Origin of the sequence: Streptomyces sp. BK239 (assembly GCF_004217285.1) — a bacterium.
Classification (GTDB): domain Bacteria; phylum Actinomycetota; class Actinomycetes; order Streptomycetales; family Streptomycetaceae; genus Streptomyces.
This window is the reverse complement of record NZ_SHKS01000003.1, coordinates 656,265-757,770: the sequence shown is the minus strand read 5'-3', so window position 1 is coordinate 757,770 and position 101,506 is coordinate 656,265. Positions and strand designations below refer to the sequence as shown.

Genomic DNA, 101,506 nt, shown 5'->3' with positions numbered 1-101,506 from the left:
CCTCGGTGCTTTCCGGTTCCCCGCTCTCGCGGTTTCCCTTCCGGCGTTTCCGACTCTATCAGATCCTTTCGGCCCTGATTCCCAGTCAGAGGGGGCTTGCCTTCCCGGCTGTTGGGCCGTTCCGACGTCTCAAACCTTAGCGGATCCGCCCCGGCGAGTGCTAATCGAGTCGATCGAAAGGATCGAGAGCGATCGAGCTGCCGAATGCCCCATCGAATGTAATTCGGGCGCGCCGAATTCAATCCCGTTGGGAGATCTTGCTGTGGTGTGAGGTGCCGCTTCTGCGGCGGAGGTGCTACCGGGGAACCGTTACGGCTCCGTGGCAACCCGAAGAACCTTACGGATCGGCCCGGGGGATGTCAAGCACCCCTGTCAAGGTCTTTTCGGCGAGGTCAGTCGAGGTCGCTGAGACGCCCGCCGGCGTCGGGCTGGGCGTGCTCCACCCGGCGCAGGAGCCTGGTCAACACCTCGCCCAGGGCGGTGCGGTCCGCCGCGGTGAGGTCCTGGAGCAGGTCCTCCTCGAAGACGGTCGCCGATCTCATCGCCTCCAGCCACTTCTCCCGGCCCTCCTGCGTCAGCTCCACGATCACGCGGACACGGTTGGTCTCGTCCCGCTCCCGGGTCACCAGTCCTTCGGAGACCATGCGGTCGATCCGGTGGGTCATCGCGGCCGGCGTCAGGCCGAGTCGCTTGGCGAGGTCGCTGGGGCCGAGGCGATACGGGGCGCCGGAGAGGACGAGGGCCTTGAGGACCTCCCAGTCCGTGTTGCTCATGCCGAGCGCGGCGGTCTGGCGGCCGTAGGCGACGTTCATGCGGCGGTTCAGGCGGGACAGCGCCGACACGATCTTCTCGACCTGGGGGTCGAGGTCCTGGAACTCGCGCTGGTAGGCGGCGATCTGCTCCTCGAGCGTCGGTTCGCCGTCGAGGCCTGCGGTGTCGTCGGGGGTGTCGCCCATGGCCGCCAGTATCGCACGGGGCTCGTTCGCGTCGAAGTTCTTGAGGCTGTACTGTTTAGCTTCGAAATTTATCTTCGAAGTCTTCGGTTGTAAGTCCTTGGGTCAGACATCTACCGGCTGACCCCTGTCTTGAGAGAGGTGAACGTGACCAGGGCGATGGGCGCAGCGATGCGCCGGATCCACGTGGGCAACGCACTCAGCGCGTTCGGGCTCGGCTTCACGGTCCCGTACCTGTACGTCTACGTGGCGCAGGTGCGGGGCCTGGGGGCCATGACGGCGGGGCTGGTGCTCGCCGTGTTCGCCGTGGCCGCGTTGATCGTGCTGCCGTTCGCGGGTCGGGCGATCGTGCGGCGCGGCCCGCTGCCGGTGCTGGTCGCCGCCCTGGTCACCGCCGCCGTGGGTGCGCTGAGCCTGGGGCTCGCGGGCGACGCCGCCGCCGTCCTGGCCGCCGCGGGCGCGCTCGGGGCGGGGCAGGCCGTGATGCAGCCGGCGCTGGCCACGATGATCGTGGACTGTTCCAGCGCGGAGACCCGGTCGCGGGCGTTCGCCATGCAGTTCTTCCTGCAGAACCTCGGGCTGGGCGTCGGCGGGCTCATCGGCGGTCATCTCGTGGACGCCACCCGGGTGTCGTCGTTCACGCTGCTGTTCTCGATCGAGGCGGCGATGTTCCTGCTGCTGGTCGTGGTGATGGTGACGGTGCGGATGCCGCGCGCGCCGCGGGTCGAGGACGCTCCGCGGGGATCGGCGAAAGGGAGCTGGAAGCAGATGCTCGGGAACCGGGCCATGGTGCAGCTGTGCGTGCTGGGATTCGTGCTGTTCTTCGCCTGCTACGGGCAGTTCGAGTCGGGGCTGAGCGCGTACGGCGTGGAGGCCGCCGGGATCTCGACGTCCGCGCTGGGGACCGCGCTGGCCGCCAACACGGCGATGATCGTGGTCGCGCAGTTCGCCGTGCTGAAGTTCGTCGAGCGGCGCAGGCGGTCGCGGGTGATCGCGGCGGTGGGGCTGATCTGGGCCGTGGCGTGGGTCGCCGCCGGGTTCGCCGGGCTCGGGCACGGCAGCCAGGAGATGGCGACCGCCGCGTTCGTGTCGACGTACGCGCTGTTCGGGCTGGGTGAGGCGATGCTGTCGCCGACCGTCGCGCCGCTGGTCGCCGATCTGGCGCCGTCCGGGATGGCGGGTCAGTACAACTCGGCGTTCGCCCTGGTGAAGCAGTTGGCGCTGGCGGTGGGGCCGGCCGTGGGCGGGCCGATGGGCGCCTCGCTGCACGCGCCGTACGTCGTGACGTTCCTGCTGTTCTCGCTGGGGATCAGCGTGCTGGCGCTGCGGCTGGGGCAGCGGCTCACCGTGGCGCAGGACCAGCCGTGGCAGGCGCGCAACCGGGTGGTCGCCCGGGGCGGGGCCGCGGCGGAGCCGGTGGCCGCCGAGGCGTGAGGCAGGGCAGGGGCGGCCGTCGTCATGGGCGACGGCCGCCCCTTTTTCGTCAGTCGCCTGCTTTGGGCAGCAGGAACTCGCACCACACCGCCTTGCCGCCGCCGGGGGTGCGTCTGCTGCCCCAGTGGGAGGCGATGGTCGCGACGATCGCGATGCCCCGGCCCGACTCGTCGCCGGGTTCGGCGAGGCGGCGGAGCGGGAGGTGGTCGTCTCCGTCGGTGACCTCGATGATCAGGCGGCGGTCGGTGCGGCGCAGGCGCAGGCGCATCGGCGGGGTGCCGTGCTGGAGGGAGTTGGCGACCAGTTCGCTGGCGGCGAGGACGCCGAGGTCGTGCAGTTCGGTGGGGAAGCGCCAGCTGGTGAGGACGCCGGAGGCGAAGGCACGCGCGCGGGGGGCCGCTTCGACGCCGCCGAGGAGTTCCAGGGCCGCGTTGCGGAAGAGTTCGCCGTCGGCGCCGGTGCGGTGAGGGTGCTGGAGGACCAGGACGGCGACGTCGTCGTCGTGGTCGGCGGTGACGCCCGCGGAGCGGACCAGGCGGTCGCAGACCACCTGGGGGGTGCCCGTGGCGCCGGCCAGGGCGCGCTCCAGGGCGGCGATGCCGTCGTCCAGGTCCTCGTCGCGCCGTTCGACCAGGCCGTCGGTGTAGAGGACGGCGGTGGAGCCGGGGCCGAGAGGGACGGTGCCGGAGGCGTGCATCCAGCCGCCGGTGCCGAGCGGGGGGCCGGTGGGCTCGTCGGCGCGCCGGACGGCGCCGTTCTCGTCGCGGACCAGGATGGGCAGGTGGCCGGCGGAGGCGTAGAGCAGCCGTCCCTCGTTCGGGTCGTGGACGGCGTAGACGCAGGTGGCGATCTGGTTGGCGTCGATCTCCATGGCGAGGCCGTCGAGGAGCTGGAGGACCTCGTGCGGAGGGAGGTCGAGGCGGGCGTAGGCGCGGACGGCGGTGCGGAGCTGGCCCATGACGGCCGCGGCGCGCACTCCCCGGCCCATGACGTCGCCGATGACGAGGGCGGTGCGGCCGCCGCCGAGGGTGATGACGTCGTACCAGTCGCCGCCGACGGCTGCCTCGGTGCCGCCGGGGTGGTAGGTGGCGGCGATGCGCAGGTCGTCCGGTTGTTCGAGTTCCTGGGGGAGGAGGGAGCGCTGGAGGGTGACGGCGGTCTCGCGCTGGCGGCGTTCGCTGGCTCTGAGGCGGTCGGCGGCTTCGGCGTGGTCGGTGACGTCGGTGGCGAAGACGAGGACGGCGGACTTGCCGCCGTCCTCCGTGACGGGGGTGCAGGTGAAGGTGTAGTTGCGCCCGTCGGGGGCTTTGCGGGACTTCAGGGTGCGGGGTCTGCCGCTGCGCTGCGCCTGGTCGAGGAGGGGCATGAGGCCGAGGTCGCGCAGTTCGGGGAGGGCTTCGGCGGCCGGTGCGCCGGGGTGGCGGGTGCCGAAGGCCGCCGCGTAGGCGTCGTTGACGTAGGCGAGGCGGTGGTCGGGGCCGTGGACGAGGGCGACGAGGGCCGGGACGCGGTCGAGGACCTCACGGACCGGGAGTTCGTCGACGGCGGGGGCCGGGGGCGGTTCGTCGGTGAGTCGTTCGGCGCGGGCCGCGGGCACGGAGCCCTCGCCCCGGCGGTCCGGGGTGGTGACCGTGTGCCCGGCTCGTGCGGCGGCGCGGCGCTGCGTTCCGGGGAGGCGGGCGCTCCAGCGCGTGAAGTTCACGAATCCTTGCCTCGCGTAGTCGTCGGCGGCCGGCTCCGGGCCCGGCCTGGGCTCCGGGGGCCGCGCGGCGGTGCACATCGTCGCAGCACCCGGGTGTTGCAGCAGAGAGGACGGCCTGGTGGTCGGGGGATGGGCGGTGGTCCGCCGGGGCTCGGGAAGCGGGATGCAGTCTGGCAGTGCGGCCGCCGTCCGGACCGGCATTCGTCAGACGTGGGGGCGGTCGGTGGAGTTCCTGATTCGGCTCAGGACGACCCCTTCGGGTCGCCGGACGACTCGTCGGAAGGCTTTCCTCCGGCAGCCAGTTCGAACTCTGCGCGCGGGTGTTCGAGTGAGCCGAGGGAGACGATCTCCCTCTTGAAGAGTCCCGCCAGCGTCCACTCGGCGAGCACGCGTGCCTTGCGGTTGAACGTGGGGACGCGGCTGAGGTGGTAGGCGCGGTGCATGAACCAGGCCGGGTAGCCCTTGAGTTTGCGTCCGTAGACGTGGGCGACGCCCTTGTGCAGGCCCAGTGAGGCGACCGAGCCGACGTACTTGTGGGAGTACGTGCGCAGGGGCTCGCCGCGCAGGGAGCGCGCGATGTTGTCGCCGAGGAGCTTGGCCTGCCGCAGGGCGTGCTGGGCGTTGGGGGCGGTGACCTTGCCCGGTTCCGCGGTGACGTCGGGGACGGCGGCGGCGTCTCCCGCGGCCCACGCGTGCGTGACGCCGTCGATCGTCAGCTCGGGGGTGCACCTGAGGCGGCCCTGCGCGGTCAGGGGGAGGTCGGTGGCGGCGAGGAGCGGGGCGGGTTTGACGCCGGCCGTCCACACGACGGTGCGGGTGGGGAAGCGGGCGCCGTCGCTGAGGACGGCGACACGGTCGGCGCAGGATTCCAACCGGGTGCCGAGACGGACGTCGATGTTGCGGCGGCGCAGTTCGCTGACCGTGTAGCGGCCCATGTCCTCGCCGACTTCCGGCAGGATCCGGTCGGAGGCCTCGACGAGGATCCACCTCATGTCTTCGGGCGTGACGTTGTGGTAGTAGCGCGTGGTGTAGCGGGCCATGTCCTCCAGTTCGGCGAGCGCCTCGACGCCGGCGTAGCCGCCGCCGACGAAGACGAAGGTGAGGGCGGCGTCGCGGATCGCGTGGTCGCGGGTGGAGGAGGCGATGTCCATCTGTTCGATGACGTGGTTGCGCAGGCCGATGGCCTCTTCGACGGTCTTGAAGCCGATGGCGTGGTCGGCGAGCCCGGGGACGGGGAGCGTGCGGGAGACGGATCCTGGCGCGAGGACGAGCTCGTCGTACGTCAGCCGCAGCGCGCCGGTGCTGTCCTCCTCGCTCGCGAGGGTGCGCACGGTGGCGGTGCGCGCGGCGTGGTCGACGGCGGTGGCCTCACCGACGATGATCCGGCAGTGCGGCAGAACGCGGCGCAGCGGGACGACGACATGGCGGGGCGAGACGGCGCCGGCGGCGGCCTCGGGCAGGAACGGCTGGTAGGTCATGTACGGGTCGGGAGTGACGACGGTGATCTCGGCCTCGCCGCGGCCGAGTTCCCGTTTCAGCTTCTGCTGGAGCCGCAGGGCCGTGTACATCCCGACGTAGCCGCCGCCGACAACGAGAATGCGCGCACGTTCCTTCACCATCCCATGACGCACCCGTCGCCGGAGTTTGTCCACAGGCCCGACAATTTGTGTGACCGGTTCCGTGGCGCGCGGCGGGTTGGCCGAAACACCGACGTTCCTGACATATGTGCAGGTCAGCGTGGGTGCGCTGGGGGGCGGGAAGGGGCGCAATCGGGACGTATACGGCCCGTGCTCCGATCGGGGGGCGCTCCGTGCGGAACCTGCCCCTTCTGAATTGACTGCCTCTCAACTATGTTCGTGTGTCGACGGGGTGTCAGGGGGAAGCGCTCGTCGGGTCCGCGGCGAGCGGGTCCGCCGGTCGCGGTCCCCTCTTCGCGCACTCCGGCTTTCGATGGCGGGGAGTGTCTCCGGGGGGAGACGTCATTACCGGGGGATCATTCATGCACATTCAGGACACGCATTGGTCGTCCGCGTCCGCCCTTGCACCCGGCGGCGCGGTGAGCGCGGCGGTGGGCAACGGACGCGGGGACGGCCCGCGGACCACGCCGCTGCGCGTGGACGCACAGCGCAATCTCGAGCACGTGCTGCGCGCGGCTCGTGAGGTGTTCGGCGAGCTGGGCTACGGCGCGCCGATGGAGGACGTGGCGCGCCGCGCGCGCGTCGGCGTCGGCACGGTGTACCGGCGGTTCCCCAGCAAGGACGTGCTGGTCCGGCGGATAGCCGAGGAGGAGACCTCCCGGCTGACGGACCAGGCGCGGGCCGCGCTGGGGCAGGAGGACGAGCCGTGGTCGGCGCTGTCGCGCTTCCTGCGGACGTCGGTGGCGTCGGGCGCCGGGCGGCTGCTGCCGCCGCAGGTGCTGCGGGTCGGGGTCGCCGAGGACGGCGACGACGCGCCCGCCGCGGATCTGGCACGGGTGCCGCAGCAGCGGTCCCAGTCGGCCGCGGGTGAGCTGCGGCTGGTGTCCGAGGCGAGCTCGTCTTCCGTCCTGGACGACGCCGGGGCGGCGGCGCTGCTCGACGTGGTGGGCCAGCTCGTGGAGCGGGCCCGGGCAGCGGGCGAGCTGCGGCCGGACGTGTCGGTGTCGGACGTACTGCTGGTGATCGCGACGGCGGCGCCCTCGCTGCCGGACGCGGCGCAGCAGGCGGCGGCTTCGGCACGCCTGCTGGACATCCTGCTGGAGGGGCTGCGGTCGCGGCCCTCTTCCTGACGGGTTGCTCCGATCGGGTGATTGTGGGGCGGGGACGTTTCGGCGTTCCCGCCCCGACCCGCACTTTCGTGTTTTCGCGCGGTCGGCGGGCCGACTCCGGTGTGGCACTCTGACGCCGTGATCGGGACCGGTTGTGCGGGCGGCGGGGGCTTTGCGCGATGAGCGTTGGCGGGCGGGACGCCTCACAGGACGACGGTGACGCACGGGCCAGGGGGCGGATCTCACCGCTGGCTCCCGGCCGGGACGGACGCGCGGGGGCCTTCTCCGCGGGCGGTGTCCCGCCCCAGCGCGAGCGGCGCGACGGCGACATCCCGGCGCCGCGGGAGACCCCGCCGGCCGACGGCGACCTCGTCGCCCGGATGAGCGCGGGCGACGGCACGGCGTACGAGGAGCTGTACCGCCGTCACGCCGACGCCGTACGCCGCTACGCGCGCACGTGCTGCCACGACGCCCACACCGCCGACGACCTCACCGCCGAGGTCTTCGCGCGGATGCTCCAGGCGGTGCGCGGCGGTTCGGGACCCCGGCACGCCGTACGCGCTTATCTGCTCACCTGTGTCCGGCGCGTCGCCGCGGGGTGGGCGCAATCGGCCAGGCGGGAGCAACTCGTCGACGACTTCGCGGTGTTCGCGGATCGGGCGGCCCGCTCGGCCGAGACCTCCGGGCACGACACCCTCGACGAGGGCGCCGACGTGAGCGCGATGCACGAGGCGGAGCGGTCCATGGCGATGCGGGCCTTCCGCTCGCTGCCGGAGCGCTGGCAGGCCGTGTTGTGGCACACCGAGGTCGAGGACGAGTCGCCGAGCGAGGTCGCCACGCTCTTCGGCCTCGACGCCAACGGCACGCGCGTCCTGGCCAGTCGGGCCCGCGAGGGCCTCAAGCAGGCGTATCTCCAGGCTCACGTGAACGCCACCCTCATGAGCGACGAGGAGTGCGCCCGCTACGCCGACCGGCTCGGCGCCTACGCCCGCCGTCGCCTGCGCACCCGCGCCGAACGGGGCCTGAGCAGGCACCTGGACGAGTGCGCGAGGTGCCGGCTGGCGGCCCTCCAACTCGAGGAGGTCGCCGGTACGATCCCCGCGGTCGTCCCTCTGGCCGTACTCGGCTGGCTCGGTGCATCGGGCTACGCCAAGGCGGCGGCGATCCTGGCGGGGGGCGCGGGCGCGGGCGCGGCAGCGGGCGGCGCGGGCATGACTGCGGGCGGGGCTGCAACCGGCGGCGCGGGTGCGGCCGCGGGCGGTACGGCGACGGGGGCCACGGGGACGGTAGGCGGCGGGGGAACCGGAGCCGCCGCGGCAGGGGGCGCGGCAGCGGGCGGCGCGGGTGCGGCTGCAACGAGCGGCGCGGGTGGGGTTGCAACTGGCGGCGTAGGCACGGCCGCGGGCGGCATGGCGACGGGGGCCACAGCAGGCGGCGGGGCTGCCGGCGCCACGGGGGCCGGCATCGCGGCAGGCCCCGGGGCGACGGGAGCCGCTGGGGCTGCGGCCGGCGTGACAGGCGCGGGCCTCGCAACCGCGGGCGGGGCGACGGGAACCGCCGGTGCGGCAGGCGCCGGGACGGCAGGAGCGGCAAGTGCGGGCCTCACGGCAGGCGGCGGTGTCGTCGGCGCGGCGGGTGCCGGGGCTGGCGGTGCCACAGGTGCGGGCGTCACGACAGGCAGCGCAGTCGGCAGCCTCGGCGGCGCCGGCGGTGCCACCGGCGCAGGCATCACAGCAGGCAGCGGCGTCGGCGGGGCTGCCGTAGGGGGTGGGGGCTCTTCGGCGGCGGGTGTCGGGGGAAGCGGCGCGTCGGCCGGGGCCGCGGGGGCCCTCACGAACGGTGGCGCCGGGGCCGCTGGGCCATTCGCGAACGGCGGCGTGGTGGCCGGTGGGGCCGTCAAGGCCGGTGTCGCCGCCGGGGTGGTGGCCGTCGCCGCCGTCGCGGTGGTCGTTCTCGCCCTTGTCGGTGACGACGGTCCCGGTGAGCGGCCTGAGGCAACGCCCTCCGTCTCGGCGCCGGTCGTTCTTCCGGAGGAGGTGACGCCCAGCCCGGCACAGCCGCCGCTCACGCCGTCGCCGACGTCCGGCCGCCCGTCGGTGGCGCGGGAAGAACCCCTTTCCGGACCGGCGGAGATCCTTCCCGTCCACGCGGTCGAGCCCACGTCCACGTCGACCGTCCCAGAGCCTTCGGCGGTCCCGGCGGCCCAGCCGCCGTCCTCCGCACCCACCCCGACCCCGACGCCCACCCCCACACCGCCCCCGCCCGCCCCGGCTCCCTCCGTCTTCCGGTTCAACGAGCTCGACTTCGACCTCGTGGGCGACGGTTCCCGCCCCGAGATCCGGCTCGCCCGGAGCAGTTGGGTGTGGCAGCGCGACTCGGGCGTGACCGTGCACGGCGACTCCTCGGTGACCGTCGAGCTGAACCGCGCCTGCACGGCGTTCGACGCCCTGGTGGGCGTGGACGACCTGACGCGGCGCATCGGCGGCGTCTCCTTCGCCGTCCACGCCGACGGAGTCCCGCTGTGGACGTCCGGTGCGCTGGAGGGCGGCGAGCCCGCCGTACCCGTCCATGTGGATCTCGCCGGCCGCAGGACCGTCCGGCTGGAGGTCGAGCCGCGCCGCGGCCTCGGCACCGTGGTCCTGGCCGACTGGGCGGAGTCGCGGTTCACCTGTTCCTGAGGTTCACCCGCCGGAGGACACCGCCCGCCGCTGCGGGGCGATACCCGCCGGGACCGCGCGGGAGCGGGCCGGAGTACCCGTCCAGCAGGTGCCCCTACGGGCGAGGAGGCGACGCAGCCACAGTTCGAGGGAGACGAGGTCGGCGAGGCCGTCCAGCGGCAGGGGTTCGCCTGCGGCCGCCCCGCGCAGCGCCTTGCGGACGACGCGGGCCTCCACCAGGCCGGCCTCGGCGAGCAGAGGAGCGTCGAAGAGGGCGAGCAGCGGGTCCGTGGCCATGCGCAGGCCCGCTCGGGCCGCCGCGGCGGTGGAGGCCTGGGAGGGCGCGCCCCAGCCGGTCGGCAGTTCGGCGACGCCGGCCCCCTTCAGCACGGTGCGCAGGATCGCGGCCCGCGCCCCCGGCTGCACGCGCAGGGTCTCCGGCAGGGCGCGGCAGGCGCGGACGACCTGGTTGTCGAGGAACGGCGTGTGCAGCCGCTGGGAGCGCAGTTCTGCGGCCTGCTCCAGGATGCGCAGGTCCGCCGCGTACCGCGCCAGCGCCGCACGCGCGCGGTAGTCGCCGGGGCGCTGGCCGGGCCCCACCCCGGCCCGGTGGGCCGTGCTCTGGAGACGAACCGATACTTCAGCGAGTGCCTCGCCGGTCAGCCAGCGTGCGGCGGGCCCCGGTCCGCCCCAGGCGAGGGCCGCCAGGGAGGCCCCGACGGCTCCCGCCGCGTCCCCGGGGTCGTCGAAACGGCGGTGCAGGAGCCGGTCGGCGAGGTTCTCCACGCCCGCCCGGTAGGGCGTGCGGGCGAGTCTTCGGGCGGCGCCGTACACGCGCGCGGGGACGAACACGGAGCCGTCCGCCTTGGTGAGGGCGGCGACGGGGCGCACGAGGTGGCGTCTCTTGCGGTCCATCAGCAGGTCGGCCAGCCGCGCCGGGTGGGCGTCGAGGACCTGCCGGGCGCCGTACCCGGTGAAGTGGTCGGCGCTGCCCGCGGCGAGGCGCGCGCGGTGCCGGGCGGCGGTCACCAGGCTCGCCCCTGGCTCGTCGGTCAGCGGCCCGTCTAGATCGGCGTACGGCAGGGTCTCCTCGCCGCCGGGGACGACGACGTGGTGCAGGCGCGGGCCGGCCGCGAGGGCGCCGGCGCGCTCCAGTTCCGCTTCGTGGCCGCCGACGGCCAGGTCGTTGAAGGTGACGGCCAGCAGACGTTCACCGGCGCCCGTGCCGTGGCCCAGGACGGTGCCCGGCATGCCGGGCAGGCCGGCGGCGAGCAGCGCGAGGGTGGTGGAGGCGGGGCCGCCGGAGAGGTCGGCGCCGATGCCCGGCACGGGCATCCCGCGCGCGGCGCGTCGCTCGGCGGGCCCCATTCCGGGCACCGGCCCGGGATCGATGTCGGGGACGTGGCGCGGCGCGGACAGACGCGCGCGTACCGCTTCTACGAGCGCGTCGCGTACGGCGTCCACCGCGCTGTCGGGGTCGACGGGGGCGGCGGCCACGGCGAGCGAGGCGACCTGCTCGTACCCGGCGACCTCGCGCGCCCCGGCGCGCAGGATGAGCGCGTGCCCCGGCGGAATCCGTCGTACGCCGTCGTAGGGGGTGGAGTCGTGGACCGCGGCCGGGACGTCGGGGGCGGCGAGCAGGGCGGCCAGGTGGCCGAAGTCGAGGTTGGCCTCGATGAGGTCGGCCAGCGGCAGGGCGGCCGTCGCGTAGGCGGTGCCGCCGGCCCAGGGGGTGTGGAACACCGGGCGCGCGCCCGCCAGATCGCCGCAGACGGTGATGCGGCGTCCGACCTGGACGACCGCGGTGTAGCTGCCCGGCCAGGCCGTCAGATGCCGAAGTGCCCCTCCGCGCGCGGCGAACAGGCCCACGCGCAGCTGTTCGTCGGTGGCGCCGCAGGTGCCGAGGACGGCTACGCGGGTCTGGGCGTCGGCACGGACGACGCGGACCTCGTCGGGGCGCCAGTCACCGACCGCCCACAGCGGGTCGGGGTCACCCCACAGAAGCCGGGAGCCCACGGGGTGGAGGGTCTCGCCGTCGTGGCCGATCCGTCCGCCGTCCTCGCCGGCGTAGACCTCAGGACCGCCGTAGCCGCCGTGGCCGCCGATGCTCCCCGTCCCGGGGGCGCCGGGGCCGGTGGCTCCCGTGGCGGCGCTGCTCCATCCCACCAACCACCGCATCGACGCCTCCACATGCTGTGGACAACCAGTGCACCGTACGAACGGTTCACATGCTGCCACGAAGAGCGCGCCGCAGAAGGAGGTGACGCCGCTTGCGATCCCCGGAAGTGCGCCCCTGGCGCGCCCCCGCGCCGACCGGGAGCGTTGCGCGAACTCCCGCGCGGGGAGCGCCGGCAGTCGCACACGCCCCGGCGTGCGCGACACGAATGCGCCCCCTGCACGCTCCCTCAAACCGCCGCGTGCGCCGTCGATTTCCATGGTGAGGGGCGCGAACGCCAGCGGAACACAGGGTCGATTTTCGGCCAAATCCGGCACGCGCGGAGGCTCTTGACGCAGCCTCGCACACGCTCCGTACACAACCGCGCCCTCGGCCGGGCGCGCCGATCCGGAGGGCGGAAAACGCCCCCCGGACCGCTCCGCCGCCCGCGGGGATTGTGGCGGCGGCATCCCCCAGCCCACTGGATCCAGTACAGCGGGCCGACCCACGCACGACCATGGAACCGCTCTCCTGTGGGCCGCAGAAGAGCGCACGGGCGGGCGCACGGCCACATGGCGGGAGCACGCCGCAACCGTCCGTGCCGACGCCCGCACTCGCGTACGGACCACAATCCCGCCAACCGGAAGAATGCCCCTTAACGCTTGGGATGCGGCGAACTACGCTGGGTTTACGAATGCCGCGTGGTTATGCCAGCGCGGCAGCCGTCTGTGTCGAGGGGTGGCGCAATGTCCAGGGAGCAACGCGGGCCGAACGAAAAGCTCGGCGCCGTTCTCGCCCTCGCGGGAATCAGCAACGCCGGACTCGCCCGACGTGTCAACGATCTCGGAGCCCAACGCGGGTTGACGCTCCGCTACGACAAGACGTCCGTCGCGCGCTGGGTGTCGAAGGGCATGGTGCCGCAGGGCGCCGCGCCGCACCTCATCGCGGCCGCGATCGGGCAGAAGCTCGGCCGCCCGGTGCCGCTGCACGAGATCGGCCTCGCGGACGCGGACCCCGCGCCCGAAGTCGGCCTCGCCTTCCCCAGAGACGTCGGCCAGGCGGTGCGCTCGGCGACCGACCTGTACCGCCTCGACCTCGCCGGCCGGCGCGCCGGCACCGGGGGCATCTGGCAGTCACTGGCCGGTTCGTTCGCAGTAAGCGCGTACGCGACGCCCGCCTCACGGTGGCTGATAACCCCGGCCGACAGTTCGGTGGCGCGCGAAGCGAACTCCGGCGACGGCTCCGGCGCACCGCTCAAGGTCGGCCACAGCGACGTGCAGAAACTGCGCGAGGCCGCCGAGGACGCCCGCCGCTGGGACTCCAAGTACGGCGGCGGCGACTGGCGTTCGTCGATGGTGCCGGAGTGCCTGCGCGTGGAGGCGGCCCCGCTGCTGCTCGGCTCCTATTCCGACGAGGTCGGCCGGGCCCTGTTCGGCGCCTCCGCCGAACTCACGCGCCTCGCCGGCTGGATGGCCTTCGACACCGGCCAGCAGGAAGCCGCCCAGCGCTACTACATCCAGGCGCTGCGCCTCGCGCGTGCCGCCGCCGACGTCCCCCTCGGGGGCTACGTCCTGGCGTCCATGTCCCTTCAGGCGACCTACCGCGGCTTCGGCGACGAGGGCGTCGACCTCGCCCAGGCCGCCCTGGAGCGCAACCGGGGACTGGCCACCGCCCGCACGATGAGCTTCTTCCGCCTGGTCGAGGCACGCGCCCACGCGCGCGCGGGGGACGCCCCGGCCGCCGGTGCGGCCCTCAAGGCCGCCGAGAGCTGGCTGGAGCGCGCCCGCGACGGTGACCAGGACCCGTCGTGGCTCGGCTTCTACTCCTACGACCGCTTCGCCGCCGACGCCGCCGAGTGCTACCGCGACCTGAAGGCGCCGCGCCAGGTGCGCCGCTTCACCGAGCAGGCGCTGTCGAAGCCGACGGAGGAGTTCGTGCGCTCGCACGGGCTCAGGCTCGTCGTCTCGGCCGTCGCCGAGCTGGAGTCCGGCAACCTCGACGCCGCCTGCGAGCAGGGGGTGCGCGCGGTGGAGGTGGCCGGGCGGATCTCCTCGGCGCGCACCACCGAGTACGTCAAGGACCTCCTGCACCGCCTGGAGCCGTACGGCGACGAGCCGCGCGTGGTGGAGCTGCGGGAGAGGGCCCGGCCCCTGCTGATGACTCCGGCGTAGCACTCCGTCGAGCGTGGCTCGAGGCGCTGTACCTCCCGGCGTTTGAAGTGACTGTCAGTGGCGCAGGGCACTATCGGAGGCGGAGGTGGTGCAGGTGGTGGCGTACGACTGCGATGTGCTCGTCGTCGGGGGCGGCATCGTCGGGCTGTCGACGGCGCACGCGATCACGCGGGCCGCGCCGGGGACACGGGTGACGGTGCTGGAGAAGGAGCCCGGGCCGGCCCGGCACCAGACGGGGCGCAACAGCGGGGTCATCCACAGCGGGATCTACTACCGGCCCGGCTCGCTCAAGGCGCGGTACGCGGTGCGAGGCGCCGCCGAGATGATCAAGTTCTGCGCGGAGTACGGCATCCCGCACGCCGTCACCGGCAAGCTGATCGTCGCCACCGACCGGGCCGAGCTGCCCCGGCTCCACGCGCTCGTGCAGCGCGGCCGGGAGAACGGCATCCCGGTGCGCGAGCTGGGCCCCGCCCAGATCACGGAGTACGAGCCGGAGGTGCGCGGCCTCGCCGCCATCCATGTGCGCACGACCGGCGTCTGCGACTACACCGCGGTCGCCCGGCAACTGGGCGAGGCGTCGGAGGCGGAGATCCGCTACGGCGCGCGGGTCGTGCGGGTCGACCGTCGTCCGGATCGGGGCGTCGCCGTGCGCACCTCCCGCGGGGACGTCGTCCGCGGGCGGGTGCTGGTGAACTGCGCCGGCCTGTACTGCGACGAGGTCGCCCGGCTCGCCGGGGACGAGCCCGGGGTGCGGATCGTGCCGTTCCGGGGGGAGTACTACGAGCTGGCGCGCCCCTCCCTGGTGCGGGGTCTGGTGTATCCGGTGCCGGATCCGGCGTTCCCGTTCCTCGGGGTGCACCTCACGCGCGGGATCGACGGCGAGGTACACGTCGGCCCCAACGCGGTCCCCGCGCTGGCCCGGGAGGGGTACGACTGGGGTGTCGTCCGCCCCCGGGAGGCGGCGGCCACGGCGGCCTGGCCGGGGGTGTGGCGGATGGGCCGGCGGCACTGGCGGTACGGGGTGGGCGAGCTGCGGCGGTCGGTGTCGAAGGGCGCGTTCGTCGACGCGGTACGGCGGCTGCTGCCGGCGGTGGAGGAAGCGGACCTGGTGCCCGCGCCGGCCGGCGTCCGCGCCCAGGCGGTGCTGCGGGACGGCACCCTGGTCGACGACTTCCTGATCCGCGAGACCCCCCGCACGATCCACGTACTGAACGCCCCCTCCCCCGCAGCGACAGCCTCCCTCCCGATCGGCCGAGAGGTGGCCCGCAGAGCCCTCGGCGCACTGGGGACGGCGTGAGGGGTTCCGCTAGGGCTCGTGGGCCGGGTCTGCCGGGGCACCGGGCAACGGGCCGGCGCGGGGCCCTGGGAGCCGACCGACAGCGGACCGGGGGGGGGGCCGACCGACTGCCGCCCCGCAGGCCGGTGCGCTGCGGCCCGGGGGCCGAAAGAATGCGGCTCCACTAGTCCGGTCTGCTGGGCGGCATCCGAGCCGGCAGCTGCGGCCCCGGTGAGCTCGCGTGCTGCGCCTGCGGGAGCGGACCTGTTCCGGGCTCCATGAGTCCGGGCTGCCGGGCCCATCCGAGCCGGCAAGCTGCGGCCCCGGTGAGCCGGCGTGCTGCGCCTGCGGGAGCGGACCTGCTCCGGGCTCCATGAGTCCGGTCTGCTGCCCCGATCTGCGCTGACCTCCCCGCGGCCCCGAGGGGCCAGCCGCTGCGGCCCCGGAAAGTCGGCTGACTGCGGCCCCGTCAGCCGGCCGGCTCGAGAATTCCGTGTGCCGGCCCGGATGGCGTCTGGGATCGGGCCACGCCCGCCGCCTGGCGCGGGGCGGACGGCGCCGCGTCCTCGTGAGGGGAGCACAAGCCCGGTCGCTCCGGGGCCCGTCTGCCTCGTGGTGGCACGTAAAATCGACCCACTGTGTCTGATTTCCTGAGCTCCGAGTCCTCCGCCCACGGTCATGCCCCGGGTGAGTCCGTCCGGTACACGCGGGCCAAGGGCGAGCCCCGTTTCCCCGACGGGCCCAAGGCCGATCCCGCCGGTTCGCACTTCGAGCGGCGGATCCGCAGTTTCCAGCCCCGGCGGAGCAGGGTGACCGCCGGTCAGGCCGACGCGCTGCAGCGGCTGTGGTCCAGGTGGGGCCTCGACATCGACGGCCGGCCCCTCGACCTGGCCGAGCTGTTCGGCGACGACGGTCCCGTCGTCCTGGAGATCGGCTTCGGGATGGGCGAGGCCACCGCGCAGATGGCCGCCGCCGACCCGGACACCAACATCCTCGCGGTGGACGTGCACACCCCGGGCCAGGGGAACCTGCTCGCCCTCGCCGACCGCAACGGCCTGGCCAACGTGCGCGTCGGCAACGGCGACGCGATCATCCTGCTGCGCGAGATGCTCGCCCCGGACTCCCTCGCCGGGCTGCGCGTGTACTTCCCCGACCCGTGGCCCAAGAAGCGGCACCACAAGCGGCGCCTCATCCAGCCGGAGTTCCTCGACCTCGCCGCGACGCGGCTGAGGCCGGGCGCGCTCGTGCACTGCGCGACCGACTGGGAGCCGTACGCGGAGCAGATGCTCGAGGTCCTCACCGCGCACCCCGAGTTCGAGAACACCAGCCCGGACGGCGGTTTCGCGCCACGTCCCGACTTCCGTCCGCTCACCCGTTTCGAGGGGCAGGGGCTGGACAAGGGTCATGTGGTGAACGATCTGCTCTTCCGCCGCGTACAGCACGGGGAGCGCGGGGATCACTGACCGGCCGAAATCCCCTACACCGCCGTCCTCTCGCTCGTTAGGGTCGATGCCGTGGCCATCAGTCCGCCGTTTCCGCCGTACCCGCCGGACCCCGGCACAGCAGCCGAGGGCAATGGGCTCCGGCACGCGCACTGGTGGCAGCACAAGTGGGTCCGCTACGGCGCCCTGATCACCCTGCTCGCGCTGTCCGGACTGGTCATCCTGGCCCTTGTCCGCGAACAGACCGGCACGCAGGGCTTCCTGGTGGGCCTGGGGCTCGCGATCCTGCCCGTGCCGCTGCTCATAGCCGCCTTCCGCTGGCTGGACCGGGTCGAGCCCGGCCCCTGGCGGAATCTGATCTTCGCGTTCGCGTGGGGGGCGTGCGCGGCCGCACTGATAGCGATCGTCGCCAACAGCTTCGCGACGCAATGGATAGCGACCTCGACCGCCGACCCCTCCAGCGCGGACACCCTCGGCGCGACGGTGATAGCGCCGGTCGTGGAGGAGTCCGCGAAGGCAGCGGCCGTGCTCCTCGTCTTCCTGTTCCGCAGACGGGACTTCACCGGGCTCGTGGACGGCGTGGTGATCGCCGGCCTCACCGCGACCGGCTTCGCGTTCACCGAGAACATCCTCTACCTGGGCACCGCGTTCGGCACCGACCAGCTCAGCGGCGACAGCGGCATCGCCTCCGTGACCGCGGCGACCTTCTTCGTACGCGTCATCATGTCGCCGTTCGCGCACCCCCTGTTCACCGTCCTGACCGGCATCGGCTTCGGCATCGCGGCGCTGTCCGCAGAGGGCCGGCGGGTGCGCAAGGTCCTCCTCCCGCTGGGCGGGCTGCTGCTCGCGATGGGCATGCACGCCCTCTGGAACGGCTCGTCCGTCCTCGGCGCGTGGGGCTTCTTCGCGGTGTACGGGGCGTTCATGGTGCCCGCGTTCGGCGTGCTGACATGGCTGGTGGTGTGGACCCGGCAGCGCGAGCTGGGCACGGTCCGCGAGGAGCTGCCCGCGTACGCGGCGGCCGGCTGGATCACCCCGGCGGAGCCGTACGCGCTCGGTTCGATGCGGGCGCGCCTGCTGGCCCGCAAGTACGCACGGCAGCACCTCGGCAAGCCCGCCGCGCGGACGGTCGCGCAGTACGAGGCCTACGCGACGTCGCTGGCGTTCCTGCGGCACCGGGGGCGGCTCGGCCGGGCCGGCGCCGACTTCGTCTCCCGGGAGCGGGAGCTGCTCAACGAGCTGTGGCGGCGCAAGGACGTGGCCCGGCCCGCGCTGGAGCACGCGGCCCGTATGACGGCCCCTCCGGTACCGGTCACCGTGCCGCCCTGGCCGGTCCACGGGATGTACGGGCACCCGGCGCCGGGACCGTACCCGCACCCCGGACCCGTGCGCCCCGGGTCGTACGGGGGCTACGGGTCGCCCGCGGGTTACGGGGCAGCCGACGGATCGGGGTCGTACGGGTCTCACGGGGCGCCCGGCGGACCCGGGGCACACGGAGCACCGGGCGCCTACGGGTCGTACGGGGGCCAACCCCCGCACGCCGCCGGCCTCGCCGGACAGCCTGGGTACGCCGGACAACCCGCACCCTTGGGCGGGCCCGGATACGTCGGTCACCCCGCGCCCTCAGGACACGCGAGCTCCCCGGGACACACGGGGCTTCCGACCCACCCGGGCCACACCCCCTACGCGTGAGCCCCGCAGAACGGCACCCGCCTCAGGCGGGTCTGACGCTCCACGAAGGCTCACGCCACTCCGGCACCGCTCACGCAGAAGGCTCACGCCACGCCGGCGCCGCTCACGCAGAGGCCTCCGTCAGCCGCGCGACCTCCGCCTCGGTCAGTTCCAGTCCGCCCACCGCAAGCAGCGCCGGCAGCTGGTCCACCGTCCGCGCGGAGGCGATCGGCGCGGCCACCGTCGGCTGGGCGGCGAGCCAGGCCAGGGCCACCGTGGCGGCCTCGGCGTCGTGCGCCCGGGCGATCTCGTCCAGGGCGACCAGGACCCGCCGGCCGCGCTCGGTCTCGAGGTGCTTGGCGGCGCCCTCGGCCCGCGCGCTGTCGACCGTCGCGCCGGGCCGGTACTTGCCGGTGAGGAATCCGGAGGCGAGCGAGAAGTAGGGGACGGCGGCGAGTCCGGCCTCGGCGGCGGCGTCCTGCAGCGCGCCCTCGTAGGTGTCGCGGGAGACCAGGTTGTAGTGGGGCTGGAGGGCCACGTACCGGGCGAGTCCCTCGTGGTCGGAGAACTCCAGGGAGGCGCGCAGGCGCTCGGGCGAGATGTTGGAGGCGGCGATGTGCCGCACCTTGCCCGCCTTCACCAGCTCGTCGAGCGCGCCGACGATCTCCTCGACGGGCACCTCGGGCTTGTCGAAGTGGGTGTAGTAGAGGTCGATGTGGTCGGTGCCGAGACGGCGGAGGGAGGCGTCGGCGGCGGCCTTGATGTTGGCGGCGGTCAGCCCCTGGTAGTCGGGGTGCTGGCTGACCTTCGTCGCGACGACGACGTCGTCGCGGTTGCCGCGCGCCTTCAGCCACTTGCCGATGAGCGTCTCGGACTCACCGCCGCTGTTGCCCTCGACCCAGGCGGAGTAGGAGTCGGCGGTGTCGATGAAGTTGCCGCCGGCGGCCGTGTAGGCGTCCAGGACGGCGAAGGTGGCCGCCTCGTCGGCGGTCCAGCCGAAGACGTTGCCCCCGAGGGCCAGCGGGAAGACCTCGAGGTCGGAGGAACCTAGCTTGCGCAGAGAAGTCATGCCTCACTTCAACGCGAAGGCCGGAGGCGCGCATTCCGCGCCTCCGGCCAAGAGTTCGCAAACGTCAGGGGAACCTCAGGGGTTGAGTCCCTTGTCCCGCAGCCAGGCCGCCGGGTCGATGCCGGAGCTGCCGCCGCCGGGGTGCACCTCGAGGTGGAGGTGGGCGCCGGTGACGTTGCCGGTGGCGCCGACGCGGCCGATGACCTCGCCGGTGGTGACCTTCTGGCCGACGCTGACGCTGATGGAGGACTGGTGGGCGAACCAGATCTCGGTGCCGTCGTCCAGGGTCAGCTCGGTCTTGTACCCGTACGACCCGTCCCAGCCGGCCGAGGTGATCGTGCCGCTGTGCACGGCCTTGATCAGGGTTCCGGTGGGGGCGGCGAAGTCGAGCCCGGTGTGGTGCCCGGAGGACCAGTAGGCGCCGGCCTCACCGAACGTGGAGGTGAGGGTGTACGAGGAGGTCGGCAGCGTGTACTGCCCGGCGAGCTTGGCCAGGCGTGCGGCCTCGGCCTTCTCCGCGGCTTCCTCGGCGGCCTTCTGCTTCGCGGCGGCGGCCTTGGCCTCCGCCTCCTGCTTGGCCTTCGCGGCGGCGTCGGCCTCGGCCTTGACGGCGGCCGCCTGGGCGGCCGCGGCCGCCTTCGCCTCGATCTGGGTCTGCTGCGACTCGGCCTGCGCCATGATCCGGCTGCGGAGCACCTCACCGGCGTCGGCGGTGCTCTCGGCGACGGTCTGGTCGGCGGTCGCGGTGGCCACCGGCTCGGCGGCGACGCTGCCGAACGCGGCGAGGGCCGGTGCGCTCTCCTGAGGGGTGTCATCGTCGGAGATGAGGGAACCCACGGAGGGGAGGTCCGGCATGGAGATGGAGACCGGCGGCTTGCCGGTGTTGGCGCTGGCCATGCCGGCGCCGCCGACGGCGGCTATGACGCCGACGCCGAGAACGGTGGAGCTACGGGCGAGTCCGCCGCGCTGCTTGGCCACACGATGCCGGCCGCGAACCGGGCGAACGGACTCCGCGGTGGGGTTCCATTCCTCCCAGGGGCCCTCGTCGGTGCGGTAGCTGCCATAGCCGAACGTCTGGCTGGGCACGGAGGGGGCTTCTGCGGCAGGCCGGTTGGACGCCACGCGGGCGTGCTCCTTTCCTTCCGTCGCCTACCGGGTTAGCTGACGGGTTCGGAGCGGGAAGGTCTCCTACGCGCGTAAACCGGCCGTTGTCATACGGCGGCTTCGCGTGATTCACCCCATGGTGGTGGTTCCCCGGTTCCCTTGCGGGATTCGGCGCGTGCGCACGGAGCCGACTCTTGTGTCGGCTGGGACGACCGCGCTGCGTTATCGAACGTTAATAGACTCAGGGGCATGTTTCCAAGCCGTTCTTCTTGATCAACAACATTTCTGGCCTGGACGTTCTCCCCATGAGCGGTGAAAAACGGGCGAGTTGACCGTCCCTCCACCCCCTACGGGTCACTCCTGAACCGGACACCGCAGGTGACGGGCGCTCGGACGCCATGCACAGGGCACTCACACGGTCACCCGCCGTGATGATGACCAAGGGGACCATCGCTCCCGGGCGGTACCCGGGGCAGGCCCATGGAGGGAGACGCACCGAGGGCCGGAATCCAATGGATTCCGGCCCTCGGCCTTCAGTAGCGGGGACAGGATTTGAACCTGCGACCTCTGGGTTATGAGCCCAGCGAGCTACCGAGCTGCTCCACCCCGCGTCGGTATGACACCAGTGTAGACCATGCGCGGGACCCCGAATGACCACCGCCCGGATCAGGGGCGATCAGGGCCCGGCGGGCCGGACACCGGGGCGCGCTCAGGGTGCCGTCAGGTGGCTGTTGGGAACCTTGGCGCGCTCCTCGTACTCGGGCAGCACCAGCACCTCCACTCCCACGGACGCCAGCAGCCCACTGCCGTCGGCCTCGCGGACGAAGGTGTCCGGCTCCCGCCAGGCCGTCACCACACGGCGGACGCCCGCGTCCAGGATCAGGCGGGCACAGGGGGCCGGCCGGGAGGAGCGCTGCGCGCAGGGCTCCAGGCTGCTGTACACGGTCGCCGTCGCCAGCCGGGGATCCGCGGGGTCGATCTTCGCGAGGGCCGCTTCCTCCGCGTGGACGACCGGGTCGCCGCCCTCCCGCGAGTGACCGCGCGCCAGCTCCGTCCCGTCGGCGGCCACCACCACCGCGCCCACGCTGAACGCGGTCCTCGACGGCGGGCAGGCGGCCGCCAGCTCACAGGCGAGGGCCAGCCAGTGCCGGTCGGCGGCGACGGGCAGCGGTCCGGCGCCGGGCGCGGTGGGCTCGTAGCGGGTGAGGACGACGTCCTCGATGCGCCGCGTCTCGACCAGCCGCAGCCGTCCGCCCTGGTAGCCGCCCGGCCCGAAGAGCCGGGGCGCGTCGGCGTCGCCCACGAAGAGGGGGGCCAGGACGAGCTGGATCTCGTCGGCGAGGCCTTGCTGGAGGAGCTGGGTGTGGATCGTCCCGCCGCCCTCGACCATGAGGCGCCGCACGCCCCGGACGTCATGCAGGTGTTCGAGGAGCCGGCGCCAGTCCAGGGCGGGGCCGAGCGGGACGACGTCGGCGGCGATGCCGAGCGAGCGGGCGCGCCCGGCGCCCTCGTCGGTGGTGCAGACGACCTTCTCGCCGCCCGTGTGCCAGAAGTTCGCCGCCGGGTCCAGCTCGCCGGAGCCGCTGACCGTGACCTTGAGCGGGTACTCAGGGCGGCCCGAAGCGACCCGGGCGGCCCTGCGGTCCGGGGAGTTGACCAGGAGCCGGGGGTTGTCCGCGCGGATGGTGCCGGCGCCGACCAGGATGGCGTCCACCGAGGCGCGCACCTCGTCGACCCGGTCGAAGTCGGCGGGGCTGGAGAGCAGCAGGCGCTCGGGGCCGGTGTCGTCCAGGTAGCCGTCGAGGGAGACGGCGGCGGACAGCAGGACGTACGGGTACGGCATCGCGCGACCTCTCCCTTGGTTCAAGTTTGAAGCAAACTTACACTGGTGGCATGACGACCCGCTGGCTCACCCCCGAGGAGCAGCGCGCCTGGCGCGCTTACGTCGCCGGTTACCTCCTCCTGGAGGACGCCATCGACCGGCAGCTCCAGCAGGAGGCCGGCATGCCCCATCTCTACTACTCCATCCTCGCGAACCTCTCCGAGTCACCGGAACGGCGGCTGCGGATGACGGAGCTCGCCGAACGGCTGAAGATCACCCGCAGCCGGCTGACGTACGCGGTCACCCGGCTGGAGAAGGACGGGCTGCTGCGGCGGGAGGACTGCCGGTGGGACAGGCGGGGGAGCGTCGCGGTCCTGACCGAAGAGGGCATGACGGTCCTGGAGAACACGGCGCCCGGCCATGTCGACACGGTCCGGGCCTTCCTGTTCGACCGGCTCACGCCGGAGCAGGTGGGACAGCTGGAGGAGATCTTCACGCAGGTCACGCGTGGACTCCAGGGTGACGGTGAGGAGAGCGCGCCGGAGGACCTCCCGTGGCGCCGCCGGTCGTCGCCGTGCTCCGGGAGCGAGTGAGGCTGGCCGGGCACTAGTGAGGCCGATCGGGCACGAGCAGGCCGGCCGCTCGCACCCGGGCGCCGCATGGCCCACGTCACAACCGGTCCTGGTTGCTTCAAAGTTAAAGCATGGGATAGCGTCAGGCTCGGTCGATCTGCTTCAAATCTGAAGCATCCGTTTCCCGGACCGGGAGGACCCGCATGCCCGACACCCCTGCCGCCACCCCGCGAGCCCGAGTCCGGGTGCCGCTGCGCTTCGGCGACGGATATTCCGTCGACGCCGAACTGGTCACCTTCCACGGCCTGGTCGACGGCCAGGAGCACGTCGCCGTGGTCCTCGGCGACCCCGGCCCCGTCCCCCTGGTCCGGCTGCACTCCGAGTGCCTGACCGGCGACGTCTTCGGCTCCGCCCGCTGCGACTGCGGCCCCCAGCTGCGCGAGGCGGTCGAACGCATCGCCGACCGCGGCGGCGTGCTGCTCTACCTGCGCCAGGAAGGCCGCGGCATCGGCCTCTACAACAAGCTCGACGCGTACGCCCTCCAGGACCAGGGTCTGGACACCTACGAGGCGAACGCCGCGCTCGGCCTGCCGGAGGACGACCGCGACTACACGGCCGCCGCCCAGATGCTGCGCGCGCTGGGCATCTCCGGGCTCGACCTGCTCTCCAACAACCCTGACAAGGCAGGCCAGTTGCGGGCGCTCGGCATCGACGTCCTCGACCGGGTGCCGACGGGCGTCTTCACCACCGAGCACAACGTCCGCTACCTGCGGGCGAAGGTCCTCCAGACCCAGCACACCCTGCCACTGGCGAGCCTCACCGAACTCAGCGTCGGCTGAACCCCGTAGTACTGCGGGACTACACCGTCTCCACGACCCGGAACGCCAGGCACACCACGGGCGTGTCGTCCTCCACCGGCGCGCCCTCGGAGTCCCAGAAGCGGCGGTGTCCCGCCCGCCACTCCCCCAGGTCCGCGTCGCCTTCCCCCTCGGCCGCCGCGTGCGCCCAGGTCACCTCGGCGAAGACGGTCCGCTCGACGCCGGTGACCTCGACGGTAGCGACACGCACACCGTCGACGTCGACCAGCGCGAGGCGCTCACCGACGTACTCCAGCCCCTCGGTCTCCTCCACGTACTCCGCGAGCAGCCCGGTCGTCGCCCTCTTCGACCCCTCGAGCACAAGGGAGTTGAGCCGCACCCGCATCTCGTCCGGGCTGCCGAGCTCCAACGCCCGCATACCGTCGACCCGTGGCCACATCGTCGTCTCCTCCGCCCGTAGGGGTCCGGCTCATGGACCCGGCTCCGTCAGCGGAGCCCACCTGCACCGGCCGGCGACCCGCCGAACGCGACCACCGGAGCAGCATGATGACCCCCACACCGACGATCACACGACCGCATAACGTCTACACACCGTGCGCCCGCGCCACCAGATAGGGATCACGCCCCAGCGCCTCCCGACTGCCGAGCAGGGTGCCGAGCGCGAGCCCGAGGGCGGGCAGCACCAGAGCGGACGCGGCCCAGCCGAGCCCCGGCAGCGCGTCGAGGGGGGCGATGGGGAGGCCCAGCAGGCCGCTGAGCGGACGCGCCAGCGCCGACGACGTCCCGGCCCCGACGAGCACACCGGCGAGGCCTGCCGCGCCGCCGGTCAGTACGGCCTCGCCGAGCAGGATCCGCCGCAGCTCGCCCCGTCCGGATCCGAGGATCCGCAGAACCGCGAACTGCCCGATCCGCCCCCGGACGCTGTCTCCGGCCCGCACCGCGCCCAGCACCACGGCGCCCACCGCGAGAACCAGCACGCCCGCGCGCATGGCGAGGTCCGCTGCCCCGAACAGCCCCGGCAGGTGCCGCACCCTGTCGGACACGGGAGACGCCGAGAACCCGTCCCGCCGCAGGGCGGTGACGACGGACGCCACGTCCCGCTGGTGACGCACCACGACCACGGCGGACCGCGCCCCTTCCTTGTCCCGGAAGACCTCCGCCGTCTGCCCGGCCCGCGCGGCCGCCAGGTACGCCGCCGTCCCCTCGGCGAGATAGGCCGTCCCCGGTCCGTCGACCTGCCAGCCTGGGTCGTACAGCCCGACGACCTTCAACCGGAGCACCTCCGTCCCTCCCGAGGCGCTCCCGGTCGCCCTGGTGTACCCGAAGGCGAGGGACCGTCCCAGGAACGGCCGGAAGTCGGTCCCCTGCGCGGAGGCGGGCAGGACCACCTCTCCCTCCGAGAGCGGTCCGGAGGGCGCCGCCCCCTCGACATAGGGCAGATCGTCGCCCGGCGTCAGCGTGTGACTGGGCAGGTCGTAGGTGCCATCCTCCTCGGCGTACAGCGCGGAGACGTAGTCGGCGACGACCTCACGGACTCCGGACACGCCCTCTGCGTCGCGCAGGGCGAAAGCGGTCAGGGGCCGTACCGAGGCATCCCCCTCGAACGCCGACAGCTCGATCTGCGTCAGACCGCCAGACCCCAGCACGTCCCGCTCCACGGCCCCGGCGGCGCCGCCGGCCACACCGGCGGCCGTGGCCAGGAGGGCGGCGAGAACGGCGAGCGCGGGAAGCCCCCGACGCAGGGAACGCGGCTCACGCACCCATGTGTACAGACACCACCGACTCATCCCAGGGCCCCTTCGTCCGCTGTCTCGTGCGCACCGGCACCGGTTCCGGCCTTGTACAGCACACCGGCGTCGAGCACGTATCGCTCGTCGCACGCCTGCGCGACGGCACTCGCGTGCGTGACGAGCAGCACGGCGGCGCCCCGCTGGGCGCAGGCGCGCAGGGCACGCATCACGGAGTCCGCGTTGTCGGGATCCAGGCCGGAGGTCGGCTCGTCGGCCAGTACGAGCGCCGGCTTCTTCACGGCGGCGCGCGCGACGGCGACCCGCTGCCGCTGCCCCCCGGACAGCTCGGCCACTGGCGCGCCGGCCAACTCCCCCATCCCGAGGTCCCCGAGCAGTTCTTGAGCCACGGCCCGGTGCCGGCCCAGCCGGGGTCCGAAGGCTGCGGCGACGTTCTCCCACGCGTTGAGGAAACCGAGCAGCCCAAGATCCTGGAGAACGATGCCGATCGAACGCCGCCGCAGCAGGTCCCGCTCGGCCCCGGTGAGACGCGCGGTGTCCGTCCCGGCGATGCGCAGGACACCGGCGTCCGGCGAGAGGATCAGCCCGAGCAGGGCCAGCAGCGTGCTCTTCCCCGAACCCGAGGGCCCCTCGACGGCTGCCATGACGCCCGCGTCGAGCCGTAGATCAGCGGATACGAGACCGCCGCCCGACCCGCCGTACCGCAAGGCGAGGCCTTCGGCCAGGACGGGTGGCGCTGAGTCGGTGCACATGAGGGAAGCGTCCTTCCGAGAGGGATCCCGGGCGAGGGACCGTGGTTCGGCGTCAGGCGAGGAGGTAGTACGCGGCCCGGGTCGCCTCGGCGGACGCGACGCCGCCCGGCGCGTCGGCGTACAGGTCGGGGAACTTCGCGTCGCGGTAGCGGTCGAGCAGACGGGGAAGCCCGTCCCACCACGCCTGCGGGATGCTCCGGTCGGAGGCGAGCGCCGCCTGCACCGCGTCGGAGGCGGTCGCCAACTTCCCTTCGCGCAGCGCCCGCTGGGCCTGCCCGATGAGATCGGCGTCCGAGGCGAGTTGTCGTGCACGGTTCGCGCAGCCCGCGTCGGCGAGGACGACCACGATGCGCAGTGAGGCGTCGGACAGCACGGTGTCCTCACCCGCGGGCAGGTCGACGGCGGTGCGCGGGCATCCCAGCCCGAACTCCGCTCGCGCCGCCATGGTTCCGTACCAACTCCGCTGGTTCGCCTCGGTCAGGCGGGCAGGCACCACCAGCGCGGCGGCCTCCTTGACGCCCTTGTCCGCCTGCGGTCCGCAGGTCAGGGACAGCCGGTGACACGTCATCGCCAGCAGAAGTCGGTCCGAGGCCTCGAGTGCGGGATCGGAACCCAACTGCCGCAGCCGCTTCCTGAGCCAGTGTGGGGTGTGCGCCTGCCGGGCGCTGGCGGTGAGGGCGCGGGCGGCTTCATAGGTGGCGGTGAGGGTGCCGAGCTGCGTCGGCGCCTTGGCGACGAGGCCGTCTGGACGGACGCCGCCGACAGCGGTGGGCAGCGAGGACGCCGGGCGGTCCGCCGCCAGCAGGAGCGCACGCCTGGCGAGCCACCGGGTCTGCGGATCCGGGTCGCGCAGGGCGGGCAGCAGACAGGTCTGCGTCTTCCGCGTCACCTGCCGGCGCAGCAGAGCCCCCGCGGCTCGCTGAACGGGGTCCACGGCCGGGCAGTCGGCCGTCGCCGCGGTGTCGGCGTCCCTCAGTGCCCGCGTGGCACGGGCCGGCACTCCCACATCCCGCAGGGCCTCGACGGCGTAGAGCGCAGGCGCCGGCTGCTCGGCCCGAGCGGTGTCGGCCGCGAGGCGGTCGAGCGTCGTGCGGGGTACCTCGTCGTCGGCGCCCAGACAGGTCGCCGTACGGAGGAAGGCGGCACGCGTGGCGAGCGAGGTCAGGGCGTCGTCGCCGCGGTCCGGTGCGCGCAGGTAGGCGAGCGCCTCGCTCACCGCCCGGCGCCGGAGCCCGGCCCGCTCCAGAACCTCCCCCGCGTCCGGGTTGCTCGAATCCGCCATCGCCAGGCACACGTAGTGCGCCTGCCAGGCGGGGGTGTCCAGCATGTCGGTGCGAACGAGGTCCGCCAGCGCCTGGCGGTCGAGCGCCGGGACCTCACGACCGGCGAGGGCCGCCTCCAGCCGTCCGAACGCGGTCGGGTACAGGGCCGGGTCCCGCCCGACGTCGGTACGGCTCGCGCGCACCAGGTCGTTGGCGCCGCGCAGGGCGTCGAGCTGCTCGGCCAGGCGGCTTCCGGGGAGCTCAGGGCGTTCGACGACTCCGCCACCGGCCATCGAGACGGCGAGCGCCCCGGCGGCCACCGCCATCACTCCCGCGGCGAGCGCATGACGACGGCTCGGACGGCGCGCCCCGCCCGGAAGAAGACTGCTCCTCACGCGGCCGCTCCGCTTCAACTCGTCGCTCAGTCGTTGGCACAGGCGGAAGCGAACGCCTTGACCCCGGACTTGAAGGCACCGCCGTCGGAGCAGGTGGTGATGCTCGTGTTCAACGAACCGCCCGGGTCGGCGATGCCGTTGATGTCAGCGATCCAGGTGTTCTCGTTGGTCCAACTGACCTGCCGGGTGTTCTCACTCACCTGCGTCCCGCTGGGACTCAACGCGAGGGTGGCCTGCCAGCCGTTCGCCTTGACGGTGGCCATGTTGGTGATCTTGCTGACGTTGTACTTCACGCCGCCCTTCTTGGCCTTGGTGGAGGTCTTGAAGGAGCACTTGTCGGCGTAGGCGCTGCATTGCCAGGCGTTCACCTCGAGCTTGGCGCCGGTGCCGGGCAGAGCCGTCGAGGCGGAGTCGGAGATGGCCACGCTCGGCGTGACGTACCCCATGACCAGCACCGAGACGAGCCCCGTGGTCAGCAACGTCCTCTTCATCGTCGGTCCCCCGTGTTCATGCGTCATGTCCATCCGTCCTTGATCAGGCGCCGAACAGTACATGCCGCATATTCCAGAACATGTGCCCGAAAGCGACGCATCAGCGGCCCTCCCACCCCGGCGACGACACCACCCCACCCGAGGCCAGACCGCGTTTCCGGCCCGGGAACAGCACCGCGCGGAAGCCACCCCGAACCCCCGCATCGACCGCCGAAGACCGGCGCTGATTCACCCGCGAGAGGTAGCCCGGACTGGGCGATGAAGCGTCCCCTGGCTGTCCGGCCGACCGGCGCGGAAACGAAGCAGCGCCCGGATCAGCCGAAGCTGATCCGGGCGCTGCGCGGCAAGTCGGGGGGAGTGCCTCTCCCCCGCGTCCGTAGGCCCTGTGGGACTCGAACCCACAACCAATGGATTAAAAGTCCACTGCTCTGCCAATTGAGCTAAGGGCCCAGGCGATGTTGCCTCCCCGAGCATAGCGGGACGTGGCCCTGTCTCCGATCGGGTATCGGGGACACGGCCCTGTCAGTGGTCGGGAAGGGGAAGGAAACGGGCGCATCGGGCGTCGTTTTCGCGCCTGGTGAATGTGGAAGGGCCCCGTGACATCTCGTGTCACGGGGCCCTTCATCACTTCAGACAGACTCAGCCGTTGCGCTTCCAGCGCGGCTTGTCCTCACGGCGGCCGAAGGAGCCGCCGCCGCGGTGGTCGTCACGGCGACCGTACGGGCGGTCGTGACCGCCGGTGCGGAAGCCCGGGCGGTCGTCGCGGCGGTCGCGGTTGAACGGACGGTCGCTGCCACGGTGCCCGCCACGCTCGTCACGCCCGCGGAAGCCGCCACGGTCGTCGCGACGCTCGAAGGAACGGCCACCACGGTCACGGTCGCCGTCGCGGTTGAAGCCGCCGCGGTCGTCACGACGCTCGAAGGAACGGCCACCACGGTCGTCCCGACGGTCGTCACGACGCTCGAACGAACGGCCACCACGGTCATCCCGACGGTCGCGGTTGAAGCCGCCACGGTCGTCACGACGCTCGAAGGAACGGCCACCACGGTCGTCCCGACGGTCGTCACGACGCTCGAACGAACGGCCACCACGGTCACGGTCGCCGCGGTCGATGTCCCGCGCGGCCGGCTGCTCCGGCACGGACACCTCGGACCCCGCCGGCGCCTCGACGGCCTCGACGGCCGCGGCCTGCGCCTCGGCCACCGCCGCCTCGGGGTCCTCGCCCCGCTCGCGCGCGACCCGGGCGACCAGCCGGTCGGCCTCCTCGCGCAGCTCGGTCGCACGACGCTGCGCGCGCTCCAGCTGCTTGGTGAGCTGGGAGACCTCGCGCTCGGCCTGCTGCGCGGCGTTGCCCGCGGACTCGGCCTGGACCTCCGTCATCGAGCGGGCGCCGGTGATCTCGGCGACCTCCGGGTCGAAGGCGGCCCCACCCTGGATGATGTGACGCCCGGCGTCGACGCCCGCGTCCTCCATCAGACGGAAGATCTGACGCCGCTGGTGCGGCAGGGACAGGGAGACGACCGTGCCGGTGCGGCCCGCGCGGGCGGTGCGGCCGGCTCGGTGCAGGTAGTCCTTGTGGTCGCCGGCCGGGTCGACGTTCAGCACCAGGTCGATGCCGTCGACGTGGATGCCGCGGGCCGCCACGTCCGTCGCGACCAGGACGTTGACGTAACCGTCCTTGAAGTCGGCCAGCGTCCGGGTGCGCGCGCCCTGGGTCATGCCGCCGTGCAGCGCGTCAGCCTTCACACCCGCCTCGCGCAGCTGCTCCGCGACGCGGTCCGCGCCGAGCTGGGTGCGGACGAAGATGATGGTGCGGCCCTTGCGGGAGGCGATCGCGGCCGTGACCGGCGCCTTGTCCTTGGGCTTCACGATCAGGATGTGGTGCGACATGGTCGTCACCGCGCCCTGGGCGGCGTCGACCTCGTGGCTGACCGGGTTCTTCAGGTAGCGGTCGACCAGGGTCTTGATCTCGTTCTCCATGGTCGCGGAGAAGAGCATGCGCTGACCGCTCGCCGGGACCTGGTCGAGCAGCTCCGTCACCTCGGGCAGGAAGCCCAGGTCGGACATCTGGTCGGCCTCGTCGAGGACGGAGATCTGCACGTCCTCCAGCGAGCAGGCGCCGCGGTTGATGATGTCGCGGAGGCGGCCGGGGGTGGCGACCAGGATGTCGACGCCGCGCTCGAGGGCGTAGATCTGGTTGCCCATCGACGTACCGCCGCAGACGACCTTCATCTTCAGGCCGAGGACGTCGCCGTACGGCTGGAGCGCGTCGGCGACCTGCATGGCCAGCTCGCGCGTCGGGGTCAGGATGACCGCGCGGGGCTTCTTCTTCTCGGTGCGGCCGCCGGCCAGCGTGGCCAGCGTCGGCAGACCGAAGGAGAGGGTCTTGCCGGAGCCGGTGCGGCCACGGCCGAGGATGTCCTTGCCGGCCAGGGCGTCCGGAATGGTCGCCGCCTGGATCGGGAAGGGGCTGGTCACGCCGTTCTGCGCCAGCTTGCGCACGACGCCCTCGGGGAGGCCGAGGTCTGCGAAGGTGAGCTCGGGAGTCTCGTTGACCTGGGTGTCGGCGGCCTCGTTCACGAGGTCGGCGTCGACGTTCTCGGTCACGACGTTCTCGGGCACGACGGCGTGATCAGTACTGGAAATGGACATGCGAATGCGAAACCTTCCGGAGTCTCGTCGGCACGCGCCCGTCAACTCCGTGTTCGCATTACGACCGCCTCTATGCGGTCCGCCGCCACGGCAAGGGAGAGTACGCGCCACACGGCGCGCTCTGCGGTGGCGCCGGGCAAATGGGATCAAACGATCTACCACCATACGCACCCTGCACCCCCTAAGGCAAACCGAGCCCTGTAGACGTACGTCACACCCGGCACAGCCGGCCCCGCGTCGAGGCGCACCCCGTCCGGACGCGAACGAGCCGCCACCGCAAAGCACTTGAGCCGGGACACTTACACCGGCACCCCCGCCACCGGCGCCGGCTCCCGCTCGACCAGCTGCGGCGCCGGCTCCTCGTGCGCCGACGACGACGGCTCGGCGACCGTCGGCTCCGGCACGCTGGGCAGCGGCGGGTCCGGCTGCGGGGCCGGCGTCTGCGGTTCGGCGGGACGCGTGGGCGCCGGTTCCTCCTTCGGCGGTTCCGGCACTCCCGGCTTCTCGCTCTGCCCGGGCTTGCCCGGCTGCGTCTTCACCGACGGCGCCGCGCTCGCCTTCGGCGAGGCGGATTCCGACGGGGCCGCCGACGCGCCCGGCTCGCCCTTCTTCCCGCCCTTGCCCCGCCCGTGCCTGCCCTCGCCGCCCGCCGTGGCGAAGCCGTGCCCACCGGCCCACCCGCCGCCGCCGACGTCCGCCGCCTCACCGCCCCGGTGCCCCACCGAGTGCGACGGCCGGACCCGGCCGCCCTCGTCGTCGCCCACGCTCATGCAACCGGCGGCCGCTGCGGCGACCAGGACCGTGACGGCCAGGCGAACGGGTAGGTACAAGGGGCGCACGGGCCACCTCCGGTGACGAAGCGGGAGTCAACCACTTCAACTCCCGCCACCCGCAGGAGGACACGCGCCCCGAAGGCCCTGCAGCCCGCACCCCCTCAGCCGGTCCGGCCATCAGCGGCTCAGGCGGCCCGAGCGACTCAGCCGTACCCCAGCGCGTGCAGCCGCGCGTCGTCGATCCCGAAGTGATGGGCGATCTCGTGCACCACCGTCACCTCGGTCTCCGCGACGACCTCCTCCCGCGTCGCGCACATCCGCAGCGTCGGCCCCCGGTAGATCGTGATCCGGTCCGGCAGCACCCCCGCGTACCACTCGCCGCGATCGGTCAGCGGGGTCCCCTCGTACAGCCCGAGCAGCTCGGGATCGTCCGCGGGCGGCTCGTCCTCGACGAACACCGCGACGTTGTCCATCAACCGCGTCAACTCCGGCGGAATCCGGTCCAGCGCCTCGGCGACCAGTTCCTCGAACTCCTCGCGCGTCATCTCCAGCACACGCCCATTCTCCGGTACGACACCGCCGTGCGAGGGGTGCGAACGGCCCGCATATCCGGTCGCTCGCTTGGGCATACGCGACGAATGGTCCGCGTCCGCGTCCCCCTCCGCGCCTCCGCCGCCGCCCTGAACCCCATGAAGCACCGCAAGCCCGGCTCCCGCCCCGCCGCTCCCCGCACCACCCCCGAACTCGCCGCCCGGCCCCGCCCGTGGACCCGCGCCCTCGGTCTCACCGCCGTCGTCCTGCTCGGCGCCTGGCTCGGGCTGCTGATCGTCGGCGACGTCCGCGCCCCCGTGGGACCGATGAACACGACGATGACCCTGCGCCCCTCCACCACCGGCGGCACCAAGATCAACGTCTCTCCGCTGGGCGCCCTCCAGCTGGACAGTCACACCGGGCCCGTCCGGCTGGACGTCAACGTCGACCAGCTCGACCCCGTCCGCGCCCAGGCCCTCGTCGACCACCCCGAGCGCCTCTCCGGCCTCCAGGACGAGATCGCCCGCGACGTCGAGCACGGCACCCTCGACCTCGCACTCCGCTCCTGCGTCGCCGTCGTCACCGGCGCCACCGCGCTCGGCCTCGCCGTCTACCGCCGCCCCCGCCGCGCCCTCGCCGCAGGCGGCCTCGCCCTCGGCCTCCTCACCGCCTCGGGCGCCACCGCGTGGGCCACCTGGAACCCCAAGTCGGTCCTCGAACCGCGCTTCTCGGGCCTGCTCTCCTCGGCGCCCTCCCTGGTCGGCAACGCCCGCAGCATCGTCACCGAGTTCGACGTCTACCAGAAGGAACTGGCCCGCCTGGTCACCAATGTGACCAAGCTCTACGACGTCACCTCGACCCTCCCGGCCTACCAGCCGGACCCCACCACCGTCCGCGTGCTGCACGTCTCGGACATCCACCTCAACCCCGCGAGCTGGAAGATCATCTCCTCCCTCGTCGACCAGTACGACGTGGACGTCATCGTCGACTCCGGCGACACCATGGACCACGGATCAGCGGCGGAGAACGGCTTCCTGGACCCCATCGCCGACCTCGGCGCGCCCTACGTCTGGGTCCGGGGCAACCACGACTCGGCGACCACCCAGCGCTACCTGGAAGGCGTCCGCAACGTCCACATCCTCGACGACGGCCGCGCCGTGACCCTCGCAGGTCTGCGCTTCGCCGGCGTCGGCGACCCGCAGTTCACCCCCGACCGCTCGACCGAACAGAGCGGCCAGGACGTTCAGGAAGCGGCCGGCGACCGGCTCGCGGACGCGCTCCGCGCCCAGCGGGCCGCCGGCACGCCCGTCGACGTGGCCGTCGCCCACGAGCCCGCCGCCGCCCGCCGGACCGACGGCGAGGTGCCCCTCGCCCTGGCCGGTCACCTCCATCACGAGGACATGGAGATCCTGAAGAACGGCACCCGGCTGCGCGTCGAGGGGTCGACGGGCGGCAGCGGCCTGCGTGCCGTCGAGGGCAAGTACCCCGACCCCATCCAGGCCTCGATCCTCTACTTCGACCGCGACACGCGGCGTCTCCAGGCCTGGGACGAGATCAAACTGGGCGGCCTGGGCCTGACGACCGCCGAGGTCAGCCGCCACCTCCCGAAGGAGAACCAACCGGGCGCCACCACCTCGCCCAGCCCCTCCGGAACCCCGACGGGACCGTCCGGAACGCCGACGGGCGCACCGCCCACGGCACCCGCGAACACCCCTCCCACAGGGGCTCCCGGCACCCCGCCCCCGACGCCCTCCGCACCCGCCCGGTAAACCGTTTTGGCGATCCCTCCCGCCATCCCATATGCTTCTCACGTCCCCGACGCGCTGAGAAGCGCCCAGGCGGGCCGATAGCCCTCATCGTCTAGCGGCCTAGGACGCCGCCCTTTCAAGGCGGTAGCACGGGTTCGAATCCCGTTGGGGGCACGCAACACCGTGTGCGACACTGTCGTACACAACGCTTGGTCCTGTGGAGCAGTTTGGAGTGCTCGCCACCCTGTCAAGGTGGAGGCCGCGGGTTCAAATCCCGTCAGGACCGCTGAGGTTTCACGTGAAACCTCGTGGCTGGGTAGCTCAGTTGGTACGAGCGTCCGCCTGAAAAGCGGAAGGTCGCCGGTTCGACCCCGGCCCCAGCCACAGCCCGGAAGCCCTGTCCTCACGGACAGGGCTTCCGCTTTTTCGCCGCGCCGGATCCGGGCTTCCCTAAGGCTCCGGGTATGTGCGCGCCTCCGGGCGGGACGGGGCCAGGCGGTACAAACCCAAAACATTTTCTCCTGGTCCTCACAACCCTTCCATCGGTCCGCAGGTCAGACTGTCAGGCTGGCTCAGCGGGCCCACAGACGACGCCTACGAACGGTAGAGGGATGACGACGACGCACCGAACGGGACAGGTCGACGCGACCACGGACCTGGGAGGTGAGGGAGCAGCGGCGCAGAAGACACCGCCGACGCAGGCCGCGCCCGCCTCCGGACGCGTGATCGTGTCCCGCTCGGGTGCCGGCGGGGGGCGGCTGGCCGCGCTCGACGGACTGCGGTTCCTGGCTGCGCTGGCCGTGGTGCTCTTCCACTTCATCGGTCAGAAGCCGAAGACGATGGTCCACCTCTGGGGCCGCACGCCGGAGAACATCTTCCCGGACGCCCACCCGATCTTCGCCTTCGGACGGCTCGGCGTCGACCTGTTCTTCCTGATCAGCGGCTTCGTCATCTGTATGAGCGCCTGGGGCCGCACCCCGCGCGACTTCTTCATATCCCGCGTCACCCGCCTCTACCCGATGTACTGGATCGGGGTCGTGGTCTCGGCGATATGCATCAAGTTCGCCGGTGCGCCCTTCGGGAGCACCGAGCCGCGGGTGATCCTCGCCAACCTCACGATGCTGCAGAAGCCGCTGGGCGTGGAGCACCTGGACTCGGTGTACTGGACGCTCTGGCCCGAGCTGTGCTTCTACCTGACCTTCGCGGTCGTGGTGTGGAAGGGCCTCACCTACCAGCGGGTGCTGGTCTTCGCCGGGCTGTGGACGGTGGCCGCCGTGCTCGCCCCGGCCGCGGACATGCCGCTGCTGACGCTGGTGGTCAACCCGCCGTCCGCGCCGTACTTCATCGCCGGCATGGCGTTCTACCTCATGTACCGCTTCCGTCCGACGCCGCTGCTGTGGGGCGTGGTCGGCATGTCGTGGCTGCTGGCGCTGCACTTCCTGCTGACGCCGGGCGGGGGCCGTATCAGCTGGAACGAGTGGTCGCCGTGGCGCGGCTGGCTGATCCTGGTCATCACGGCGTTCTTCTTCATGATCGCCGCGATCGCGCTGGGCTGGACGCACCGGATCCGCTGGCGGTGGCTGAGCGTCGCGGGCACGCTCACCTTCCCGCTGTACCTGCTGCACAGCCCCATCGGCCTGACCATCGCCTACCGCTTCGGCGACCGGGTCGACCCCCGGCTGCTGATCGTGGGCACGGTGATCGGTCTGGTGCTGCTCTGCTACGTCGTGCACCGCTTCCTCGAGCGCCCCATGGCGACGGCCATGCGCCGTTGGCTGAAGACGGCCCGCTTCCGTCCGGCCAAGCCGGTCGCGTCGTCGTCGGAGGCGTCCACCGCAGGGTCGCGCCAGGGCTGAGCCCGGCAGCGCCCCGCAAAAGGGTTCGCCAGGTTTTTCTCCGGGATGAGATCCTGGATCGCGTATGTCTACGCATCCCGCCCCCGCCCTCGGCGCCCTCGCCCCCCGTCTGACCGAGCTGTCGCTGCGCGATGCGCACCGGCTCGGGCGCAGGCTCGAAGGTGCGCGCAAGATCCGCAAGCCGGAGGCGCGGGCCGCCGTGCTCGCCGAGATCGAGGCCGAGGTCGTACAGGCCGAGGAACGGATGGGGACGCGGCGTGCCCGCGTCCCCGCCGTCACCTATCCCGAGCAGCTGCCGGTCAGCCAGAAGAAGGACGAGATCGCGGCCGCCATCCGTGATCACCAGGTCGTCATCGTGGCCGGTGAGACCGGGTCCGGCAAGACCACGCAGATCCCGAAGATCTGCATGGAGCTGGGGCGAGGGGTGCGCGGGATGATCGGGCACACCCAGCCCCGCCGGATCGCCGCCCGCACCGTGGCCGAGCGGGTCGCGGAGGAGCTCAGGACCCCGCTCGGCGAGGCCGTCGGCTGGAAGGTGCGGTTCACCGACCAGGTGAACCCGGACGCCACCTTCGTCAAGCTGATGACGGACGGCATCCTGCTCGCGGAGATCCAGACCGACCGCGAGCTGCGCGCCTACGACACGATCATCATCGACGAGGCCCACGAGCGGTCCCTCAACATCGACTTCCTGCTGGGCTACCTCGCCCAGCTGCTCCCCCGCCGCCCCGACCTCAAGGTCGTCATCACCTCGGCGACCATCGACCCCGAGCGGTTCTCCCGGCACTTCGGGGACGCCCCGATCATCGAGGTCAGCGGGCGGACGTACCCGGTGGAGGTGCGGTACCGGCCGCTTCTGGAGGAGGATTCCGAGGACGTCGACCGGGACCAGATCACCGCGATCTGCGACGCCGTCGAGGAGCTGATGGGCGAGGGGCAGGGCGACATCCTCGTCTTCCTCTCCGGCGAGCGGGAGATCCGGGACACCGCGGACGCGCTGGAGAAGAAGAGATACCGGTTCACCGAGGTCCTCCCCCTCTACGCCCGTCTGTCCCACGCCGAGCAGCACCGCGTCTTCCAGGCGCACACCGGGCGCAGGATCGTGCTGGCGACGAACGTCGCGGAGACCTCCCTCACCGTCCCCGGCATCAAGTACGTCATCGACCCCGGCTTCGCCCGCATCAGCCGCTACAGCCACCGCACCAAGGTGCAGCGGCTGCCCATCGAGCCGATCTCGCAGGCCAGCGCCAACCAGCGCAAGGGCCGCTGCGGACGGACCAGCGACGGCATCTGCATCCGGCTGTACAGCGAGGACGACTTCGAGGCGCGCCCGGAGTTCACGGACGCGGAGATCCTGCGCACCAACCTGGCCTCCGTCATCCTGCAGATGACCGCGGCCGGCCTCGGCGACATCGAGAAGTTCCCGTTCATCGACCCGCCGGACCACCGCAACATCCGCGACGGCGTGCAGCTGCTGCAGGAGCTGAACGCGCTGGACCCGGCCGAGAAGGACCCGCGCAAGCGGCTCACCCAGACCGGCCGCAAGCTCGCCCAGCTGCCGGTCGACCCCCGCCTGGCCCGTATGGTCCTGGAGGCCGACAAGAACGGCTGCGCACGCGAGGTCATGGTCATAGCCGCCGCGCTGTCCATCCAGGACCCGCGTGAGCGCCCGGCCGACAAGCAGGCGCAGGCCGACCAGCAGCACGCCCGCTTCCGGGACGAGACCAGCGACTTCCTCGCCTACCTGAACCTGTGGCGGTACGTGCGGGAGCAGCAGCGCGAGCGCGGCTCGTCCTCTTTCCGCCGCATGTGCAAGCAGGAGTACCTCAACTTCCTGCGCATCCGCGAATGGCAGGACATCTACACCCAGCTGCGCACGGTCGCCAAGCAGATGGGTATCCACCTCAACGAACAGGACGCCGCCGGCGACAGCGTCCACGTCTCCCTCCTTGCCGGCCTTCTCTCCCACGTCGGGATGAAGGACGTGAAGGACGGCAACAAGAACGAGTATTTGGGCGCTCGCAACGCCAAGTTCGCGATCTTCCCGGGTTCGGCGCTGTTCAAGAAGCAGCCGCGCTTCGTGATGTCGGCGGAGCTGGTGGAGACGAGCCGGCTGTGGGCCCGCGTCAACGCGAAGATCGAGCCCGAGTGGGTCGAGCCGCTCGCCGGCCATCTGCTGAAGCGGACGTACAGCGAGCCGCACTGGGAGAAGGACCAGGCGGCGGTCATGGCGTACGAGAAGGTCACGCTGTACGGCGTGCCGATCGTCGCCCAGCGGAAGGTCAACTACGGCCGCATCGACCCGGAGACGAGCCGCGAGCTTTTCATTCGCAACGCGCTCGTGGAGGGCGACTGGCGCACGCACCACAAGTTCTACGCCGACAACCGCAAGCTCCGAAGCGAGGTCGAGGAGTTGGAGCACCGGGCCCGGCGGCGGGACATCGTGGTCGACGACGACACCCTGTTCGACTTCTACGACCAACGGGTGCCCGAGCACGTGGTGTCCGGCGCGCACTTCGACTCCTGGTGGAAGCGCAAGCGGCACGAGCAGCCCGACTTCCTGGACTTCGAGCGGGAGATGCTCATCCGGGAGTCGGCGGAGGCGGTCACCAAGGCCGACTATCCGGACTCCTGGCGGCAGGGGCAGCTGAAGTTCCGGGTCACGTACCAGTTCGAGCCGGGCGCGGACGCGGACGGCGTGACCGTCCACATCCCGCTCCAGGTGCTCAACCAGGTCACCGACGAGGGGTTCGACTGGCAGATCCCGGGCCTGCGGGAGGAGATCGTCACCGAACTGATCCGCTCCCTGCCGAAGCCGATCCGCCGCCACTACGTGCCGGCGCCGAACTTCGCCAAGCGGTTCCTGGAGCAGGCGGCGCCCTCCCACGAGCCGATCACGGTCGCCATGAACCGTGAGCTCAAGCGGATGGTCGGCGTGCCCTTCGAGGCCGAGGACTTCGACTGGTCGAAGGTCCCGGACCATCTGAAGATCACGTTCCGGATCGTCGACGAGCGGCGGCGCAAGCTCGCCGAGGACAAGGACCTTCAGGCGCTGAAGCTCCGGCTGAAGCCGAAGGCGCGTCAGGCCCTCTCCCAGGCCGCCGCGGCCACCGCCGAGCGGCAGGGCGGCGAGTCCCTGGAGCGGTCGGGGCTGACGGACTGGACGATCGGCGCGCTGACCCCCGTCTTCGAGACCCGCCGTGCCGGGCAGCCGGTGAAGGCGTATCCGGCCTTGGTCGACGACGGCCCGGCGAAGAACACCGTCTCCGTACGGCTGTTCGACACGGAGGCGGAGCAGGCGGAGGCGATGTGGAAGGGCACGCGCCGCCTCATCCTGCGGTCCATCCCGGTCAATCCTGCGAAGTTCGCGTCCGAGAAGATGACGAACGCTCAGAAGCTCGCGCTGTCGGCGAATCCGCACGGTTCGATCCAGGCGCTGTTCGACGACTGCGCGATGGCGGCCGCGGACAAGCTGATCGGCGACTTCGGCGGTCCGGCGTGGGACGAGGAGTCGTACCGGAAGCTGTACGACAAGGTGCGCGCCGAGATCGTGGACACGACCGTGCGGGCGGTGGGGCAGGTGCAGCAGGTGCTGGCCGCCTGGCAGGCCTGCGAGCGCCGGCTGAAGGGCGTACGCAGCACCGCGCTGCTCCAGAACCTGGCGGACGTGCGCAAACAGCTGGACGCGCTGGTGCGGCCCGGGTTCGTGACGCAGACGGGGCTGCGCCGGCTGCCGGACCTGATGCGGTATCTCATCGCCGTGGACCGACGGTTGCAGCAGATGCCGACCAACGCCCAGCGGGACACGACCCGCATGGAGAAGGTCCACGAGATGCAGGACGAGTACGCCTGGCTGCTGGAGCAGCTGCCCGAGGGCCGGCCGGTGCCGTCCTCGGTCCTGGACATCCGCTGGATGATCGAGGAGCTCCGGGTCAGCTATTTCGCCCACGCGTTGGGCACGGCGTACCCCGTCTCGGACAAGCGGATCGTGAAGGCGATCGACGCCGCCGCGCCGTGACGGGCACTGCACGGAGGGTGAGTTCGACCAGGCGGGCCACCCTCCTGTAGAGTCTCGTTTCGCAGCACGGCGCAGCGGGAAGGCGCCGCAAAGCCTGGTCCTGTGGAGCAGTTTGGAGTGCTCGCCACCCTGTCAAGGTGGAGGCCGCGGGTTCAAATCCCGTCAGGACCGCACAGATCGAAAAGAGCCCGGGTCTTCGGACCCGGGCTCTTTTCGCGTCCCGGTGGCGCGCCGTACGCGCCGCGCCCTTGACGGCGTCACGTTCCCTCGGTACCCCGGAGTTCAGGACACCGCCGTCGGCGTGGTCCCGCTGGAGGTGGCGTATGGCGGCATCGGCCGGGCACGAGACGCGGGCGCTGCTCCGCGCGCACCTGTCGGCCGCGTCGTCCTACCGCCACCTCACCCGCCACTGCCCCATCTGCCACCGCCTCCTGCGCCTCGCCGAGAGCGACCTCAGGGAAGAGGATCGGGAGAGCCAAGAGCCCCGGGAGACCTGCGCCTTCGAGGGCCGCGAGGCCCAGGCGGTCCCGGCGGACCGGCCCGACCGGGAAGCCGGCGGGCCTCCGGAGGCCGGCGGGAGCCGGCAGACCCACCGGACGGAACCACCGTGCGAAGCCGGGAACGCTCACGTCCCCCAGCAGCCCCCTCGAACGCCCGGACGACCGCCGGAACCACAGCCGGACCGCCGCCAGCCCGGCGTGCCACCCAAAACCCCTCCGAGCCCCCAGTCCGGGCCGCCCCGAGACACCCGGCCACAACCCCGACCCGAGCCGCCCCAGGCAGCCGCGCCACGGAACAACCAGGCCGAGCCACCACACGGAGCCCCGCAGCCACGCCGGACCGAACCACCACCAGCGGCCGCGCCACAGCCCAGCCCGGCCGAGCCGCCACACGGAGCCGCCGCGAGCCGCCGACCCGAACTGCCGCACGGGGCCCCGCGGCCGCGCCACGCCGAACAAGGGAACGAGGTCCAGCAACCTCACCGAGCCGGACCCCCGCACGACCCCTCACGGAGCCACCAGGGCGAACCAGCAGGAGAGCCCGCGCCACAGAGCCGCCAGGACGAGTCACCGCGAGCCGCCCCGCCACAGCACCGCCGAGCCGAATCACCGCCAGAGGCCCCGCCACAGCGTCCCCCGGCCGGGGAGTCGTGAGGGATCGCGCAAGCCCGCCCCTCCCGGCCGCCCCCGCTGGGCGCCCCAGCCGGGGCTCCCGGGCCGACCGGAGCACGCGGGCGGCCACCACGAGGCCCCACAACAAGCGCTTCCACTAGCGCACTTGAGATGACGCGTTCAAGGTCAACAGCATGTGACGGGTGTCACCGCATGAGTTTCCGAAACCCCGGTTCTTACCAGTCTCCTACAACTGGTCAATTTAATATGTGCAATTGCACTACCCTGAAGGGCCACCCTCGCAACCCTCCACGAACCTTCCCAGAGACTCCCCAGACTCCGACAAGGCCGCTCACCGCCCCGCTCACACCGCCGCCCGCCGCACCCCGCCCGACCTGAAGAACCCCCACCGAACCCCCCGCAACCCGCCCACGAGCACCGGCGGATGGCGGGCCGGAGGGCAAAAAAAGAATCGCGCTGAACCCGGCGGAGTCCAGCGCGATCGACGACGCACCGTGTGGGCGACGGGCCTGTTGGGGCAGGACCCGCGTCGTTTGGAGCTAGGGTTCAGGCACCTCGACAGATTGGGGGACCTGCCGTTTTGCCCGGTTATTGAGTTGTTCAGGCCTCGCTGCGCTGCTGCGGGATGCCCGCCAGCAGGGCGCGGACCTCAGCCTCGCGGTAACGGCGATGCCCGCCGAGCGTGCGGATCGACGTGAGCTTGCCGGCCTTCGCCCACCGCGTGACCGTCTTCGGGTCCACGCGGAACATGGTGGCGACCTCAGCCGGGGTCAGCAGCGGCTCAGCATCAGGGGTGCGAGCGGTCATGAGCGGCCTCCTCGGGAGAACCGAACCTTCTCGGTTCTTTCCTCTAAATTCTGCACCTTGACCCGCGTTGCCCGAAATGGCGGACGCGAGTCGAGTCGGTTATAGGACGAACGGCTTGTCCTCGGCACTACAACTACACCATCTGTCCAGCCGCGTCGGCCAAACCGATGGAATTGCCCCCCAGGTGTTCATCGGCGACGGAAGCCGATGGACCATGCCATAGCGGACAGTCACGCCGGTGTGACGATCAGTCACATGGCGATCAGGAGTCACCAGACCCCCCAAAGCGTGCAATGCTGAGATTCCCCCCACGATGGAGCACAAGTGGACGGACGGAGCCCTCCCCGGACTCCTTGTCCTATTTTGGCACGAGGAGGGGCAAGCGACGCAAGGGCCCCGTACGTGCGGTCCGTCACCCTTGAGACATAAGCCCGGATCGGGATCTACGTCCCGTCCGTTCCGTGAAGTTCGGTTGACCGTACGCTGATCGCCCGCTTATGGCCGTGACCCACGTCACTCAACGGACAGATCATCGGAAAAGGGCACGCCACCGCCGTCACGCTCTCGCCGCCGCCGCGCTGCCGCTCCTGCCGCCCCGTCAGTTCGCGGAGCGCCGGTCCCGCACCGACCGCCACCGCTCGACGAGCCTGCCGTAGGCCTCGCCCGCCGCCGCGCCGTCCCCCCGGCGCAGGGCGTCGACACCGGCGGCCACGTCCGCCGCCGAGTGGTCGTCCTCCAGCTCGCCGGCCGGCAGCGCGTGGACCAGCCCGCCGTAGTCCAGCTCGACCAGCGAGCGCGGGTGGAACTCCTCCAGCCAGCGCCCCACGTCCACCAGGCCCTCGATCAGCGGCCCCTCGTCGAGGGCGTCCTTCAGCGCGCGCAGGGACCGGGCGACGCGCCGCCGGGCCTGGACCATCGGCGTGCGGTAGCGCAGCACCGGGGCGAGCCCGGCGGCGCCCTTGTCGTACTCGCGCTCCTCGTCGGAGACGAGGGCGAACCAGTCCAGCGGGACCTGCCAGGTCGCGGTGCGGATCCAGGGGCGGGCGTCGGGGTTGCGGGTCAGCCAGCGCTCGTAGTCCTGCGTGGCCTGGAGCCGGACCACCGGGGGCAGGACCGCGTCCAGCACCGGCCCGGGTAGTTCGTCGCCGAGTTCGCCCAGGGCCTGCCAGCCGCGCAGCCGGGTGCGCCAGGGGCACACGCACACCACGCCCTCCACCTCCAGCACGAAGGCGTCCCCGCTCTCCTGCACCGGCACCGCGATCGGCGGGGTGGCCAGCAGGTCGGCCAGCGAGCGGCGCAGTTCGTCCTGGTAGGAGGGCCGGTCGGTACGGCGGGCGTAGCGCTCCCAGTGGCCGCGCTCCGGCTCGGGGAAGGCGGCCAGCGGCTCGTACACGCGCAGATAGGCCGCGTACGGGACGGTCACCGAGGACACCTGGGGCACGCCTCCTTCCCTCCCCGTCAGACCGGCCGGGAAACCTTCCGGGCCCGCCTGACGGGCGGGCCGGAAACATGGAAATCGTCCCGCGTCCTTACTCCGGGAGAAGGGGATCGCCGCCCCGCGGGAAAGTGATCGCGCACAGCAGGCGATCAGCGGACCGTCCAGGCTCTACGCTCATCCCACGGGCCCCGCCACCTCTACGGGGCCCCCGTCCCCACCCGCCGCTAGTTACCCAGGAGTCACCACAGTGACCGACGTATCCGGCGCGCACGCTGATGTACTGCACACCCTGTTCCACTCGGATCAGGGGGGTCATGAGCAAGTCGTGCTCTGTCAGGACCGCGCGAGCGGCCTCAAGGCCGTCATCGCCCTCCACTCCACCGCACTGGGCCCCGCCCTCGGCGGCACCCGCTTCTATCCCTACGCGACCGAGGCCGAGGCCGTCGCCGACGCGCTGAACCTCGCGCGGGGGATGTCGTACAAGAACGCCATGGCCGGGCTCGACCACGGCGGCGGCAAGGCCGTGATCATCGGCGACCCCGACACGATCAAGACCGAAGAGCTGCTGCTCGCGTACGGCCGTTTCGTGGCCTCGCTCGGCGGGCGGTACGTGACCGCCTGCGACGTCGGCACCTATGTCGCCGACATGGACGTCGTGGCGCGCGAGTGCCGCTGGACGACCGGACGCTCCCCGGAGAACGGCGGCGCGGGCGACTCCTCCGTGCTGACCGCGTTCGGCGTCTACCAGGGCATGCGGGCGAGCGCCCAGCAACTGTGGGGCGACCCCACCCTGCGCGGCCGCCGGGTCGGCGTCGCCGGCGTCGGCAAGGTCGGCCACCACCTGGTGCAGCACCTGCGCGACGAGGGCGCGGAGGTCGTCGTCACGGACGTGCGCGAGGACGCCGTACGCCGGATCCTCGACCGGCATCCGCAGGGCGTGACGGCCGTCGCGGACACCGAGGAGCTGATCCGCGTCGAGGGCCTGGACATCTACGCGCCCTGCGCCCTCGGCGGGGCGCTCGACGACACCTCCGTCCCGGTGCTCACGGCCAAGGTGGTCTGCGGCGCGGCCAACAACCAGCTCGCCCACCCCGGCGTCGAGAAGGACCTCGCCGACCGCGGGATCCTCTACGCGCCGGACTACGTGGTGAACGCCGGCGGGGTCATCCAGGTCGCCGACGAGCTGCACGGGTTCGACTTCGACCGGTGCAAGGCGAAGGCCGCGAGGATCTACGACACCACGCTCGCAATCTTCGCACGTGCGAAGGAAGATGGGATTCCGCCGGCCGCGGCGGCCGACCGGATCGCCGAGCAGCGGATGCACGAGGCGGCCCGGGCGCGCGGCCGCTGAGCCGGGCGACCGGGCGGAGGAGGGGCCGGGCGGCGAGCCCGGCGGCCGACCGGAGCGTACGGTTCCGCTGAGATCGCGGGGCCGCTCCGGAGGCTTTCGCCGGTACCGCCGGGCGGAAAGTTGGAGAGAACTCTCACTCTTCCCGGCGGGTCGGCCGCGGATAAGTGGTTAAAATCGCCACTGACCAGCGAGGACGGGGCGCCTCGAAGGCTCTGTGCACACGCGCGTGCCACGGGCGACGTACCGTATGGGTGCGGGCTCAGGTACCGTGGAAGCCCTACGGACCGGCCTCTCTGCGGAGAGTCCGTTCCGGATCATGAACGCGTGTCAAGACTCTGGGGCCGTCGAGCCCCGTCGTTGAGGGGGTCGAGCCATGGGGCGCGGCCGGGCCAAGGCCAAGCAAGCGAAGGTCGCCCGCCAGCTGAAGTACAACAGCGGCGGGACGGATCTCTCACGCCTGGCCGAAGAGCTGGGCGCATCGCCATCGAACATGCCGCCGAATGGCGAGCCGTTCGAGGACGATGAGCAGGACGACGACCCGTACGCCCGGTACGCCGAGCTGTACGGGGACGACGACGATGGCGAGGACGAGGAGTCCCCGCACCAACACCGTCGCGGCGCTTGACCCTGCATCAGTGCACTCACCCGGTCGGTGACTTCGGTCGCCGACCGGGTCTTGTGCTGCGTGCGGGGCCCGGCGCTCGCAGGCGTCAGACCGCGTAGTCCCCGACGAGCTGCGCCCCCGTGGGGTGCTCGCCGCGCTCGGTGATCTCGCCGGCGACCCAGGCGTCGACCCCTCGGTCGGCCAGCGTCGCCAGGGCCACGTCGGTGGAGTCCGCCGGGACCACGGCGATCATGCCCACGCCCATGTTCAGCGTCTTCTCCAGCTCCAGCCGCTCGACCCGGCCCGTCCTGCCGACGAGGTCGAACACCGGGGCGGGCGTCCAGGTGGAGCGGTCGACGACGGCGTGCAGCCCGTCCGGGACGACCCGGGCGAGGTTGGCCGCGAGGCCGCCGCCGGTGATGTGCGAGAAGGCGTGGACGTCGGTGGTGCGGGTGAGCGCCAGGCAGTCGAGCGAGTAGATCTTCGTCGGCACCAGGAGCTCCTCGCCCAGGGTGCGGCCGAACTCCTCGACGTGCGCGTCGAGGGAGAGGCCGGCCTGGTCCAGCAGGACGTGCCGGACGAGGGAGTACCCGTTGGAGTGAAGGCCGGAGGCCGCCATGGCGATCACCGTGTCACCCGTGCGGATGCGGTCGGGTCCCAGCAGGCGGTCGGCCTCCACGACGCCCGTACCGGCGCCGGCGACGTCGAAGTCGTCCTCTCCGAGCAGGCCCGGGTGCTCGGCCGTCTCACCGCCCACCAGGGCGCAGCCGGCCAGCACACAGCCCTCGGCGATGCCCTTGACGATGGCGGCGACCCGCTCGGGGTGGACCTTGCCGACGCAGATGTAGTCGGTCATGAACAGCGGCTCCGCGCCGCACACCACGATGTCGTCCATGACCATGGCGACCAGGTCGTGGCCGATGGTGTCGTAGACGCCGAGCCGGCGCGCGACGTCCACCTTGGTGCCGACGCCGTCCGTGGCGGAGGCGAGCAGCGGGCGCTCGTAGCGCTTGAGGGCGGAGGCGTCGAAGAGGCCGGCGAAGCCGCCGAGGCCGCCGAGGACCTCGGGGCGCTGCGTCTTCTTCACCCACTCCTTCATCAGCTCGACGGCGCGGTCGCCCGCGTCGATGTCGACGCCCGCGGCTGCGTAGCTGGCGCCGCCCTCGGCGATGGGGGTCTCAGACATGGCTAGGAGAACCTTCGTGTCGTACGGCGGGTGTTACGGACCGTCTACGGGCGGCGGATCGCGTCGGCGGCGGCCGTGGCGGCGGGGCCGGCGGCCAGCTCCGTCTCCAGCAGCTGCTTGCCGAGCAGCTCGGGGTCCGGGAGTTCCATCGGGTACTCGCCGTCGAAGCAGGCGCGGCACAGGTTCGGCTTGGCGATGGTGGTCGCCTCGATCATGCCGTCGATGGAGATGTACGCCAGGGAGTCGGCGCCGAGCGAGGTGCCGATCTCGTCGATGGTCATGCCGTTGGCGATGAGCTCCGCGCGCGTGGCGAAGTCGATGCCGAAGAAGCAGGGCCACTTCACCGGCGGCGAGGAGATCCGGATGTGGACCTCGGCGGCGCCCGCCTCGCGCAGCATGCGGACCAGGGCGCGCTGGGTGTTGCCGCGCACGATGGAGTCGTCGACGACGACCAGGCGCTTGCCCTTGATGACTTCCTTCAGCGGGTTCAGCTTCAGGCGGATGCCGAGCTGCCGGATGGTCTGCGAGGGCTGGATGAAGGTCCGGCCGACGTAGGCGTTCTTGACCAGGCCGGAGCCGAAGGGGATTCCGGAGGCCTCCGCGTAGCCGATGGCGGCCGGGGTGCCGGACTCCGGGGTCGCTATCACCAGGTCGGCCTCGGCCGGCGCCTCCTTGGCGAGCTTGCGGCCCATCTCCACGCGGGAGAGGTACACGTTGCGCCCGGCGATGTCGGTGTCCGGGCGGGCCAGGTACACGTACTCGAAGACGCAGCCCTTGGGCTTCGCTTCCGCGAATCGGGAGGTGCGCAGACCGTTCTCGTCGATCGCCACGAACTCGCCCGGCTCTATCTCGCGGACGAAGCTGGCGCCCGTGATGTCGAGGGCGGCGGTCTCGGAGGCGACGACCCAGCCGCGCTCCAGCCGGCCGAGGACCAGCGGGCGGATGCCCTGCGGGTCGCGGCCTGCGTAGAGGGTGTGCTCGTCCATGAAGACGAGGGAGAAGGCGCCGCGGACCTTCGGCAGGACCGCGTGGGCGGCCTCCTCGATGGTCAGGGGCTTGCCGTCCTCGTCGACCTGGGCCGCGAGGAGCGCGGTGAGCAGGTCGGTGTCGTTGGTGGCCGCCACACGCTGGGTGCGCCCCTCCTGCTTGGGCAGGTCGGCGACCATCTCGGCGAGCTGGGCGGTGTTGACGAGATTGCCGTTGTGGCCGAGCGCGATCGATCCGTGCGCGGTGGCGCGGAACGTCGGCTGGGCGTTCTCCCACACGGAGGCGCCGGTGGTCGAGTAGCGGGCGTGTCCGACCGCGATGTGACCCTGGAGCGAACCGAGGGAGGTCTCGTCGAAGACCTGGGACACGAGGCCCATGTCCTTGAAGACGAGGATCTGGGAGCCGTTGCTCACCGCGATTCCCGCGGATTCCTGACCCCGATGCTGGAGGGCGTAGAGCCCGAAGTAAGTGAGCTTGGCGACCTCTTCACCCGGAGCCCAGACACCGAAGACGCCGCAAGCGTCCTGGGGGCCCTTCTCGCCGGGGAGCAGATCATGACTGAGTCGACCGTCACCACGTGGCACGACATCGAGTGTAGGCGAGGTCGTCCACTGGTCCGAATTGGGGATACTCGCCGGTAACTCGATCTTGAGCTGCCCCGGGCTCCTTCCCGGAGCGCGTTTGCGCAGGTCAGCTCCGTGTTTCGCTACTTCTCGAAGGCTCCGGGAGCGCTCCCGCGACACCCGCCCCGGAGCCCTTCTCCAAGGCGCGAGTGAGGTGTCGCACACCGATCGGCGTCGTGTCAGGACATCAGCGGCAGCAAAGAGGCGAGGTCGGCGCGCTCGCCGCTCGCGCTCACCTTCGCCCCGGCGACCGCGTCCGCCCAGGTGAGCCGTCCGGTCGCCAGCCGGATCCAGGTCAGCGGGTCGGTCTCGACGACGTTGGGCGGGGTGCCCCGGGTGTGCCTGGGACCCTCGACGCACTGCACGACGGCGAACGGCGGCACCCGCACCTCGGTCGCTCCGCCGGGGGCCCTGACCGCGAGGGCGTCGGCGAGGAGCCGGGTGGCGGCGGCGAGGGCCTGGCGGTCGTGGGGGACGTCCAGACCGGGGACGGCGGCGTTGAGGTCATCGGTGTGGACGACGAGTTCGACGGCACGCGTGACCAGGTAGTCGCCGAGCGGCATGGCCCCGGCCGCGGTCTGCAGCAGCCTGTCGCCGGGGTGGGCGTCGAGCTGCTCGGCGAGCTGCCGGGCCACGCCGGTGAGATGGACGTCCAGGTCGGGGGTGCGCTCGGCGAGCGCGCGGGCGGACTCGTCGATGGCCGCGGCGTTCGCGGCGGTGGCGAACGGCCAGTCGAGGACCGTTGCGTCCTGTCGTGCCGGCTCCGGGAGGTCGAGGGCCCGGCCGACGGCCGTTAGGGCTGTCCCGACGTGCGCGACCAGCGCCCGCACGTTCCATCCGTCGAGCCGTGTCGGGAGGGCCAGCTGTTCGGGGGTGAGCCGGCGGACGGCCAGATGGACGTGCCCGAGCTGGCCGAGGACGGCCGCGCGGATCCTGGCGGGGTCGTAGCTCCTGGTGCGCTTCTTCGCCGGGGACATGCCCATGAGCCTATGCGGCGGCCCACCCGGGGACGGCCGAAGGCCCCGCCCGTCGAGAACCGTCTCGGACGGGCGGGGCCTTCGGCGTCGTACGACGGCTCAGCAGGCCGTGCGGCTCCTACGCCAGCAGCGCCGGGATGGTCTCCTCGTGCGCCGTGCGCAGTTCGGCCAGGGAGAGCGCGAACTCGCCCTGGACGTCCACGGTGTCCCCGTCGACCACGCCGATGCGGGTGGCCGGCAGACCCCGGGCGCCGCACATGTCGTTGAAGCGGAGCTCCTCCGAGCGCGGGACGGCGACGACCGCGCGACCGGCCGACTCCGAGAACAGGAAGGTGAACGCGTCCAGCCCGTCCGGGACGATCAGCCGCGCACCCTTGCCGCCCAGCAGCGCCGACTCGACGACCGCCTGGATCAGACCGCCGTCGGACAGGTCGTGCGCGGAGTCGATCATGCCGTCGCGGGAGGCGGAGATCAGGATCTCGGCGAGGAGCCGTTCCCGCTCCAGGTCCACCTTGGGCGGCAGACCGCCGAGGTGGTCGTGGACGACCTGGGACCAGGCCGAGCCGCCGAACTCCTCGCGGGTGTCGCCGAGGAGGTAGAGCAGCTGTCCTTCCTCCTGGAAGGCGACCGGGGTGCGGCGGGTCACGTCGTCGATGACGCCGAGGACGGCCACGACCGGGGTCGGGTGGATGGCGACCTCGCCCGTCTGGTTGTAGAGCGAGACGTTGCCGCCGGTCACCGGGGTGCCGAGCTGCTGGCAGGCGTCGGCGAGACCGCGGATGGCCTCCGCGAACTGCCACATGACGGCCGGGTCCTCGGGCGAGCCGAAGTTCAGGCAGTCGGAGACGGCGAGCGGCTTGGCGCCGGTGGTGGCGACGTTGCGGTACGCCTCGGCGAGGGCCAGCTGGGCGCCGTGGTACGGGTCCAGCTTGGCGTAGCGGCCGTTGCCGTCGGTGGCGATGGCGACGCCGAGGCCGGTCTCCTCGTCGATGCGGATCATGCCGGAGTCCTCGGGCTGGGCGAGGACGGTGTTGCCCTGCACGAAGTGGTCGTACTGGGAGGTGATCCACTGCTTGGAGGCCTGGTTGGGGGAGCCGACCAGCTTCAGGACCTGCTTCCGCAGCGCCTCGGACGTCTCCGGCCGGGGCAGCTTGTTCGCGTCGTCGGCCTGGAGGGCGTCCTGCCAGTCCGGGCGGGCGTAGGGGCGCTCGTACACCGGGCCGTCATGGGCGACCGTGCGCGGGTCGACGTCGACGATCTTGCCGCCGTGCCAGTAGATCTCCAGGCGGTCGCCGTCGGTCACCTCACCGATGACGGTGGCGATGACGTCCCACTTGTCGCAGATCGCGAGGAAGCGGTCGACCTTCTCCGGCTCGACGACCGCGCACATGCGTTCCTGCGACTCGCTCATGAGGATCTCCTCGGGCGAGAGCGTGGAGTCGCGCAGCGGTACGTCGTCCAGGGTGACGCGCATGCCGCCGGAGCCGTTGGAGGCCAGCTCGGAGGTGGCGCAGGACAGGCCCGCCGCGCCGAGGTCCTGGATGCCGACGACGAGCTTCTCCCGGAAGGCCTCCAGGGTGCACTCGATGAGGAGTTTCTCCTGGAAGGGGTCGCCGACCTGGACCGCGGGACGCTTCGACGGCTTGGCGTCGTCGAAGGTCTCGGACGCGAGGATCGACGCGCCGCCGATGCCGTCGCCGCCGGTGCGGGCCCCGTAGAGGATGACCTTGTTGCCCGCGCCGGACGCCTTGGCGAGATGGATGTCCTCGTGCCGCATCACACCGATGGCGCCGGCGTTGACCAGCGGGTTGCCCTGGTAGCAGGCGTCGAAGACGACCTCGCCGCCGATGTTGGGCAGGCCCAGGCAGTTGCCGTAGCCGCCGATGCCGGCGACGACGCCGGGCAGGACGCGCTTGGTGTCGGGGTGGTCGGCCGCGCCGAAGCGCAGCGGGTCGACGACGGCGACCGGGCGGGCGCCCATCGCGATGATGTCGCGCACGATGCCGCCCACACCGGTGGCCGCGCCCTGGTAGGGCTCGACGTAGGAGGGGTGGTTGTGCGACTCCACCTTGAAGGTGACCGCGTAGCCCTGGCCGACGTCGACGACACCGGCGTTCTCGCCGATGCCGACGAGGAGGGCGTCGCTCTGCGGCGCCTTCTCGCCGAACTGGCGCAGGTGGACCTTGGAGGACTTGTACGAGCAGTGCTCGGACCACATGACGGAGTACATGGCGAGCTCGGCGCCGGTCGGGCGGCGGCCGAGGATCTCCACCACCCGCTCGTACTCGTCCTTCTTCAGGCCGAGTTCGGCCCAGGGCAGCTCGACGTCGGGGGTCGCGGCCGCGTGCTCGACCGTGTCCAGAGGCGTCCGGCTCATGCGTTGACCAGCTTCTTGAGGATCGAGGTGAAGAACGGGAGGCCGTCGGTGCGGCCGGAGCCGATGAGGGGCTCGACGGCGTGCTCCGGGTGCGGCATGAGGCCCACGACGTTGCCGGCCTCGTTGGCGATGCCGGCGATGTCGCGGAGCGAGCCGTTGGGGTTGAAGTCCCTGTAGCGGAACGCGACCCTGCCCTCGGCCTCCAGCTTGTCGAGGGTGTACTCGTCGGCGACGTACCGGCCGTCCATGTTCTTCAGCGGGATGTGGATCTCCTGGCCGGCCGTGTAGTCGACGGTCCAGGCGGTGTCCGCGTTCTCCACCCGCAGCTTCTGGTCGCGGCAGATGAAGTGGAGGTGGTCGTTGCCGAGCATCGCGCCCGGGAGGAGGTGGGCCTCGGTGAGGATCTGGAAGCCGTTGCAGATGCCGAGGACCGGCAGCCCGGCCTTGGCCTGCTCGATGAGGGGCTCCATCACCGGCGAGAAGCGCGCGATGGCTCCGGCGCGCAGATAGTCGCCGTAGGAGAAGCCCCCGCACAGCACCACGGCGTCGACCTGGTGGAGGTTCTTGTCCTTGTGCCACAGAGCGACCGGTTCGGCGCCCGCGAGGCGGATCGCGCGCTGGGTGTCCCGGTCGTCGAGGCTGCCCGGGAAAGTGACGACGCCAATACGAGCGGTCACTTCGCGGCCTCCGCGACTTCCTCCACCTTGACGGTGAAGTCCTCGATCACGGTGTTGGCGAGGAAGGATTCCGCAAGATCATGGATGCGGGCGAGCGCGGCCTCGTCGACCGGGCCGTCAACTTCCAGTTCGAATCGCTTTCCCTGACGTACGTCGGAGATCCCCTCGAAACCGAGCCGCGGCAGTGCGCGCTGCACCGCCTGGCCCTGGGGGTCGAGGATCTCCGGCTTGAGCATGACGTCGACTACGACGCGTGCCACTGGCACTCCCGGTGTTGTGGTGCTGAGCAGGTGCCCGCAGATGTCTCCAACAGGTGTCTTCAGACTACCCGCACAAAATTTCTACGCGAGTAGAGTTGTAGGAAGCTACGTGACAACCATCACGATCCGGTACCGGAAGGGGACGTACGCGAAAAGTTACGGGAAAGATCCCCGATGAACCCCGGATACCTATTGCACTCGGACACGCGGACAGATTTAGTCGAGCTTCACATTGCATTGCCGCGCACTGTACAAATGAATTGGAAATAGCCGAGACTCGGCATGTCGCAGGCAGCTGAGCTGTATGCCGTGCCGAACGAAGGGACCGATATTCGTGGCGCAGAAGGTCGTGGTCACTCTCTTTGACGACATCGACGGCTCGGAAGCGGCGGAAACGATCGCCTTCGGACTCGACGGCAAGTCGTACGAGATCGACCTGAATGAAGCCAATGCCAGGAAACTGCGCAAGGCGCTCGCTCCCTACGTGGAGGCCGGCCGCAAGCGGTCCAGGTCCGGCAAGGCGTACCGGCAGACCGAGGTCGCCCCGGACCCGGCGGCTGTCCGGGCCTGGGCCCAGGCCAACAAGCTGGAGGTCCCCGCGCGCGGACGGATCCCGAAGAAGGTCTACGAGGCGTTCGCCGACGCCCGCTGAACCGCCCGCGTCCGCATCGCGCCGGCGTCCCCCCGGGGTCCTCAGCGGCCCCCGGGGGCAACCGACTTGCGCTACCCCCCACATGGTCGGCTAATGTCTGGAGCACGCCGCCGGGCAGGGCCGAAAAGCCCAGCTCACGGAGGCCACGCGGGTGTAGTTCAGTAGTAGAACATCCCCCTTCCAGGGGGAAGGCGCAGTGTGCGATCCCTGTCACCCGCTCTGCATCACCGTCCCGATCACGCTGTTCGATCGGGTAGGCTGGTGCTCGCGCCGATCGGTGAGAGCCGGTCGGAGGCAATGCGGACGTAGCTCAGTTGGTAGAGCGCAACCTTGCCAAGGTTGAGGTCGCGAGTTCGAACCTCGTCGTCCGCTCGGGAATCAGACCCCGGTCCATCGGACCGGGGTCTTTTCGTGTGCCTTCACCGTGTCGTGCGATCACTCCCCGCCTGCCGCCTTCTGACATTTGTCATACGGAGTGGTGACAGCGCGCACTGCCGACGGCGTCCGCCTGCCGGGACGCTGAAGTCATGGAAGCCAGGGACACGAATGAGCACGTGATCGAGGTCACCGACCTCCGGCGTGTGTACGGGGGCGGGTTCGAGGCGGTCCGCGGGATCTCCTTCCACGTCGGCCGCGGCGAGGTCTTCGCGCTGCTGGGCACGAACGGGGCCGGGAAGACCTCGACGGTCGAACTGCTGGAGGGGCTGACGCGGCCCGACGGCGGACGGGTGCGGGTCCTCGGACACGATCCTCACGCCGACCGTGCCGCCGTACGGCCGCGCACCGGGGTGATGCTGCAGGAAGGCGGCTTCCCCTCGGAGCTGACCGTCAGGGAGACCGCGCGGATGTGGGCGGGCTGCGTCAGCGGCGCCCGCCCGGTCGACGAGGCGCTGGGCCTCGTAGGGCTCGCCGGGAAGGCCGGCGTACGGGTGAAGCAGCTGTCCGGTGGTGAGCGGCGCCGGCTCGACCTGGCGCTCGCGCTGCTCGGCGAGCCCGAGGTGCTGTTCCTCGACGAGCCGACCACCGGCCTGGACGCCGAGGGCCGCCGCGACACCTGGAACCTGGTCCGCTCGCTGCGCGACGCCGGGACGACGGTGCTGCTGACCACGCACTACCTGGAGGAGGCGGAGGGCCTCGCCGACCGGCTGGCCATCCTGCACCAGGGGCGCATCGCGGCCGCCGGCACACCCGCCGAGGTGACCGCCGCCCAGCCCTCCCGGATCTCCTTCCGGCTGCCCGAGGGGTACTTCCTCGGGGACCTGCCGCCGCTGGGCGAGCTGGGCGTGTGCGGCCACGAGGTCGACGACCGGGTCGTGCGGCTGCGGACACGGGAGTTGCAGCGGGCGGCCACCGGGCTGCTGGTCTGGGCCGAACGGGCCGGGGTCGAGCTGCGGGAGCTGGACGTGCGGTCGGCGTCGCTGGAGGAGGCGTTCCTCGGGATCGCCCGGGACGCGGCGGCAGTGGCGGGGTCAACGGGCGCGTCCGGTACGGCGGGTTTGGTGGAGACGTCTTCGGAGCGGGAGGTCGCGGCATGAGCGGCGCCATGGTCAAGGGTTCGGACACGGCGGCGAGGGGGGCGCGCCGGGTGGCGGTGACCACGCCGGCCGGTCGGATGGCGGCTCTCGGCCGCGCCGAACTGTCGCTGCTCGGGCGGAGCAAGGCCACGCTCCTCACGGGCGTGCTGGTGCCGCTCGCCCTGCCGTTCAGCCTGCGGCCGCTCCTCGAGGACATGGACGTCGAGGACGCCGGGCTCACCGTCGGGCTGGTGCTGCTGCCCGCCGCGATCGGGTTCTCGCTGCTGTTCGGTGTGTACGCGGCGCTCACCGCGATCTACACCGCCCGGCGCGAGGAACTCGTGCTGAAGCGACTGCGCACCGGTGAGCTGCGGGACGCCGAGGTCGTCGCAGGATCGGCGCTGCCGGTGGTGGTCCTGGGGCTGGTCCAGTGTCTGGTGATGGCCGTGGGCTGTGTCGCCCTCCTCGACGTCCCCGCCCCCGAGTCGCCCCAACTCGTCGTACCGGGCGTGCTGTTGGGCCTGGTGATGTGTGCGGCGCTGGCGGCTCTCACGTCGAGCGTGACCCGTACCGTGGAGAGTGCTCAGGTCACCACCCTGCCGTTCCTGCTGCTCTCGATGGCGGCCTCCGGCGTCAGCGTGCCCCTGGAGATGCTGCCCGACCGGGCCGCCTCCTTCCTCGAACTGCTGCCGCTCACGCCGGTCATCACCCTCGTTCGCGGCGGCTGGAGCGGCGACCTGTCGGCGTACGAGGCACTGGGCTGCCTGGCGACCGCGCTGGCCTGGACCGTGCTGGCGGTGTTTGCTGTACGGCGGTGGTTCCGGTGGGAGCCCCGGCGCTGACCGGCCGGGGGGACGGGGGAGTCGTGGGGATGGGCAAGGCCGCCGGCTGGTGGCGGCGCAAGAGCACGCCCGCGAAGGTGGAGACGTACACACGGTGGACGTTCCACTTCTTCGCGCTGGCCGAACTCAGCACAGCCGCACTGCCGTTCGGCAACGGGCTGTGGACGGGGGCCGCGCTGTGGCTGCCGCTCCTGGTCGTCGGGCACTGCGTGCTCTGCGCGGTGATGGCGTCGCGGGCGCTGGACTGGACGCGTGGGCGCCGCCCCCGGCCCGTCCGGCTGATGTGGGCGCTCGCCGCCGCCACGGCGGCGGTCGGCGTCCTGGCGCTGTGGATCGCCGGGCACAGCGGGGGCCACGACGGCGTCGAGTCCGCCGCCGGCGGCGTCTACGGGGTCACCCTGGTCTTCGCCGCGGGCAACTCCACGCTGGGCGTGCGCGGCCGGCGGCGCGTGAGCGCGGTCGTCGTCGGCTACACCCTGGGCAGCGGGGCCCTGATGCTCGCCTTCGGAACCCCTGCGCCGGAGATCCTGGTCTCGACGGTGGCGCTGCTGCTCGGCGCCGCGTTCCTCGCCGCCACCTTCGTCTTCTCCGTCTGGCTCCTGGACGCCGTGTACGAGCTCGACGAGGCGCGCGAGACCCGGGCCCGGCTCGCCGTCGCCGAGGAGCGGCTGCGGTTCGGGCGGGACCTGCACGACGTGATGGGACGGAACCTGGCCGTGATCGCGCTGAAGAGCGAGCTGGCGGTGCAGCTGGCCCGGCGGGGGCGACCGGAGGCCGTGGAGCAGATGATCGAGGTGCAGCGGATCGCGCAGGAGTCGCAGCGGGAGGTGCGGGACGTCGTACGGGGCTACCGGGAGGCCGACCTCGGGGTCGAACTGACCGGTGCGCAAGGGGTGTTGACGGCCGCCGGGATCGACTGCGAGGTGCGCGGGGAGGCGGCGGGGCTGCCCGCCGAGGTGCAGTCGGCGCTCGGATGGGTGGTGCGGGAGACCACCACCAACGTGCTGCGGCACGGTGATGCCGCGCGATGTTCGGTGGAACTACGGGTGACTGAGGGGCTTGTGGTGCTGACGGTGGAGAACGACGGGGCCGCCGGCGGTGGGACCCGGGGCGGCCGGGCCGGTTCCGGCGAGGGTGGCAGCGGCGGGAGCCGGGGCGGTGGATCGGGGCTCGCCGGGCTGCGGGAGCGGCTGCGCATGGTCGACGGGACGCTGGAGGCCGGGTTCGCTCAGGCCGGGACGTTCCGTGTGGTGGCCGAGGTGCCGCTGAGCGGGACCGCCGCGCTGAGCGAGGTCGCCTCGTGACGATGCGGGTGCTGCTCGCCGACGACGAGCATCTGATCCGGGGCGCGCTGGCCGCGCTCCTGTCGCTGGAGGACGACCTCCTGATCGTCGCCGAGGCGGCGACCGGCCCGGAGGCGCTGGCGATGGCGCGGGCGCACCGGCCGGACCTCGCCGTCCTGGACCTGCAGATGCCGGGCGCGGACGGTGTGAAGGTCGCCACATCGCTGCGGGCCGAGCTGCCCGACTGCCGGGTCCTGATCGTCACCAGCCACGGCCGGCCGGGACATCTGAAGCGGGCGCTCGCGGCGGGTGTGCGCGGGTTCGTCCCGAAGACGGTGAGCGCGCAGCGCCTCGCGGAGATCATCCGGACCGTGCACGCCGGGAACCGGTACGTCGACCCCGAGTTGGCCGCCGACGCGATCGCCTCCGGGGACTCGCCGCTGACCGCGCGGGAGACGGAGGTGCTGGAACTCGCCGCCGACGGCGCGCCCGTGGCGGAGATCGCGGAGCGGGCCGCGCTGTCGCCCGGGACCGTGCGGAACTACCTCTCGTCGGCCGTGTCCAAGCTGGGGGCGGAGAACCGGCACGCGGCGGTGCGTCTCGCACGAGAGCGCGGTTGGGTATAGTTGCTCTCGCGCCACGGCGCACTGCGGACGTAGCTCAGTTGGTAGAGCGCAACCTTGCCAAGGTTGAGGTCGCGAGTTCGAACCTCGTCGTCCGCTCCGTTTCGAAGGCCCCGGTCCACTGGACCGGGGCCTTCGCGCGTTTCACCTCGCCTGCCGGGGCGCTAGCTCCAGGCGGTGCCCGTCAGCAGCTCGTAGGCCTCGACGTACTTCGCCCGGGTGGCCTCGACGATCTCCTGGGGCAGCGGCGGCGGCGGGCGCTCGCTCGTGCGGTCCCAGCCGGACTCCGCCGAGGTCAGCCAGTCGCGCACGAACTGCTTGTCGTACGACGGCTGTGCGCGGCCCGGCTGCCACCGGTCGGCCGGCCAGAAGCGGGAGGAGTCCGGGGTGAGGACCTCGTCGGCGAGCACGAGCCTCTCGTCCTCGTAGCCGAACTCGAACTTGGTGTCCGCGAGGACGATGCCCCGCTCGCGGGCGATGTCGCGGGCGCGGCCGTAGACGTCGAGGGTCGTCCGGCGCAGCTCGGCGGCGGTGTCCGCGCCGACCTGGCGGGCGACCTCCTCGTAGGAGACGTTCTCGTCGTGGTCGCCGACGGCGGCCTTGGTGGCCGGGGTGAAGATCGGGGCGGGCAGCTCGGATCCGTCCACCAGGCCCTCGGGGAGGGCGAGGCCGCAGACCGTGCGGGACTCCTTGTACTCGGCGAGGCCTGAGCCGGTGAGGTAGCCGCGGGCCACGCACTCGACGGGGACCATCCGCAGCGACTTGCAGACCAGCGTGCGGCCCGCCCAGCCGGCGGGGGCGCCGGCGGGGAGTTCGGTGCTCAGGACGTGGTTGGGGACCAGGTCGGCGAGCTGGTCGAACCACCAGAGGGAGAGCTGGGTGAGGATGCGGCCCTTGTCGGGGATCTCCGTCGGCAGCACCCAGTCGTACGCGGACGTACGGTCGCTGGCGACCATCACGAGATCGCCCGCCTCGTCGCGGTACAGCTCGCGCACCTTGCCGGTGTGGAGGTGCACCAGGCCCGGCACCTGAAGCGGCTCGGGCTTTTCTACGAATCCGGACACGGTTCCTCCCCGTGGTTCTGTACAGATGGCCTGATTGTCCCGTACACGGGGGCGGACCCGGGACGGAGGGTCGGGGGGAAGGGCGGCGGGCAGGGCGCGAGGGACTTCAGTCGCGTTTGCAGATGCGGTCCAGGAGGTTGGCCGTGGCGCGCTGGACCCGGGGGTCCGCGTGGCCGGGGCGGTCGAGGGCGGGGGACCAGGCGAAGGTGCCGGAGGCGAAGACCAGGGCGCCGGAGGGAGCCCGGTACAGCGAGGTGTCCTGGTGGCGCGGGACGCCCCGGGCGTCGGTGTAGGGCGAGTGGGCGAGCAGGACGCGCTCCTCGTGGGGCGGGAGCGCGGTGCGGGGGTGATAGCGGTCGGCCTCGCCCGCCACGAGGCCCTCGATCGTGTCGCCCTCGTGCGCCCCGGTCGCCTCCCACATCCAGTGGCCGGCGTTGCGGACGATCAGCGGGTGCGGCTCGGGCACACGGCCCGCGTACTGGATGCCCAGCAACTGCTGCTCGGCGCGGTCGATCTCCCGCCACAGGGCCGCCTTGCCCGGCCCCCTGCGTTTGCGGCAGGTGAGCAGCCGGCCGGGGACACCGGACGGCGACGGGCCCAACTCGACCTGCCAGTAGAGGCTGTTGGCGGACAGGAAGACGAGGGAGGTGCCTTTGTCCCGGGCGAGTTCGACGGTGCGGCGCATGCCCCGCGACCAGTACTCGTCGTGGCCGGGGAAGATCAGGCCGCGGTAGCGGGCGGGGTCGACCCGGCCGGCTTCCAGGTCGCGGGCGTCGGCGTAGGCGAGGTCGTAGCCGTAGCGCTCGGCCCAGCGGATGACGTCGTAGGCGTGGCCGACGTGCAGGGGCAGGCCCGCGCCCGCGTAGGGGCGGTCGAAGGAGACCGTCGTCGCGGCGTCGGCCTCGCCGAGGAGGCGGCCGTCCTCGTCCCAGGCGTGGTAGAAGCTGGCGCCGGTGCGGCCGTCCTCCGGGTAGAGGTTGTACGCCTGCCAGGTCACGTCGGGCAGGACGAGCAGCAGGTCGGCGGGGCGGTCGTCGCCGACCGTGAAGGGGATGTGCGAGCGGTGGCCGTCGGCGGTGGTGAGGACGGCGACGTACGCGCCCACGTTCCAGTACGACGGCACCTGGAGCCGCCAGGAGAGCCACCAGTGGTGGCAGGAGACCGTGCGGTCGGCGGTGAGGGGCGGGGGCTGGACGATGCCGGAGAGGCGCGGGCTGGTGGTGATCTTGGCGGCGCCGTCGCCCTGGTAGTGGCCGACGCGGTAGATGTCGACGCTGAACTCCTGCGGCGGGTCGACCGTGATGTGGAAGTCGGCGGCCTCGCCGGGGGCGACCCTGCCGGTGGAGGTGAATCCCTTGATCTGTCGGCGCACGTCGTCGGCGGACCGGGGGCCTCCGGTCGCGGCGCGCGGGAGGGGGATCCTGGGGGCGGCCGTACGGGTGGCGGCGTCGGTGGGGGCGGCCGGCCGGGCCTGTGCCGAGCGGGGGGACGATGCCGGTGCGGAAGCCGGGGCGGCGGCTTGGTCGACGTACCAGGGGACGAGCCGGCCCGTGTCGTCGAAGTACGTCTCCGCGCCGCGCAGCCAGGGGAGGGGTCCCTGTCCGAAGGGGTCCGTCACGGCGTGCGCGAGCGCCCCCGACTCCCATCGGCGGATGTGCGGCTGTCCTCCCATGGTGCTCCCCTCCCTATGGCCCCCGTGGTCGTGTTGCGGTGCAGCGGTCCTGCGGCGCCCGGACGGCGTTCGGCTGTTCGTGTGGTTGTCCTATGTCGCACGCCCATGCCATGGGCTCGATCGGTCCCAGCACATCACATAACGCGCGCAGGCAGTCACTATTCGTTGCGAATTGGCTGAAAGTGGAACCAATGCTTCCTCACTGGTCACCGCTCGCCTGTCGCCGCTCGCCGGTCACGTCGCAGGTCGCTGAACGCTGGACGCAGGTCGCTGGACGCAGGTCGCAGGTCGCCTCAGCCGAGCCGCACCGGTTTCTCCGGGCGTATCCCCAGCTCGATCAGCCAGGTGCGCAGCGGCACCGCGTCTCCGTCCTCGACGAGGCTGAGCACTCTGGGCGTCAGGTCGGCCACGCGCACTCCGTCCACCAGGAGGGTCGGGCCGTCGAGCCAGTCCAGGCCGGGCGTGGCGCCGACGGTGTCCATCGCGGCACAGCAGACCATCGCCGTGACGTGGTCGGCGAGCAGCTCGCGCTCGGTGCGCGGGGGCTGGAGCGGGAAGAGCGGGAGCGCCGCGTCGTCCCAGAGGGCAGCGTCGAGGCCCTGACCGGCGGCGGCCGCGACCGCGCCGTGCGTCGACTGCGGCGCGGCCTCGGCCTCCTCCCGCGCGACCTCGGCGCCGAGCCGGACGGCCAGGGCGCTCTCCGCGCCGTCGGCGCCGTCGGTCTCCGGCTCGGTCGGCTCCGCGCCCCTCGCGCCCCGGCGCGCGCTCTCCGTCAGGTGGTCCAGCACCCGGGCCAGCGTCGGGCCGTCGGGCGACGGGACCGCGGGGTCGGGGGTGCGGCGGACGCCCAGGGCGTCGAGGACGCGGTGCAGTCGGGCCGCGTCGGTGCGCCACTTACGGTCGACGACCTCGTCGGGATACTCCTGCCAGCCCACCGGCGCCCAGTCGGGGCCGGACTCCGCGGGGCCGCCGTGGAAGAGGCGGGCCGCGAGGAGGGAGGCCGCCTCGTCGATCGCGCCGGGCTCCTCCAGGAGGTCGCAGGCCGGACGCTCGCCCAAGCGGGAGGCGAACCCCTCGGCGAGACGGTCGCGCCGGGACAGCTCGGTCAGGGCGGCGACGACGCCCGCGTCCAGTCGCGACGGCCAACGGCCCATCCGCCAAGCCGGCAGCGCCACGCGCGTGAGGAGGCGGTCCCAGCCCGCGTACGCGAGCCCCACCTGCTCCTGGGCGACGATCCGCAGCCCGTAGTCCACGGCCTGCGCGCGCTCCGCCGCCGCGGCGGCCACCCCGCGCTCCATCTCGGCGGCGTGCGCCTGGCAGGCGCGCAGCATCACGCGCGCGGCCCAGCCGATACCCGCGCACACCAGCCGTACGCCGGGACAGCGCCCGCGGTCGGCGGAGACGGCCACCGCGGCGTCCAGGCCGCGCACGAACCGCCGGGCCGCCGCTATGTCGGGGTGCGCGGAGGGGCCCGTACCGGCGACGACCGGGGCGAGGACGGCACGCAGCTCGCCCACCCGCATCCACCAGAGGAACGGCGAGCCGATGACAAGGACGGGCGCGGTGGCCGTACGGCGGTTCAGCCGGTGCTGTGCGGCGCCGGCGATCTCGTCGCGCTCCCGGGGCGGGGGCGGGCCGTGGGCCGGGTGGGTGCGGTCCTCCAGCCAGCTGTCGCAGTCCGGCGTGAGCGCTATGGCGGACGGCGCGGGCACGTCCAGCCGGTCGGCCAGGTCACGCACCATCCGGTACAGGTCGGGGGCCGCGCTCTCGGCGACGGCGACGGTCGGACTGACGGCGGGACGGGCGCGCGCGACGACCAGGGCGACGACGGCGGCGGCCAGCAGGACGAGGACCGCGAGGACGCAGACCGTCCAGCGGGCGGCGTCCCACCCCGGGCCCACGAGGTGGCCCGTGGAACCGCCGGCGAGCAGGATCACGGCGGCCGCCGAGGGCAGCAGCGCGACGGCGAGCGCCCGGCTGCGGACACGCAGCACGGCAAGCGCCCGGGCGCGCGCGGCTTGCGCGCCCGCTTCCATTCCCGTTCCGGTCACGACCGGACGTCACCCCCTCCCCGCGGTCCTGGCGGTGCTTGCCGTGGCGGCACGCCCCGTCGGCTTCGTAGTGCTCACTCCCCCACTGTGGCACCCGCCACTGACATCGCAATGCCGGTGAGCCAAGTGCCGGAACGCTTGCGCCGCACCCTAGTTGGCGCTTCGGCCCCCGTCAGCCGGATGGGGCAGCGCTCACACGATGGAATGGCTCTGGGGAGAGGTGGATGCCGCTGGGCAAAGGTCAGGCCCCGGATTCCAGGGCTGTCGCCGTGGGGGTTCCGGGGCCTGTCCAAGGGCATGCGGGGTCTGTTAGAAGGGGGCGCGCGGTCCGGTTCGCGGGGGCGCGGGGGTCTTCTCGAAGGGGCGTGCCAGGCGGCGCGTTCGAGCTGTGTGCGAAGTGGGCGCGGTGGTGTGCGTCGTTCGGCGCCGCGCGTCCGTCCGGGTTCCTGGCGTGATGCTTGTCCGGGTTCCTGGCTGCCGCGCGACTGGTCGGGGCGCGCGCCGAGACGGCTCGCGCCCCCTGCGGAGCCAGACGGCTCGCGCCCCCTGCGGAGCCAGACGGCTCGCGCCCCCTGCGGAGCCAGACGGGTCACGCCCCCGCCGGGGCCTCCGCCGCCGCCTTCGCCGCGATGTCCGTGCGGTGCTGGGAGCCGTCGAGGCCGATGCGTGCGACCGCCCGGTACGCCCGCTCGCGGGCCTCGGTGAGGTCCGTGCCGGTCGCGGTGACGGACAGGACGCGGCCGCCCGCGCTGAGCACCGCGTCGCCGTCCCGCCTGGTGCCCGCGTGCAGCACGTACGCGTGCGGGGCGTCCTCGGCGGCGACCACGTCGAGACCTGTGATCGGGTCGCCGGTGCGCGGGGTGCCGGGGTAGTTGTGCGAGGCGACGACGACGGTCACGGCGGCCTCGTCGCTCCAGCGCAGCGGCGGGAGGTCGCCGAGGTTGCCGGTGGCCGCCGCCATGAGGACGCCGGCGAGCGGGGTCTTCAGGCGGGCGAGGACGACCTGCGTCTCGGGGTCGCCGAAGCGGGCGTTGAACTCGATGACGCGGACGCCCCGGCTCGTGATCGCGAGGCCGGCGTAGAGCAGCCCGGAGAAGGGCGTGCCCCGGCGGCGCATCTCGTCCACGGTGGGCTGCAGGACGGTCGCCATGACCTCGTCGACCAGCTTCGGGTCCGCCCAGGGCAGCGGGGAGTACGCGCCCATTCCGCCGGTGTTGGGGCCCTCGTCGCCGTCGAGCGCGCGCTTGAAGTCCTGCGCGGGCTGGAGCGGGACGACCGTTTCGCCGTCGGTGATCGCGAAGAGGGAGACCTCCGGGCCGTCGAGGAACTCCTCGATGACGACCCGCTCGCAGCGCGCCGCGTGCGCCTTCGCCGCCTCGGCGTCACTGGTCACGACGACGCCCTTGCCGGCGGCGAGACCGTCGTCCTTGACGACGTACGGGGCGCCGAACGCGTCGAGCGCCTCGGCGACTTCCTCCGGCGTCGTGCACACGTAGGAGCGGGCGGTGGGCACGCCGGCGGCCGCCATCACGTCCTTGGCGAACGCCTTCGAGCCTTCGAGCCGCGCGGCCTCTCCGGACGGGCCGAAGACCGGGATGCCCGCCGCGCGCACGGCGTCGGCGACCCCGGCGACCAGCGGCGCCTCGGGGCCCACGATCACCAGCTCGGCGCCGAGCTCCGTGGCCAACGCGGTCACGGCCCCGCCGTCCAGGGCGTCGACCTGGTGCAGCTCGGCGACCTCGGCGATGCCGGCGTTGCCGGGGGCGCAGTGCAGCGCGGTGACGGCGGGGTCGAGGGACAGTGAGCGGCACAGGGCGTGTTCGCGGGCGCCGTTACCGATGACGAGGACGTTCACGGGGGTCAGCCTAACGGGCTGAGGGCCCGCGGGTTTGTGCGGGCTTCCGAGAGACGGGGGGCGGGGGAGCTGTGCGTTCCTCCAAGACGGGCTACTCGTTGGTGAACTCCTCCACCACCGTCGCTCCCAGCTCGCGCATGATCAGGTCGTGCCCGGAGAGCGCCGACTCGTTGAGGTCGGGATCGTCGTCCTCGGGGATGTCGTCCTCGATGGACACCGGGTCCGGGGCGGAGGGGCGAGCGGCGGGGGTCGGCGGTCGCTGGGCGGGCGCGGGACCGGAGGACGACGTGGAGCCGGAGGAGGGCGCGCCGGAGCCGCTGGAGGAGGCCGAGGGCCCGGCGTTCGAGGCGGAGCCGCCGCCGTAGCCGCCGGATCCACCCTGGCCTGCGTGCGTGCCGGTGTTTCCAGGGGTGCCGGAGTTGCCGTAGCCGCCGCTGTGGCCTGAGCCCTGCCCGGACGAGCCGGGACCGCCCGGGCCGCCGAAGCCGCCGGGCGAGCCCGGGTAACCGGGCGGACCAGAGTGGCCGGACGGTCCGGGGCCGCCGAAGCCGCCGGACGGCGGGGCCGGGGCCGATCCGCCGCCGGACGGGTCGACGACCGCCTCGATCTTCCACTGGACGCTGAACTGCTCGCTCAACGCCTGACGCAACACGTCCTCGCTGCCGCTGCCGGCGAAGTTGTCGCGTGCTCCGGCGCTCGCGAAGCCGAGCTGGAGCGTGGTGCCGTCGAAGCCCGTGACCTGAGCGTTCTGGCTGAGCAGGATCCAGGTGAAGCGGCGGCGGTTCTTGACCGCCTCCAGGATGTTCGGCCAGAGCATGCGGGGGTCGAGACCGCCTGCGGGGGGCGCGTGGGACGCAGGCGCCGGGGACGCGGGGGGCGCGGGCTGGGGCGCGGCCTGCGGCCCGGGGGCGGGGGCCGAGGAGGCGGAGGAGGCCGGTCCGGGGGGCGTCGGGGGCCTTCCGCCCCCCGCGGCGGCGGCCGTGGGCCAGCCGCCGGGCCGACGGCCGCTGCCGGCGGCGGTGGGGGTCGGCCAGGCGCCGGGGGCGGGGGCCGTAGGGGAGCCGGTGTCCGCGGGGGCGGCCGGGGCGGATTCCTGCGCGGCGGCGGGCTGCTGCTGCGCGGGCTGGGGCGCCGGGGCGGGCGGCGTGGGATCGGGGGCCTGGGCGGGCTGGACCGCCTGACCGCCCGCAGGACCGCCCCCACCGGGACCACGCACCGCCGCACGGGCCGCGGCCGCACCGCCGCCGGGCGGCACAGGCGCGGTGTCGCCGTGGGCAGCACCGCCGGCGAGAGCAGCCCCCGCCGCGGAACCGGAACCGGAACCGCCGCCGTGCGCCTCCGGCCCCGGCACGTATCCCATCGAGGGCATGCCGCCGCCCCCGGCGAAGTTCACACCGCGCTCGATCCGGTCGAGGCGGGCCATGACGGACCGCTCGTCGCCGTAGGCGGCGGGCAGCAGCACGCGCGCGCAGATCAGCTCGAGCTGGAGACGGGGCGAGTTGGCGCCGCGCATCTCGGTGAGGCCCTCGTTGACGAGATCGGCGGCACGGCTGAGCTCGGCCGCGCCGAAGACGCCGGCCTGGGCCTGCATGCGCTCGACGACGTCGACGGGGGCGTCCAGGAGCCCCTTCTCGGCCGCGTCCGGAACGGCGGCCAGGATGACGAGGTCGCGCAGCCGCTCCAGCAGGTCGGCGACGAACCGGCGGGGGTCGTTGCCGCCCTCGATCACCCGGTCCACGACCTCGAAGGCGGCGGCCCCGTCGCCGGTGGCGAAGGCCTCGACGACGGAGTCGAGCAGCGAGCCGTCCGTGTAGCCGAGGAGGGAGGTGGCCATGGCGTACGTCACACCCTCCTCGCCGGCGCCGGCGAGGAGCTGGTCCATGACGGACATGGAGTCACGCACGGACCCGGCGCCCGCGCGCACGACGAGCGGAAGGACCCCCTCGTCGACGGGGATGTCCTCCTGGCGGCACACCTCGCCGAGGTAGTCCCGCAGGGTCCCCGGGGGCACGAGGCGGAAGGGGTAGTGATGGGTCCGCGACCGGATCGTCCCGATGACCTTCTCGGGCTCGGTGGTGGCGAAGATGAACTTCAGGTGCTCCGGCGGCTCCTCGACGACCTTGAGGAGCGCGTTGAAGCCGGCCGACGTGACCATGTGGGCCTCGTCGATGATGTAGATCTTGTAGCGGCTGCGGGCCGGTCCGAAGAAGGCCTTTTCACGCAGGTCACGCGCGTCGTCGACACCACCGTGCGAAGCGGCGTCGATCTCGATGACGTCGATGGAGCCGGGCCCGTTGCGGGCGAGGTCCTTGCAGGACTCGCACTCGCCGCAGGGCGTGGGCGTGGGCCCCTTCTCGCAGTTCAGGCACCTGGCGAGGATGCGCGCGCTGGTCGTCTTGCCACACCCGCGCGGCCCGCTGAACAGGTACGCGTGATTGACCCGGTTGTTCCGCAGCGCCTGCTGCAACGGGTCGGTGACATGCTCCTGCCCGATGACCTCGGCGAACGACTCCGGGCGATAGCGGCGGTACAGCGCGAGAGACGACACGCTTACGAGGTTATAGGCGCACACTGACAACCGGCCCCGCCGCCCGGAGGGCCCCTCGGCTCCCCCGGGAACGCAAAACGCCCCCCACGCACCCGCCAGAGCCGACCTACCCTTGCTGCCTTCCGGCCCTGGGGGAGTTCAGTCAGATAGCGCCGCGTGGGGAGCTGCGCTCAGGTTACCTGATCCCGGACCCGGGGATCGAGTTCGCGAGCACTCCTCTCGGTCATGTAATGTTTCCGGCGGAGGATTCGCCTAGAGGCCTAGGGCGCACGCTTGGAAAGCGTGTTGGGGGCAACCCCTCACGAGTTCGAATCTCGTATCCTCCGCCAGTGCCTCACCGGGCACGATGTCGAAGGGCCCCACCGCAAGGTGGGGCCCTTCGACGTTGTCCGGCTCATGGTCAGGCTCTCCGGTGGCACGGCCCGGAGAGCGGCAGGCAGGCCGGCGGTGGTCGCCTTCACGTGCCGCGTGTGTGGCTCAGGCGTGGGGGTCCGCGCCGAGGAGCACGGTCAGGGTGATGGCGATGGCCACGGGGCCCAGCAGGGCGAGACGGGCGTAGCGGGCCAGGCGGGAGATGCCGGGGGCGAAGTAGAGGGGCGTCGCCACAGCCGCGGTGAGGGCGACCTGGATCACGGTCACTTTCACGGAGCCCGCCGTGATCAGCGGTTGCGCCCATGCGACGGACAGGGCCGTCAGGAGAAGGACCGGGCCGAAGGTGATCAGTGCCGCCCCGGCCCAGAAGAAGACGGCCAGGCAACGACAGGCCCGCGAGTCGGCCAGGTCGCGGGGTTTGACGTTCCGGGTGACGTTCACGGCTTCAGCATGGGGTCGGCGACCAGGTCGCCGCATGGGTGCGGCTACTCAACCAGGCTTCGTCCCCTGCATGAGTACGTGCGGCCCCAGGTGAGCTGTCTGTCAGCGTTCGATGCGTACCGGGCGGGTCACGCTCACCTGGTCGATCTCCGACACCCGCACCGTCAGCTTCATCTCCCAGGTGCCGGGGAGCGGCAGGTTGACGGAGGGGGTGCTCCAGTAGCCGCCCCGATCGGTGAGCTTGGCGTCCAGGGGCCCTATGTCCTGGCTGGGGAGGGTGAAGGACATGCGCAGCTCGGGGAGGGGGACGAGCCCTCCGTCGACCGCGTAGGCCACGGCCTGGACCGAGTTGCTGCCGACGCGGCCCGGGTCGAGGGTGACCTGGACCCTGCCGCGGGCGTTGCCGACGGCGAAGGGGACGTCGGTCACGGAGGCGACCGGCAGGCCCGCGGACCGCTCCGAGGCGGCCGCCTCGGCTGCCGCCCGGCCGGGGAGCGTCGCGGTGAGGATCGTCGTCAGCAGCAGGACGACCACGGAGACCGCCACTTCCACGAGGACGGACCGGCGCAGGGCACGGCGGTGGGCGTCCTCCTGCGGTGCGGCACGCACCGGGTCGACGGCCGGCTGCGGGGGTGTGCTGTCCGTCGCCGCGGTCGGCTTCGCCGTCATGTTCGCTCCCACCGCCACCGGGCTCGGTTCCGTCTTCAGCGCGGCCTCCGTCGTCGCCTCGGCCGTCGTCTCCGGCGCCGCCGCCGTCCATCGCTTCGTCCAGTGCCGCGACCACGCGCCGGCCAGGAGCAGCAGGGCCACCGCCGCCAGCTTGGCGAGCAGGACCCGGCCGTACGTCGTGGTCGTGAGGGTGTCGAGCGTGCCGAGGCCCCGCCAGGACTGGTAGACGCCGGTCGCCGCCAGGACGGTCACCGAGGCGGTGGCCACGCGGGAGAAGCGGGCGGCCACGACGGCCGGCAGGTCGGTGCGGTGCAGCAGGGTGAGCAGGGACACCAGGCCGCCGAGCCACGCCGCCATGGCGAGCAGGTGCAGCGCCGACGAGGCCATCGCGGCCGGGACCTGGATGCCGGCCGAGGCGTGCTCGGCGGCGGCCCAGGTCAGGGCGAGGCCCACGGCGAGCACGGCCCCGGCGGCGAGGTACGCGCGCGTGGGCTGCTCACGGTCGCCCTGTCGTCGCAGGCGCCGCTGCCGCAGGAGCAGGGCGGCGGTCGCCGCGAGCAGGGCCAGCCGGGCGAGCAGGGCGAGTCCCGGGCGGCCGATCAGGGTGCGTTGCAGGCCCGCCAGGTCGAACGCCCCCGCCGGGCCCGTTCCCTCCTCGTAGGGGGCGCGCAGCAGGAGCAGGAAGACCGACGTGGCGACGAGGACCCAGAAGCCGGCCAGCAGCGGCCTACGCAGGGGGCGTACGTCCGGGGGGCGGCAGACCGCCACGAAGACGCCGATGCCGATGACGAGGGTCGCGCCGCCGTACGCGAGATAGCGGCCGATCTTGAACAGGCCGCTGGTGGCCGGGTCCTCGGTGCGTCCGGACGACAGCACGGCCGTCGTCGGGGACGGCTGCCCGACGGAGAAGGTGAAGGCTCCGGAGACCGGGTGGCTGTCCGCCGAGACCACCCGCCAGGCCACCGTGAAGGTGCCGGTGCCGAGCTTCTCGGAGAGGGGGACCTGCGCCGTCTCCGAGCGGCCGTCCGCGTGCCGGGCCTCGCCGGTGTCGACCCGCTGGTTGTCCGGGTCCAGGACGCGGAAGGAGTCGTCGAGGAGACTGACGGACTCGGTGAAGGTCAGGGTGATGCTGCCAGGGGAGCTCTTGAGGACGCTTCCGTCGGCGGGGTCGGTGGAGCGGAGGGCGGCATGGGCAGACGCCGGGCCCGCGCCTGCGAGGACGAGCAGGACCAGCAGGGCGCCCAGCAGCACCAGCCCCTGAAGCCGCCGGACGCCGCTTCCGTCACCGCCCGCAGCCCGGACCCGTCCGGCGCTTCCCGCGCCCTTCGCGTGCTCCGCGCCGGCCGCCGTACCGCGCCGTCGTCCGCCATCGCGCCCTTCGCTCACGTCACCGCTCCGTACGACTCGTGTGCTCGGGGATACGTACGGAGCGGGGGGCGGTCCTGCTCACCCGGGTTTCTCGCAGGTCACCGGGTCGAGTGTCCCGCCGCCCGGTCAACGTGCGTCGGGGAAGGCCACCTCGCGGCGCAGGAAAGCCAGTCGGGCCTTCTTCTCCGGCAGGAACACGTCCGGCAGGTCGATCTCCGGGAGGGTGACGACCGGCCCCGCCTCGAAGCCCTGCCGCAGGAAGCGGGTGATCGCCTTCTCGTTGCGCACGTCGGGGTCGACCACGACCCGCCGCCGGTCCAGGCCCAGCAGCACGTACGCCGCGAGCACGCCCATCAGCAGCGCCGACCAGCCTGACCGCGCACCCCGGGCACCGGCGGGTGCGAGGAGCAGGTGGATGCCGATGTCGCCGGGCTCGACCTGGTAGCACTCGCTGACGCGGTCCGCGGCCGGGTCGTACGTCTGGAGCAGGGCGACCGGTTCGCCGTCCAGCTCGACCAGGTGGGCGTGGTGGGTGTCGAGGCCGGCCATGTGGGCGTAGATCTCGGCCACCTGGTCGCGGGTCAGGCCGTTCATGCCCCAGAACGCGGCGCGTTCCTCGCTCGTCCAGCGGTGGACGACGTCCGCGTCGCCCTCGGCGTCGAGGGGCCGGATGCCGACGGTTCCGAACCCGTCGACGGTCTGCTCGTACGCGTACCGGTCGGACATCAGTGGTCGCTCTCCTTCGTCAGCAGCGTCCAGTCGGTGACGACCGGCGCGAGCTCGCCCGTGAGCCAGAGGGGGAGCTGGTCGTGGTGGTGGGGGCTGTCGGGGCGTCCGGACGCGCCGAAGGGCACGACCCAGCGGCTGTCCTCGCGGCGGGCCAGGTCCCAGACGTAGCGGGCGGCCGGGCCGCGTGCGGCGAGGTCGGTCCAGCCGGGCACGGCCGAGGTGCACAGCACGCAGTCGTGGTCGCCGGAGAGGGCCGGGGCCTCGTACGAGGGGTCGGGCAGGGCCCGCCAGGGGGCGAGGCGGTGGGTGTCGCCCCAGCGGGCGGCCGGCTGTCCGGCGACCTCCTCGACGGCCTCGCGGACGAGCGCGCGGCGGTCGACGCCGTACAGCTCGTCGGCGCTGAGCAGGTGGGACAGCGCGAAGCCGATGCGCGGGACGAGGGCCAGCCAGGGCAGGAGCACCTCGGGGTAGGCGGGCGGTGCGGTCAGGGCGGCGAAGGCCGGATGGGCGGCGAGGCGGCGCACGACGGCGCTGCGCAGGGCGGCGTAGGCGGCCGCGTCCTGGCTGTCGGCGTCCATGTGGCGGTCCCAGCGCAGCAGACGTTCGCGCAGGCCGGCGGCCGGCCCGGTCAGGTCGTCGAGGGCGGCGAGGCGATCGAGGAGGGGACCGGCGGACGCGAGGTGGGTGTCGGTGTGCAGGGCCGGCATGTCGGCCGCCGACCACTGCCTGCGCCCGTCCAGCAGTTCCCTGATGCGGTCGGCGCGGTGCGGCGGGGCGAACTCGACGCCGAGCGGGGCGGCCGGGCCGCGCTGGTTGGCCATGACGGCGACGCCGTCGGTGAGACCGGCGCGGGGCGTCTCGTGCCAGCCGGTCCACTCGTGGCCGGGCTCCCAGGCGGGGACCAGACGGACGCGGTTGGCCTCGGCGCGCACGGGGACGCGGCCGGCGACCCGGTGCAGCAGTCCGCCCTCGGTGTCGGCGGCCTGCACGACGTTGACCGGCTCGGCCCAGCGGTCGAAGGCACGGTCCACGTCGGCGACCCGGCGGGCGCGCAGGAGCGGCAGCAGGGCGCTGAAACCGAGGTCGGCGGTGACGCGGGGCGGGTAGCGCAGGGCCAGGGCGAGCGGGGCGCCGGCGTGGTCGAGGTCCGGCGCGGTCCCCTCGGGGCGGCCCCCGGTGACACCGTCACGGTCCGGCGCGATCCCCTCGGGGCGGGCCCCGGCGACACCGTCACGGTCCGGCGCGATCCCCTCGGGGCGGCCCCCGGCGACACCGTCACGGTCCGGCGCGATCCCCTCGGGGCGGCCCCCGGTGACACCGTCACGGTCCGGCGCGATCCCCTCGGGGCGGCCCCCGGTGACACCGTCACGGTCCGGCGCGATCCCCTCGGGGCGGCCCGCGGTGACGTCGCCGGGCTCCGCCGAGGCACCCCCTCGAAGGTGCGTGATGCCGTCCACACCACCGTCGTCGGGGTCCGGCGCGCTCCCCCCAGGGCCGTTCGCGACCACCGCGTCGACGTCCGCCGCGGTGCCCCCGCCCAGGCCCTCGGGTCCGCCCACGATGACGGGCCCGCGCTCGGTCTCCAGGATCTCGACCTCGACGCTCTCCTCCCCCGCGACCCGGATCAGCTCGGTGTGCCGGGTGACCCGCCGCCAGACGCCGTCCGGGCCGAGGGCCTCGACGCCGGCGCCCGTGCGGCGCAGGCGCTCGCGGTAGAGGTCCTGGTAGTCGGCCATGGCGTTGGTGATGGACCAGGCGACCGTTCCGGTGTGCCCGAAGTGGGCGATGCCGGGGATCCCGGGCACGGCGAGTCCCACGACGTCGAACTCGTCGCAGGCCAGACGGATCTGCTGGTAGACGCCGGGGTCCTCGATGAAGCGGTGCGGGTCACCGGCGATGACGGCCTGCCCGGTGCGGGTGCGCTCGCCGGCGACCAGCCAGCCGTTGCTGCCGGAGGTGCCGGGGCCGTCGGTGGCGAACAGCCCGACCGCCTCGGGGCCGAGGTGCCGGATCGCCTCCTCGCGCCACAGCTTGGCGGGGAAGCCGGCGAACAGGATGTGGGTGGAGAGCCAGACGGCGAGCGGGGTCCAGGGTTCCCAGCGGCCGGGGGCCAGGCCGAGGTCCGCGAACTCGGGGGCGGGCGGCGCGGGCGACTCCGGGGCGGCGCCGGCCCCGGTCAGGCCCTCGTTGACGCCGTCCACGTATGCCCGTACCCAGTCGGCGGTCTCCGGGTCGCGCTCCTCCAGGGCGGCGAAGCAGCGGCGGGCGGTGTCGTCGAGGCGGGCGCGGCGCACGAAGCGGTCCCAGGGCAGGGCGTCGGCACCCAGGAAGGACGCCGAGGTGCCGCGGGCGCGGTGCCGTTCGACCTCGAGCTGCCAGGCGCGGTCGCGGGCGGTCACCCGCCCCTGGAGCCGCGCGAGCTCGCGGGCGCTTCCGGCGCGCAGGTGCGGGATGCCCCAGGCGTCCCGGAAGACGCCCTCGGGTCTGTCGGTCTCGGTCGTCACCCTGTGACCCCTCTTGCTTTTAGGTTAGCCTCACCTAACGATCAGGCCAGGAATCGTACGCGAGAGGTGCAGAGGTCATGGGGCAGGGGCGGGGCTGGGAGGGCGCGGTCCTCAAGTTGATGCGCGCGAAGGACTACACGCTCACGGTGACGGACGCCGAGGACGTCACCCCGCACTACCGCCGGGTGCGCCTCACCGACGGCGGCCTGCTCGCGGCGACCGGGGTGCATCCGACGATGTGGGTCCGACTGTGGTTCACCGACGGGGGCAAGCCGCACCAGCGGGCGTTCACCCTGGTCGACCCGGATCCGGCGGCGGGCGCCTTCTCCCTGGAGTTCGCGCTGCACGAGGGCGCGGCGAGCGACTGGGCGCGGGCGGCGAAACCCGGCGACACCATCGAGGCGACCGTCCAGGGCACCGGGTTCGAGGAGCCGTCGCCCTCCCCCTCGCACGTCCTCGCCGTCGGCGACCCGGCCTCCCTGCCCGCGATCAACTCCCTGCTGGACGCGCTGGGTTCGGCGCCGGCGACGGTGTGGTTCGAGGGCGACGCGGACGGCCTGCCCTTCCGCGCCGACCCGTCCCGGCACGAGATACGGCACGTGCCCCGCCGCGACGACGGGGCGCACCTCGTGGAGCGCGTGAAGGCGGAACTCCCCGAACTGCTCCGTCTGACGCCCGACCCGTACGTCTGGATCGCCTGCGACACGCGCACCACGCGCGCGTTGTCGACGTACGTGCGCAAGGAACTGGGCGTGACGAAGGACCGCGCGCACGCTCTGGGGTACTGGCGGGCGGACTGAGCCGGGGGCGCGGGCTGCTCCGATGAGCCGGCCGGGCGGCAGGCGCACGGCGGGCGGCCCCGGCCCGCTCGCGGGATGATCGAGGGCATGGACGTCACCCTTCACCTCGCCCAGGACCCCGACGCCGACGAACTCCTCGGACGCTCGCCGCTCGCCGCGCTGGTCGGGATGCTGCTCGACCAGCAGGTCCCGATGGAGTGGGCGTTCAAGGGGCCGCGGACGATCGCCGACCGGCTCGGCGCGGACGACCTCGACGCGCACGACATCGCCGCCCGCGACCCGGAGGCGTTCGCCGCCCTCCTCTCCGAGAAGCCGGCCGTGCACCGCTACCCGGGCTCCATGGCCAAGCGGATCCAGCAGCTGTGCCAGTACCTCGTCGAGCACTACGACGGTGACGCCGCCGCCGTCTGGAAGGACGCCGGCACCGGCAAGGAGCTGCTCAGGCGGCTGGAGGAACTGCCGGGCTTCGGCAAACAGAAGGCGCGGATCTTCCTCGCGCTGCTCGGCAAGCGGCTCGGCGTGCGGCCGACAGGCTGGCGTGAGGCCGCCGGCGCCTACGGCGAGCCCGATTCCTTCCGCTCGGTCGCCGACATCACGGGTCCGGAGTCGCTGGCGAAGGTGCGGGCGCACAAGCAGGAGATGAAGGCGGCGGCCAAGGCCGCCAAGAAGGCGTCTTCGAGCTGACGCCGCACGCTCCCGGGGACGCGCGGCCGAGCGGGCGGGCGCTGCTCCGAACGGGCGGTTCCCGGGTTCCGCGTGCTGAGCGGCCGGTATGCCGTGGGCAAAGCACCTCCCATGAGCACCGCACGACGTCTCCCGCGCAGCCACCGCTGGCTGCGGGTCCTCGTGCTGCTGCTCGCCGTCCTCGTGCCGGGCGCGGCCGCCGAGGCCGCCGCCGTCCCGGCGCTCCCCGCCGCGGTCGTCGAGGTCGCAGAGCACGACGGCTTCGACGCCGCCCCGCGTCCCCCGGCGGGCGGCGCCCACCGCGCCGTCGCGCCCGCCCGGCCCTCGTCCCGCCCGGCCCGGCCGCCCGCCGCTCCCCCGGGCCGTCTCCTGCCTCCTCGGGCCCGCCCGCCGTACGCCCTGGACGTGCCGGACGTCCTGCGCACCGTCGTCCTGCGCTGCTGACCGGGACCGCTCCCGCGGAAAGCCCGTCAGCACCAGGTACGAACGAGGAACACAGGACCCAGCCATGCCTACAGACCCATATGCCGTTCTGCGCGCCCTGCTGCGCGCGGAGGCGGCCCGCAGTGCGCCGAAGTCCCGGTCGACGATCAAGGACCGCGAGGAGTCGCGGCAGGTCCCGGAGGACCACCGGGGCGGCCGGGGCCGCTGACCGGGGGACGGGACGGAGGCGGGGTCACCGCCTCCGTCTCGCGGTGCCGAAGAGCGAACGGGTGATCTCCCGGCCGATCTGCGTGCCCACGGAACGCGCCAGGGACTTGAACACACCACTGTGGACGACCTGTTCAGCCAGGGAAGGCTCGGGCTCGGCATGTCCGGCGTGGTCGGCGCGTCCGGCGGGCCTCCGGCTCTCGTCCTTCGGTCCGCCGGAGGGCCGGTCCGGCCTGCCGGGCGCCTCGGCCGGACCCCGCGCCGCCGCCAGCCGCTCGTAGGCCGACTCTCTGTCCACAGCCTGTGCATACCGCTCGAACAGCGCCGAGGCGCGCACCGCTCCGTCCAGGGTCGCCGTGTCGACCGGGCCCATCAGGGACGCCGGGGCGCGCAACCTGGTCGCCGCGACCGGGGTGGGGGCGCCGTTCTCGTCGAGGACGGTCACCACCGCCTCGCCGGTGCCCAGACCGGTCAGCAGCTCCTCCAGGTCGTAGGCGGAGTCCGGGAACGTCTTCACCGTGGCCCGCAGGGCCTTCTGGTCGTCCGGGGTGAAGGCGCGCAGGGCGTGCTGGACGCGGTTGCCGAGCTGGGCCAGGACGTCCGCGGGCACGTCCTTCGGGGCCTGTGTGACGAAGAACACGCCCACCCCTTTCGAGCGAATGAGCCGGACCGTCCGCGTGAGGGCCTCCAGGAACGCGCGGGAGGCGCCGTCGAAGAGGAGGTGCGCCTCGTCGAAGAAGAAGACGAGCTCGGGCCGGTCGACGTCGCCGACCTCCGGCAGGTCGTGGAAGAGGTCGGCCAGGAGCCACATCAGGAAGGTGGAGAAGAGCTGGGGCCTGTCCTGCACGGCGGGAAGTTCCAGCACGGAGACGATCCCGCGCCCGTCGTCCGCGGTGCGCAGCAACTCGCCCGTGTCGAACTCCGGTTCGCCGAAGAAGTCGGCCGCGCCCTGCGCCTCGAACACGGTGAGGGTCCGCAGGATCACCCCGGCGGTGGCCGGGGACACCCCGCCCACGTCCTTCAACTCGCTCCTGCCCTCGTCGGAGGCGAGGAAGGCGACGACGGCCCGCAGGTCCTTGAGATCGACCAGCTCCAGGCCCTTGCGGTCGGCGTAGTGGAAGATCAGACCGAGCGACTGCTCCTGGGTGCGGTTGAGCTGGAGCACCTTGGCGAGCAGCACCGGCCCGAAGCTGGTGACGGTGGCCCGGACGGGGATGCCGTGGCCGAGACCGCCGAGCGCGTAGAACTCGGCGGGGAAGCCGGCCGGCGCCCACCGCTGCCCGACCTCGGCGGAGCGGGAGGCCACCTTGGGATTCGGCGCGCCTGGCGCCGCGACCCCGGACAGGTCGCCTTTGACGTCCGCGAGGAAGACCGGCACGCCCTGCGCCGAGAGCTGCTCGGCGATGAGCTGGAGCGTCTTGGTCTTGCCGGTGCCGGTGGCGCCGGCGACGAGGCCGTGCCGGTTCAGCACCGCGAGGGGGACGCGGATCGGGGCGTCCGGCAGGCAGGCCCCGTCCCACAGGAGGGCGCCCAGGTCGAGGGCGGGACCGGTGAAGGCGTACCCGGCGGCGATCTCGCTGGCACTCATCGACGGCCCCTCGCTCCCGTTTCGCCCCCGTTCAGCTTGTTTTTTCCAGCGTCGCACTCGCCCGCCATGGCTGCGCCCGGAAGGTCTGGGCCGGTAGGCTTTCCGTGTGATCTTCAAGCGCATCGGAAACGGCCGGCCGTACCCCGACCACGGCCGGGAAAGCACCCGGCAGTGGGCGGACGTCGCGCCGCGCCCGGTCCGCCTCGATCAGCTGGTGACCACCAAGCAGCAGCTCGACCTGGAAACCCTGCTCGCCGAGGACTCCACGTTCTACGGCGACCTCTTCGCGCACGTCGTGAAGTGGCAGGGCGACCTGTACCTGGAGGACGGCCTCCACCGCGCCGTGCGGGCGGCCCTGCAGCAGCGTCAGGTGCTGCACGCCCGGGTGCTCGAGCTGGACTGACGGCTCCCCCGGCGCGGCTGACTCCCTGTCGGGCGGCTGCGCCGGCCTTCGCGGATTGCCCCTTTCGGGTTCTCCTGCGGGGAGTCGAATGATCATCTAGTAGGCATGGCCGCCGCGGCGCACTACGCTGCGTTCATGAGCATGCTGACTCCCCCGGGCATGGGCGGCAAGTACCGGATCACGGGGGACAAGTACCCGCGTATGCGCCCGCCCCGGCGGCGGGGCCGGCTGGTCGTCGTGGTCGTCGCCTGTGGCGCCGTGCTGGGCGTCGGCGGCTGGGGGACGATGCAGCTCATCGACGTCTTCACGGGCGGCGGGGGCACGACCTCCGCGGCGGGCTCCAAAGCCGGCTGCACCACCAAGGCGGCCAAGGCGAGCCCCGCGGCCGTCGCGTCGCCCGCCGCGCTGCCGGCGCCCGCGCAGATCACCGTGAACGTCTTCAACGCCACCACGCGCGGCGGCCTCGCCAAGACCACGGCGGACGAGCTGAAGAAGCGCGGCTTCAAGATCGGCCAGGTGGGCAACGCGAGCAAGGAGTACGACAAGAAGGTCCCCGGGGCCGGTGTCCTGCTCGGCCCCGCGGCCTCCCTGAACACCTCGCTGCCGGTCCTCGCCACCCAGCTCACCACGGCCGAGCGCCGCACCGACGCCGCCCGCAAGGGCCCGGCGATCGACCTGATCATCGGCAACGCCTTCACGGCCCTCACCGCCCAGCCGGAAGCCACCAGGACCCTGACCGCCCTGACGGCTCCTCACCCCGCGGCGACGGCGACCACGAAGAAGCACTGCTAGGGCGTGTTCCGAAAGTAGCGTCGTCCGCCCGAAGGGCAGGCGGGACTTTCGAAACGCGCCCTGGGGCCGAGCCGCGAGTCTGTAAGGTCCCGGCCGCGGCCCGGCAATGGCGTGGTGGCTCCCCCGGAGGGCTACTCCGCCGCGCCGTACAGGCGGTCGCCCGCGTCGCCCAGGCCCGGGACGATGTAGCCCTGGTCGTTGAGGTGGTCGTCGACCGCCGCGGTGACCACCGTGACCGGGGTGCCGGCGAGGTCGCGTTCCATGACCGCCACGCCCTCGGGGGAGGCCAGCAGCACCACGGCCGTGACGTCGTCCGCGCCGCGCTTGATCAGCTCGTGGATCGCCGCGACCAGCGTGCCGCCGGTGGCCAGCATCGGGTCCAGCACGTACACCTGGCGGCCCGACAGGTCCTCCGGCATGCGCGTGGCGTAGGTGGAGGCCTGGAGCGTCTGCTCGTCACGGATCATGCCCATGAAGCCCACCTCGGCGGTCGGCAGCAGCCGCACCATGCCGTCCAGCATGCCGAGCCCGGCCCGCAGGATCGGCACCACCAGCGGACGCGGGTGGGACAGCTTGACGCCCGTGGTCCCGGCGACCGGCGTCACGATGTCGACCTGTTCGGTGCGCACGTCACGCGTGGCCTCGTAGGCGAGGAGGGTGACCAGCTCGTCGGCCAGGCGGCGGAAGGTCGCGGAGTCGGTGCGCCGGTCGCGCAGGGTGGTGAGCTTGTGGGCGACCAGGGGGTGGTCGACGACGTGAAGACGCATGTCCACAACAGTAACCGGGCCCGGCCCGCCCGCCGCCCGCCCGCCCGGCGAGCCCCGTGACGACCCCGTGACGGCAACCGCGGTGAGCCGTCCGCCCGCATCAACCGCCCTTCGGGGGGAAACCGGACTGGACGGACCGGGGTGGTGAACAGCAATGCATGACCTGCCTGACCAGAAGGCACGAGAGGCGGACGCGGCGCCGCTGACCGAGGCGCAGCGCCGTCGGCGGCGCGCCCAGTTCCTGCGCGAACTGGCCGAGGCCCGCGCGCTGCGCGACCGCGTCCAGCCGCGCCGCGCCAAGGTCGCCCGTCTGCGACACGCGATGCGCATGCGCACGTTCCGCTGGTAGCCCCGCCGGCCGCCCGCCCGTTGCCCGTACAGGGACGATCGTCCGCCCCCGGCGCGAAGATCGCCGGAGTCACGGGCGCCGCAGGGGGTGGTCGTGCGTGGGCCCACGGGAAACCCGCGTACGATCCGCTCGTGACGGCAACGAGTGCGCTGGTGGGTTGCTCGTGGACGGACGTGCGCGGACGCGCACGGACCCGCGATCAAAACGACCGGACACAGGGAGCGGAAGACGTCCCCTGAACGCCTTGTTTCTGCCACGATTCCGAGTGGGCGGGGCTCGGAGCACAGCTCTCTCCGCCCGTAACCTCCGCCGGGGGGACCCCCAACCGGCACGCCTATGACCAGTGGGAGAGTCACGGTGTACTTCGCCGCACTGCTCGCGCGCACCGAAGACGGGTGGGAAGCGAGCGACACAGAGCTCGACGATGTGGAGACCCTGTCGGATCTGGCCGACCTGGCCCGGGAAGCCTCTCCCGACGAGGACACGGTGCTCGTGCTGATCGAGCAGGAGGACTCCTGGTTCGGGGTCGTCCGCATCGACGGCGAGGAGGACCCTCGCATCTACGTCTCCGACGCCGCCGCCGCCGCCCGCAGTTCGTACGGCGAGATCCTGCTCACCGACGAACTGCTCGGCCGGGATTCCGACGCCGCCGACGACCTGGACGCCCTCGACCTCGACGGCACCGAGGACGGTGAGGACGACTCCGACGAGGACGACGGCTCCGCCGGCGAGGCGGTGCCGCACGGCCCGGTCGGCGACCCCGGCATCCTCGACGACCTCGGCGTCGGCGTGAAGGAGCTGAAGTCGCTGTCCTCGGACGCGCTCACCGAGATCGCCGAGGCCCTCGGCGCCTCGGAGGTCCTGGAGACCGTCCGCTGAGCGCACCCGACCCCGTACGCGATCCCTGGCGGGCCGCCATGCGGCTCGCCCTGACGGAGGCCGCGCTGGCCGCCCGGGGCGGGGACGTCCCGGTCGGCGCCGTGGTGCTGGCCCCCGACGGCGTCACCGTGCTCGCTGCCGGTCACAACGAACGCGAGGCCGGCGGCGACCCGACGGCGCACGCGGAGGTCCTCGCCCTGCGGCGGGCGGCCGCCGAGACGGGCGAGTGGCGGCTGACCGGCTGCACGCTCGTCGTGACGCTGGAACCCTGCACCATGTGCGCGGGCGCGCTCGTGCAGTCCCGCGTGGACCGTGTCGTCTACGGCGCCCGCGACGACAAGGCGGGCGCGGCCGGCTCCCTCTGGGACGTCGTCCGCGACCGGCGGCTCAACCACCGGCCCGAAGTGATCGAAGGCGTCCTCGCCGACGAGTGCGCGGGCCTCCTCACGGAGTTCTTCCGCACCCGCTGACCTCAGCGGGCCCCGGCTGCGGATATCGATTTCGGAGCACGCCCCGGCGTGCTGTAAGGTCTCCCTCGGTAGCGTGTCCGAGCGGCCGAAGGAGCTCGCCTCGAAAGCGAGTGTGGCGCAAGTCACCGAGGGTTCAAATCCCTCCGCTACCGCAGGTAGACGAAGGGCCCGGTCCGATGGACCGGGCCCTTCGTGGTCTCCCGTCTCAGTTTCCGTCTCATTCAGCCGAATGACGGCCACCCGATGAGGTGGATCGTCGCGGTTGCCGTGCTCAGTGCGAGACGCTGGCGCCCGACCGGTCCGGGATGCTCCGGTCCCTACACCTCGGTGAGCTTGAAGGTGAACTGGTTGCGGCCGTCTCGCGAGTAGTCCAGGTTCTCGGGGACGTTCGAGGCGTCGGCGACGTCGATCGACTTGGTCCCCGGGTTCCAGGCGAAGTAGATGGCCCCGAGGGCAACATATTCGCCGGACAGCTCGTTGCGGACGTAGATGGCACTGGTGACCGGCGGGCCGTCCTCGGGCATGACGCCGACAAGCCCGTACTCCGGGTCGCCGGAGCGGACGATGGTGTCTCCGACGTCGTAGGAAGCGACCTTCAGGCTGTACCGCCCGGGCTGAGATCCGGTGAGGTCCTGGAGCCGGACCGCGATGGGCAGCGTGGTGCTCTCAACGACCTTGAACCGAGTCAGCCCGCCGATGTCGGAGATGTCCGGCTGGTCGACCTCCCACTCCCGGTACTTGCCGGTCTGGTTTGCGTGCTGCCATGCCAGGACCTTGGCCTTCCGGCCGACCCTGACGGACTTGAACCTGTCGTTGAGTTCGCCCGGGTGCAGGTTCTCGTTCGCTCCCACCGGGTAGGTGTGGCCGTCCCCCGTGTAGCTGGGCCGGGCGTAGAAAGTGACTTCCTGTTCGCTCATGCGCCTCTCCACAATTGATCACTTGAGCCGGATGGACGACACATAGCTACCCTTCGACTACCGCTAGTCACCCTGCGGAACTGTTGTGAAGGGGCAGCTCTCCGGCGGGTCACGCGCCGGTACGCGCCCTCGTACGCCGCTCAGGAAGCGTTCGCGAAAACATCACCCACAGACCAAGGGAGACAACCATGACCACGGTTGCGGAACTCCAGCCGGACCCGAACAAGAAGATCCGCATCGTCAGCCACCGCGAGAGCAAGAACGGCGTGTACTACGACGGGATCGTCCGATCCATCCAGTGCGTGAACGCTGACGAGAACCTGTACGAAGTCGTCCTCTTCAGTGCGACGTACAACAAGGAGTCCGCGTACTACGTCTACGGCACCGACAAGGTCACGGAGCCCACTCGAACCCAGAACTATGCCAACGCCGAAACGGATCGCCAGCGCGAGGCCGCTCGGGAGATGTTCGACAGCTGACACCAGGCCGATCCACTGCCGGCCTTCGTGAATACGAAGGGGCAGCCATCAAGGGCCGCCCCTTCGTCCCGGCTTCAGCCAGCGGGAACGAGCGCGCCGGCGAGACCATCGTCATCGTCATCCGATTTCCAGATCAGCCCATCGACCTGTCGGGCGACGTCGCTGCGGACGGAGTCCACCATGTGCTGGTACCGCGCGGCCATGGCAGTCGTGGACCAGCCCATGAGACCCATGACGGCACGCTCCGAGACTCCGAGAATCAAGAGGACCGTTGCCGCGGTGTGACGCGCGTCGTGCAGTCGGCCGTCTCGGACTTTCGCGTCGGCAAGCAACTCCTTCCAGTCGTCGTAGTCCGTCCGGGGTGATGTGCCTCGCCCGGTCGGCGTAGCGAAGAGCCATCCTTCGTCCGTCCAGTCGACGCCGGCCGCCGCGCGCTCGGCCTGCTGCTTGGCCTGGTGGGTGCGCAACAGGTCCACAAGCTGAGAGGGCAGGCCCACGGCTCGCCGTCCGGCGCGAGACTTCGTGTCGGCCGTCTCCGGATTGGTCCGCTGACGCTGCGGGCAGTACCCGGCTTTCCTACCGCAGGTCTCCCCACACCCATGGGCGTAGCGCGGCCGACGGCGACTCCGCCGGACCATGAGCACACCCCGGTCAAGGGCGACATCCGTCCACTTGAGGCCAAGTGCCTCGCCCTGCCGAAGTCCGAGGGCGAGGGCGACCGCCCATCGTGCGGAGTTGCGGCGATCGTCGGCCGCTCGCAACAGCCGTTGCACCTCTTCGACGGTGTAGGGCTCGATCTCCTCTTCGCTGACGCGAGGCGCCTTGGCCAGTTGCACGGGATTCCGGGCGAGGTGGCCACGTCGTACCGCCTCATTCAAGGCGGTACGGAAGGTGCGGTGAATCTGGTGGATAGTCCCCGCTTTACGACCGTCGGCCACCATGCGCCCGTAGAAGGCTTCGATGTACTCCGGCTTGAGCTTGTCCAGCCGGTGAGCGCCAAGGGCGGGGATCAGGTGCTTCCGCACGGCGACCCCGTACCCGACCATCGTGTTCTCGTTCACGGCGAGCGGCGCGATGTTCTCGATCCAGTGGGTCAGCCACGTCTTGACCGTCCAGGGGCGGCCGGCCTTCCGGATCCTCTTGGCGTCCCGCTGCTGCTCCAGCTCCCGAACGGCGGCGGTCACCTCGGCGCGCGTTTTCCGTTCGACGTGGCGGCGGTCCGGCTTGCCGTCGTCGCGGATGCCGACGGTCACACGGCCGTGCCATTTGCCGTCCGCACCCTGATAGATCGACGAACGGCCGTTCGGCTGGCGGGTGCGCTTCTTGTCTTCCGCCACTGGCGGACTCCTTGGGTTGAGGCGAGGTGGAAACGACCGGAGCGCCGCCTCGTGGTGGGGCGACGCTCCGGACGGGATGAGTCAGGCCGCCTGCTGCTCAGCGCGGCGACGGGCGAGGTAGGCGGCCGGGGCATCGGCGGGGACGCGCCGCAGTCCGCCGACCATCAGGGACTCCAGCTCCCCGGAGCGGATGAGGGCGAAGCAGGTGGTTCGGCCGATTCGAAGGCAGACGGCGGCCTCCTCGACAGTCAGGAGAACGGGGGCCGGGGCGCTGCGCGGAGCGGATCGGACGGTGTCCGCGGTGGCGGTGCTCATGCGGGATCTCCTCGGGGCGGTCCGGCGGGGGCGAGGTGGTCTGTGCTGTCCGAAGCTGGGATCTCTGCGTCATCGCGTCACCTGCGTCAATCAGGGCTCTGACCTGCGGCTTCTGGTGACGCAGCGGGGTCGGTCCTGCGTCACCGATGACACGGGCGCTCGTCACGGGGTGACGCTGATGACGCGGGATGACGCAGGATTCTCCGTCTGCGTCACTGCTGTCGCCGCAGGTCAGCGGCCCTCTGTCGGGACTGTGGTGACGCAGTGACGCAGATCTTCCCTACTTGGGACAGAGAAGGGGTGGTGTCTGTGGGTCTTACGTCCCGCTCAGGGCTTGAAGAACGGGCCGCTTCGCGGCGCGACCTGTGCAGGGCGGCTGACGCCGCCGAACGGCAATAGGAGCACCCCTGCGCCGGGCCGGCGTGCTCCTCTTGCTTGTCCGCCTGTCCGGGCGGCGGTCAGAACGCGGTCTGCTGCTCGGGCGGCGGGGGCGGGGCCTGGCGGCTGAGTTCGATGTAGCGGGCGGCGCTGGTGCGGCCCCAGTCGACCAGGACGCCCCGCGCGGCCAGGGTGGGCTGGATGCGCCGCAGCCGGTCGGAGAGGACCTTGCCGGTGGTGGGCCAGCCCTTGGGCAGGGGGCGGCATTCCTCGCCGCTGTAGAGGGCGGTCAGGGCGTGCAGCCACTCCGCCGACGTCATCCGCTGTTCCGTGTCCGGGGTGAGTTCGGCGGCGTGCTTGAGGACCGTCTGTGCCAGGAGATCGCCCTCGATGACGTCGTCGTTGAGGTCGTCCAGGCTGGCCCGGTAGGTCTCCAGCGTCCCGAAGCCGGTGGCGGTGTCGAGCTGGGCGCACAGGTGGGCGAAGTCGGCCATGCGCAGATCGGTCGGCGTCTCGGCCTGTGCTGCGCGGACTTTCACGGTGAGGTCGAGCAGGGAGCCGAGGACGACGGGCAGGATCTCGGCGTACTCCGCCCACAGCTCCGCTTCCGTGCGCCGCACCCGAGGGCGTTCCAGGCGCAAGGTGAGGAGCCGTTCGGCGAGGTCGGGGCGGATCACGCCGACGTCGATGCCGGTCAGCAGCATCGGGCGGCGGTAGCGGGAGCGGACGACGTCGCCGTCGGTGAACAGCGCGCGTTTGATGCTCTCGGCCCCGGTGATGATGCAGCACATGAGGTCGGACAGGTCCGGGGGCAGGTGGGAGAGGTTGTCCAGGGCGGTGATCCATCCGGCCGCGACCGCCGTGATCATGTTCTCTTCGTCCTTGGGCGCGCGCCGTAGGTCGCCGGTCATGCCCTCGATGATCCGCACGAGCATTCGCCCGCCGGTGGACTTGCCGGCACCCTGCGGGCCGGTGAGGAACGGGGCCGGGACGGGCACGGAGGGCTCCAGGCAGCCGATGAGCCAGGCGATGGCGAGGGCTTCGGTCTTGGCGTCGGCGAAGTTGCACAGCCGCATCAGCAGGTCGATGCCCTTGCCGTTGGTGTCCTTGGCGGGCAGGGGGAGTTCCCCGGTGAGCTGGGTGCGCCGCCAGCACACCTCTTCGGGGTCGGGGATGCGGATGTCCCATCCGGTGGGGTGGATGCGGACGGATTGGCCGTCGTCGCGGCCGAGGTCGAGCCAGGTGGCTCCGTCGAATCCGGGGGCGACGCGGATGTGGGTGGGCTGTACCTGCTCGGTGAGGGCGAGTGCTTCGATCAAGTCCAACGCCTCCTTGAGGGCGGTTCCGTTGAAGACGCCGACTCCGTCGCGGAAGAGGCCGACCATGAGTTCCTGTCGGTGGCTGCCGGTTGTGCCCTGGGAGCGGATCGGGCGGGCCACGGGGTGGCCGGTGCGCTGCGCGTACACGGTCCCGTCCACGGTGCGGAAGTACCGGAAGTGGGACTGGGCGTAGTCGGTGATGACCTGCCGGGCGGGGTTCTTCTCCTCGTCGGACACGGTCACAGCCCCAACGTGGTCAGGGCGTTGGTCCACGCGTCCGTGCAGTGCCGGGGCGTCTCGCCCTTCGCCTGCGCGGCGGCGAACAGCCGGTTGACGTGGGTGTCGGTGAGGCAACCGCACCGGCCGTGCGTGGACAGCACGGCGAGGAACGTCCGGTACACGGTCGCGTGGACGGCGCTGCGGGCCTCGCTGATGCGCTGCACGGCCATGGCGATGCCACGGTCCAGGTAGGCGGGCGTGCGGTGACGGCACAACCCGCCACCGGCCAGTGCGGGCACGGCGACGGTTAGCGGCGCGGGCCGAACCGTGACGGGCTTCTTCACGGCCAGCGCGCGGACGGCGTCCGGCAGGGCGCTCATGGTGCCGGTACCGGACCCGAGATAGCGGGCGTAGGACATGGTCGACTTGATGTCGACGCCGGGGCGGACAGCGTTGTGTGACGACATCGCGCCCCGGTAGATCCAGTGCTCACCGCGCGTTGTCGGCACGGTCCGCGTGGCGGGCAAGGTCTCACGGGCCCAAGCCGTGGCCGCCGAGTTGTCCAGGTCCACCACGGTCAACCCGGCGGCACCGGGGTGGTAGGCGACGCAGACGGCCCGCCGCCATGCGGACGTCCACCCCGGGGAGGCGAGGACGGCGGGGTCAGTGGTGGCGGCGGCCCATGCGTGGCAGGGGCGGGAGCACTCGCAGGGGCCCGGGTTCTTCATGTTCGGCCGGCCGCCGCACGCGTTGCCGGCGCAGGCGGGGCAGTTGCCGAACGGCACCTTCCCCGCCCGCAGCGGCAGCACGGGCACGCCGTGCCCGGCGAGCCTCAGCGCGGTTTCCAGCAAGGGCGGCGTGTGGCCGGGTGCTCGCCGGATGAGGGTGGGTTGCGTCATGCTGGAAGACCTCCACGGGTCAGTCAGTGGCAGGTGGACAAGGGCGGCCCCGCGTTCTTTGGCGAGAGGTGGGGGCCGCCCTTGGCGTAGCTAGAGGTCGGTTCCGGTGTAGTGGGCGACGTAGCCGGGGCACTCGCTGTCGGGGCAGTCGCAGCCGCCGCACTCGTTGCAGATGTCGCCGGAGCACTGGTCACACAGTTCGTGGCCGGGGCATCCGTAGTCGGCGCAGTCGTCGCAGTAGGTCTCGTCGTCCATCGGGGTCCTTTCGTGTGCGGTCAGGCGGCGGCGGTGTCGTCGCCGCGCGTGGTGGTCAGTCGGCCGTCCAGGGCGCGGACGACCGTGCCGCCCGTGGTGAGGGTCTTGACGGCTTTGGACACGGCTCCCTTGGACAGGCCCGTGAGCGTGACCAAGTCCTTCTGGGCGACCGGTTCGCCAGCGGTCTCGATGGCTTTCAGGACACGGGCGACGGCGCCGTCCACGGCGGGCGCCGTCTCGGCGGTCGTGTCCTTGATGAGAGTGAGCGTCGGGGCGCCCGCGGCTTCCACCGTGGACGCGACCGAGCGGGACCACGGCGTGCGGTCGGGCAGGGCGATGACCACGCTCTTGTCCATGTAGCGGACCTGGACCGGGTCGGGCTTGCGCTTGCCGTCGCGGATCAGCGCCACGCCGGGCACGGGCAGTTCGTCGGCGTTCCAGCCCTTGGCCTGCGCGTCCTCACCGAGCACCACGCGGGCCTCGGCCGGCGTCCGGACCGCGAGGCAGATGGAGACGCCGATCTGCGGGGCGATCTGTTTGGGGATGCCGTCGCCGATGCTGGGCTTCTGCGTCATCCACCACAGGTCGATGCAGGCCGCCCGGCCCATGCGGGCGATGGACTCCAGGCCAGGCAGGGCGGAGCGGTTGACGGTGCGTGTCTTGCCGTCGCCGGTCTCCGTCTCGTAGGGGACCTTGTCGGCGGCGGTCATGACTTCGGCGCCCTCGTCGACCACGACCGTGATGCGCGGCCGGTCGGGGGTGGGGGTCCAGGTGTCCTGGCCTTTGGGCAGGACGGAGAGCCGTTCGAGCATCTCCGTCTCCAGCTCGTCGACCACGTCGACGACTTCGCGCGGGGTGGAGGCGACGCGGGCCCGGTGGTCCCACAGCCGTCCTTCCACGCGCTTGAGGTCGATGATGACGAGCGCGTTCGTCGCACCCTCGGACGCGTCGAACAGCAGCGGCCGGGACGCCACGGACTTGCCCGCTCCGGAGCGTCCGGCGATGAGCAGTCGTTCCCCGAGGGGCACGGTGACCTGCTCGCCGGTGACGGTGTCGACGCCGAGCGAGCGCCGCTCGGGCGTCCACGTCAGGTCGTCGCCGTCGGCCGCGCTGCGGGTCCGCAAGGTGAGTTCGGCCCAGCCGCCCTGCTTGCCCGCCTTGATCTGCATGCGCAGGCTCGTACGCGCGCCGAGCAGGGCGCGGATGTGGTCTTCGGCCGTGCGGAGCTTGGTCGCCGTCCACGTGCCGTCGAGGCGGACGGCACAGACGATCCCGGCCTCGGTCAGCTTCGGCCGGCCGGTCAGCGTGCCCGACAGGCCGCGCTGTTCGGCGTGCTCCTTCCAGTGCTGCGGCTGAAGGCGCTTCAGCAGCGCCGACTCCTCGGCGGTGGGCTTCAGTCCGCTGGTGTCGCGCTCGCGCACGGCCACCCACACGAACAGCGCGGTGACGGCGGCGACGACGGCCACGGCCGACCACACCCACGCGCGAGTGGAGATGTGCGGCAGCCACACGTACCCGGCGATGCCGAGCGCGGTGGCGGTCTTGGTGGCGAACAGCCACATGGGGTCGGGCACGCGCCGCTGGGCCGTGTGCAGTTCGCGCTCGGCGCGGTGGCGCAGGGGGGTCACGCCCTCGGGATCGATGGCGCGCGCGGTGGCCAGCGCACGGCGGGCGTCGCGCACGAGCGGCTTGCGTTCGGCGCGCAGGGCGCGGCGGCGCTCGGCTTCCTTGCGCCAGTGATCGGCCGTCCAGCGGGCGGCGGTGGCGGCGTACTGACGGTGGGTGCGCCAGACTTGTCCGTGACTCACGAGTGGTCCTCTTCTCAGGAGTAAGTGGGTCGGTGGTGACGGGCCCTGCGACGGCCCGTCACCACACGCGGGTGTTACGCGGAGTGAGCGTGTTTCCGGTTTCCTGGTTTCCGAGGCGGCCCCTACGCGTGCGCGCGCGAGAACGGAAACTTCCGTCACGGAGCGTCGCTAAGGGGCCTATGGCGGCCGAACAGCCGTCCGGGGGTCAAACCCCACCCGGAAGGGGACTCAGACGCCCTCAGAGCCGCCTACGGCCTCGGGGTTGTCAGCGGCCCTTGCGGCCGCGCAGTCCGGCGCTCTCGCCGCCCTCGGTAACGGTGCGGACCACCGTGACCACGGCCCAGCCCAGCACGAGCGCGATGAACGCGAGCATCGCCAGGTTCACGGCGATGGCGGTCAGGGCGCCGACGAGCAGGGGGCCGAAGTAGACGCCGGCCGCGACCGCCCCCGCCCCGACACCGGAGCCGAGCGCGACGCGCTGCACCGTGCGGTCCGGCGGCGCCTGATGGATGTGCACCACCTGCGGCCCGGCGCTCTGCGGGGCGGGCAGGTTGGCGGGGTCGGCGTAGACGTGGCTGCCGTCCGGGAGCTGAACGACGGTCAGCGGACGGTGTGCGGGGAGCTGTTCCATGACGCACCCTCCGGGGCGTTGTCGGGAAAGGCGCAGGGCGAGCACATGCCGAGCGAGGGCGGGATGACGTATCCCGCGTCCCGGCGGCAGGCGGGGCAGGTGCGGCGGGCGGTGTTGGCCTTGGCCAGAGCCGCCCACCGGGCCGGGGTCATCGGGCGCACCGGCTTCGCGCGATCGATGCGGTAGAGGTAGGCGACCAGCGGGCCGCGCCGGCGGCGCGGGCGTTCGAGCTGCGCGGCAACGTCCTGGCCGCCGGGCCGCAGTCCGGCGGCGCGGAGTTGACGACGGGTGGCGTAGCCGTCCGGGGCGAGCCGCCACCGGTAGACGGGCAGAGCCGCCATCACTGACCCGCGATCGCGAGTTCAGCGCGGGCGCCGGCGGCGGGGTCACGGTGCTCGGCGTAGCGATGGGAGACCCAGCCGACCGACCAGCCGCACAGCTCCGCCGCCTGCCGCACCGACAGGCCCGAGGTGAACGCGGCGGCCACGATCCGGCGCGCCTCGTCCTCCGGAAGCTTGCCCTCGGCGGGGCCGCGCTCCAGCAGCGCGGCGCGTTCACGCTCCGCCCGCTGTTCGCGGTCACGGCGTTCACGCTCCGCCTGCTCGGCGCGCTCGCGCTGTTCGGCCTCGGCCCGCTGGCGGGCCTGCTGTTCACGCCTCAGCCGCTCTTGTTCACGCTGTTCACGCTCGCGTTCACGGCGTTCACGGATCTCCCGCTCGGCAGCCTCCGCCCGCTCGCGGGCCTCACGCTCCTCGCGCCGCTGCCGCTCCTCCCGCTCAGCCTGCTCACGGGCCAGGCTGGCTTCGTGTTCACGCTGTTCACGCGCCAACTGCGCGGCGTGCTCGCGCTCCTCGCGGGCCTCTTGGCGGGCCCGTTCGGCGCGCTCACGCTCCGCCTGCTCGCGTCGTTCCCGCTCGGCTTTCTGTTCCGCGTCCAGGGCGGCCACGGCGGCGGCGATGGCCCGCCGGTAGGCCAGGCTGGTCTCCGCCGTCACGATCAGAAGCAGCGGCGCCACGGAGTGGACGGCCACGCCGACCAGGTCTTTCTTCAGTGCGGAGTCGGCCGTGTTGAGCGCGAGGGTCATGAGGCCGGTCATCCACCGCAGGGTGAGGGGCCAGCGTCCGCCGTCCCCGCCCAGACGGGCCAGCACGTCATCGAGCTTGACCACGATGACCACGGCGGCGTCCACCACGAGCGGCAGGATCGGCGCCGTCCAGTCCCATCGGTCGGCCGTGTGCTCGGCCATCAGCGGCGTCACAGTGAGGATCGAGTAGAGCATCGCCCCGCACACGATCAACCACGTACCGGACGACAGAGCGCGCTCCGCTGAACGCGTCTGAACACTGTTCACGCCGCACCCTCCCGACCGTCCGGAGGGGCGACGTCCACCGACCGGAAGCCCTTGACGGTCTCGTCCCGCGTGAACGGGAGGATCCGCCAGAGCACCTGCGCGGCCGGGCGTTCATCGCCCGGCCCCCACGCGTGAACGGGCACGCCACGGGTGGCGACGTAGGCGCGTGCCGCGCTCGCGTCGGTGTGGATGCTGTGGGGCTCGCCGTAGTGCAGCAGTAGGACCAGCGAACGGTCCGCGCGCCTCGCGGTCTCCAGCTCCCCCAGCAGCCGGCCCACGTGCTCGGCGCGCTCGGCGACGTCGGCCCGCGCCCGCTGTAGCGCCGCCTCCACCTCGGTCACGTGCTCGCGCAGGATGCCGGCGTCACTCTCCACGGATTCGGCGCGGGAGGTCAGCTCCCACACCGTTCGGACGTGCCTGCGGAAGGCGGCATCGGCCTGCCCCTGCACCTCGCGGGCACGGGCACGGGCCTGCTCGGCGTCCTCGCGCAGTCGGCGCAGTCCGCCGACGGTGACGACGCGGATCACGCCGCACCCCCCGACAGGCTCACGCCGGCCGTGCGGTTGACCAGGTCCCGCCGCGCGGCGAGCACCCGGTTCCGCGCCCGGCGGATCCTCCGCCCGTCCACCTCGTTCATGGGGCGGTCCATGGCCTTGATCTGCGCGTCCAACAGGTCGACCTCCGCCAGGATCAGCGGGGACTCCATCTCGATCGCGTTCAGCTCCGCGGCCGTCGGCTCCATGAAGTCGGCGAACGCGGTAACAGCGTCCTGAACAGTGACGATGTGCTTCATTGGGTCGTGTTCCTCTCGCAGGGTTGAACGGCCCGAACAGCGGCCCCGGTGTTCCCGCACCGGGGCCGCGCCGTTGAAGTCGGAACATCCGGCTCCCCTAGACCTCGCCCGTACGAGCCCCGGCGCAGCACGCGGGCCCGGACGGGCGAGGCAGGCAACCGGCCGCCGTATTCACCGCGCGGCGGAAGTGGTCGGATGACGCGGTGGGGATGCCGCCGCGCCGGTCCAGCGCGGCGGCCCCGTAGGTCTTCGACGAGCCATGAGGACCTCCGATAGAAGACGAAGGGAATCCGAGGGCTTCACCGGCGCCGTCGCCACGGCCGTCCGGTCCCGAGCCTCGAAGGTGTCGGGGCGCCCTATTCACACCGCTCGGCGCCAGCAGAACGACCGCGAGCGGCCGTCGACGGTCCTCACCCGGCCGTCGCGGGGACGGGGACTTAAGGCCCCGTCGAACTTGACTCCCTGTTGAGTTCTCAAAGAACGACCAGCTCAGGGCCCCAACAGCACGAGCTATCCCGAACCGACAAGCCGTGGAGGCAGCCCAAAGAAGACCCCTCCGACTCGCTGTCCTAGGACTACGAGTGACCTGAGATGAGAATGCATCGCAGTCCTAGGACTGTCAACAGTCCTAGGACTGTGTGCTTCACTGGGATGTGTCGAGAGGAGTTCTGCGTGGCATCGAAGGCCCCGAAGTGGCGGGACCTGGCCGACCGCTTCGGCCAGCAGATCAGGAACGGCGACTACGAGCCTGGCCAGCAGCTTCCGCAGATCCGGGAGCTTGTGGAGGCGGGCGAAGGTTCAAAGGAGACGGTCCACCGGGCTTACAAGGCACTCGAAGCCGAGGGTCTTGTGACCATGACTCGCGGTCACGGCACCGTCGTGCGCCCGAAGTCGCCGCTCAAGCGGCTCGGTATCGCCCGGTACGACAAGGCGAAGTGGCGGGACGGCGACGAAGTCGCGTTCATCGCTGACCGCGTGGCGTCCGGCCGCGCGTACAGCCGGAACGAGCAGACCCAGAACGTGAGCCGGGTGAAAGCGCCGGCGGCCGTCGCTGAAGCTCACGGGCTCCCCGAGGGCGCGGACGTGTACGCGCGCGCCCGGCTCGTGAAGGAGGGCAGCCAGCCCACCCATACCCTGACCAGCTACTACCGCCCCGAGCACGTGGAAGGTACGCGCATCGTCGACCCGACTCCCGGCCCGGCAGGTCGCGGTGGTGGTTTCCGTGTCCTCTATGACGCCGGGTACGAGATCGACCACATGCGCGAGGAACTGTTCGCGCGCGTGCCCACCGCCGAAGAGGCTCAGCTTCTCCAGCTCTCGCCGGGTGAGTGGGTGGTAGAACTGCACCGCACCACGTACACGGCGGACGGGACGGTCGTAGAGTTCGCCGTCGGAGTCCACGCGGCGTCGCGCTTCGCATGGTCGTACGACTTCAAGGTCCCCGACTCGGCAACAACGGAGGGCGAGGGCAAGTGATCTCGGCTCAGGCATGGGCGGACGCGCAGCGACTCTGGGACTTCCAGCAGATGGGCCACGAACCCCGCCCATGCTCTGTGGCCGTGGGTCTCGGCAGTCACGATCTGGGGGTTGCCGACATGACGGCCGACCTCTACCGCCGTGGAATGGCGCCACTCATCGTCTTCACCGGCGCGACCAGCCGAACGACGCATGAGCGGATGCCGCGCGGCGAGGCTGAGCACTACCGCGAGCGGGCCGTAGAGCTGGGGGTTCCTGAGGACGTCCTCCTTGTGGAGCCGAGGGCTCGGAACACGGGCGAGAACATCCGGTTCTCGCGCGCGCTGCTCGAAGAGCGTCACGTGCCCGTCTCGTCCGTCCTGCTGGTCAGCAAGCCCTATGAGGAACGACGCGCGTACGCGACCGCCCGGAAGCTGTGGCCCGGTGTCGAGTGGGTGTGCGCGTCGACCCCGATGACGCTTCCTGACTACGTCGACTCGATCGGGGATGCGCGCCTTGTGGTCGACATGCTGGTCGGTGCACAACAGCGGCTCATGATCTACCCCCGACAGGGGTTCATGATCGAGCAAGAGATTCCCGACGACATCAGGGCCGCGTACGAGCGACTACGCGACCACGGCTTCACGAGTCGACTCGTACCGGAAACCGCAGGTCAGGCGTGATGACGCTGGGCCACCCTCCGTCTCAGTTTCCGTCTCATTCACACCCGTTCGGAGCCGTCCACAATGGTTCACGCGACGGGGGCGAGTACGGGAATGAACGAGGCTGAACGGCCCTGGATCCTGCCCTGACCAGCACGAACAGACCTCGAAAGCGAGTGTGGCGCAAGTCACCGAGGGTTCAAATCCCTCCGCTACCGCTTCAGAAGGGCCCCGTCGTGAGACGGGGCCCTTCGTGCGATTATGTGCGCTCATTCAGCCATCAGTGACAGGGGAGGCCGCGGTGGCGGTGAACGCCAAGAAGATCGCCGTCTACGTGCTCGTGGTCTTCGCGCTGTACGTGATCATCACGGACCCGGCCAAGGCCGCCGACTACGTCCAGATAGGGTTCGAGGGCATATCGGACGCCGCCAAGGCCGTCGGCGACTTCTTCACCTGGCTCGCCGACGGGGCGAAGTAGCACGCATCGGGAGTGCCCATGATCCGCCACCTGGTCCTCTTCAAGCTCCACGACGGCGTCCGGCGCGACGACCCCCGCGTGGTGGCGGGCGAGGCCGCCTTCCGGGCCCTGGGCGGGCAGATCGAGGAGCTTCGCTTCTGGGAACTGGGCTGGAACGTCAGCGAGCGCCCCGTCGCCTACGACTTCGCCATCAACTCGGCGGTGGAGGACGCGGACGCCCTGAAGCGCTACCTCGAGCACCCGGCCCACCAGGCGGGCGTCGCCCTGTGGCGGGAGTTCGCCACTTGGGTGGTCGCCGACTACGAGTTCTGAGCCGCGCGCCCGCGACCGGGCCACAGGACCCGGACAAGCCCTCCGCCGGAACGGCGGGGGGCTTTCGCGTGCGCCGGGCGGCCGGGTCACCCCTCAACTTGTCCCTCAACACGGCGTTATGGGGTGCTTGCACACAGTGCACATGTCTTGTGATGCTATGACCGCTTTTGACGGATGATTGACCGATGAAGAGGTGGCGTTGACCGTGTCGGCCAGTACTGCGCCGCCCCAGGTGGAGGCATCCGCCGCTCCGGCCCCCGACCCCGCCGCCCCCGATCCGGGCGCCGACCCGGCTCCCGTACCGGAGAAGCGCCGGGGCGCCGACACCCGGGCGCTCACCCAGGTGCTCTTCGGCCAGCTGAAGGAGCTCTCCCCCGGCTCACCGGAGCACAACCGCGTGCGCGGGGCGCTCATCGAGGCGAACCTCCCGCTCGTGCGCTACGCGGCCGCCCGGTTCCGCTCCCGCAACGAGCCGATGGAGGACGTCGTCCAGGTCGGCACCATCGGCCTGATCAACGCCATCGACCGTTTCGATCCCGACCGCGGCGTGCAGTTCCCGACCTTCGCGATGCCGACGGTCGTCGGGGAGATCAAGCGGTACTTCCGCGACAACGTGCGCACCGTCCACGTCCCGCGCCGGCTGCACGAGTTGTGGGTGCAGGTCAACAGTGCCACGGAGGACCTGACCACCTGTTTCGGCCGCACGCCGACCACCGCCGAGATCGCCGAGCGGCTGCGGATCGGCGAGGACGAGGTGCTGTCCTGCATCGAGGCCGGGCGCTCGTACCACGCCACCTCCCTGGAGGCGGCGCAGGAGGGCGACGGGCTGCCCGGACTGCTGGACCGCCTCGGCTACGAGGATCCCGCGCTGGACGGGGTGGAGCACCGCGATCTGGTCCGCCACCTCCTCGTCCAGCTCCCGGAGCGGGAGCAGCGCATCCTGCTGCTGCGTTACTACAGCAACCTGACCCAGTCCCAGATCAGCGCGGAGCTCGGGGTCTCCCAGATGCACGTGTCCCGGCTGCTGGCGCGCAGCTTCCAGCGGCTGCGCTCCGCGAACCGGATCGACGCCTGAGCGGACGGGGCCTGAGCGGACGGGGCCTGGCCGGATGGCGGCCTGAGCCGGCGAACGCCGGAGTGGATCGGCGCCTGACGGACAGAAGACTGACGGACCGACACCCGACCGGACAAAGGATCGATCGGTCACCGTCCCGAGCGAATCGCTCACCAGGACGGATCCCGACAGATTTGCGCTGATACCCCGTCATACCCCCTGTTTCCAGGGCTGTTTCGTCACTCAGATGTCGACATGTCACTACAGCGTGTTGCCGACATGTGACATTCTGCGGGAAGAGCGTTTGCCGGGGCTTCGGCTCCGGTATTCAGGTGAAGGCCGACCTTCCTCTCCGGGAGCGTCAGCCGCGACCGTCCCGCGACCCAAAGGGGGTGGCATGTCCGCAGACCAGGGCAGCTCGAAGGTGCTCACGCTCACGCCGAGCGAAACCGCGCCCGCCGAGCCCGTCACGCCGGTCGAGCCCGACGTGCTCGACGACGTCACGGCCCTCGAGGCCGCGCCCGCCCCGGCCCTCCCGGCCACCGGGGCCATCGACACCCGCACCCTGTCCCGCTCCCTGTTCCTGCGGCTCGCCGCCCTGGACGAGAACAGCCCCGAGCGCGCCTACGTCCGGGACACCCTCATCGAGCTCAACCTCCCGCTCGTGCGCTACGCGGCGGCCCGGTTCCGCTCCCGCAACGAGCCGATGGAGGACATCGTCCAGGTCGGCACCATCGGCCTGATCAAGGCGATCGACCGCTTCGACTGCGAACGCGGCGTGGAGTTCCCGACGTTCGCGATGCCGACGGTCGTCGGTGAGATCAAGCGCTTCTTCCGGGACACCTCGTGGTCGGTGCGCGTGCCACGCCGGCTCCAGGAGCTGCGCCTGGCCCTCACCAAGGCCAGCGACGAGCTCTCCCAGAAGCTGGACCGCTCGCCCACGGTCTCCGAACTCGCCGCCGTGCTGGGCGTGTCCGAGGAGGACGTCGTCGACGGCCTCGCGGTCGGCAACGCGTACACGGCCTCCTCGCTGGACTCGCCGGCCCCCGAGGACGACGGCGGCGAGGGCTCCCTGGCCGACCGCCTCGGCTACGAGGACACGGCCCTGGAGGGCGTCGAGTACCGCGAGTCGCTGAAGCCGCTGCTGGCCAAGCTGCCGCCGCGCGAGCGCCGCATCATCATGCTGCGCTTCTTCGCGAACATGACGCAGTCGCAGATCGGCGAGGAGGTCGGCATCTCCCAGATGCACGTCTCCCGCCTCCTGACTCGCACGCTCTCCCAGCTGCGCGAGGGCCTGATCTCCGACTGACGCCTGTCCGGCGGCTCAGACCGCCGACGCGCGAGATCAGGGCGGCGTGAGCAACGCGTCGTCCGTGTGTCACGACATGGCCGCCGGGGCGCCCTGAGGGCGCGTCGGCGGCCGTCGTCGTGTGCCCTGACGGTGGCGGCGGGGGGAGCCCGGCCCGCCGGACAGGCAGGCTGGCGCGCCCGACCGGCGGTGCGATGCAGGTAGGGGCGGGGGCGGCAGCAGGCGGGGGATGCCCCGGCCCGCCGGACGGTCAGGCTGGCGCGCCCGACCGGCGGTGCGATGCAGGTAGGGGCGGGGGCGGCAGCAGGCGGGGGATGCCCCGGCCCGCCGGACGGTCAGGCGGGCGCGTCTGACCGGCGGTGCGATGCACGTAGGGGGTGGGGGCGACAGCGGGCGGGAGGACGCCCCGGCCCGCCGGACGGGTAAGCGGGCGCGCCCGACCGGTGGTCAGCGCCTGCGAGGGTGAAGTGTGCGCGACGGCCGCGGGCGAGGAAGGCCCCGGCGGTGGGAGGAACGCGTCGGCCGGTGACATGACATGGCCGCCCGCGTGCCTTGAGGGCACGTCGGCGGCCGTCGTCGCGTGGGGGCGGCCCGCCGGGCGGGCAAGCGGGCGTACCCCGCGGGCGGTGCGCTGCCCGCAGGGGGAGGTGCGTTACGGCAGCGGACGGCAAAGGCCCCGGCCCGCCGGGCGGGTGGGCCCGGCCGGCGGTGCAGTGTCTGCGAGGGGGAAGTGCCGTGCCGCGGGGGCTACTTGAGTGCCAGCCAGGCGACTGCCGCGACGATTGCCACCGCCACCACTACGCCCACGATCAGACCGATGCGGGGGCCGGCCGGAGCGGGGGCCTGGCGGGAGGACTGGGGCGCGCCCTCGTCGACGAACGCGCGGAACATCTGGGTGCTGCCGGCGGGGTCGTGGTTGCCCTGGGGGCCCTGGGTGTTAGCCATGCCCCGAGACCCTAGCGAAAACGCCGCTGCCGCCCCAAGTGGGGCCCCTCCCGACGGTCGCCCCTCGTACTCCCCGCGCGGGGATCAGGGTCGCTCGGCCCGGCCGGCCCGCCCCACCTGCGCATTTACTGCCGCAATACTTGCCTTTGCCAAGTTTTTGCGGCCGTCACCACCTATTTATTTGCCTGTAGCAACCAAGCGCTCCTATGGTTGCCCTAAGCAACAAACACGGGAGGTGTGATGGCCGAGCAGGCGCAGTACGCGCGCTACCCCCAGTACGCAGAACTCGCGCGTCAGCTCAGCGGCGTAGGCGCCGTGAAGCGGGACCTCGGGCGGATCCTGCCCGCCGACTGCTCCGCGGGCTCCGCGGCGGTGCTGACGCTGCTCGGACGCCACGGCGACCTCCGGATGAGCGCGCTCGCCGAGCTGCTCGCCGTCGACATGTCGGTGACCAGCAGGCACGCCGCGCACCTCGCCGAGCGGGGCTGGATCGAACGCTCCCCCGACCCCGCCGACAAGCGCTCCCGCATCCTGCGCCTGACCCCCGAGGGCACCGCGATGCTCCTCGAACTGTCCCGCCGCAGCACCGACCTCCTGGCGGAGCGGCTGAGCGACTGGACCGAGGACGAGGTGGACCAGCTCATCCTGCTGATGACCCGCCTGCGCGCCAGCTTCGGCGACTGCCGTACGACAGCGCACCGGCCGCCGCCCGCACCCCCCTCGCCCCCTCCCGTTCCCGGGAGCGAACCGACCACCCGTACACCCGCACAAGCGACGTAAGAGAAGGAAGCCCATGGCAACGACCACACCAGCCGGTGTGCGGGCGCACGCGAAGCACGCCGGAGGGCACGGCGACGACGCCCCGATGACGCACCGGCAGATCATGGAGGCCCTCTCGGGCCTGCTGCTCGGGATGTTCGTGGCGATCCTGTCGTCCACGATCGTCTCCAACGCCCTCCCGGAGATCATCGGCGACCTCGGTGGCGGCCAGTCCGCCTACACCTGGGTCGTCACCGCCACGCTGCTGGCGATGACCGCGGCGACCCCCCTGTGGGGCAAGCTCGCCGACCTCTACAACAAGAAGGCGCTCGTCCAGATAGCGCTGGTCATCTATGTGCTCGGCTCGATGGCCGCCGGTCTCTCGCAGAACTCCGGCATGCTGATCGCCTGCCGCGTGGTGCAGGGCGTCGGCGTCGGCGGCCTGTCCGCCCTCGCGCAGATCGTGATGGCCGCGATGATCTCCCCGCGTGAGCGCGGGCGCTACTCCGGCTACCTCGGCGCGACGTTCGCGGTCGCGACCGTCGGCGGCCCGCTGCTCGGCGGCGTCATCACCGACACCAGCTGGCTCGGCTGGCGCTGGTGCTTCTACGTCGGCGTGCCCTTCGCCGTCATCGCCCTGATCGTGCTGCAGAAGACCCTGCACCTGCCGGTCGTGAAGCGGGACGTCAAGGTCGACTGGGCCGGCGCGTTCTTCATCTCGGCGGCCGTCTCGCTGCTGCTCGTCTGGATCACCTTCGCGGGCGACAAGTACGACTGGCTGTCCTGGCAGACGTACGCGATGGTCGCGGGCGCGGTCGTGCTGGCGCTGGTCTTCCTGCTCGTGGAGTCCAAGGCCAGCGAGCCGATCATCCCGCTGCGCCTCTTCCGCAACCGCACCATCACCCTGTCGTCGATCGCCTCGCTGTTCGTGGGTGTCGCGATGTTCTCCGGCACGGTGTTCTTCGCCCAGTACTTCCAGCTGGCCCGGGACGAGTCCCCCACCATGTCCGGCGTGCTGACCATCCCCATGATCGGCGGCCTGTTCGTCTCCTCGACGGTCTCCGGCCAGCTCATCACCCGCACCGGCAAGTGGAAGGCGTGGCTGGTCGGCGGCGGTGTCCTCATCACGGCGGGCCTCGGTCTGCTGGGCACGATCCGCTACGACACCGACTACTGGAAGACCGCCGTCTTCATGGCGCTGCTGGGTCTCGGCATCGGCATGATGATGCAGAACCTGGTGCTGTCCACGCAGAACCAGGTCGACCCGGGCGACCTCGGCGCCGCCAGCTCGACCGTCACCTTCTTCCGCTCCCTCGGCGGTGCGATGGGCGTCTCCGCGCTGGGCGCCGTCATGGCCCACCGGATCACCGACTACGCCCAGGACGGCATCGCCGACCTCGGCCCCAAGTACGCCTCCCTCGCCTCCGGCGGCTCCACCGGCGAGATCCCGGACATGGACAAGCTGCCCGTGCCGCTGCGCACGGTGATGGAGAGCGCGTACGGCCACGGCATCGCCGACGTCTTCCTGATCGCCTCCGTCCTGGCGCTGCTCGCCTTCCTCATCACGCTGTTCATCAAGGAGGTCCCGTTGCGGACCAAGGGCGCGCTGGCACAGGCGGCTGCCGGAGCCGCGGAGGAGACCGCCCCCGCGCAGACCGCCGCCGCGCAGACCGACACCGCCGTCGAGACCCCGGCCGGGGCCGTGGCCGAGGAGAAGGTCCCGAGCTGGGCCGTCGCCGACGACGGGAGCGACGGCACGGCGAACGCCACCGAGCCGATCCCGGCCGTCGCGGACGCTGCCGAGGTCGCCGCCGACACCGGTGCGGGCGTCCCCGTCCACGGTCATGTCCGCGGCGCGGAGAACACGCCCGTCCCCCGGGCCGCCGTCACGCTGATCTCCCTCGCGGGCCGGCAGCTCGGCCGGTCGGTCGCCCAGGCCGACGGCTCCTACGCGCTGGACGCGCCGGGTGCGGGCTCGTACGTCCTGATCGCCTCCGCCGACGGGTTCCAGCCGCAGGCGTCCACCGTCGTGGTGAACGGCGACCCGGTCGCGTACGACATCGTGCTGAGCGGCACCAGCGGACTGCGCGGTGTCGTGCGGGCCGCGGTGACCGGGGAGCCGGTCGAGTCGGCGATGGTGATCGTGACCGATGTCCGCGGGGACCTGCTGGCCACCGGCACCACCGGCGAGCAGGGCGACTTCTCCTTCGCCGAGCTGGTGCCGGGCGCCGTGACCGTCGCGGTGAACGCCGCCGGGTTCCGGCCGCGCGCCCTGCCCGTCGAGATCGGCGTCACCGGGGTGACCCGTACGGAGGTCGTCCTCGACGCCGGGGCACGGCTCCGGGGCGTCGTACGGGCGCCGCACGGTCCGCTGGCCGACGCGCGCGTCACTCTGGTGGACGCGGCGGGCAACGTGGCCGGCACGGCCACCACCGGCGACGACGGTGCGTACGCCTTCACCGACCTCGACGGCGGCGAGTACACGGTCATCGCGACCGGCTACCCGCCGGCGGCCACCTCGCTCACCGTGAGCGGCCCGGGCGTCGACGACCACGACATCGAGCTCGCCCACCCGGGCGAGTAAGGGGTCCGTCCCCTCCGGGACCGACCAGAACGACCAGAACGAGCAGGACACACGGCCCGTGGCGGGGCGATCCCCCGCCACGGGCCGTGCCTTCAGGAGGAGTTGCCCGAGATGGGACTGACCGCCAGGATCCGCACCAGGGACGGATGGGCCGTGTCGCACGCGATCGTCACGGTGACCGACATGACGGGCACGCAGGTGCTGCGCGCCGAAGCCGACCCCGAGGGCGTCGTACGGGACACCACGGCGCTGGCCGCCGGGGCGTACACGGTGATCGTCACCGCGGTCGGGTACGCGCCCGTCGCCTCCAGCGCCCTCGTCACGGCGAGCGGACGGGCCGAGGTGGGCACGGTGACGCTGGCCCGGCAGGGCGGGGCCGAACTGCCGCCGCCCGGCCCGTGGACCGTCGACCCGGCGCACTCCACGGTCGGCGCGGTCGCCCAGCACCTGGGGATCTCCAGCGTGCGCGGCCGGTTCACCGACTTCTCGGCGCGGGTGGAGATCTCCCCGCACGACGTCACCGAGTCCCGTGTGGAGGCGGTGATCCGGGCCGCCTCCATCGACACCGGCAACAGCATGCGCGACACCCACCTGCGCTCCGCCGACTTCCTGGACGTGGAGACGTACCCGGAGATCACCTACCGCTCGACCGGGCTGACGGCCGCCGGTCCCGACCGCTGGACGGTCCACGGCGACCTCACCCTGCGCGGGATCGCCCGCCCCGTCGACCTCGACCTCGCCTACCTCGGCACCGGCGCCGACCCGTGGGGCGGCACCCGCGCGGCCTTCCGCGCCACGGCCGACCTGGACCGCGAGGACTTCGCCATGAACTACAACCAGATCCTCCAGGCGGGCATCGCGGCCATCGGCACCACCCTGAAGGTGGAGCTGGACGTGCAGGCCGTCCAGGGCGCGTCGCTGCCGCAGGCGTAGGACCGGCAGGGTCAGGCTCCCGGTCCCCACTGCGCCTACGCTGGCGGCATGGCACCGAACATCGCGACCAACACCTCCGTCACCCTCGACGAGCTGCTGGACTTCGTGCGTCCCCGGCACCGCGCGATCCTGCTGACCAGGCGGGCCGACGGCAGCCCCCAGGGGTCGCCGCTGACCTGCGGCGTCGACGACTCGGGCCGGATCGTCGTCTCCACCTACCCGGAGCGGGCCAAGACGCGCAACGCCAAGAGGGACGAGCGGGTGAGCCTGATCGTGCTCAGCGACGAATGGAACGGACCCTGGGTCCAGATCGACGGCACCGCCGAGGTCATCGACTCGCCGGACTCCGTCGAGCCGCTGGTGGAGTACTTCCGCAACATCTCCGGCGAGCACCCGGACTGGGACGAGTACCGGGCGGCGATGGTCGAGCAGGGCAAGTCGATCATCCGGGTCACCCCGCGGAAGTGGGGACCGGTCGCCACCGGAGGCTTCCCGGCACGACTGGC

Annotated in this window: 87 protein-coding genes, 11 tRNA genes, 1 other RNA gene, 1 pseudogene and 1 riboswitch; of the genes and pseudogenes, 50 read left to right on the top strand and 50 right to left on the bottom strand. The window is 72.1% G+C overall.

The features are described from left to right. Positions 1 to 392 precede the first annotated feature (392 nt). Positions 393 to 956, bottom strand: a complete 564-nt coding sequence (locus EV567_RS13445) for a MarR family winged helix-turn-helix transcriptional regulator (protein WP_130439478.1) — start codon at positions 954 to 956, stop codon at positions 393 to 395. 168 nt (positions 957 to 1,124) lie between these two features. On the opposite strand from EV567_RS13445, the gene EV567_RS13440 reads away from it, so the two are divergent. Then, positions 1,125 to 2,387, top strand: a complete 1,263-nt coding sequence (locus tag EV567_RS13440) for an MFS transporter (RefSeq protein ID WP_207228763.1) — start codon at positions 1,125 to 1,127, stop codon at positions 2,385 to 2,387. A 49-nt stretch (positions 2,388 to 2,436) separates the two neighbouring features. Here the strand turns inward: EV567_RS13440 and EV567_RS13435 are convergent, their stop codons facing one another. Beyond that, positions 2,437 to 4,089 carry a SpoIIE family protein phosphatase gene (locus EV567_RS13435; protein ID WP_130439474.1) on the bottom strand — a complete coding sequence of 551 codons (1,653 nt, stop codon included), beginning with the start codon at positions 4,087 to 4,089 and terminating at the stop codon, positions 2,437 to 2,439. Positions 4,090 to 4,331: 242 nt separating this feature from the next. Next, complete coding sequence (locus EV567_RS13430; RefSeq protein WP_130439472.1) at positions 4,332 to 5,708, bottom strand: NAD(P)/FAD-dependent oxidoreductase; 1,377 nt, start codon at positions 5,706 to 5,708, stop codon at positions 4,332 to 4,334. A gap of 380 nt (positions 5,709 to 6,088) precedes the next feature. Here EV567_RS13430 and EV567_RS13425 point away from each other — a divergent pair, with 380 nt between their 5' ends. From EV567_RS13425 to EV567_RS13415, 3 genes and pseudogenes are all read left to right on the top strand, one after another. After that, positions 6,089 to 6,856, top strand: a complete 768-nt coding sequence (locus tag EV567_RS13425; protein WP_130439470.1) for a TetR/AcrR family transcriptional regulator — start codon at positions 6,089 to 6,091, stop codon at positions 6,854 to 6,856. Between the two features lie 158 nt (positions 6,857 to 7,014). After that, positions 7,015 to 8,202 (top strand): annotated as a pseudogene (locus tag EV567_RS13420) (RNA polymerase sigma factor); the annotation flags it as partial. A 42-nt stretch (positions 8,203 to 8,244) separates the two neighbouring features. After that, on the top strand, positions 8,245 to 9,513 hold the full coding sequence (locus EV567_RS13415; protein WP_242620796.1) for an NPCBM/NEW2 domain-containing protein: 1,269 nt from the start codon (positions 8,245 to 8,247) through the stop codon (positions 9,511 to 9,513). Positions 9,514 to 9,516: 3 nt separating this feature from the next. Here the strand turns inward: EV567_RS13415 and EV567_RS13410 are convergent, their stop codons facing one another. Continuing rightward, positions 9,517 to 11,670: an asparagine synthase-related protein gene (locus EV567_RS13410; RefSeq protein WP_130439468.1), complete on the bottom strand. Its 2,154-nt coding sequence runs from the start codon at positions 11,668 to 11,670 to the stop codon at positions 9,517 to 9,519. 723 nt (positions 11,671 to 12,393) lie between these two features. Between EV567_RS13410 and EV567_RS13405 the strand changes: the two genes are divergently transcribed. The 4 genes from EV567_RS13405 to EV567_RS13390 all read left to right on the top strand — a co-directional run bounded on the left by EV567_RS13405 (position 12,394) and on the right by EV567_RS13390 (position 18,228). Next, positions 12,394 to 13,818 (top strand): MFS transporter, encoded by a 1,425-nt coding sequence (locus tag EV567_RS13405; RefSeq protein WP_130439466.1) that lies wholly within the window; start codon positions 12,394 to 12,396, stop codon positions 13,816 to 13,818. 85 nt (positions 13,819 to 13,903) lie between these two features. Next, the gene (gene lhgO, locus EV567_RS13400) at positions 13,904 to 15,115 is read left to right on the top strand and encodes an L-2-hydroxyglutarate oxidase (protein ID WP_130439464.1); all 1,212 of its coding nucleotides are present in this window, start codon (positions 13,904 to 13,906) and stop codon (positions 15,113 to 15,115) included. Between the two features lie 617 nt (positions 15,116 to 15,732). Then, complete coding sequence (gene trmB / locus EV567_RS13395; RefSeq protein ID WP_242620786.1) at positions 15,733 to 16,557, top strand: tRNA (guanosine(46)-N7)-methyltransferase TrmB; 825 nt, start codon at positions 15,733 to 15,735, stop codon at positions 16,555 to 16,557. 51 nt (positions 16,558 to 16,608) lie between these two features. After that, entirely contained in the window at positions 16,609 to 18,228 is a 1,620-nt protein-coding gene (locus EV567_RS13390) for a PrsW family glutamic-type intramembrane protease (RefSeq protein ID WP_130439462.1), read from the top strand. Between the two features lie 103 nt (positions 18,229 to 18,331). Here EV567_RS13390 and EV567_RS13385 read toward each other — a convergent pair whose 3' ends face one another. The 4 genes from EV567_RS13385 to EV567_RS13370 all read right to left on the bottom strand — a co-directional run bounded on the left by EV567_RS13385 (position 18,332) and on the right by EV567_RS13370 (position 22,223). Further along, positions 18,332 to 19,276 (bottom strand): aldo/keto reductase, encoded by a 945-nt coding sequence (locus EV567_RS13385; RefSeq protein WP_130439460.1) that lies wholly within the window; start codon positions 19,274 to 19,276, stop codon positions 18,332 to 18,334. A 75-nt stretch (positions 19,277 to 19,351) separates the two neighbouring features. Beyond that, complete coding sequence (locus EV567_RS13380) at positions 19,352 to 20,398, bottom strand: M23 family metallopeptidase (RefSeq protein ID WP_130439458.1); 1,047 nt, start codon at positions 20,396 to 20,398, stop codon at positions 19,352 to 19,354. A 7-nt stretch (positions 20,399 to 20,405) separates the two neighbouring features. Beyond that, positions 20,406 to 20,564: riboswitch (cyclic di-AMP (ydaO/yuaA leader) on the bottom strand. A gap of 353 nt (positions 20,565 to 20,917) precedes the next feature. Beyond that, positions 20,918 to 20,991: transfer RNA gene (locus EV567_RS13375), tRNA-Met, on the bottom strand. Between the two features lie 98 nt (positions 20,992 to 21,089). Further along, on the bottom strand, positions 21,090 to 22,223 hold the full coding sequence (locus tag EV567_RS13370) for a dihydrofolate reductase family protein (protein ID WP_130439456.1): 1,134 nt from the start codon (positions 22,221 to 22,223) through the stop codon (positions 21,090 to 21,092). 50 nt (positions 22,224 to 22,273) lie between these two features. On the opposite strand from EV567_RS13370, the gene EV567_RS13365 reads away from it, so the two are divergent. Both EV567_RS13365 and ribA read left to right on the top strand, forming a co-directional pair. Next, complete coding sequence (locus tag EV567_RS13365) at positions 22,274 to 22,795, top strand: MarR family winged helix-turn-helix transcriptional regulator (protein ID WP_130439454.1); 522 nt, start codon at positions 22,274 to 22,276, stop codon at positions 22,793 to 22,795. Positions 22,796 to 22,977: 182 nt separating this feature from the next. Continuing rightward, entirely contained in the window at positions 22,978 to 23,613 is a 636-nt protein-coding gene (ribA, locus tag EV567_RS13360; protein WP_130439452.1) for a GTP cyclohydrolase II, read from the top strand. 19 nt (positions 23,614 to 23,632) lie between these two features. On the opposite strand, the gene EV567_RS13355 is transcribed toward ribA, so the two are convergent. The 9 genes from EV567_RS13355 to EV567_RS13315 all read right to left on the bottom strand — a co-directional run bounded on the left by EV567_RS13355 (position 23,633) and on the right by EV567_RS13315 (position 32,219). Beyond that, positions 23,633 to 24,031 (bottom strand): ASCH domain-containing protein, encoded by a 399-nt coding sequence (locus EV567_RS13355; RefSeq protein ID WP_130439450.1) that lies wholly within the window; start codon positions 24,029 to 24,031, stop codon positions 23,633 to 23,635. A gap of 145 nt (positions 24,032 to 24,176) precedes the next feature. Continuing rightward, positions 24,177 to 25,352 (bottom strand): FtsX-like permease family protein, encoded by a 1,176-nt coding sequence (locus tag EV567_RS13350; RefSeq protein WP_242620785.1) that lies wholly within the window; start codon positions 25,350 to 25,352, stop codon positions 24,177 to 24,179. A 23-nt stretch (positions 25,353 to 25,375) separates the two neighbouring features. Continuing rightward, a complete protein-coding gene (locus EV567_RS13345) occupies positions 25,376 to 26,092 on the bottom strand; it encodes an ATP-binding cassette domain-containing protein (RefSeq protein WP_130439446.1) in 717 nt (238 codons plus the stop codon). 52 nt (positions 26,093 to 26,144) lie between these two features. Continuing rightward, positions 26,145 to 27,749, bottom strand: a complete 1,605-nt coding sequence (locus EV567_RS13340; RefSeq protein ID WP_242620784.1) for a hypothetical protein — start codon at positions 27,747 to 27,749, stop codon at positions 26,145 to 26,147. Positions 27,750 to 27,775: 26 nt separating this feature from the next. Then, the gene (locus EV567_RS13335) at positions 27,776 to 28,267 is read right to left on the bottom strand and encodes a hypothetical protein (protein ID WP_242620783.1); all 492 of its coding nucleotides are present in this window, start codon (positions 28,265 to 28,267) and stop codon (positions 27,776 to 27,778) included. Between the two features lie 350 nt (positions 28,268 to 28,617). After that, positions 28,618 to 28,690: transfer RNA gene (locus tag EV567_RS13330), tRNA-Lys, on the bottom strand. A 189-nt stretch (positions 28,691 to 28,879) separates the two neighbouring features. After that, positions 28,880 to 30,892, bottom strand: a complete 2,013-nt coding sequence (locus EV567_RS13325; RefSeq protein WP_130439444.1) for a DEAD/DEAH box helicase — start codon at positions 30,890 to 30,892, stop codon at positions 28,880 to 28,882. Positions 30,893 to 31,191: 299 nt separating this feature from the next. Beyond that, entirely contained in the window at positions 31,192 to 31,731 is a 540-nt protein-coding gene (locus EV567_RS13320) for a hypothetical protein (RefSeq protein ID WP_130439442.1), read from the bottom strand. A gap of 137 nt (positions 31,732 to 31,868) precedes the next feature. After that, complete coding sequence (locus tag EV567_RS13315) at positions 31,869 to 32,219, bottom strand: metallopeptidase family protein (protein WP_055637702.1); 351 nt, start codon at positions 32,217 to 32,219, stop codon at positions 31,869 to 31,871. Positions 32,220 to 32,303: 84 nt separating this feature from the next. Between EV567_RS13315 and EV567_RS13310 the strand changes: the two genes are divergently transcribed. The 8 genes from EV567_RS13310 (at position 32,304) to EV567_RS28130 (ending at position 40,972) form a co-directional block, all read left to right on the top strand. Beyond that, positions 32,304 to 33,965 (top strand): metallophosphoesterase, encoded by a 1,662-nt coding sequence (locus tag EV567_RS13310; RefSeq protein ID WP_130439440.1) that lies wholly within the window; start codon positions 32,304 to 32,306, stop codon positions 33,963 to 33,965. An 80-nt stretch (positions 33,966 to 34,045) separates the two neighbouring features. Next, positions 34,046 to 34,118: transfer RNA gene (locus EV567_RS13305), tRNA-Glu, on the top strand. A 37-nt stretch (positions 34,119 to 34,155) separates the two neighbouring features. Continuing rightward, positions 34,156 to 34,230, top strand: a tRNA-Asp gene (locus EV567_RS13300). A gap of 24 nt (positions 34,231 to 34,254) precedes the next feature. Continuing rightward, positions 34,255 to 34,328 (top strand) — tRNA-Phe (locus tag EV567_RS13295). Between the two features lie 227 nt (positions 34,329 to 34,555). Then, entirely contained in the window at positions 34,556 to 35,800 is a 1,245-nt protein-coding gene (locus tag EV567_RS13290; RefSeq protein ID WP_130439438.1) for an acyltransferase, read from the top strand. Between the two features lie 64 nt (positions 35,801 to 35,864). Beyond that, on the top strand, positions 35,865 to 39,818 hold the full coding sequence (gene hrpA / locus EV567_RS13285; RefSeq protein ID WP_130439436.1) for an ATP-dependent RNA helicase HrpA: 3,954 nt from the start codon (positions 35,865 to 35,867) through the stop codon (positions 39,816 to 39,818). Between the two features lie 96 nt (positions 39,819 to 39,914). Continuing rightward, positions 39,915 to 39,989 (top strand) — tRNA-Asp (locus EV567_RS13280). A 152-nt stretch (positions 39,990 to 40,141) separates the two neighbouring features. Next, positions 40,142 to 40,972: a DUF6274 family protein gene (locus tag EV567_RS28130; protein WP_130439434.1), complete on the top strand. Its 831-nt coding sequence runs from the start codon at positions 40,142 to 40,144 to the stop codon at positions 40,970 to 40,972. Positions 40,973 to 41,551: 579 nt separating this feature from the next. Here EV567_RS28130 and bldC read toward each other — a convergent pair. Further along, positions 41,552 to 41,758 (bottom strand): developmental transcriptional regulator BldC, encoded by a 207-nt coding sequence (bldC, locus tag EV567_RS13270; protein WP_003949541.1) that lies wholly within the window; start codon positions 41,756 to 41,758, stop codon positions 41,552 to 41,554. Between the two features lie 598 nt (positions 41,759 to 42,356). Then, positions 42,357 to 43,199, bottom strand: a complete 843-nt coding sequence (locus tag EV567_RS13265) for a hypothetical protein (RefSeq protein WP_130439432.1) — start codon at positions 43,197 to 43,199, stop codon at positions 42,357 to 42,359. Between the two features lie 244 nt (positions 43,200 to 43,443). Between EV567_RS13265 and EV567_RS13260 the strand changes: the two genes are divergently transcribed. After that, the gene (locus EV567_RS13260) at positions 43,444 to 44,547 is read left to right on the top strand and encodes a Glu/Leu/Phe/Val dehydrogenase dimerization domain-containing protein (RefSeq protein WP_130439430.1); all 1,104 of its coding nucleotides are present in this window, start codon (positions 43,444 to 43,446) and stop codon (positions 44,545 to 44,547) included. A 373-nt stretch (positions 44,548 to 44,920) separates the two neighbouring features. Further along, complete coding sequence (locus EV567_RS13255; RefSeq protein ID WP_130439428.1) at positions 44,921 to 45,172, top strand: DUF3073 domain-containing protein; 252 nt, start codon at positions 44,921 to 44,923, stop codon at positions 45,170 to 45,172. 85 nt (positions 45,173 to 45,257) lie between these two features. Here EV567_RS13255 and purM read toward each other — a convergent pair whose 3' ends face one another. The 6 genes from purM to purS form a co-directional block, all read right to left on the bottom strand. Then, on the bottom strand, positions 45,258 to 46,337 hold the full coding sequence (gene purM / locus EV567_RS13250; RefSeq protein WP_130439426.1) for a phosphoribosylformylglycinamidine cyclo-ligase: 1,080 nt from the start codon (positions 46,335 to 46,337) through the stop codon (positions 45,258 to 45,260). Between the two features lie 44 nt (positions 46,338 to 46,381). Beyond that, positions 46,382 to 47,908 carry an amidophosphoribosyltransferase gene (gene purF, locus EV567_RS13245; RefSeq protein ID WP_130439424.1) on the bottom strand — a complete coding sequence of 509 codons (1,527 nt, stop codon included), beginning with the start codon at positions 47,906 to 47,908 and terminating at the stop codon, positions 46,382 to 46,384. Positions 47,909 to 48,126: 218 nt separating this feature from the next. Then, positions 48,127 to 48,924: a maleylpyruvate isomerase family mycothiol-dependent enzyme gene (locus EV567_RS13240; protein WP_130439422.1), complete on the bottom strand. Its 798-nt coding sequence runs from the start codon at positions 48,922 to 48,924 to the stop codon at positions 48,127 to 48,129. Between the two features lie 118 nt (positions 48,925 to 49,042). Next, on the bottom strand, positions 49,043 to 51,301 hold the full coding sequence (purL, locus tag EV567_RS13235) for a phosphoribosylformylglycinamidine synthase subunit PurL (RefSeq protein WP_130439420.1): 2,259 nt from the start codon (positions 51,299 to 51,301) through the stop codon (positions 49,043 to 49,045). Beyond that, positions 51,298 to 51,978, bottom strand: a complete 681-nt coding sequence (gene purQ / locus EV567_RS13230) for a phosphoribosylformylglycinamidine synthase subunit PurQ (protein WP_130439418.1) — start codon at positions 51,976 to 51,978, stop codon at positions 51,298 to 51,300. The genes purL and purQ overlap by 4 nt, the downstream gene beginning before the upstream one ends. Next, positions 51,975 to 52,238 (bottom strand): phosphoribosylformylglycinamidine synthase subunit PurS, encoded by a 264-nt coding sequence (purS, locus tag EV567_RS13225; RefSeq protein ID WP_015659417.1) that lies wholly within the window; start codon positions 52,236 to 52,238, stop codon positions 51,975 to 51,977. Before purS ends, purQ begins: the two co-directional genes overlap by 4 nt. Before the next feature lie 334 nt (positions 52,239 to 52,572). Here purS and EV567_RS13220 point away from each other — a divergent pair, with 334 nt between their 5' ends. The 8 genes from EV567_RS13220 (at position 52,573) to EV567_RS13185 (ending at position 57,251) form a co-directional block, all read left to right on the top strand. Further along, complete coding sequence (locus tag EV567_RS13220; RefSeq protein ID WP_130439416.1) at positions 52,573 to 52,890, top strand: Lsr2 family protein; 318 nt, start codon at positions 52,573 to 52,575, stop codon at positions 52,888 to 52,890. A 147-nt stretch (positions 52,891 to 53,037) separates the two neighbouring features. Further along, positions 53,038 to 53,109, top strand: a tRNA-Gly gene (locus tag EV567_RS13215). 80 nt (positions 53,110 to 53,189) lie between these two features. After that, positions 53,190 to 53,262 (top strand) — tRNA-Gly (locus tag EV567_RS13210). 155 nt (positions 53,263 to 53,417) lie between these two features. Beyond that, positions 53,418 to 54,425, top strand: a complete 1,008-nt coding sequence (locus tag EV567_RS13205; RefSeq protein WP_130439414.1) for an ABC transporter ATP-binding protein — start codon at positions 53,418 to 53,420, stop codon at positions 54,423 to 54,425. After that, positions 54,422 to 55,246 carry an ABC transporter permease gene (locus EV567_RS13200; RefSeq protein WP_130439412.1) on the top strand — a complete coding sequence of 275 codons (825 nt, stop codon included), beginning with the start codon at positions 54,422 to 54,424 and terminating at the stop codon, positions 55,244 to 55,246. Before EV567_RS13205 ends, EV567_RS13200 begins: the two co-directional genes overlap by 4 nt. Before the next feature lie 29 nt (positions 55,247 to 55,275). After that, on the top strand, positions 55,276 to 56,550 hold the full coding sequence (locus EV567_RS13195) for a sensor histidine kinase (RefSeq protein WP_130439410.1): 1,275 nt from the start codon (positions 55,276 to 55,278) through the stop codon (positions 56,548 to 56,550). Positions 56,551 to 56,552: 2 nt separating this feature from the next. Next, on the top strand, positions 56,553 to 57,155 hold the full coding sequence (locus tag EV567_RS13190) for a response regulator transcription factor (protein WP_130439619.1): 603 nt from the start codon (positions 56,553 to 56,555) through the stop codon (positions 57,153 to 57,155). Positions 57,156 to 57,178: 23 nt separating this feature from the next. Continuing rightward, positions 57,179 to 57,251, top strand: a tRNA-Gly gene (locus EV567_RS13185). Positions 57,252 to 57,316: 65 nt separating this feature from the next. Here EV567_RS13185 and EV567_RS13180 read toward each other — a convergent pair. From EV567_RS13180 to ffs, 6 genes are all read right to left on the bottom strand, one after another. Then, positions 57,317 to 58,216: a phosphoribosylaminoimidazolesuccinocarboxamide synthase gene (locus EV567_RS13180; protein ID WP_130439408.1), complete on the bottom strand. Its 900-nt coding sequence runs from the start codon at positions 58,214 to 58,216 to the stop codon at positions 57,317 to 57,319. 106 nt (positions 58,217 to 58,322) lie between these two features. Beyond that, a complete protein-coding gene (locus EV567_RS13175) occupies positions 58,323 to 59,888 on the bottom strand; it encodes a N,N-dimethylformamidase beta subunit family domain-containing protein (RefSeq protein WP_130439406.1) in 1,566 nt (521 codons plus the stop codon). A gap of 293 nt (positions 59,889 to 60,181) precedes the next feature. Beyond that, a complete protein-coding gene (locus tag EV567_RS13170; protein ID WP_130439617.1) occupies positions 60,182 to 61,924 on the bottom strand; it encodes a hypothetical protein in 1,743 nt (580 codons plus the stop codon). Positions 61,925 to 62,528: 604 nt separating this feature from the next. Beyond that, positions 62,529 to 63,794 (bottom strand): phosphoribosylamine--glycine ligase, encoded by a 1,266-nt coding sequence (gene purD, locus EV567_RS13165; RefSeq protein ID WP_130439404.1) that lies wholly within the window; start codon positions 63,792 to 63,794, stop codon positions 62,529 to 62,531. A 91-nt stretch (positions 63,795 to 63,885) separates the two neighbouring features. After that, complete coding sequence (locus EV567_RS13160; protein ID WP_130439402.1) at positions 63,886 to 66,342, bottom strand: DNA polymerase III subunit gamma and tau; 2,457 nt, start codon at positions 66,340 to 66,342, stop codon at positions 63,886 to 63,888. A gap of 70 nt (positions 66,343 to 66,412) precedes the next feature. After that, an RNA gene (ffs, locus tag EV567_RS13155) (signal recognition particle sRNA small type) lies at positions 66,413 to 66,511 on the bottom strand. A 72-nt stretch (positions 66,512 to 66,583) separates the two neighbouring features. On the opposite strand from ffs, the gene EV567_RS13150 reads away from it, so the two are divergent. Further along, positions 66,584 to 66,671, top strand: a tRNA-Ser gene (locus EV567_RS13150). Positions 66,672 to 66,819: 148 nt separating this feature from the next. On the opposite strand, the gene EV567_RS13145 is transcribed toward EV567_RS13150, so the two are convergent. From EV567_RS13145 to EV567_RS13130, 4 genes are all read right to left on the bottom strand, one after another. Further along, complete coding sequence (locus EV567_RS13145; RefSeq protein ID WP_130439400.1) at positions 66,820 to 67,155, bottom strand: hypothetical protein; 336 nt, start codon at positions 67,153 to 67,155, stop codon at positions 66,820 to 66,822. A gap of 102 nt (positions 67,156 to 67,257) precedes the next feature. After that, the gene (locus EV567_RS13140; protein WP_130439615.1) at positions 67,258 to 69,075 is read right to left on the bottom strand and encodes a copper resistance CopC/CopD family protein; all 1,818 of its coding nucleotides are present in this window, start codon (positions 69,073 to 69,075) and stop codon (positions 67,258 to 67,260) included. A 243-nt stretch (positions 69,076 to 69,318) separates the two neighbouring features. Next, complete coding sequence (locus EV567_RS13135; protein WP_130439398.1) at positions 69,319 to 69,918, bottom strand: GNAT family N-acetyltransferase; 600 nt, start codon at positions 69,916 to 69,918, stop codon at positions 69,319 to 69,321. Continuing rightward, positions 69,918 to 72,425 carry a penicillin acylase family protein gene (locus tag EV567_RS13130; protein ID WP_130439396.1) on the bottom strand — a complete coding sequence of 836 codons (2,508 nt, stop codon included), beginning with the start codon at positions 72,423 to 72,425 and terminating at the stop codon, positions 69,918 to 69,920. The genes EV567_RS13135 and EV567_RS13130 overlap by 1 nt, the downstream gene beginning before the upstream one ends. A gap of 77 nt (positions 72,426 to 72,502) precedes the next feature. Here EV567_RS13130 and EV567_RS13125 point away from each other — a divergent pair, with 77 nt between their 5' ends. From EV567_RS13125 to EV567_RS27845, 4 genes are all read left to right on the top strand, one after another. Then, the gene (locus EV567_RS13125; RefSeq protein WP_130439394.1) at positions 72,503 to 73,225 is read left to right on the top strand and encodes a siderophore-interacting protein; all 723 of its coding nucleotides are present in this window, start codon (positions 72,503 to 72,505) and stop codon (positions 73,223 to 73,225) included. An 87-nt stretch (positions 73,226 to 73,312) separates the two neighbouring features. Next, positions 73,313 to 73,909, top strand: a complete 597-nt coding sequence (locus EV567_RS13120; protein ID WP_130439392.1) for an HhH-GPD-type base excision DNA repair protein — start codon at positions 73,313 to 73,315, stop codon at positions 73,907 to 73,909. 111 nt (positions 73,910 to 74,020) lie between these two features. Then, positions 74,021 to 74,353 carry a hypothetical protein gene (locus EV567_RS13115; protein WP_130439390.1) on the top strand — a complete coding sequence of 111 codons (333 nt, stop codon included), beginning with the start codon at positions 74,021 to 74,023 and terminating at the stop codon, positions 74,351 to 74,353. Between the two features lie 64 nt (positions 74,354 to 74,417). Then, a complete protein-coding gene (locus tag EV567_RS27845) occupies positions 74,418 to 74,561 on the top strand; it encodes a hypothetical protein (RefSeq protein WP_165430369.1) in 144 nt (47 codons plus the stop codon). A 24-nt stretch (positions 74,562 to 74,585) separates the two neighbouring features. Here EV567_RS27845 and EV567_RS13110 read toward each other — a convergent pair whose 3' ends face one another. Further along, positions 74,586 to 76,148, bottom strand: a complete 1,563-nt coding sequence (locus tag EV567_RS13110; RefSeq protein WP_130439388.1) for a helicase HerA-like domain-containing protein — start codon at positions 76,146 to 76,148, stop codon at positions 74,586 to 74,588. A 106-nt stretch (positions 76,149 to 76,254) separates the two neighbouring features. Here EV567_RS13110 and EV567_RS13105 point away from each other — a divergent pair, with 106 nt between their 5' ends. Next, positions 76,255 to 76,551: a type II toxin-antitoxin system VapB family antitoxin gene (locus EV567_RS13105; RefSeq protein ID WP_004943146.1), complete on the top strand. Its 297-nt coding sequence runs from the start codon at positions 76,255 to 76,257 to the stop codon at positions 76,549 to 76,551. Between the two features lie 159 nt (positions 76,552 to 76,710). Continuing rightward, positions 76,711 to 77,343 (top strand): LytR C-terminal domain-containing protein, encoded by a 633-nt coding sequence (locus tag EV567_RS13100; RefSeq protein WP_130439613.1) that lies wholly within the window; start codon positions 76,711 to 76,713, stop codon positions 77,341 to 77,343. A 131-nt stretch (positions 77,344 to 77,474) separates the two neighbouring features. Here the strand turns inward: EV567_RS13100 and upp are convergent, their stop codons facing one another. Beyond that, complete coding sequence (gene upp, locus EV567_RS13095) at positions 77,475 to 78,110, bottom strand: uracil phosphoribosyltransferase (RefSeq protein WP_130439386.1); 636 nt, start codon at positions 78,108 to 78,110, stop codon at positions 77,475 to 77,477. Between the two features lie 154 nt (positions 78,111 to 78,264). Here upp and EV567_RS13090 point away from each other — a divergent pair, with 154 nt between their 5' ends. The 4 genes from EV567_RS13090 to EV567_RS13075 all read left to right on the top strand — a co-directional run bounded on the left by EV567_RS13090 (position 78,265) and on the right by EV567_RS13075 (position 79,960). Beyond that, on the top strand, positions 78,265 to 78,459 hold the full coding sequence (locus tag EV567_RS13090; protein WP_130439384.1) for a hypothetical protein: 195 nt from the start codon (positions 78,265 to 78,267) through the stop codon (positions 78,457 to 78,459). 357 nt (positions 78,460 to 78,816) lie between these two features. Beyond that, positions 78,817 to 79,338, top strand: a complete 522-nt coding sequence (locus EV567_RS13085; protein WP_130439611.1) for a hypothetical protein — start codon at positions 78,817 to 78,819, stop codon at positions 79,336 to 79,338. 38 nt (positions 79,339 to 79,376) lie between these two features. After that, positions 79,377 to 79,808, top strand: coding sequence for a tRNA adenosine(34) deaminase TadA (tadA, locus tag EV567_RS13080; RefSeq protein ID WP_130439382.1), 432 nt, complete (start codon positions 79,377 to 79,379; stop codon positions 79,806 to 79,808). Positions 79,809 to 79,875: 67 nt separating this feature from the next. Continuing rightward, positions 79,876 to 79,960 (top strand) — tRNA-Ser (locus EV567_RS13075). Positions 79,961 to 80,125: 165 nt separating this feature from the next. Here the strand turns inward: EV567_RS13075 and EV567_RS13070 are convergent. After that, positions 80,126 to 80,725 (bottom strand): beta/gamma crystallin domain-containing protein, encoded by a 600-nt coding sequence (locus tag EV567_RS13070; protein ID WP_130439380.1) that lies wholly within the window; start codon positions 80,723 to 80,725, stop codon positions 80,126 to 80,128. Between the two features lie 188 nt (positions 80,726 to 80,913). Here EV567_RS13070 and EV567_RS13065 point away from each other — a divergent pair, with 188 nt between their 5' ends. Beyond that, positions 80,914 to 81,204 carry a hypothetical protein gene (locus EV567_RS13065; protein ID WP_130439378.1) on the top strand — a complete coding sequence of 97 codons (291 nt, stop codon included), beginning with the start codon at positions 80,914 to 80,916 and terminating at the stop codon, positions 81,202 to 81,204. Positions 81,205 to 81,278: 74 nt separating this feature from the next. Here the strand turns inward: EV567_RS13065 and EV567_RS13060 are convergent, their stop codons facing one another. The 11 genes from EV567_RS13060 to EV567_RS13015 all read right to left on the bottom strand — a co-directional run bounded on the left by EV567_RS13060 (position 81,279) and on the right by EV567_RS13015 (position 90,509). Continuing rightward, the gene (locus EV567_RS13060; RefSeq protein WP_130439376.1) at positions 81,279 to 82,541 is read right to left on the bottom strand and encodes a site-specific integrase; all 1,263 of its coding nucleotides are present in this window, start codon (positions 82,539 to 82,541) and stop codon (positions 81,279 to 81,281) included. Positions 82,542 to 82,622: 81 nt separating this feature from the next. Then, entirely contained in the window at positions 82,623 to 82,856 is a 234-nt protein-coding gene (locus tag EV567_RS13055) for an excisionase family DNA-binding protein (RefSeq protein WP_130439374.1), read from the bottom strand. 458 nt (positions 82,857 to 83,314) lie between these two features. Next, the gene (locus EV567_RS13050; RefSeq protein WP_130439609.1) at positions 83,315 to 84,790 is read right to left on the bottom strand and encodes an ATP-binding protein; all 1,476 of its coding nucleotides are present in this window, start codon (positions 84,788 to 84,790) and stop codon (positions 83,315 to 83,317) included. Between the two features lie 2 nt (positions 84,791 to 84,792). Then, positions 84,793 to 85,671 (bottom strand): bifunctional DNA primase/polymerase, encoded by an 879-nt coding sequence (locus EV567_RS13045; RefSeq protein WP_130439372.1) that lies wholly within the window; start codon positions 85,669 to 85,671, stop codon positions 84,793 to 84,795. Positions 85,672 to 85,761: 90 nt separating this feature from the next. Further along, complete coding sequence (locus EV567_RS27840; protein ID WP_165430368.1) at positions 85,762 to 85,926, bottom strand: hypothetical protein; 165 nt, start codon at positions 85,924 to 85,926, stop codon at positions 85,762 to 85,764. A 20-nt stretch (positions 85,927 to 85,946) separates the two neighbouring features. Next, entirely contained in the window at positions 85,947 to 87,734 is a 1,788-nt protein-coding gene (locus EV567_RS13040) for a MarR family transcriptional regulator (RefSeq protein ID WP_242620781.1), read from the bottom strand. Between the two features lie 265 nt (positions 87,735 to 87,999). Continuing rightward, positions 88,000 to 88,365, bottom strand: a complete 366-nt coding sequence (locus EV567_RS13035; RefSeq protein ID WP_130439370.1) for a DUF6251 family protein — start codon at positions 88,363 to 88,365, stop codon at positions 88,000 to 88,002. After that, positions 88,335 to 88,706 carry an RRQRL motif-containing zinc-binding protein gene (locus tag EV567_RS13030; protein WP_130439368.1) on the bottom strand — a complete coding sequence of 124 codons (372 nt, stop codon included), beginning with the start codon at positions 88,704 to 88,706 and terminating at the stop codon, positions 88,335 to 88,337. The genes EV567_RS13035 and EV567_RS13030 overlap by 31 nt, the downstream gene beginning before the upstream one ends. Beyond that, positions 88,706 to 89,716 (bottom strand): DUF2637 domain-containing protein, encoded by a 1,011-nt coding sequence (locus tag EV567_RS13025; RefSeq protein WP_130439366.1) that lies wholly within the window; start codon positions 89,714 to 89,716, stop codon positions 88,706 to 88,708. Before EV567_RS13025 ends, EV567_RS13030 begins: the two co-directional genes overlap by 1 nt. Beyond that, complete coding sequence (locus EV567_RS13020; protein WP_130439364.1) at positions 89,713 to 90,243, bottom strand: hypothetical protein; 531 nt, start codon at positions 90,241 to 90,243, stop codon at positions 89,713 to 89,715. The genes EV567_RS13025 and EV567_RS13020 overlap by 4 nt, the downstream gene beginning before the upstream one ends. Beyond that, positions 90,240 to 90,509 (bottom strand): DUF6284 family protein, encoded by a 270-nt coding sequence (locus EV567_RS13015; RefSeq protein ID WP_130439362.1) that lies wholly within the window; start codon positions 90,507 to 90,509, stop codon positions 90,240 to 90,242. Before EV567_RS13015 ends, EV567_RS13020 begins: the two co-directional genes overlap by 4 nt. 651 nt (positions 90,510 to 91,160) lie before the next feature. Here EV567_RS13015 and EV567_RS13010 point away from each other — a divergent pair. From EV567_RS13010 to EV567_RS12990, 6 genes are all read left to right on the top strand, one after another. Beyond that, positions 91,161 to 91,985, top strand: coding sequence for a GntR family transcriptional regulator (locus EV567_RS13010; RefSeq protein WP_165430372.1), 825 nt, complete (start codon positions 91,161 to 91,163; stop codon positions 91,983 to 91,985). After that, entirely contained in the window at positions 91,982 to 92,647 is a 666-nt protein-coding gene (locus tag EV567_RS13005) for a YdcF family protein (RefSeq protein ID WP_130439358.1), read from the top strand. Before EV567_RS13010 ends, EV567_RS13005 begins: the two co-directional genes overlap by 4 nt. A 280-nt stretch (positions 92,648 to 92,927) precedes the next feature. Beyond that, positions 92,928 to 93,104: a hypothetical protein gene (locus EV567_RS27835; protein ID WP_165430367.1), complete on the top strand. Its 177-nt coding sequence runs from the start codon at positions 92,928 to 92,930 to the stop codon at positions 93,102 to 93,104. A gap of 18 nt (positions 93,105 to 93,122) precedes the next feature. Continuing rightward, a complete protein-coding gene (locus EV567_RS13000; protein WP_130439356.1) occupies positions 93,123 to 93,416 on the top strand; it encodes a Dabb family protein in 294 nt (97 codons plus the stop codon). A 199-nt stretch (positions 93,417 to 93,615) separates the two neighbouring features. Further along, entirely contained in the window at positions 93,616 to 94,491 is an 876-nt protein-coding gene (locus EV567_RS12995; RefSeq protein WP_130439605.1) for an RNA polymerase sigma factor SigF, read from the top strand. A gap of 376 nt (positions 94,492 to 94,867) precedes the next feature. Next, positions 94,868 to 95,779: an RNA polymerase sigma factor SigF gene (locus EV567_RS12990; protein ID WP_130439354.1), complete on the top strand. Its 912-nt coding sequence runs from the start codon at positions 94,868 to 94,870 to the stop codon at positions 95,777 to 95,779. A gap of 747 nt (positions 95,780 to 96,526) precedes the next feature. Here EV567_RS12990 and EV567_RS12985 read toward each other — a convergent pair. After that, entirely contained in the window at positions 96,527 to 96,724 is a 198-nt protein-coding gene (locus tag EV567_RS12985; RefSeq protein ID WP_130439352.1) for a hypothetical protein, read from the bottom strand. 240 nt (positions 96,725 to 96,964) lie between these two features. Between EV567_RS12985 and EV567_RS12980 the strand changes: the two genes are divergently transcribed. The 4 genes from EV567_RS12980 to EV567_RS12965 form a co-directional block, all read left to right on the top strand. Further along, positions 96,965 to 97,504 carry a MarR family winged helix-turn-helix transcriptional regulator gene (locus tag EV567_RS12980; RefSeq protein WP_130439350.1) on the top strand — a complete coding sequence of 180 codons (540 nt, stop codon included), beginning with the start codon at positions 96,965 to 96,967 and terminating at the stop codon, positions 97,502 to 97,504. A gap of 13 nt (positions 97,505 to 97,517) precedes the next feature. Next, entirely contained in the window at positions 97,518 to 100,067 is a 2,550-nt protein-coding gene (locus tag EV567_RS12975) for an MFS transporter (protein ID WP_130439348.1), read from the top strand. Positions 100,068 to 100,178: 111 nt separating this feature from the next. Then, entirely contained in the window at positions 100,179 to 101,000 is an 822-nt protein-coding gene (locus EV567_RS12970; protein WP_130439346.1) for a YceI family protein, read from the top strand. 48 nt (positions 101,001 to 101,048) lie between these two features. Beyond that, positions 101,049 to 101,506, top strand: a 458-nt coding sequence (locus EV567_RS12965) for a PPOX class F420-dependent oxidoreductase (protein ID WP_130439603.1), incomplete at its 3' end; no start/stop codon positions are given.

Excerpts from the sequence above, each read along its gene's own strand:
- EV567_RS13110 (WP_130439388.1), bottom strand. The coding sequence starts at position 76,148 with ATGAGTGCCAGCGAGATCGCCGCCGGGTACGCCTTCACCGGTCCCGCC.
- EV567_RS28130 (WP_130439434.1), top strand. The coding sequence starts at position 40,142 with ATGGCGGCATCGGCCGGGCACGAGACGCGGGCGCTGCTCCGCGCGCAC.
- ribA (WP_130439452.1), top strand. The coding sequence starts at position 22,978 with ATGCCCGACACCCCTGCCGCCACCCCGCGAGCCCGAGTCCGGGTGCCG.
- EV567_RS13290 (WP_130439438.1), top strand. The coding sequence starts at position 34,556 with ATGACGACGACGCACCGAACGGGACAGGTCGACGCGACCACGGACCTG.
- EV567_RS13175 (WP_130439406.1), bottom strand. The coding sequence starts at position 59,888 with ATGGGAGGACAGCCGCACATCCGCCGATGGGAGTCGGGGGCGCTCGCG.
- EV567_RS13445 (WP_130439478.1), bottom strand. The coding sequence starts at position 956 with ATGGGCGACACCCCCGACGACACCGCAGGCCTCGACGGCGAACCGACG.
- EV567_RS13345 (WP_130439446.1), bottom strand. The coding sequence starts at position 26,092 with ATGTGCACCGACTCAGCGCCACCCGTCCTGGCCGAAGGCCTCGCCTTG.
- EV567_RS13385 (WP_130439460.1), bottom strand. The coding sequence starts at position 19,276 with ATGACTTCTCTGCGCAAGCTAGGTTCCTCCGACCTCGAGGTCTTCCCG.
- EV567_RS12980 (WP_130439350.1), top strand. The coding sequence starts at position 96,965 with ATGGCCGAGCAGGCGCAGTACGCGCGCTACCCCCAGTACGCAGAACTC.
- EV567_RS13255 (WP_130439428.1), top strand. The coding sequence starts at position 44,921 with ATGGGGCGCGGCCGGGCCAAGGCCAAGCAAGCGAAGGTCGCCCGCCAG.
- upp (WP_130439386.1), bottom strand. The coding sequence starts at position 78,110 with ATGCGTCTTCACGTCGTCGACCACCCCCTGGTCGCCCACAAGCTCACC.
- EV567_RS13365 (WP_130439454.1), top strand. The coding sequence starts at position 22,274 with ATGACGACCCGCTGGCTCACCCCCGAGGAGCAGCGCGCCTGGCGCGCT.
- EV567_RS13065 (WP_130439378.1), top strand. The coding sequence starts at position 80,914 with ATGACCACGGTTGCGGAACTCCAGCCGGACCCGAACAAGAAGATCCGC.
- EV567_RS13355 (WP_130439450.1), bottom strand. The coding sequence starts at position 24,031 with ATGTGGCCACGGGTCGACGGTATGCGGGCGTTGGAGCTCGGCAGCCCG.
- purM (WP_130439426.1), bottom strand. The coding sequence starts at position 46,337 with ATGTCTGAGACCCCCATCGCCGAGGGCGGCGCCAGCTACGCAGCCGCG.
- EV567_RS13410 (WP_130439468.1), bottom strand. The coding sequence starts at position 11,670 with ATGCGGTGGTTGGTGGGATGGAGCAGCGCCGCCACGGGAGCCACCGGC.
- EV567_RS13200 (WP_130439412.1), top strand. The coding sequence starts at position 54,422 with ATGAGCGGCGCCATGGTCAAGGGTTCGGACACGGCGGCGAGGGGGGCG.
- EV567_RS13440 (WP_207228763.1), top strand. The coding sequence starts at position 1,125 with ATGCGCCGGATCCACGTGGGCAACGCACTCAGCGCGTTCGGGCTCGGC.
- EV567_RS13190 (WP_130439619.1), top strand. The coding sequence starts at position 56,553 with ATGCGGGTGCTGCTCGCCGACGACGAGCATCTGATCCGGGGCGCGCTG.
- EV567_RS13000 (WP_130439356.1), top strand. The coding sequence starts at position 93,123 with ATGATCCGCCACCTGGTCCTCTTCAAGCTCCACGACGGCGTCCGGCGC.
- EV567_RS13125 (WP_130439394.1), top strand. The coding sequence starts at position 72,503 with ATGGGGCAGGGGCGGGGCTGGGAGGGCGCGGTCCTCAAGTTGATGCGC.
- EV567_RS13170 (WP_130439617.1), bottom strand. The coding sequence starts at position 61,924 with ATGGAAGCGGGCGCGCAAGCCGCGCGCGCCCGGGCGCTTGCCGTGCTG.
- EV567_RS13430 (WP_130439472.1), bottom strand. The coding sequence starts at position 5,708 with ATGGTGAAGGAACGTGCGCGCATTCTCGTTGTCGGCGGCGGCTACGTC.
- bldC (WP_003949541.1), bottom strand. The coding sequence starts at position 41,758 with ATGACCGCTCGCACCCCTGATGCTGAGCCGCTGCTGACCCCGGCTGAG.
- EV567_RS12970 (WP_130439346.1), top strand. The coding sequence starts at position 100,179 with ATGGGACTGACCGCCAGGATCCGCACCAGGGACGGATGGGCCGTGTCG.
- EV567_RS13310 (WP_130439440.1), top strand. The coding sequence starts at position 32,304 with ATGGTCCGCGTCCGCGTCCCCCTCCGCGCCTCCGCCGCCGCCCTGAAC.
- EV567_RS13045 (WP_130439372.1), bottom strand. The coding sequence starts at position 85,671 with ATGACGCAACCCACCCTCATCCGGCGAGCACCCGGCCACACGCCGCCC.
- purL (WP_130439420.1), bottom strand. The coding sequence starts at position 51,301 with ATGAGCCGGACGCCTCTGGACACGGTCGAGCACGCGGCCGCGACCCCC.
- EV567_RS13205 (WP_130439414.1), top strand. The coding sequence starts at position 53,418 with ATGGAAGCCAGGGACACGAATGAGCACGTGATCGAGGTCACCGACCTC.
- EV567_RS13415 (WP_242620796.1), top strand. The coding sequence starts at position 8,245 with ATGGCGACGGGGGCCACAGCAGGCGGCGGGGCTGCCGGCGCCACGGGG.
- EV567_RS13115 (WP_130439390.1), top strand. The coding sequence starts at position 74,021 with ATGAGCACCGCACGACGTCTCCCGCGCAGCCACCGCTGGCTGCGGGTC.
- hrpA (WP_130439436.1), top strand. The coding sequence starts at position 35,865 with ATGTCTACGCATCCCGCCCCCGCCCTCGGCGCCCTCGCCCCCCGTCTG.
- EV567_RS13325 (WP_130439444.1), bottom strand. The coding sequence starts at position 30,892 with ATGTCCATTTCCAGTACTGATCACGCCGTCGTGCCCGAGAACGTCGTG.
- EV567_RS12990 (WP_130439354.1), top strand. The coding sequence starts at position 94,868 with ATGTCCGCAGACCAGGGCAGCTCGAAGGTGCTCACGCTCACGCCGAGC.
- EV567_RS12975 (WP_130439348.1), top strand. The coding sequence starts at position 97,518 with ATGGCAACGACCACACCAGCCGGTGTGCGGGCGCACGCGAAGCACGCC.
- EV567_RS27840 (WP_165430368.1), bottom strand. The coding sequence starts at position 85,926 with ATGGACGACGAGACCTACTGCGACGACTGCGCCGACTACGGATGCCCC.
- EV567_RS13370 (WP_130439456.1), bottom strand. The coding sequence starts at position 22,223 with ATGCCGTACCCGTACGTCCTGCTGTCCGCCGCCGTCTCCCTCGACGGC.
- EV567_RS13240 (WP_130439422.1), bottom strand. The coding sequence starts at position 48,924 with ATGTCCCCGGCGAAGAAGCGCACCAGGAGCTACGACCCCGCCAGGATC.
- EV567_RS13015 (WP_130439362.1), bottom strand. The coding sequence starts at position 90,509 with ATGAAGCACATCGTCACTGTTCAGGACGCTGTTACCGCGTTCGCCGAC.
- EV567_RS12985 (WP_130439352.1), bottom strand. The coding sequence starts at position 96,724 with ATGGCTAACACCCAGGGCCCCCAGGGCAACCACGACCCCGCCGGCAGC.
- EV567_RS13425 (WP_130439470.1), top strand. The coding sequence starts at position 6,089 with ATGCACATTCAGGACACGCATTGGTCGTCCGCGTCCGCCCTTGCACCC.
- EV567_RS13090 (WP_130439384.1), top strand. The coding sequence starts at position 78,265 with ATGCATGACCTGCCTGACCAGAAGGCACGAGAGGCGGACGCGGCGCCG.
- EV567_RS13405 (WP_130439466.1), top strand. The coding sequence starts at position 12,394 with ATGTCCAGGGAGCAACGCGGGCCGAACGAAAAGCTCGGCGCCGTTCTC.
- EV567_RS13120 (WP_130439392.1), top strand. The coding sequence starts at position 73,313 with ATGGACGTCACCCTTCACCTCGCCCAGGACCCCGACGCCGACGAACTC.
- EV567_RS13035 (WP_130439370.1), bottom strand. The coding sequence starts at position 88,365 with ATGGAACAGCTCCCCGCACACCGTCCGCTGACCGTCGTTCAGCTCCCG.
- EV567_RS13135 (WP_130439398.1), bottom strand. The coding sequence starts at position 69,918 with ATGTCCGACCGGTACGCGTACGAGCAGACCGTCGACGGGTTCGGAACC.
- EV567_RS13010 (WP_165430372.1), top strand. The coding sequence starts at position 91,161 with ATGTGTCGAGAGGAGTTCTGCGTGGCATCGAAGGCCCCGAAGTGGCGG.
- EV567_RS27845 (WP_165430369.1), top strand. The coding sequence starts at position 74,418 with ATGCCTACAGACCCATATGCCGTTCTGCGCGCCCTGCTGCGCGCGGAG.
- EV567_RS13070 (WP_130439380.1), bottom strand. The coding sequence starts at position 80,725 with ATGAGCGAACAGGAAGTCACTTTCTACGCCCGGCCCAGCTACACGGGG.
- EV567_RS13055 (WP_130439374.1), bottom strand. The coding sequence starts at position 82,856 with ATGAGCACCGCCACCGCGGACACCGTCCGATCCGCTCCGCGCAGCGCC.
- EV567_RS13195 (WP_130439410.1), top strand. The coding sequence starts at position 55,276 with ATGGGCAAGGCCGCCGGCTGGTGGCGGCGCAAGAGCACGCCCGCGAAG.
- EV567_RS13335 (WP_242620783.1), bottom strand. The coding sequence starts at position 28,267 with ATGACGCATGAACACGGGGGACCGACGATGAAGAGGACGTTGCTGACC.
- tadA (WP_130439382.1), top strand. The coding sequence starts at position 79,377 with ATGCGGCTCGCCCTGACGGAGGCCGCGCTGGCCGCCCGGGGCGGGGAC.
- EV567_RS13100 (WP_130439613.1), top strand. The coding sequence starts at position 76,711 with ATGGGCGGCAAGTACCGGATCACGGGGGACAAGTACCCGCGTATGCGC.
- EV567_RS13030 (WP_130439368.1), bottom strand. The coding sequence starts at position 88,706 with ATGGCGGCTCTGCCCGTCTACCGGTGGCGGCTCGCCCCGGACGGCTAC.